The 115,343-nt window shown below is 56.5% G+C and carries 104 protein-coding genes (1 of these 104 running past the window's edge); 48 read left to right on the forward strand and 56 right to left on the reverse strand.

The features are described 5' to 3' along the window. Positions 1–81 precede the first annotated feature (81 nt). Both sbcB and G7W63_RS04755 read right to left on the reverse strand, forming a co-directional pair. Complete coding sequence (sbcB, locus tag G7W63_RS04750; protein WP_166253935.1) at positions 82–1,527, reverse strand: exodeoxyribonuclease I; 1,446 nt, start codon at positions 1,525–1,527, stop codon at positions 82–84. Between the two features lie 68 nt (positions 1,528–1,595). Next, entirely contained in the window at positions 1,596–2,468 is an 873-nt protein-coding gene (locus tag G7W63_RS04755; RefSeq protein WP_166253938.1) for a hypothetical protein, read from the reverse strand. Between the two features lie 650 nt (positions 2,469–3,118). Here G7W63_RS04755 and G7W63_RS04760 point away from each other — a divergent pair. Together G7W63_RS04760 and G7W63_RS04765 are read left to right on the forward strand one after the other, a co-directional pair. Further along, on the forward strand, positions 3,119–4,123 hold the full coding sequence (locus tag G7W63_RS04760) for a response regulator (RefSeq protein WP_166253941.1): 1,005 nt from the start codon (positions 3,119–3,121) through the stop codon (positions 4,121–4,123). Between the two features lie 61 nt (positions 4,124–4,184). Then, positions 4,185–5,147, forward strand: coding sequence for a GGDEF domain-containing protein (locus G7W63_RS04765; protein ID WP_166253944.1), 963 nt, complete (start codon positions 4,185–4,187; stop codon positions 5,145–5,147). Between the two features lie 149 nt (positions 5,148–5,296). Here the strand turns inward: G7W63_RS04765 and G7W63_RS04770 are convergent, their stop codons facing one another. The 21 genes from G7W63_RS04770 to cysQ form a co-directional block, all read right to left on the reverse strand. Further along, entirely contained in the window at positions 5,297–5,665 is a 369-nt protein-coding gene (locus G7W63_RS04770; RefSeq protein WP_166253947.1) for a histone-like nucleoid-structuring protein, MvaT/MvaU family, read from the reverse strand. A gap of 323 nt (positions 5,666–5,988) precedes the next feature. Then, complete coding sequence (gene tviB, locus G7W63_RS04775) at positions 5,989–7,251, reverse strand: Vi polysaccharide biosynthesis UDP-N-acetylglucosamine C-6 dehydrogenase TviB (RefSeq protein ID WP_166253950.1); 1,263 nt, start codon at positions 7,249–7,251, stop codon at positions 5,989–5,991. Between the two features lie 92 nt (positions 7,252–7,343). After that, on the reverse strand, positions 7,344–8,747 hold the full coding sequence (locus G7W63_RS04780; RefSeq protein WP_166253953.1) for an MBL fold metallo-hydrolase RNA specificity domain-containing protein: 1,404 nt from the start codon (positions 8,745–8,747) through the stop codon (positions 7,344–7,346). A gap of 84 nt (positions 8,748–8,831) precedes the next feature. Next, a complete protein-coding gene (locus tag G7W63_RS04785) occupies positions 8,832–10,772 on the reverse strand; it encodes a nucleoside-diphosphate sugar epimerase/dehydratase (RefSeq protein WP_166253956.1) in 1,941 nt (646 codons plus the stop codon). A 188-nt stretch (positions 10,773–10,960) separates the two neighbouring features. Continuing rightward, positions 10,961–11,512 carry a sugar transferase gene (locus G7W63_RS04790; protein WP_166253959.1) on the reverse strand — a complete coding sequence of 184 codons (552 nt, stop codon included), beginning with the start codon at positions 11,510–11,512 and terminating at the stop codon, positions 10,961–10,963. Then, entirely contained in the window at positions 11,509–12,450 is a 942-nt protein-coding gene (locus G7W63_RS04795; protein WP_166253962.1) for a UDP-glucose 4-epimerase family protein, read from the reverse strand. The genes G7W63_RS04790 and G7W63_RS04795 overlap by 4 nt, the downstream gene beginning before the upstream one ends. A gap of 48 nt (positions 12,451–12,498) precedes the next feature. Next, complete coding sequence (locus G7W63_RS04800; RefSeq protein ID WP_166253965.1) at positions 12,499–13,722, reverse strand: glycosyltransferase family 4 protein; 1,224 nt, start codon at positions 13,720–13,722, stop codon at positions 12,499–12,501. Then, the gene (wecB, locus tag G7W63_RS04805) at positions 13,719–14,783 is read right to left on the reverse strand and encodes a non-hydrolyzing UDP-N-acetylglucosamine 2-epimerase (RefSeq protein WP_166253968.1); all 1,065 of its coding nucleotides are present in this window, start codon (positions 14,781–14,783) and stop codon (positions 13,719–13,721) included. Before wecB ends, G7W63_RS04800 begins: the two co-directional genes overlap by 4 nt. 9 nt (positions 14,784–14,792) lie before the next feature. Next, positions 14,793–15,914 (reverse strand): glycosyltransferase family 4 protein, encoded by a 1,122-nt coding sequence (locus tag G7W63_RS04810; protein ID WP_166253971.1) that lies wholly within the window; start codon positions 15,912–15,914, stop codon positions 14,793–14,795. Further along, entirely contained in the window at positions 15,901–17,022 is a 1,122-nt protein-coding gene (locus G7W63_RS04815) for a glycosyltransferase family 4 protein (RefSeq protein ID WP_166253973.1), read from the reverse strand. Before G7W63_RS04815 ends, G7W63_RS04810 begins: the two co-directional genes overlap by 14 nt. Positions 17,023–17,120: 98 nt before the next feature. Then, on the reverse strand, positions 17,121–18,356 hold the full coding sequence (locus tag G7W63_RS04820; RefSeq protein WP_166253976.1) for an O-antigen polymerase: 1,236 nt from the start codon (positions 18,354–18,356) through the stop codon (positions 17,121–17,123). Between the two features lie 281 nt (positions 18,357–18,637). Next, the gene (locus G7W63_RS04825; RefSeq protein WP_166253979.1) at positions 18,638–20,059 is read right to left on the reverse strand and encodes a lipopolysaccharide biosynthesis protein; all 1,422 of its coding nucleotides are present in this window, start codon (positions 20,057–20,059) and stop codon (positions 18,638–18,640) included. Further along, the gene (locus G7W63_RS04830; RefSeq protein WP_166253982.1) at positions 20,056–21,135 is read right to left on the reverse strand and encodes a DegT/DnrJ/EryC1/StrS family aminotransferase; all 1,080 of its coding nucleotides are present in this window, start codon (positions 21,133–21,135) and stop codon (positions 20,056–20,058) included. Before G7W63_RS04830 ends, G7W63_RS04825 begins: the two co-directional genes overlap by 4 nt. 36 nt (positions 21,136–21,171) lie before the next feature. Continuing rightward, the gene (wbpD, locus tag G7W63_RS04835) at positions 21,172–21,747 is read right to left on the reverse strand and encodes a UDP-2-acetamido-3-amino-2,3-dideoxy-D-glucuronate N-acetyltransferase (RefSeq protein WP_166253985.1); all 576 of its coding nucleotides are present in this window, start codon (positions 21,745–21,747) and stop codon (positions 21,172–21,174) included. Positions 21,748–21,807: 60 nt separating this feature from the next. Further along, the gene (locus tag G7W63_RS04840; protein ID WP_278185414.1) at positions 21,808–22,755 is read right to left on the reverse strand and encodes a Gfo/Idh/MocA family protein; all 948 of its coding nucleotides are present in this window, start codon (positions 22,753–22,755) and stop codon (positions 21,808–21,810) included. A 25-nt stretch (positions 22,756–22,780) separates the two neighbouring features. After that, positions 22,781–23,539: a Wzz/FepE/Etk N-terminal domain-containing protein gene (locus G7W63_RS04845; RefSeq protein WP_166253988.1), complete on the reverse strand. Its 759-nt coding sequence runs from the start codon at positions 23,537–23,539 to the stop codon at positions 22,781–22,783. 167 nt (positions 23,540–23,706) lie between these two features. Beyond that, on the reverse strand, positions 23,707–24,666 hold the full coding sequence (locus G7W63_RS04850) for a Wzz/FepE/Etk N-terminal domain-containing protein (RefSeq protein ID WP_166253991.1): 960 nt from the start codon (positions 24,664–24,666) through the stop codon (positions 23,707–23,709). A gap of 1 nt (position 24,667) precedes the next feature. After that, positions 24,668–27,280, reverse strand: coding sequence for an SLBB domain-containing protein (locus tag G7W63_RS04855; RefSeq protein WP_423202277.1), 2,613 nt, complete (start codon positions 27,278–27,280; stop codon positions 24,668–24,670). Positions 27,281–27,347: 67 nt separating this feature from the next. Continuing rightward, a complete protein-coding gene (locus G7W63_RS04860) occupies positions 27,348–28,847 on the reverse strand; it encodes a capsule assembly Wzi family protein (protein ID WP_166253996.1) in 1,500 nt (499 codons plus the stop codon). A gap of 238 nt (positions 28,848–29,085) precedes the next feature. After that, positions 29,086–29,568, reverse strand: a complete 483-nt coding sequence (gene rfaH / locus G7W63_RS04865; RefSeq protein WP_166253999.1) for a transcription/translation regulatory transformer protein RfaH — start codon at positions 29,566–29,568, stop codon at positions 29,086–29,088. Beyond that, positions 29,568–30,332 (reverse strand): 3'(2'),5'-bisphosphate nucleotidase CysQ, encoded by a 765-nt coding sequence (gene cysQ, locus G7W63_RS04870; protein ID WP_166254002.1) that lies wholly within the window; start codon positions 30,330–30,332, stop codon positions 29,568–29,570. The genes rfaH and cysQ overlap by 1 nt, the downstream gene beginning before the upstream one ends. A 157-nt stretch (positions 30,333–30,489) precedes the next feature. Between cysQ and G7W63_RS04875 the strand changes: the two genes are divergently transcribed. Next, complete coding sequence (locus G7W63_RS04875; RefSeq protein ID WP_166254004.1) at positions 30,490–31,851, forward strand: MBL fold metallo-hydrolase RNA specificity domain-containing protein; 1,362 nt, start codon at positions 30,490–30,492, stop codon at positions 31,849–31,851. A gap of 79 nt (positions 31,852–31,930) precedes the next feature. On the opposite strand, the gene G7W63_RS04880 is transcribed toward G7W63_RS04875, so the two are convergent. Continuing rightward, entirely contained in the window at positions 31,931–32,449 is a 519-nt protein-coding gene (locus tag G7W63_RS04880) for a pilin (protein ID WP_423202278.1), read from the reverse strand. A 399-nt stretch (positions 32,450–32,848) separates the two neighbouring features. Between G7W63_RS04880 and pilB the strand changes: the two genes are divergently transcribed. The 13 genes from pilB (at position 32,849) to G7W63_RS04945 (ending at position 47,413) form a co-directional block, all read left to right on the forward strand. Then, positions 32,849–34,564: a type IV-A pilus assembly ATPase PilB gene (gene pilB, locus G7W63_RS04885; protein ID WP_166254010.1), complete on the forward strand. Its 1,716-nt coding sequence runs from the start codon at positions 32,849–32,851 to the stop codon at positions 34,562–34,564. A 13-nt stretch (positions 34,565–34,577) separates the two neighbouring features. After that, on the forward strand, positions 34,578–35,798 hold the full coding sequence (locus G7W63_RS04890) for a type II secretion system F family protein (RefSeq protein WP_166254013.1): 1,221 nt from the start codon (positions 34,578–34,580) through the stop codon (positions 35,796–35,798). 62 nt (positions 35,799–35,860) lie between these two features. Next, a complete protein-coding gene (locus G7W63_RS04895; protein WP_166254016.1) occupies positions 35,861–36,736 on the forward strand; it encodes a prepilin peptidase in 876 nt (291 codons plus the stop codon). Positions 36,737–36,742: 6 nt separating this feature from the next. Further along, positions 36,743–37,366 carry a dephospho-CoA kinase gene (coaE, locus tag G7W63_RS04900; protein ID WP_166254019.1) on the forward strand — a complete coding sequence of 208 codons (624 nt, stop codon included), beginning with the start codon at positions 36,743–36,745 and terminating at the stop codon, positions 37,364–37,366. A gap of 57 nt (positions 37,367–37,423) precedes the next feature. Continuing rightward, on the forward strand, positions 37,424–37,909 hold the full coding sequence (locus G7W63_RS04905) for an HIT family protein (RefSeq protein ID WP_166254022.1): 486 nt from the start codon (positions 37,424–37,426) through the stop codon (positions 37,907–37,909). A gap of 52 nt (positions 37,910–37,961) precedes the next feature. Beyond that, entirely contained in the window at positions 37,962–38,975 is a 1,014-nt protein-coding gene (locus tag G7W63_RS04910) for a hypothetical protein (RefSeq protein ID WP_242634319.1), read from the forward strand. Next, on the forward strand, positions 38,975–39,718 hold the full coding sequence (gene tsaA / locus G7W63_RS04915; RefSeq protein ID WP_166254024.1) for a tRNA (N6-threonylcarbamoyladenosine(37)-N6)-methyltransferase TrmO: 744 nt from the start codon (positions 38,975–38,977) through the stop codon (positions 39,716–39,718). The genes G7W63_RS04910 and tsaA overlap by 1 nt, the downstream gene beginning before the upstream one ends. 109 nt (positions 39,719–39,827) lie before the next feature. Then, positions 39,828–42,173 carry a response regulator gene (locus G7W63_RS04920; RefSeq protein WP_341273677.1) on the forward strand — a complete coding sequence of 782 codons (2,346 nt, stop codon included), beginning with the start codon at positions 39,828–39,830 and terminating at the stop codon, positions 42,171–42,173. Beyond that, complete coding sequence (gene yacG / locus G7W63_RS04925) at positions 42,170–42,358, forward strand: DNA gyrase inhibitor YacG (protein WP_166254027.1); 189 nt, start codon at positions 42,170–42,172, stop codon at positions 42,356–42,358. The genes G7W63_RS04920 and yacG overlap by 4 nt, the downstream gene beginning before the upstream one ends. 134 nt (positions 42,359–42,492) lie before the next feature. Continuing rightward, positions 42,493–43,050, forward strand: a complete 558-nt coding sequence (locus G7W63_RS04930; protein WP_166254031.1) for a YfaZ family outer membrane protein — start codon at positions 42,493–42,495, stop codon at positions 43,048–43,050. 179 nt (positions 43,051–43,229) lie between these two features. Beyond that, positions 43,230–45,464 (forward strand): hypothetical protein, encoded by a 2,235-nt coding sequence (locus G7W63_RS04935; protein WP_242634320.1) that lies wholly within the window; start codon positions 43,230–43,232, stop codon positions 45,462–45,464. Positions 45,465–45,536: 72 nt separating this feature from the next. Next, positions 45,537–46,430 (forward strand): glucosaminidase domain-containing protein, encoded by an 894-nt coding sequence (locus G7W63_RS04940; protein ID WP_166254034.1) that lies wholly within the window; start codon positions 45,537–45,539, stop codon positions 46,428–46,430. Between the two features lie 77 nt (positions 46,431–46,507). After that, positions 46,508–47,413, forward strand: coding sequence for an acyltransferase (locus G7W63_RS04945; RefSeq protein ID WP_166254037.1), 906 nt, complete (start codon positions 46,508–46,510; stop codon positions 47,411–47,413). 29 nt (positions 47,414–47,442) lie between these two features. On the opposite strand, the gene G7W63_RS04950 is transcribed toward G7W63_RS04945, so the two are convergent. From G7W63_RS04950 to zapE, 5 genes are all read right to left on the reverse strand, one after another. Next, positions 47,443–50,145: a LuxR C-terminal-related transcriptional regulator gene (locus tag G7W63_RS04950; protein ID WP_166254040.1), complete on the reverse strand. Its 2,703-nt coding sequence runs from the start codon at positions 50,143–50,145 to the stop codon at positions 47,443–47,445. Positions 50,146–50,416: 271 nt separating this feature from the next. Then, positions 50,417–51,778: a DUF1329 domain-containing protein gene (locus G7W63_RS04955; RefSeq protein WP_166254043.1), complete on the reverse strand. Its 1,362-nt coding sequence runs from the start codon at positions 51,776–51,778 to the stop codon at positions 50,417–50,419. A gap of 37 nt (positions 51,779–51,815) precedes the next feature. Next, complete coding sequence (locus G7W63_RS04960) at positions 51,816–53,720, reverse strand: DUF1302 domain-containing protein (RefSeq protein ID WP_166254046.1); 1,905 nt, start codon at positions 53,718–53,720, stop codon at positions 51,816–51,818. Positions 53,721–54,044: 324 nt separating this feature from the next. Further along, a complete protein-coding gene (locus G7W63_RS04965) occupies positions 54,045–55,229 on the reverse strand; it encodes a thiolase family protein (RefSeq protein WP_166254049.1) in 1,185 nt (394 codons plus the stop codon). A gap of 89 nt (positions 55,230–55,318) precedes the next feature. Then, complete coding sequence (gene zapE, locus G7W63_RS04970; protein WP_166254052.1) at positions 55,319–56,416, reverse strand: cell division protein ZapE; 1,098 nt, start codon at positions 56,414–56,416, stop codon at positions 55,319–55,321. Between the two features lie 252 nt (positions 56,417–56,668). Here zapE and G7W63_RS04975 point away from each other — a divergent pair, with 252 nt between their 5' ends. Further along, positions 56,669–57,118 carry a Z-ring associated ZapG family protein gene (locus tag G7W63_RS04975; protein ID WP_166254054.1) on the forward strand — a complete coding sequence of 150 codons (450 nt, stop codon included), beginning with the start codon at positions 56,669–56,671 and terminating at the stop codon, positions 57,116–57,118. 3 nt (positions 57,119–57,121) lie between these two features. On the opposite strand, the gene G7W63_RS04980 is transcribed toward G7W63_RS04975, so the two are convergent. The 11 genes from G7W63_RS04980 to G7W63_RS05030 all read right to left on the reverse strand — a co-directional run bounded on the left by G7W63_RS04980 (position 57,122) and on the right by G7W63_RS05030 (position 65,820). Beyond that, on the reverse strand, positions 57,122–57,877 hold the full coding sequence (locus tag G7W63_RS04980; RefSeq protein ID WP_278185415.1) for a Nif3-like dinuclear metal center hexameric protein: 756 nt from the start codon (positions 57,875–57,877) through the stop codon (positions 57,122–57,124). 35 nt (positions 57,878–57,912) lie between these two features. Continuing rightward, positions 57,913–58,971: a histidinol-phosphate transaminase gene (gene hisC / locus G7W63_RS04985; protein ID WP_166254057.1), complete on the reverse strand. Its 1,059-nt coding sequence runs from the start codon at positions 58,969–58,971 to the stop codon at positions 57,913–57,915. Then, a complete protein-coding gene (gene hisD / locus G7W63_RS04990; RefSeq protein ID WP_166254059.1) occupies positions 58,968–60,293 on the reverse strand; it encodes a histidinol dehydrogenase in 1,326 nt (441 codons plus the stop codon). Before hisD ends, hisC begins: the two co-directional genes overlap by 4 nt. A 57-nt stretch (positions 60,294–60,350) precedes the next feature. Continuing rightward, positions 60,351–60,989: an ATP phosphoribosyltransferase gene (gene hisG, locus G7W63_RS04995; RefSeq protein ID WP_166254062.1), complete on the reverse strand. Its 639-nt coding sequence runs from the start codon at positions 60,987–60,989 to the stop codon at positions 60,351–60,353. A 22-nt stretch (positions 60,990–61,011) separates the two neighbouring features. Further along, the gene (gene murA, locus G7W63_RS05000; protein WP_166254065.1) at positions 61,012–62,274 is read right to left on the reverse strand and encodes a UDP-N-acetylglucosamine 1-carboxyvinyltransferase; all 1,263 of its coding nucleotides are present in this window, start codon (positions 62,272–62,274) and stop codon (positions 61,012–61,014) included. Between the two features lie 69 nt (positions 62,275–62,343). Beyond that, on the reverse strand, positions 62,344–62,589 hold the full coding sequence (locus G7W63_RS05005; protein WP_166254068.1) for a BolA family protein: 246 nt from the start codon (positions 62,587–62,589) through the stop codon (positions 62,344–62,346). An 85-nt stretch (positions 62,590–62,674) separates the two neighbouring features. Beyond that, on the reverse strand, positions 62,675–63,022 hold the full coding sequence (locus G7W63_RS05010; protein WP_166254071.1) for an STAS domain-containing protein: 348 nt from the start codon (positions 63,020–63,022) through the stop codon (positions 62,675–62,677). Continuing rightward, positions 63,022–63,678: an MlaC/ttg2D family ABC transporter substrate-binding protein gene (locus G7W63_RS05015; RefSeq protein WP_166254074.1), complete on the reverse strand. Its 657-nt coding sequence runs from the start codon at positions 63,676–63,678 to the stop codon at positions 63,022–63,024. The genes G7W63_RS05010 and G7W63_RS05015 overlap by 1 nt, the downstream gene beginning before the upstream one ends. 65 nt (positions 63,679–63,743) lie before the next feature. Further along, positions 63,744–64,193: an outer membrane lipid asymmetry maintenance protein MlaD gene (gene mlaD / locus G7W63_RS05020; protein ID WP_166254077.1), complete on the reverse strand. Its 450-nt coding sequence runs from the start codon at positions 64,191–64,193 to the stop codon at positions 63,744–63,746. A gap of 2 nt (positions 64,194–64,195) precedes the next feature. Next, positions 64,196–64,978 carry a lipid asymmetry maintenance ABC transporter permease subunit MlaE gene (gene mlaE / locus G7W63_RS05025; RefSeq protein WP_166255054.1) on the reverse strand — a complete coding sequence of 261 codons (783 nt, stop codon included), beginning with the start codon at positions 64,976–64,978 and terminating at the stop codon, positions 64,196–64,198. A gap of 8 nt (positions 64,979–64,986) precedes the next feature. After that, positions 64,987–65,820 carry an ATP-binding cassette domain-containing protein gene (locus tag G7W63_RS05030; RefSeq protein WP_166255057.1) on the reverse strand — a complete coding sequence of 278 codons (834 nt, stop codon included), beginning with the start codon at positions 65,818–65,820 and terminating at the stop codon, positions 64,987–64,989. 133 nt (positions 65,821–65,953) lie between these two features. On the opposite strand from G7W63_RS05030, the gene G7W63_RS05035 reads away from it, so the two are divergent. The 13 genes from G7W63_RS05035 (at position 65,954) to yjgA (ending at position 76,496) form a co-directional block, all read left to right on the forward strand. Continuing rightward, positions 65,954–66,913, forward strand: a complete 960-nt coding sequence (locus G7W63_RS05035) for a calcium/sodium antiporter (protein ID WP_166254078.1) — start codon at positions 65,954–65,956, stop codon at positions 66,911–66,913. A gap of 53 nt (positions 66,914–66,966) precedes the next feature. Continuing rightward, positions 66,967–67,935, forward strand: a complete 969-nt coding sequence (locus G7W63_RS05040; protein ID WP_166254079.1) for a KpsF/GutQ family sugar-phosphate isomerase — start codon at positions 66,967–66,969, stop codon at positions 67,933–67,935. Further along, positions 67,935–68,495, forward strand: a complete 561-nt coding sequence (locus G7W63_RS05045; protein WP_166254080.1) for a KdsC family phosphatase — start codon at positions 67,935–67,937, stop codon at positions 68,493–68,495. Before G7W63_RS05040 ends, G7W63_RS05045 begins: the two co-directional genes overlap by 1 nt. Next, complete coding sequence (lptC, locus tag G7W63_RS05050; protein WP_166254081.1) at positions 68,492–69,094, forward strand: LPS export ABC transporter periplasmic protein LptC; 603 nt, start codon at positions 68,492–68,494, stop codon at positions 69,092–69,094. Before G7W63_RS05045 ends, lptC begins: the two co-directional genes overlap by 4 nt. A gap of 3 nt (positions 69,095–69,097) precedes the next feature. After that, positions 69,098–69,619, forward strand: coding sequence for a lipopolysaccharide transport periplasmic protein LptA (gene lptA / locus G7W63_RS05055; protein ID WP_166254082.1), 522 nt, complete (start codon positions 69,098–69,100; stop codon positions 69,617–69,619). Positions 69,620–69,658: 39 nt separating this feature from the next. Next, a complete protein-coding gene (gene lptB, locus G7W63_RS05060; RefSeq protein WP_166254083.1) occupies positions 69,659–70,384 on the forward strand; it encodes an LPS export ABC transporter ATP-binding protein in 726 nt (241 codons plus the stop codon). Positions 70,385–70,567: 183 nt separating this feature from the next. After that, complete coding sequence (locus tag G7W63_RS05065; protein WP_166255060.1) at positions 70,568–72,085, forward strand: RNA polymerase factor sigma-54; 1,518 nt, start codon at positions 70,568–70,570, stop codon at positions 72,083–72,085. 155 nt (positions 72,086–72,240) lie between these two features. Then, positions 72,241–72,549, forward strand: a complete 309-nt coding sequence (gene hpf, locus G7W63_RS05070; protein WP_166254084.1) for a ribosome hibernation promoting factor — start codon at positions 72,241–72,243, stop codon at positions 72,547–72,549. Positions 72,550–72,631: 82 nt separating this feature from the next. Continuing rightward, positions 72,632–73,099: a PTS IIA-like nitrogen regulatory protein PtsN gene (gene ptsN, locus G7W63_RS05075; protein WP_166254085.1), complete on the forward strand. Its 468-nt coding sequence runs from the start codon at positions 72,632–72,634 to the stop codon at positions 73,097–73,099. Positions 73,100–73,129: 30 nt separating this feature from the next. Further along, the gene (rapZ, locus tag G7W63_RS05080; protein ID WP_166254087.1) at positions 73,130–74,011 is read left to right on the forward strand and encodes an RNase adapter RapZ; all 882 of its coding nucleotides are present in this window, start codon (positions 73,130–73,132) and stop codon (positions 74,009–74,011) included. 8 nt (positions 74,012–74,019) lie between these two features. Further along, positions 74,020–74,289, forward strand: a complete 270-nt coding sequence (locus tag G7W63_RS05085) for an HPr family phosphocarrier protein (protein ID WP_166254089.1) — start codon at positions 74,020–74,022, stop codon at positions 74,287–74,289. A gap of 220 nt (positions 74,290–74,509) precedes the next feature. Next, positions 74,510–75,871 carry a magnesium transporter gene (mgtE, locus tag G7W63_RS05090; protein ID WP_166254091.1) on the forward strand — a complete coding sequence of 454 codons (1,362 nt, stop codon included), beginning with the start codon at positions 74,510–74,512 and terminating at the stop codon, positions 75,869–75,871. 97 nt (positions 75,872–75,968) lie between these two features. Beyond that, positions 75,969–76,496, forward strand: a complete 528-nt coding sequence (gene yjgA / locus G7W63_RS05095; RefSeq protein ID WP_166254093.1) for a ribosome biogenesis factor YjgA — start codon at positions 75,969–75,971, stop codon at positions 76,494–76,496. Positions 76,497–76,546: 50 nt separating this feature from the next. Here the strand turns inward: yjgA and G7W63_RS05100 are convergent, their stop codons facing one another. The 7 genes from G7W63_RS05100 to G7W63_RS05130 all read right to left on the reverse strand — a co-directional run bounded on the left by G7W63_RS05100 (position 76,547) and on the right by G7W63_RS05130 (position 86,017). Continuing rightward, a complete protein-coding gene (locus tag G7W63_RS05100; RefSeq protein ID WP_166254095.1) occupies positions 76,547–77,386 on the reverse strand; it encodes a carbon-nitrogen hydrolase family protein in 840 nt (279 codons plus the stop codon). 50 nt (positions 77,387–77,436) lie between these two features. Further along, complete coding sequence (locus tag G7W63_RS05105) at positions 77,437–81,342, reverse strand: YhdP family protein (protein WP_166254096.1); 3,906 nt, start codon at positions 81,340–81,342, stop codon at positions 77,437–77,439. Between the two features lie 58 nt (positions 81,343–81,400). After that, complete coding sequence (gene rng, locus G7W63_RS05110) at positions 81,401–82,882, reverse strand: ribonuclease G (RefSeq protein ID WP_166254098.1); 1,482 nt, start codon at positions 82,880–82,882, stop codon at positions 81,401–81,403. Further along, positions 82,875–83,486 carry a Maf family protein gene (locus tag G7W63_RS05115; RefSeq protein WP_166254100.1) on the reverse strand — a complete coding sequence of 204 codons (612 nt, stop codon included), beginning with the start codon at positions 83,484–83,486 and terminating at the stop codon, positions 82,875–82,877. The genes rng and G7W63_RS05115 overlap by 8 nt, the downstream gene beginning before the upstream one ends. Positions 83,487–83,492: 6 nt before the next feature. After that, positions 83,493–83,969 carry a rod shape-determining protein MreD gene (mreD, locus tag G7W63_RS05120; protein ID WP_166254102.1) on the reverse strand — a complete coding sequence of 159 codons (477 nt, stop codon included), beginning with the start codon at positions 83,967–83,969 and terminating at the stop codon, positions 83,493–83,495. Then, positions 83,969–84,841 carry a rod shape-determining protein MreC gene (mreC, locus tag G7W63_RS05125; protein ID WP_166255065.1) on the reverse strand — a complete coding sequence of 291 codons (873 nt, stop codon included), beginning with the start codon at positions 84,839–84,841 and terminating at the stop codon, positions 83,969–83,971. Before mreC ends, mreD begins: the two co-directional genes overlap by 1 nt. A gap of 132 nt (positions 84,842–84,973) precedes the next feature. Continuing rightward, positions 84,974–86,017 carry a rod shape-determining protein gene (locus tag G7W63_RS05130; protein ID WP_166254104.1) on the reverse strand — a complete coding sequence of 348 codons (1,044 nt, stop codon included), beginning with the start codon at positions 86,015–86,017 and terminating at the stop codon, positions 84,974–84,976. Positions 86,018–86,275: 258 nt separating this feature from the next. Between G7W63_RS05130 and gatC the strand changes: the two genes are divergently transcribed. The 13 genes from gatC (at position 86,276) to lnt (ending at position 100,154) form a co-directional block, all read left to right on the forward strand. Beyond that, complete coding sequence (gene gatC, locus G7W63_RS05135; protein ID WP_166254106.1) at positions 86,276–86,563, forward strand: Asp-tRNA(Asn)/Glu-tRNA(Gln) amidotransferase subunit GatC; 288 nt, start codon at positions 86,276–86,278, stop codon at positions 86,561–86,563. A gap of 72 nt (positions 86,564–86,635) precedes the next feature. After that, entirely contained in the window at positions 86,636–88,084 is a 1,449-nt protein-coding gene (gene gatA, locus G7W63_RS05140) for an Asp-tRNA(Asn)/Glu-tRNA(Gln) amidotransferase subunit GatA (RefSeq protein WP_166254109.1), read from the forward strand. A 57-nt stretch (positions 88,085–88,141) separates the two neighbouring features. Beyond that, positions 88,142–89,590 carry an Asp-tRNA(Asn)/Glu-tRNA(Gln) amidotransferase subunit GatB gene (gene gatB, locus G7W63_RS05145; RefSeq protein ID WP_166254112.1) on the forward strand — a complete coding sequence of 483 codons (1,449 nt, stop codon included), beginning with the start codon at positions 88,142–88,144 and terminating at the stop codon, positions 89,588–89,590. A gap of 285 nt (positions 89,591–89,875) precedes the next feature. Continuing rightward, entirely contained in the window at positions 89,876–90,412 is a 537-nt protein-coding gene (locus G7W63_RS05150) for a PilZ domain-containing protein (protein WP_242634321.1), read from the forward strand. A gap of 166 nt (positions 90,413–90,578) precedes the next feature. Beyond that, the gene (gene cysD / locus G7W63_RS05155) at positions 90,579–91,487 is read left to right on the forward strand and encodes a sulfate adenylyltransferase subunit CysD (RefSeq protein ID WP_166254115.1); all 909 of its coding nucleotides are present in this window, start codon (positions 90,579–90,581) and stop codon (positions 91,485–91,487) included. Between the two features lie 32 nt (positions 91,488–91,519). Next, the gene (gene cysN, locus G7W63_RS05160; RefSeq protein ID WP_166254118.1) at positions 91,520–93,181 is read left to right on the forward strand and encodes a sulfate adenylyltransferase subunit CysN; all 1,662 of its coding nucleotides are present in this window, start codon (positions 91,520–91,522) and stop codon (positions 93,179–93,181) included. 3 nt (positions 93,182–93,184) lie between these two features. Continuing rightward, positions 93,185–94,201: a nucleoid-associated protein gene (locus tag G7W63_RS05165; protein WP_166254121.1), complete on the forward strand. Its 1,017-nt coding sequence runs from the start codon at positions 93,185–93,187 to the stop codon at positions 94,199–94,201. 74 nt (positions 94,202–94,275) lie between these two features. Further along, entirely contained in the window at positions 94,276–94,803 is a 528-nt protein-coding gene (locus tag G7W63_RS05170; RefSeq protein WP_166254124.1) for a hypothetical protein, read from the forward strand. Positions 94,804–94,889: 86 nt separating this feature from the next. Next, the gene (gene miaB, locus G7W63_RS05175) at positions 94,890–96,233 is read left to right on the forward strand and encodes a tRNA (N6-isopentenyl adenosine(37)-C2)-methylthiotransferase MiaB (protein ID WP_166254127.1); all 1,344 of its coding nucleotides are present in this window, start codon (positions 94,890–94,892) and stop codon (positions 96,231–96,233) included. 70 nt (positions 96,234–96,303) lie between these two features. Then, a complete protein-coding gene (locus G7W63_RS05180; protein ID WP_166254130.1) occupies positions 96,304–97,287 on the forward strand; it encodes a PhoH family protein in 984 nt (327 codons plus the stop codon). After that, positions 97,284–97,754 carry an rRNA maturation RNase YbeY gene (ybeY, locus tag G7W63_RS05185; RefSeq protein ID WP_166254133.1) on the forward strand — a complete coding sequence of 157 codons (471 nt, stop codon included), beginning with the start codon at positions 97,284–97,286 and terminating at the stop codon, positions 97,752–97,754. Before G7W63_RS05180 ends, ybeY begins: the two co-directional genes overlap by 4 nt. Continuing rightward, complete coding sequence (locus G7W63_RS05190; RefSeq protein WP_166254136.1) at positions 97,751–98,596, forward strand: HlyC/CorC family transporter; 846 nt, start codon at positions 97,751–97,753, stop codon at positions 98,594–98,596. The genes ybeY and G7W63_RS05190 overlap by 4 nt, the downstream gene beginning before the upstream one ends. Before the next feature lie 52 nt (positions 98,597–98,648). Continuing rightward, on the forward strand, positions 98,649–100,154 hold the full coding sequence (gene lnt / locus G7W63_RS05195; protein ID WP_242634338.1) for an apolipoprotein N-acyltransferase: 1,506 nt from the start codon (positions 98,649–98,651) through the stop codon (positions 100,152–100,154). Positions 100,155–100,176: 22 nt separating this feature from the next. On the opposite strand, the gene G7W63_RS05200 is transcribed toward lnt, so the two are convergent. Next, positions 100,177–100,722, reverse strand: a complete 546-nt coding sequence (locus G7W63_RS05200) for a zinc ribbon-containing protein (RefSeq protein ID WP_166254142.1) — start codon at positions 100,720–100,722, stop codon at positions 100,177–100,179. Positions 100,723–100,914: 192 nt separating this feature from the next. Here G7W63_RS05200 and leuS point away from each other — a divergent pair, with 192 nt between their 5' ends. From leuS to G7W63_RS05220, 4 genes are all read left to right on the forward strand, one after another. Beyond that, a complete protein-coding gene (gene leuS / locus G7W63_RS05205; protein ID WP_166255071.1) occupies positions 100,915–103,500 on the forward strand; it encodes a leucine--tRNA ligase in 2,586 nt (861 codons plus the stop codon). Position 103,501: 1 nt separating this feature from the next. Beyond that, positions 103,502–104,083, forward strand: a complete 582-nt coding sequence (locus G7W63_RS05210; protein WP_166254145.1) for an LPS-assembly lipoprotein LptE — start codon at positions 103,502–103,504, stop codon at positions 104,081–104,083. Next, a complete protein-coding gene (gene holA, locus G7W63_RS05215; protein ID WP_166254147.1) occupies positions 104,080–105,084 on the forward strand; it encodes a DNA polymerase III subunit delta in 1,005 nt (334 codons plus the stop codon). The genes G7W63_RS05210 and holA overlap by 4 nt, the downstream gene beginning before the upstream one ends. A gap of 98 nt (positions 105,085–105,182) precedes the next feature. Further along, positions 105,183–105,446, forward strand: coding sequence for a hypothetical protein (locus G7W63_RS05220; protein ID WP_166254150.1), 264 nt, complete (start codon positions 105,183–105,185; stop codon positions 105,444–105,446). Positions 105,447–105,536: 90 nt separating this feature from the next. Here the strand turns inward: G7W63_RS05220 and G7W63_RS05225 are convergent, their stop codons facing one another. The 7 genes from G7W63_RS05225 to bioB form a co-directional block, all read right to left on the reverse strand. Then, on the reverse strand, positions 105,537–107,327 hold the full coding sequence (locus G7W63_RS05225; protein WP_166254153.1) for an acyl-CoA dehydrogenase C-terminal domain-containing protein: 1,791 nt from the start codon (positions 107,325–107,327) through the stop codon (positions 105,537–105,539). A gap of 188 nt (positions 107,328–107,515) precedes the next feature. Then, complete coding sequence (locus tag G7W63_RS05230; RefSeq protein WP_166254156.1) at positions 107,516–109,315, reverse strand: acyl-CoA dehydrogenase C-terminal domain-containing protein; 1,800 nt, start codon at positions 109,313–109,315, stop codon at positions 107,516–107,518. Positions 109,316–109,594: 279 nt separating this feature from the next. Continuing rightward, positions 109,595–110,335 carry a putative metalloprotease CJM1_0395 family protein gene (locus tag G7W63_RS05235; protein ID WP_242634322.1) on the reverse strand — a complete coding sequence of 247 codons (741 nt, stop codon included), beginning with the start codon at positions 110,333–110,335 and terminating at the stop codon, positions 109,595–109,597. Between the two features lie 11 nt (positions 110,336–110,346). Next, positions 110,347–110,604 carry a flagellar basal body rod C-terminal domain-containing protein gene (locus G7W63_RS05240; protein ID WP_166254159.1) on the reverse strand — a complete coding sequence of 86 codons (258 nt, stop codon included), beginning with the start codon at positions 110,602–110,604 and terminating at the stop codon, positions 110,347–110,349. Positions 110,605–110,699: 95 nt separating this feature from the next. Further along, positions 110,700–111,389, reverse strand: coding sequence for a dethiobiotin synthase (gene bioD / locus G7W63_RS05245; protein WP_166254162.1), 690 nt, complete (start codon positions 111,387–111,389; stop codon positions 110,700–110,702). A 20-nt stretch (positions 111,390–111,409) separates the two neighbouring features. Continuing rightward, positions 111,410–112,603 carry an 8-amino-7-oxononanoate synthase gene (gene bioF, locus G7W63_RS05250; RefSeq protein ID WP_166254165.1) on the reverse strand — a complete coding sequence of 398 codons (1,194 nt, stop codon included), beginning with the start codon at positions 112,601–112,603 and terminating at the stop codon, positions 111,410–111,412. An 11-nt stretch (positions 112,604–112,614) separates the two neighbouring features. Next, positions 112,615–113,673, reverse strand: a complete 1,059-nt coding sequence (gene bioB / locus G7W63_RS05255; protein ID WP_166254168.1) for a biotin synthase BioB — start codon at positions 113,671–113,673, stop codon at positions 112,615–112,617. A 94-nt stretch (positions 113,674–113,767) separates the two neighbouring features. Between bioB and G7W63_RS05260 the strand changes: the two genes are divergently transcribed. Continuing rightward, positions 113,768–114,508 (forward strand): ComF family protein, encoded by a 741-nt coding sequence (locus G7W63_RS05260; protein ID WP_166254171.1) that lies wholly within the window; start codon positions 113,768–113,770, stop codon positions 114,506–114,508. A 44-nt stretch (positions 114,509–114,552) separates the two neighbouring features. On the opposite strand, the gene G7W63_RS05265 is transcribed toward G7W63_RS05260, so the two are convergent. Continuing rightward, positions 114,553–115,343, reverse strand: partial view of an NAD(P)/FAD-dependent oxidoreductase gene (locus G7W63_RS05265; protein ID WP_166254174.1) — the 3' portion only. Its footprint extends 325 nt past the window's final position; the window shows 791 of its 1,116 coding nt (coding positions 326–1,116); its start codon lies off the right edge, out of view; it ends in the stop codon at positions 114,553–114,555.

Raw genomic sequence — 115,343 nt, forward strand, 5'->3', positions numbered from 1 at the left:
GGGTTGGCCTGATTGGGAGCCTGGCGGCTCCTCGAAAGCTGAAGCTTCCGCTACATTTACACAAACCACGCCTTGGCCGGTTTAAACGTAAGGAATCAGGGATTCGCCGTAGAGGTGCAGCTCTTCCAGGATCTCGCGCTTTTGTTGCGGCAGCTCCGGGTCTGCGGCCAGGTTCTGCAGTGTCTTGAAGTAGCCTTCCAGTGACCGCCAGCCTTTTTTGGGCTGCATCAGGCGCTCCTGACGGAATTGCTCCCAGCGCTCCTGCTCTTCTGAAATCAGGCTGTCGGGGTAGTTTCTGGCCCGGTAGCGGAAAAGCATTTCCGCAAGTCGCGGGTCTTCAAAGGCGATTTCCAGCTCACCCAGCGTCTCGACCGGCTGCTGCAATACCCAGTTGAGCTTTTCGCGGTCTCCCTTGCTGATGAAACCACCAGCATAGAGTTGCTCGTCCGGGTCTGTGAGTTCGCCCTCGTGGGAGTGATCAAAAGCCTGGGCGATTCGGGCTGGCAGATCCTGGGCCTGGCGCAACAGCCCAAGGTGACTGCGCAACTTTTCTCCGTCCAGCGCAAGTGCCTGCAGCCTTTCCGGTGCCAGGCTTTTGAGCATGGTGGCGGGGGCGAGCACGGGGCATTTGTTCAGTTGAACCCCTTTCAGCGCAAACCGAGGGACGCCCTCCCCCAGTGCCGCCTGGGTAGTAAACACCCGGGCCCGGATCTCATCCGGCGCGGCAGCAATCAGATCGGTAGGATCCTCCCGGAGATCATACACAATCACCAGGTTCTTGTTGGTCGGGTGCTCGGCGATGGGCACCACCATGGCACAGCAACCACGGGTTGCCGGGTACTTGGCGGAAATATGGAACACCGGCTTGAGGGCAACAGAGTCAAGCAAGGCCCGGGCAGAATGTTTGTCCTTGTTCTGAAGTACAAAGTTGAAGAGCTTGGGTTGCTTCTCCCTGATCAGCCGGGCCACCGCCAGGGTTGCCTCCACATCAGACATGGCGTCGTGGGCGCTCTCATGCTGGATGCCATTGGCTGCGGTCAGCTCCTCAAGACGAAAGCTGGGGCTGCCGTCCTCCTTCATGGGCCAGTTGATGCCCTCCGGACGCAGGGCGTAGGTCAGCCTGACCATATCGATGATATCCCAACGGGAATTGCCGTTCTGCCATTCCCGACCATAGGGGTCGCGCAGGTTCCGGTACAGGGTATGGCGGGTGACCTCGTCGTCGAACCGCAGGCTGTTGTAGCCCACGACACAGGTACCCGGCTGACTGAAGGCTTCGTTGATCTGACCGATGAACTCGGCTTCCGGAAACCCCTCCTGCACGGCTTTCTGGGGGGTTATACCGGTGATCAGGCAGGCTTGGGGGTCAGGCAGGTAGTCATCCGCAGGCTTGCAGTAAATGACGAGGGGCTCTTCGATGATATTGAGGTCGGCGTCGGTCCTCACCCCCGCAAACTGGGACGGCCGGTCGTGAACCGGGTCCACGCCGAAGGTTTCATAATCATGCCAGTAGAATGAACGAATCACGAACTGCGGGCTCCTGCGCCGGTATTATCGGAAACTTCGGCGCAGTCTAGCAGATGTTGCCGGCGAGCTCAGAACAGCCCGTGACCGCGGTCGATATACTCAGTCCGTGCCCGGGGTACGCCATTTTGCAGGGTCTGCAGGTCCAGCGTCATGCTGGTGGGCACGTTGAAGAATACGCCCGGGTCAGTGGTTACCGTGCCTGTACCGTCGACATCGGTCCATTCAACCGCCTGCTTCTGGAATGAGAGGAAGAAGTCTTCTGCGAAACCCACCGTGCCATCATCGTTGGCCGTGCCTATATCCAGGGTTTTCAGGTTGGACAGCGGCGCGCACTGGGTGGAAGCGCCGCTGGCACAGTCCGTGGCGCCGGCAAGCCCGACATGGGTGGCCCTGTAGTTGGTGACTGAAGAGGCGTCGTTGTAGAGAACCGCCGCAGAGCGGGCACCGGTTTCGTCTTCTATCTGCAACCCCAGGTTACCGCTAAAGCTCGCGATATCCCCGGAGAGCGTGCCCCTCGCCTTGTTCAGCCCAAAGCGGAAGCCGACCACTTCGCCGTTCTGCTCGGCCAACTCGAAGTATGGGTCCGCCCCCACAAAAGGCACTATGTCCCCGACCTCATAGGTCTGGCCGTCCAGCTGAACGGTGGTGGCGTCCCGGGCTATGTGGCCCAGTGACAAATGATCGACCGCCAGATCAGTGCCCGCTTCTGTTTCGCCCAGCGCGACCGTATCGATGTTGGTCTGTATTTCCGCATCCATACCCATGGTGACCCGGGTAAACTGCTCTGAGGTACCGACCGTTCGGTCAATAGCAATCATCGCCTGCCCCTGAACCTGACCCATCTCTTCATCGGAAATAGGCTCAAGGTCTGCCTGTGCATAACCCGCAACAAACAGCCATATCAGGCTTGGGATGACGTACCTGTACGCGTCCCTGTTCATATCGTCTTGTCTCTGAATAAGCTCGAGTGTTGATGTCCAGACTCAGCTGCGGTTTATTGTTCTAGTGTGCCGTCTGGGTAATTCGCTGACCTACTGCGTGACGCTGAGGCCTCTGGCCAAGGCGCCGGTCCGCCGGTGTGGTGGTTCCACATCAAGGGCTGGCAACACCGGCCAGAGGCCACAGCGTCTCGCCCTTCGGGAGCCACTGAGGACTTTGAGAGCGGCGTTGCGCTGACTAGATTTGGAGCCACCAAACCTTCGCCATCGCGCCTTGCTCTCAAAGTCCTCAGTGGCTCAGTAGGTTAGCGAATTACCCAGACGGCACACTGGTATGACTGACCGCAGCGCCACTATAGCGAAGCCGTTATGGTCAATGGCGTGACACTAGTCACATTGGGCCAAAACAGACGGATTGGTTCCCGGGTTTATAAAGGGTTTATGAGGGCGGTCTCAATTTTTTCGGTAATTCAATAATTTGGAACATCTGTCTCAATTAGAGACGGAAGCGATGTATCTGTAACAGGATCGTAAAAACCGGTCAGCTCAACATGGCCCGGCTACACTTACCCTGGCGATCTGATCTACACTCAGGCCAACAGTCACCGATTCACGCCATTCACCAATCGACCCAACGAAGGGCCCGACCCTGCATGACCATGCGCGTTCTGATTTGCGACGACTCAGCAATGGCCCGCAAGCAGATGGCCCGGGCTCTGCCTGCGGACTGGGATGTGGAAACGTCCTTTGCGATTGACGGCCACGAGGCGCTAATAAAGGTTAAGGGCGGAGGCGCGGATATACTGTTCCTCGACCTGAACATGCCCGAGCTCGACGGCTACAGTGTTCTGGAGGCCATCAATAAGGCCGACCTCCAGGTGCTTACCATCGTTGTGTCCGGCGACATCCAGCCCCAGGCCCGGGACCGGGTGCGTAAAATGGGCGCCATTGATTTCATCAGGAAACCCACCGAGCCCGAACTGGTTGCCCGGCTTCTGCAGGACTTTGGCCTGTACCGGCCCGGCGACACCCGGGCCGCTGCCCGGTCTGCGCAGGGCGCTGGCACGGTAGGCCCCAAAACCACCCTTAACGATTACCTGCAGGAACTTTCCAACGTGGCCATGGGACGGGCCGCTGACCTGCTGGCGCGATTACTGAAGGTGTTCGTAAAGCTGCCTGTGCCCAAGGTGGCCATGATTGCCCGCTCCGAACTTAGCATGGCCCTGTCGGCTGCTGAAGAGTCCACCTATTCGGCGGTGTGCCAGGGGTTTATCGGCGCCGGCGTGGCGGGGGAAGCCATGTTGCTGTTCTCCGATGCCAGCTTCGAGGATATGGCCCACCTGCTCCAGTACGACGACCTCAGCTCGGAGGCATTGGAGGTGGAGGTGCTGATGGACATGTCCAGCATTCTGTTCGGTGCCTTCCTGAAAGGGCTTGGGGATCAGCTTGACCTCAAACTGGGGCTCGGGCATCCGACCGTGCTCGGCCAGCACCGGCACATCAGCGATCTGCTGGAACATCACAGCAAGCACTCAGAGCAGCTGCTGGCCATCGAAATCAACTACGCCATCGAAGACTATGCCATTGCCTGTGACCTGCTGGTGCTGTTAACAGAAGACTCCATCCCCCGGCTTGAGAAAAGCCTGGGCTACGCGTGACCGACAACGGCCCACCTACCCCGATGCTCTGCCAGGGCCCGAAATAATTGAGGACGACTCCATGGCCGCTGACGACAGCGACATCAAATCCTTCCATTGGCTGATGGACATGCTCGAGTCCGTGGAGATGGGCCTGGTGGTGCTCGACCTGGATTACCGTGTGCAGGTCTGGAACGGGTTCATGGAGAACCACAGCGGCATCACCGCCAGCCGCATACGCGACCGCAACCTGTTCGATGTGTTTCCGGACCTGCCCAGGGCCTGGCTGGCCCGCAAGGTAGAGTCGGTGGCCCTGCTCAACACCCGCACCTTTACCTCCTGGGAGCAGCGCCCCTACCTGTTCCGCTTCCGAAATACCCGGCCGATCACCGGCACAGAAGAGTACATGTATCAGAACCTGACCATCAGCCCGCTGTCTGCCCCGAACGGCACCATCGAAAAGATCTGCATCATGGTCTATGACGTTACCGATGTGGCCTCAGGCCGGATGGCGCTGGAACGGGCCAATGTGCAGTTGGAAAAACTCAGCATGACTGACCGCCTGACCGGCCTGCTGAATCGGGGTACCTGGGAGAACCTGGTAGATGCCGAGTTCGAGCGCCACCGCCGCTACGGAAACCCTACAGCTCTGGTCATGTTCGACATTGATCACTTCAAACTGGTGAACGATACCTACGGCCATCTGCCGGGGGACGAAGTGATAAAGCATACCGCCCATGTCATCCGAACCAGCCTACGCCAGTCAGACCTGGCCGGTCGTTATGGCGGCGAGGAGTTTGGCATCATCCTGCCAGAGACCGATGCTGAAGGGGCACGCATTATCTGCGAACGGATAAGGGAAGCCATCGCCAGCAGTGTTGTGAACACCTCCGTGGCCGACATCCAGTACACCGTCAGCATGGGCGTCGCGCCCCTGACCGACAAGCCCGACAACCACATGCAATGGCTGGAGCAAGCTGATAATGCGCTCTACGCTGCCAAGGAGAATGGACGTAATAAAGTGGTGGTATTCGGGGACCGTTGATTGCTGGCCCTGAAACGCAATAAGCCGTGAAGGGCGCGTATCCCGGTTCGAGATAACGCGCCCTTCACGGCCATAGGGCAATCCGTACAAGCCTTACTTCAAGAAGCCCTGTTGCCAGACGCCTGCATCAAAGAAGCTCCGGTCAGCTTTTAGTCCTGCTGCCAGCTTTGAACGGTGGCCTTACCATGCTTCTGGCGCCATTCATTCAGGGTCTTGTGGTTGCCGCCGCGGGTCTGGACCACCTCACCGGTGTTCGGGTTCTTGTAGGTCTTCAGGGGGCGCTTGGGCCGGCTTGTGGCGCCGCTGTCGGTTTTACCACCGACAACTGCTGGATCAATGGCACCCAGAACCTGAAGAACGTCTTTAGGTGACTTGTCATACTCTTTCATTAACGCGCGAACTTTTTCTTCAAACTGCAGTTCATGTTTAAGCGCGTTGTCCTGTTCAAGCTGACGCAGTTCCTCAGTGAGCTTCTCCATAAGCTGCTTTTTCTGATAGTAGTCATTAATCTTAGCCATCAATTAAACCCTTGTTTGAACCAATAATGTGGAGCTCGCCTGAACTGCCGAATATTACGAGGAAACCGTTTAACATTCTAATAAAACATGGCGAGCTCATCAAAAATGGCGAGGAGTCTTTGAGAACCGACCAAAAATATTAAATACCGCCTGGTAATACGGCCTGAACTGATAGTAAACCAGAGATTTTATATTCGCAATTATAATAACAGAGTTTAATAAACGAAAACGGCCGGAGCATTCCGGCCGATTCTTTTATTGCCTTTCAAAACCACCGCTTTTAAAACCAGCTCACGGCAGGGATATGTAAGGCTTGTGTATAGTCACAGGCGCAGGTCGGCACTACCCAGGGGCAGAATACCTTTAAGGTCAAACAACACGCCTTTGTCTTTCATCAATTCACGGAACTGTGGAGCTGTCATGGCGGCGTATTCACGGTGGGGTACGGTTAGTACAACCGCATCGTAATAGCCTGGTTCGGGGTTATCGATAAGTTTCAGACCATACTCATGCATAGCTTCGTCATTGTCCGCCCAGCAATCGGTTACATCCACCTTGCACCCGAACTCAGCCAGCTCCTTTATCACATCAACAACCCGGGTATTACGAAGATCAGGGCAGTTTTCCTTGAAGGCCAGACCCATGATTAATACCTTTGAGCCCGCTACCGCCTGGCCGGATTTAATCATGGCCTTGATCAGTTCAGACGAGGCATAAGCGCCCATGTTGTCATTGACTCTTCGCCCGGCAAGGATCATTTCAGGATGATAACCCACCGCCTGAGCCTTATGGGTCAGGTAGTATGGGTCCACGCCGATACAGTGACCACCCACCAACCCTGGCTTGAACGGCAGGAAGTTCCATTTGGTGCCGGCCGCTGCCAATACTTCATGGGTATCAATCCCCAATCGCGAAAAGATCATTGAAAGCTCATTCATCAAGGCAATGTTCACATCCCGCTGGGTGTTTTCAATTACCTTGGCGGCTTCTGCGACTTTTATGGAACTCGCCTTATGAGTACCGGCCGTAATGATACTGGCGTAAAGCTCATCAACTTCGTCTGCAATAGCCGGCGTGGAGCCGGAAGTCACCTTCTTTATGGTGGTGACCCGGTGCTCCTTGTCGCCCGGGTTAATACGCTCGGGGCTGTAGCCGGCATAGAAATCCTGGTTAAAGGTAAGGCCGGAAACTTTTTCCAGAATGGGCACGCACACTTCTTCTGTTGCGCCCGGGTAAACTGTGGACTCGTAAATAACGATGTCACCCTGTTTCAGGACCTTGCCGACGGATTCGCTGGCTTTGATCAGGGGGGTAAGATCCGGGGTTTTAAAGGCATCGATTGGTGTGGGGACGGTTACTATGAAGACCTGGCAATCCCGGACATCTTCCAGTTTGTCAGTAAAGGACAACCCTTTTGCCCTTGAAAACTCTTCTTCTGAAATCTCTCGCGTGAAATCTATGCCTTTGTTGAGTTCGCCAATGCGTTTGGCATTAATATCAAAACCAACAATTTCCCGCTTTTCACCAAAAGCCGCAGCGAGAGGGAGACCTACATAGCCAAGGCCGATGACTGCAATTTTCTTCATATTGATAACACCCGATATTTCATAAGTACGTGTCGGCATTTAACGGATACTGAGCCGTAAACACAAGCAATAGTGAACTTTTATCGGCCTGGCTAGGCGCTTGGTATCACTACTTGCGAACTCAGCTTCGTTTCAAGCAACTGTTTAAAAGCAAACTTCACAGAATCTTCCCCGTGAACAATCCGTATTTCTTTTGGCTGTGCCGGAATCCCGGTTATAAAGCGCATCAGGTCTGACTGACCCGCATGGGCCGAGTAGCCGCCAACCTGATGGACCTGGGCCCGTATATCAAAACGCTCTCCGTCCAGCTCAACCCAGCCGCCGCCAGGTCCATAGGTAAGGATGTCCCGCCCCGGCGTACCCTTGGCCTGGTAGCCTACAAACAATACATCATTCCGGGCCTCGCCCAGCATTGCCTTCAGGTAGTTCACCACCCTGCCGCCGGCGCACATGCCGGACCCGGCAATCACCACACAGGGGCGGTGGGAGCGTGCCAGATAATCGACAGCGTTCAGGTGGTCGCTGTGCTCATTAATGACCGTTAGCTGCTCGAAGGACAACGGATGGCGGCCATGGTGGACGCGGTCCAGCGCTTCCGCATCCCAGAACGGCTTCAGCTTCCGGTATATGCCGGTAAAGGTCGCCGCCAGGGGTGAGTCCACCACAATTTCAAGATCCTGCCAGGTCAGCCCTCTCGTGGTAGAACGAATGTCCTCATGCCCGAACTCGTGGATCAGACCTTCAATCTCATAAAGCAGATCCTGAGTCCTACCAATACTGAAGGCCGGTATCAGAACGGTGCCGCCGTCTTCGAGGGCGTGTTCCAGAATGGCTTTCAGCCGGTAACGGAGAGTCTCCCGCTCCTCGTGATCCTTGTCGCCGTAGGTACTCTCGATGACCAACCGGTCGCACGACTCCGGAGACACGGCATCTGGCAGCAAAGGCGAATGGGTAGCGCCCAGGTCACCACTGAACACGATGCGTTCGCGAACACCCTCACTGAAGGCATCGCACTCCACATAGGCGGAGCCCAGGATATGCCCGGCCCGCTGCAAACGCACGCTCAGGCTCTGGCTCTCCCCGTTCACTATTTCATGCCATTGATCATAGGGCACGGGCACGATCATCGAGGTGAGAAGGTCAAGCACCTGCTCGATCAAGCGTTTATCCCGGGTAAAGCCAATTTTCAGGGCATCCCTGAGGATCTCCGGCAGCATAATGGCCGAAGGCTCGGAACAAATAATCGGGCCCTTGAAGCCGGCAATCAGGAGGTAGGGAATGCGCCCAACATGATCAATGTGCACATGGGTGACCACAAGCGCCTTGATATGCTCAATGGGGAAGTCCACAGAAAGGCTGGAGGCCGACCCCTGGTTACCCGCCTCCTCGCCCTGGAACAGACCGCAGTCAATGAGAATGGCAGCATTGCCAACCTTCAGCTCATGGCAGGAGCCGGTAACGCCATCGGTGGCGCCGTGGTGAGATAGTTCTATCAACTTCAGGAAACTCCTTTTCCTATTTATATTTTATCTTTCTTTTCTTTGAGCAGGTTCTAGATACACCCGGGTGGGGGCCGGCCATTAGAGGGGAAGGCGCCGGATCTTGCTGTTCTCAAGTGCAGCTTGCGGGCCTACCTGATGGCCATTGCACCAGACCAGATCCACCACATCGCTGTTCGGCGCATAACCGGTAGGCGCCTCCCGCAGAAGCTGAACCACACGGTAGCAATCGAAGTTCTGGCTGGCCTGGGTGAGTTGGTCCAGCAGCGCGTCGACTTCGGCCCAGGGCATGGAGGCTTCCCGGGCCATCATGATGCGGGGGTGAACGGTGCCCTGGGGGTCATCGCCAATCAGTAGCTCCTCAAATAACTTTTCACCCGGCCTGAGGCCGGAAAAAACTACTTCGATGTCGCCATCGGGGTACTCATCGGTTTTTTCCGTCATACCCATCAGGTGGATCATTTTGCGTGCCAGGTCCGCGATCTTGACCGGCTCGCCCATATCCAGCACAAATACCTCGCCACCCTGCCCCATGCTGCCGGCCTGCAGAACCAGCTGGCTGGCCTCCGGAATCGTCATGAAATAGCGAATGATGTCCGGATGAGTGACCGTGACCGGTCCGCCGTCGCGGATCTGCTCCCGGAACAGGGGCACCACCGAGCCGGAGGAACCCAGCACATTACCAAACCGCACCATGCAGAACTTGGTTTTCAGCTGCCGCTGAGCCAGGGCCTGCAGGATCAGCTCCGCCAGGCGCTTACTGGCCCCCATCACATTGGTGGGCCGAACGGCTTTATCGGTAGAGATCAGCACAAAGCGCTCGACCCCGGCCGCCACCGCTGCCTCTGCCGCATGCCAGGTTCCAAATACGTTGTTCTGCACGCCCTCAATAACGTTGTGCTCCACCAGCGGCACGTGTTTGTAGGCGGCTGCATGATAAACGGTCTGTATGCCGAAGGAGCGCATGACGGTTTCACACCGGCGCCTGTGCTTGACGCTACCCATCAGAGGGTGAATCTCAACCTCAAGATTCTCCACCGAATTGATACGGGCCAGCTCCCGCTCGATGGCATAAAGGGAGAACTCGGATTGCTCAAACAAAATAAGGGACCGAGGCCGGTGACGAATAATCTGCCGGCACAGCTCGGAGCCAATGGACCCCCCGGCACCAGTCACCATCACCGCCTTGCCATACAACGACGTGGCCACCATGGCGCTGTCTGGCCGAACTGGATCGCGGCCCAGCAGGTCTTCGATTTCCAGATCCCGGATATCGTTAATGCGAGCCTGTCCGGAGACCAGCTCCGACATGCTCGGTACCGTTTGAACGGGAATGGCCAAAGGCTCGAGCTCTTTTAACAGGGCTTTTCGATCGACGCTGCTGTCCGGCTCCAGTGCCAAGAGAATACGCCGGGCGTGATGTTTTTTCAGCGAGCGCTCGATGTGATCAAAACTATAGACGGGTACGCCATTGATTAACGAGCGATGGCTCGACCTGTCGAAAGACACAAACATAACCGGCTGGCATTCGGTACCCTGCTCCAGCGCTGTCGCCAGCTGACGACCGGTTTCACCGGCCCCGATGATTGCGACCGGCTCCTTGGATCGTCGCCTGGGGCGGCTTACGAGCATGCGGACACCCATGCGAGTGCCACCTACGAACAGAAAGGCCAAGGCTCCGTAAATAATAGGAACGGAGCGCGGGACAAAGACCTGCAGCAGGTAACCCAAAACAATCAGGATAGCGCTTGACGCCGCCACACCGTAAATAATGGTCAGAAAAGCCCGGTCGCTGAGGTAACGCACAACGGCGCGGTAAAGGCCAAGACGTACAAAAATCGCCAGCGTGAATACAACCGTAAGCGCTGAGACAAGCAACTGGCCGTAGCTCGGCATCCAGAAATGCTGCTCAAGCCTGAGTGCAAAGGCTCCCCAGAGCGCCAGGAACAAGAAGAACGCATCTGATGCGAGCGACACCAGGCGCTTGTAGAGTCTTGGGAGTGCGAGAAACCTTCTAAACATTAGACCTTCTAAACAGTGCGCTGCAAATTTTAAATAGTCGAGAAACTTGTAATACATCAGACTAATCTAAAACCGCCAGAGGAACACATTAGGTTTCGTTTACTTTTCGACCAACCGGCTACCTTACCGTTCGCTCATTGCTCTACCTAAAACCTAGGCGCAAACTCGAACTTAAAAGTGTCCCTACTTCAAAGTTTTATTCGGTCGCCTCTACCCTTCCCGGCCACCGTCAGGAAAATATATCGAAAATAATTCTTAAGATTAAGTTCGACTAGCATTCTGGCGTCGGTTTCGGCCAGCAAGAGCGGCGTAGACATGTCGATGTCTTTGATCTGAGCGAGACCGGTGATGCCTGGCCGCGCTTCGAGAACACCACGGGCCTCCCGCTCGGCGATTAACTCCTCCTGGCTGAACAGGCAGGGCCGGGGGCCTACCAGGCTCATCTCACCTTTTAACACATTCCATAGCTGAGGCAGTTCATCTAATTTAGTGCGGCGGAGAAAGCGGCCAAAAGGCGTTATGGCATTTGCGCTGGCGAAGTGACTGGCAACGGAGGCCGTGTCTTTTTTCATGGTGCGGAACTTCACCAAAGTGAATGCCTTTTTATTGCGGCCCACACGTTCTTGGCAGAATATGGGGGAACCTGTGTCAAAAAAACCTGCCACTGTCAGCAGAATTAGCACCGGAAAGCCCATGACCAATCCGAAAAGAGAAAAAAAAATATCAAGTAATCGCTTCACAACTTTTTCTCCGAAGGGAAACAGCGAGTGAGACCCTCTTCTACCGAGAGAGGTGGCTGCCAGCCCAACAACTTCTGGGCTTTGGAAATATCTACCTGCAAAGAGCCCACCAAGCGTTGCGCTACCGCCTTTTTACCAATCATAGAAGCGCCGAACAGCAGCAAGCTTTCAGGCACCGGTATCAACCGGGAAGGTCTACCCATAGCCCTGGCAACCCCACGCAACAGTTCAGTAGTTGAAAGATCCTGGCCATCCCCTACCAAAAACACCTGGTTAGCGGCGGCGGGATGATCAATACAGGTAGTTATCAGGTCAACAAGATTATCAAGCGCAACCAACGAACGTTTATTGTGAACAGCGCCTAGGGGCAATGGGAAACCTTTCTCAACCCAACGAATCAATGCACCGAAATTTCCTGGCGCTCCGGGCCCGTATACAAGGGGTGGGCGTATAATAACAATTTTAATGCCTGTATCTTTTTGAACTTTCCATAAACCCTGCTCAGCCTCCCATTTAGATTGCGCATAAAGTTCAGCTGGCCGGGGTTGATCGCTCTCAGTAAATGGGCGGGCATTTATGTTGCCGTTTACCCCAATCGTACTAATAAAAATAAACCGCTGCGCACCTGCCTCAGCAGCTTGGCGTGCAAGATTTACCATACCGTCGACGTTAACCTTGCGGTATTCACTAAGGGCCTCAGCAACCTCATTCTTCGTGACGTGCGCTCGGGCTGCCGCATGAATAATTATCTGTTGCTTCATCAAGGCCGCAGACCAATCCGTATTCGCATCCAGGTTCCTAACGACCACCTCTCGGCCACTTACATCAATCGCAGGACGCCTTACAGCACAAGTCAAATCTATATCAGGCTCAACCTCAAGGGATTTCGCTAAACGACTACCAACAAATCCGGTTGCGCCAGTCAAAAGTACTTTCACAGGGACTCCAAATTAAGACGCTCTGCAGATAACCCTTCCCGAAACAATTCAGGCGAATAATATCTTTGAAAGCTTTTCTGCGAGCTGTCTATACTCATACTGGTCAAGAGCTAACTTACGCCCATTTGCGCCCATCACTGCCCGCTCCTCAGGAGTCGAACGGTAGAGCTTAAGTACAGCATCGGCAAGTTGTTTGTCGTCCTCAGCAGCTATCTGTAAACCTGCGTTGGCTTCGCCAACCGGATCACAGGCACCTGAAAACGCATGAATAATTGGTTTTCCTGAATATAAGTATTCAGGTAATTTATTCGCTCCGATACCAAATCGGTAGAGTGGGTCGTTCAACCACCCTATATAGCACGCGTTGAACCGCGACAACATGGATGGTACTTCCACCTTCGGAATGGAATCAACGAAATACACATTTCCTAACCGCTTTCCGTCAACCAACTCTTGTAGTTCCGGCTTCTCTTTTCCATTTCCAACCAAAATAAAGGCGATATCTGGATGATCTCTCAATCGGTCTGCTGCATTAATTAAGGTGTTGAGGGCGTTTGCAAACCCGAGCGTACCGGTATACCCGATTAAAAATTTATTTTGGGGTAATTGGCCATCCGCTCTATCGTTAAGGGGAATATTCATGCGAACCTCATCCATCGAAAAACCGTTAGGCACCCAAGAAAATTTCTCCCGCTTCATACCCCTGCTGACCATGTGCTCTACCGAGTTCTTTAGGTTGGATATCACCCAATCCGAGTCCTGATAGGCTTTGTCCTCAACTCGCTGTAAAAAACGAACAAATGGATGCTTGGCCGAATATCCACCGATCTCAATCAATGTCATAGGCCAAATATCCCGAACATCAAAAACCAACCTTGCCCCAAACTTACGAGCCAGGCTTTTCGCTCCAAAAAAAGAAAGAAGGGACGGAGAAGAACAAACAACGGCGTCGGGGGACTCGGGAATTACCTTTGCTAACTTCCGAATGCGCCACGAAAAAAGGAACCACCCAATGGCCCTTCCCTTGCTATGTGCCTGATCGTAGTGAGGCATGCTTGTCCAGACGACCGTAAACCGATCCGCCTCTTTTTCTAACTTGAATTCTGAAATAAGTTCCGGTTTGGAACGAAGAAGATGGTGTCCGGCAGAAACAATCAAATAAACATTGTAGCCAAGCTTAGCTAGCTCTCTTCCCAAATAATAATGTCGACCGGCAAATCCATACTCAGGCGTGGAAGCATACTGATTCACAATCCATACTGTCTTCCTCATGAGTTCGCCTTTTCTATTTCTTTAACAATTCTCTGAGCGGCTTGCCCGCCCCCGTACAGCTGGTCTCTATCCTTAACAGAACCACCAGCGTTTCGGGCAGCGGCCTTTTCAATCTTTTGTCGATCTGCTCTCACCAGTTCGTTGGCGCTTACTTCGATTAGCTCAACCCATTCGGTCTCGCAATGCATCGTGACGCATGCTTTGTCGAATAAGAACGCTTCTTTCTGTAACCCTTCACTGTCAGTTAGTGCAAGTTGACATCGGTCAATCAACCACACCATTTCAAAAAACCCTAAGAGCTCAATCAGATGGACATCTAGCTCCAGGCCTTGTTGGGCAATAAGCCTCATGGTGGGAAAGTGAAAAGGTAACACTACTAATATTTGGTTTAGATGGATCTCGTTCAGAGCATGGATAATGTTAGCTAGACGCTTAGGATTAAAGGCGTTTTTGGCTTGATGTAGAGTTGCCAACAAAAAGTCTTTAGTTAGCTGATTATACGCAGGAGCAAACGCATTTCTTGTAAATAGTAGAGCTGCACCCTGCATCACATCACCCGCCTGCAATACTCTTATCGGTTTAGCCCGAAAACATTCAATCTCAAGATTTTTGACTGCCGTTGTGGTTGGAACCAGCAGAGCGCTGATCTGATCGGTGAGGATAAGGTTAACTTCTTCATCCATCTGCTTGTTGTAGCTACGCAAACTGGCTTCCACGTGGGCAACTGGGACATGCAGTTTGGACGAAGCCAGTGCGTCGGCTAAGATTGAGTTGGTATCTCCATATACACGGTCGGGCGTGTGTTCCAACAGAGCTTGTGCGACCTCAGTCAAGATCCGACCGGTCACCTCATCATGACTGCCACCATGGATATTCAGTTGAATATCTGGTTTGGGAATACCGAGCTGGTTAAAAACAAATTTTGACATGTTAACGTCGAAGTGATTCCCAGCGTGTAGCAGGATCTCTTCAATACCTTCAGTTAATTGTATGGCGCGGGTAACGACCCTGGCTTTAATGAACTGTGGACCTGCGCCGATGGTAGTGAGGCTTCCATGCATACAGGATCTTTATCTCGCCAATGAACTATAGAAATGCAGCAATTTCTGCTCTTCGTTATCCCAGTTGTACTTCTGAAACACAGCCTTCTGGCCATTGCGTCCCATCTGAGCGGCTTCCTCGGGGTGGGTGACAAGGTAATCAATGGCATTCGCAATAGCTTGAGGATCAAGTGGATCTACGCAAATACCGCATTGGCTGCCTTCGATGATTTGTTTCCAGAGGGGAAAGTCGGAAGCGATAACTGGTATACCCGCAGCCATGTACTCGAACATTTTAACCGGCAACGCGTCCAGATAATTTATGATTGGGCGGAGAGTTACGAGCCCAGCTACCGAATCATTAAGAGCTTTTTTTATCTCTTCCCGATCCAGCCAGCCGCGGAAATCCACATTTTGCCATCCGGCCTCAGCCCGTACTTTTGCCTCGAATTCAGGTTGGCCAAATTTTCCGCCCAAGGTAAACCTTACTCCCGTTCGAGTCAGGCTTAGTGCCTTAACCATTTCCTGGATGCCTCGTACCTTGTCGAGGCCCCCAATATAAACAACCTGAAGTTTTTCTTTCGGCCAGCTCACCCCGCAGGAAGATAGCTCCCCTCGTATCGGATAGTTGTTGATATCCACAGAACGCACGCCCATGGCGCAGAACTTATCGCGAATATGTGGTGTTGCAGCAACCACGGCGTCCAACTTAGGACAGACCCAACGTTCATACTTTGCAAAAATATAAGAAAGGAGCCACTTGGACGGTTTATTCAAATACGGCTTACCCAACAATTGCTTGGGCACATCTTCATGGGAATCGAAAATTACATTTTTCCCGCTCCTTTTCAGTTTCAGGCCAATAGGAAGTAGCTCGGGATCGTGTAGATGGTATAGATCAGCATCCAGCTCCTTTGCCTTTCGAAAAACGCGACTTGGAGCATTTTTGATGCGATCCAAACGCCCCCTAGAGCCCCCAACATCATGAATGACCACACCTTTTTTCTCCTCACCGCCCCTACCATCGGCGACTACTAAAGAAACCTTGTAGCCGTGGTTGGCGAGAGATGTGCACTCTTTAAGAAAAATACGAGTGTCAGTGCGAGGGTGGACAGAGGTTAGGTGAGCAACGTGTAGGTTAGAGAGCACCATAGATCTTTCCCAAAGTTTTCTCTTGTTCTTCCCAGCAATATTTCTTCCGAGCGTCAAACACATTTTTTTGGATGGCCTTATAGTCCTGGGCCAAAGAGCGAATAACTGCTTTACGGAAACCTTCCACCGTATTATCTTCAGCAACAATGCCAACGCCTTCAGTCTCAACCAACTTCTTCATCTCATAGAGATTGGAGGTCAGTACTGGTAGACCCGCCATTAAATATTCAAAAACCTTATTAGGAAGGCAATATCGATAGCTCAAGCACGAATCTTCAATGAACGAAACGCCATAATCTGCTGAGCTAGTGTAGTTCAATAGCACGTCTGGCATTACTGCCGAATGAAAAAATATTGTCTCACTATCTTGCGATTTATGCTGAATCAATTGTTCTAGTGGACCATAGCCCATACAGACCAGCACATTTTGATCCGTTTCTAGGGCTGTAAAAGCTTCCAATAACAATTCAACGCCACGGCCCTTGCTCAGCCCGCCTTGATATAGAAAAATGGTCTGATCAGCACGAATACCCAAGTTTTTTCGGAACAAATCATTCTTTGGCTGCTCCTTATGCGAGGGACAGTTCAATACCAAATGGGGCTGAGGAATCTTGTACAGTCGGGCATACTCGTTAGCGATGGAGTCGCTGACCGTGATTATGCTATCAACGAAGGGAATGAGGCAGCGCTCGAGCAATTTCCTACCATTTTTCTCAACGCCTTTAAGCCCAGTAATTTCAGTCTCATATTCGTGGCAATCATACACAACTCTTGTTTTTTTACTAAACAACTTTATTAGCAGACCAATCGGCAACGCGTTCAAATCATTACAGTGAACGTAATTAACGCCCCTAAACCGCCAAAAAACTTTACACGCAAACTCAAAATACTTGACTATCTGAATCGGCTTAAATTTTGGCCAAGAGCGTGTAGCCAACGGAATCCGATAAACACAAACGCCAGCTACAGATTCTTTTGTTTCTAGCCCAGGCCTGTGCAAAGCAACCACTATCGGATGGTAACCAAAGGAAGCTAATGATTTTGATATTTTCCAAACACGACTATCGTTCGTAAAATCGTTAAGTACGATATTTGCTACTTTCGTCATTTAGTTTATAACCTAAAGGTCTAGCTGAAAATCGAATATTTTAAAAAAAACCGAGATACGCCTATATAATCTCTAACGCTGTGCAGAAAATTATTTGCTCAGAACTTTTTTAGAGAACGTCCTCTTGGTTTTCTTAGCAAAATATAGCCACGGAGTGAAAACACTAAAATAACAATAAAGCTCAACATAATAATGTAAACGCTATAAAGATAACCACTAAACCCAGTTACAGACAAATCTTTGAATGTAAGGATCAACCATACTATAAAACCAGTAGAAAGAGCGTTTATTTCAAATTTAGACACAAGATAACTAATGACAGCAATTATACAGCCCATAGTAAAAGCAACAACTGGAATGCCAATAGGGCCAAAATTTGCGTAAGCCTCACCCCAGAACACAGTTGGCGCTGAACCCACCACTCCTGATTTGGCTAGTGCAGGAAATAGCCAGTTCATCACTTCAACAGTATACCTGTATGTCTCGTATGGCATTATACCACCAGGGTTAGGAAATGTGCGCCCTAGCAGATAGTCTTGATGGGCTGGAAAGAATTCCAAATAAAAATAAGCCGGCGATATGCTCCCAGAGAATGCACGAGAGAACACTGACCAAAGCGCGGATTTGGCGTTATCTGAATCCATGAAAACTATATAAGCCAGCATCAAGATACCTATAACTCCAACTGCAAACAATGCCATTTTCTTAAAAGGAACGAACCCATTATTTTTAACAAGATAATATGTCATAAAAAGACCAATTAATAACCATGCAAATGGAGCTTTCTCAGTTGCTATAATCGCAACAATAGTCGAATAGGTAAAAGTCGCAATAAATGCTATAAAAGAATAAAATCTCTTTCTATGTAACCAAAGCGCAAAAGTAGTAAAAGTTAGCAAATTACCTAAATCATGCATGACCAATTTGTACCAGTGATACTTTCCGGAGAAAGAGCTACCCATGTCACTACGAGCTTGCCTAGCAGCATCTGCGCCCTCTGATAAAGAAATCAAAATCGCAATTTGGTCTAATTGGCTCAAATATTTGATTAATACCAGTACGCTAAAAGCAAAAAAACCGATAAGAACTTGCTTCTGAAGGAGGTTCAGTGGACGTGTATATTTTGTGTCATAAATTACAGGTTGAAGTCGGGTGACCTTGCGAATAAAAACCGCCCCCACCAGAAAGAATATAATATTAACGCTGGAATAGAAAAGTACTGTTAGGACAAGAATCTGATCTTCTATACCTATGTTGTAGCGGTAGTCATCTAGAAAATAGAAAAGTGGCAGTGTGCCAATTATAGAAAACATAAATAAAGCTACTGCTGTCACATTTACTAAGCTCACCTGATTAATGCGGTCGCCAGCGATCCTCAGTAGTAAGACTGCAAAGGGCGGTACTAGTAGAAACAAAGACCAAAATAGAAAATCTAACAATGTAAGACCCTTTTTGAGGCTCCTCCAGCACCGCTTCCAATAGTAGGCGTGAAGTAAAGTAATACTAAAAAAATTTACGTTTATTTCAGATTTTTTTACTTATTATTTCCGCGACTCTGTTCCTTAGCTGCCTTCAAAAGAACGCCTACGGTGGTTTTTAATACACACAATTAGGTCTACCTGTAAATTAGCCTAAACCTAGGTACGTAGAAGAGCAATAAAAAAATAAATAAACAAAAGTACATCCATACATCGCTATTGGTATGATAGAAATATAAAGAAGGGGTTATCGAAATTAGAACTAAAGTTACTTCCTTAATAAACAGAAATGTACACCAGCGAAACCGCGCCCGAGCGATAACTAGCACGCTAAAAATATAGAAAAGGTAGGAAATGGCGCTTATTGTTGAAAATATTATTAATGTCCCAACGAATTCAAAATAATGGTAGCCTACCCACACCGAAACCACTCTAAAAGAAAACATGGCCACTTGAAATATAAGTCCCATTTTTTCTTTTTCGGCTACAAAATACACAGCACTCAATGGTGACCCAATAAACTGAAACACTAGCCAAGGCGTCATCCAACGGGCGACTTCACCCGATAAGCGCCAACTTTCGCCGAAAACAAAAGAAAATAAATCGGGCGCTACTATCATGAAAACTGCTGCGACTGGCATCGACAGCTTTAAAAGACTTAAAAATCCTCGTTCTACCAATGCTGGAAGCTTTGACTTGCGCTGGGCCTCTGCTAGATTGGAAAAATAAACTTGGCCTATAGCACCACCGAGTACCGTCATGGGCAACTTTAAGATACGACTTGCCAAAGCATAAAGTCCAGCTGAACTTGCGCTAAAGAGCGCAGCAAATAGTAGAGGAGGAAGCTGAGTACCTGCCGTATTAAACAGGCCAGATCCAGTTGAATATAAAGGGAATTGTTTATATCGTTTTGCAGCCGCCAAGCATCCTTGCAAACTGCAAGTTTTGAATTCTTGGTATGTGAATGCATTACGTGCCAAACGAAAACTACCGACCCCTTGTCCACTGGCCTGCCCGACTATTAGTGCCATGCCGCCCAATTTGAAACCAAGGATTTGTATCGCGAGGGTTGTCAGCGTTTGACTAACACGTGTTCGAGCTATGTCCCCGAAAGCTTTAGTCCGCACTCCCCAGTAGTTAAATACTTTGTATATTCCAGAAAAGAATACTCCAACCGGCAGCAACCAAAAGTACATTGCAAGAGTGGGGCTATCCAACGCATAGGCAATTTGTTTACCTGCTAACCATACCATCAAACCTGAAACGGAAGTCATCATCAGCACAATAAGCAAACTAAGGACAACCAAGTTTGCTGCTTCGGTGTGGTTCTCCGGTAAAGGTATAGCTAGCTCATAACGTAAGCTGGCAACCACCGTGAAGAGTGCTAGCAAGCCTCCGTAAACCGCTAACAAACCAAAATCTTCCGGGGTATAGAGACGAGTTAGTAGCGGAGATGCAAGGATCATCAAAGCTTGCGCACCGGCCGTGCCTCCTACCAGTACGCTGACGCCGCGGACAAAAGCGCTTTTTGGAACTAGGCTTTTTAGTCTTTCTTTCACGCTTTCAAAAACGCCGCTACCGCCTTCTGATCCTCAACTCGCAAATACGGGTGCATCGGTAAACTCATTACCTTCTCTGCCATTTCGTCTCCCACAGGAAGGTTCGCGGCTACATCGGCCACCGCGGGCTGTTTGTTCAACGGTATAGGGTAATGTACGGCGGTAGGGACACCAGCGGCATTCATTTGAGCCTGGACCTTCTCTCGGTTGTCCACCCGGACGGTGTATTGTGCCCAGGCAGAAACGTTATTTTCTTCCAAGAACGGGGTTGTGAAAATTCCAGCTTCATTAAGCAGTTGATTATAGTTTTCGGCTACTCGGTTTCGTAGCTGGATTTCTTCGTCCAGCAGTTCCAACTTCGGCAGCAAAATGGCTGCTTGTAGGGTGTCCAGACGACTATTAACGCCCACCCGTATATGGTGATAACGTCGGTCCTGACCATGGCGAGCAATCTGGCGGAGAATGTTGGCCAGCTCGTCATCGTTGGTAAAGATAGCGCCACCATCGCCATAACAGCCCAGAGGCTTGCTGGGGAAGAAGCTCGTGCAGCCGATGGTGCTCAGATTGCAGGACTTTTTGCCCTTATAGCTGGCGCCAAAACTCTGCGCCCCATCTTCAATAACAGGGAGGCCGTGCTTCGCTGCAATCGCGTTAATCGTATCGAAATCTGCAGGCTGGCCATAAAGCGAGACGGGGATGATCGCCTTGGTGCGGGGAGTAATGGCGGCCTCCAACTTCTGGGGGTCGAGATTGTACGTTTTGGCTTCAATATCAACGTAGACTGGTCGAGCTCCCAGCACGGCCGGGGTCTCAGCAGTCGCAATGTAGCTGAAGCCGGGGACGATCACTTCGTCACCTGGACCTATGCCAACGGCCATTTGGGCAATTTGCAGCGCATCGGTACCATTTCCAACGGTAATGCAGTGCTTGGCCCCGCAGTACGCAGCCAGTTTTTCTTCCAGTTCCGCAACTTCGGGCCCAAGAATGTAAATTCCATGAGCGAGCACTTTTTGAATGTTGGCATCAATCTTATCTTTAATTCTGGCCTGCTGCGCGGCCAGGTCTACAAATTGCATACGTAACTACCTGCGTAATAATTTAAGGAAAATGATTTAGGCCTTTGAAAGCTGGCCATTATTGAGAATATATTTAGAATTTGTGTGAGCACAGGATGCCTCGCCATTACCTTCAACAGGTAAGTTCAACTGCTCACCAAACTCACTCATCCAGCCGATCTGTCGGGCAGGTACGCCTACCATTAGTGCATAGGCTGGCACGTCTTTGTTCACAACGGCACCAGCACCTATAAAGGCAAACTCCCCAATAGTGACTCCACAAACAAGCGTACAGTTGGCACCAAGAGTGGCGCCACGCTTTACCAGCGTATCCCGATACTCATCTTTTCGTTCAATTAGAGAGCGGGGGTTGTATACGTTAGTAAAAACCATACTGGGTCCACAGAACACACCTTCTTCCAGATGGACATTGTCATATACAGAGACGTTATTTTGGATCTTGCAGTTATCACCTATGGTAACTTTGTTGCCTACAAACACGTTTTGGCCTAAAGACACACCTTTACCGATTCGCGCTCCACTGCAGACGTGTACGAAGTGCCAGACACGCGAGCCATCTCCTATCTGAGCTCCCTCGTCAACAATTGCGCTCGGGTGAACAGTGACAGCCATAAAATAAGTCCTCGTACCCAACGAAAGAAGAGAGAAAAGTACAGCTAAGCGATTAGCCGGCTATTGATTCAGGAAAGGGTGGTAGTTTCCTTTTGGCCCTACCGGAATGGCATTTCTGATGTTAGTGACCGTTTGTATGGCAACGCGGTTGTCATCAAGCCCAAACCCGCGCCCTGCCAATATTTCCTCGTAGCTGCGCGTATGGAGATCAGCAAAGCCGCCGGAAAACTCGATTTCTTCACCATCAACTGTAATTGAACGATACGTGCGTTGGCCTTGGGCCTTGGCGCTCTCTGGGACATACTTGTAATCTACGGAGAGGAACCAACGAACTCGCGCCTTCTCGTACTCCAGGTAACCAGCGGCTGACGTGTCTTCGCTATGATGGACTACGTTCTCCTGAAGATCGCCAAAAATGAAATGCAGCATGTCATAGAAGTGCACCCCTATGTTGGTCGCAATACCGCCCGACTTTTTCTCATCCCCTTTCCAGGATTGCATGTACCAGTGCCCGCGTGAGGTTATGTAGGTCAGGTCTACTTCGTGTTTGGTACCTTTGTTTTCCGCCTGAACCTTATCCCGAAGCGCGATAATTGATGGGTGAACGCGGAGTTGAAGAATTGTATTTACCTTACGGCCCGTGTCGTTCTCTATTTCCTTGAGACCATCAATATTCCACGGATTAAGCACCAGAGGCTTTTCACATATTGCATCGGCGCCCGAGCGTAGCGCAAAACGCATATGGGAATCATGTAGATAGTTCGGAGAACAAATAGACACGTAGTCAATCGCTTCTCCGGCCCTGGCCCGGTGCAGTTTGTCGATGTGCCGGTCGAAGCGCTCAAACTCTGTAAAAAAGTCTGCATCAGGAAAATGACTGTCGATGATTCCTACTGAATCGTTTGGATCCAGAGCCGCCACCAGGTCGTTCCCGGTATCCTTTATGGCTTTCATGTGCCTTGGTGCGATGTACCCGGCAGCCCCGATTAACGCAAATTTTTTACTCACTTAGTCATTTCCTCTACTTTGTTGATTAACTCTCAGTTTTTAAAGCAGTTCTAACCGAACCACCAAACTGGACAAGAAACACACTTAAAACTCCCATAATCCCGGCGATAAAGAGAGTAACCACCATGATTTTTACCCTGGCCGGACCTGTCTTATCAGCGCTTTGACGACTCACAACCAGTACTTCCGCCGGCTTGAGCGCCTCAAGATCACTTTCAAGGCGTACCTTGCGCTCGAAAGCCTCCGCAATTGCGGCGCCGGTGTCTTCACCACCCTGAAGAGTCTCAATGGCCCGCTCCACTGAGTTAATGCGACTCTGAAGGCTCTGTTTTTCCCGTTCAAGCAGTGCGTTCTGGCGTGCCTTGATGCTGTCAATCAGGTTTGAGTGAACCAATTCAACTTCCCTTTTGCTGTCTGAAGCCGCCTCCGATGTGAACCGTATAAGCCCGGTATTATCCGGATTAGAAAACGAAACTGAGAAGGGCAGCTTTCCGTCAGTCTCTGCCCGAAAAATCGTTTCCTGTTCAGGCAGCCAGCGATTTTCCAGAGTTGCAATAGTGGTCGCAGGTTCTTCTATATATTTCCCCGAGCCTTTCTCCGCTACCTGAATAAGGCTCGTATACTGATAGGTCTCTGTTGCCAGCAATGCGTAGGCCAGCCCCCCAAGCGTAAAAATCACGAACACCGCATAGAAAATCCGCCGTCTTCTTATAAAAGTAGCGGCGATATCCACCAGGCTAATCTCATCGTCATACTGTGGTCGCTGTTCGGGAGTACTTCTCATCTGTTCACTTCCGCACTGTGGTCAAATTAGGAGTTCAGGCACGCTACCGCCCCACCGGCCATGTCTGGTGCATCAGGCACCGGTGGCCAAGTGCTGGCAAGCGGCCCGATCGATCGGTATTTCGCAAGAGAAGCGCGGATTCTACGGGAACCGAAGCGGTTTTTCAGTTACTCGTTGTTAGGAGTCGCGCCATTTTTTAGAAATGCCCGTACAAACACGATGAAGACCGCCGCCATGCCGCCGAGCATAATCCCCAGTATGACGATCAAGGCCCGTTTTGGTTCACTTTTTTCCTGGGGCGCGATCGCGGGGTCTATGGTCTCGAACACATACTCACTCTGGGCATTGGCGAGCATCACGGTGCGGGTTTCACTCTCGATCAGTTGAAAGAACACCTGCTGCATACCCGCTATGTTGGTTTCTTTCACCTTGCCCTGTAGAAACGCGATCCGGGCTTCGGCCTTGCCAACCTCGGAGGCTCGCATGTGGTTGTTGATATCAACGACCAGTAAGGTGGCCCAGTCACTGGCGACAGCAGGCGAGACATGCCTGATCGTCAGCGTGACAATGCCGGTATCATTTGCACTGCTCACATTCATGAGGTCCCGGAAGGCCTTGACCATATCCCAGTCTGTAGGCGCAAGGGTTTTGCCGGCTTCGTCCGTTTTCCATAGTGAGCCTTCAGCATCGTACATTTTGCGGTTGTACTCTGGCTCACCCGTAGCTGATTGCCAGCCTGTCACGGCCATAAGGGGCACTGCCAGCTGGTGGCGTGCGATAAAATCACTCAAAAAGGCATTGGATTTCAAGGTTTCCAGTGCAATTACGGTTCTGTTTGATTCGCCGCCCCCAAGGTTGACTCCGGCAAGGCTTGCCAACCCCCCGAACTGACCCGCCAGACGGCCCAGGTTTCCGCCGCTGTCCTCAGCCTGCGGGGCGAGCACTACCTTGGCGGTATAGATATCGGGTTGGAGCAGAGCATAGGCCGCACTGGCAACGCCGAACAGCAGGGTAATTACCAGGATGAGCCATTTTTCGCGCCAGAGCGTCAGAAACAACTCCCGCAGGTCGATTTCGTCGTCGCGGTAGTCCAGGGGCTGAGTGATCAGCGGTTGATATTTGGTCATGTTAGAGGTTTCCCACGGCGGCTGCGCCCAGCGCCATCTGGTACACAATCTGGCTGACGTTGGTCCACAGTTCCAACTGGTTGAGGCGGTCTACATTGATCGGAACAATGATCGTGTCCCCGACGGCCAGCTGCTGGTTGCGGCCCCCGAACCAACGGCTTTTCTCGGGCAGCACCACGGAGCCATCGGCTTTTATAACGTAGACCCTGTCTTCGTCTGCCTGGCGAGTTGGCCCGCCGCTGCGGTCCAGGTAATCGTCGACGGTCAGCCCGGCAGTGTGGAGGTGACTGGTGGGGAACTGGACTTCACCGAATACGCTGACCGCCTGGGGTATCTGGGGCACACTCAGGCGGTCACCGTCCTGCAGGCGAATGGGCTGGTAGTCGGTGTCTGCCAGAACGGCTTCAAGATTGATGACCATGCGGCCGAGCGGGCGGGCATTCTGGACCTCTTCAAGCAGTTCCTGTAGCTGATCCAGCTTATTGGTGCCCTGGCTGACCGTGCGCCCTTCCAGGGTAAGACCCAGCAGGTCACCCTGCAGGCGCTCCTCCGCTTCGATCAGCCGACGTGCCTCAAGCTCACGCAACTTTTCCCGGGTAAATACCGCGCCTCTTGGGAAGGCGTTGGCGGTAAGACCCCCTGCCCTTGCCAGCACCTCGGCAAGGGTTTCTCCCTCGCGGAAGGTATAGGCACCCGCATAGCGTACTTCGCCCTCCAGAACCACGGTGCGGTTCAGGGCGAACTGGGGAATGGGCTTGATCAGCAGGCGGTCGCGACTGTGAAGCTGAATGTCGCCGGCTCCTGCCAGAACCTCCTGCAGGTCGAGCCGCAGGATCTGGGTCTGAGCGATACCGCTTTCGTCTATCACCGACCGGGCCAGCTCAGCCGTGAGCATGGACGCTGAGTCTTTCAGGCCACCCGCCAGTCTGATGGCGTCTGCAACGGAGCCACTGGCCGGTATTGGGTAGTCGCCCGGGTAATTCACAGGCCCTGAGATGCTCATTATCTGCTGGGGCCTGGCCGGGCTTGCCTGGGTTTGCATCTGCCGCAAGACCGGAGCCAGCAATACCGCCCTGCTGGCGTCTTTTGCCTGCTGCGCCTGTTCCTTTTTCTTCTGGCGACGTTCTGTTAACTCCACTGCCTCGGCTTCGCCCCCCTCCAAGCGCCTTTTAGTGAGCTCCTCTTCCTGCCGTTGCTCTTCACGTAGCGCTTCCTGTTCCTGCTGATCGGTTCTCTCGCCAACGTGGGAAAACACCAGCAGCTGGTCTTTTTCCTGCAATTGCATATCAGCTTCGCTGAGGCGGTTGCGTACGGCCTGGCGCAGATCAAGGCTGATCACAGAGATCTGGTCAGTTTCAGGATGGGTGCGGACGATGGCCGCGTGCTGCCGGTCCGCCTGGGCCGTCAGATCACTCTCGAGGGTGGTGATGAGCGAACTCACCCGCATGCCTGGCACCCAGGCAAACCGCCCGGGCCGCGCAACGGCGCCCAGGATTTCCACATACTGGCCGGTAATGTCAGAGATCGCGGCTACCTCGGCGTGATCCCCGGGCTTGATCTGTTTGCTTCGGCCCTCGTTCGTGGTCAAGTCCGCTTCGGTCAGAATCCGCAGAAACTGCTCGTTCGTCCGTTCGATTCGTACGTTCTGGGGGTAGGCTTGGGGGGTCAAGCCGCCGGCCATCTGTATCAGGTCGTCAACCTTGGTCGGCCCTTTCAACTCGTACAGTGCGGGCCGGTAGACCTCTCCTGCCACCCCTGCCCGTGGGCCCACGGGAGGAATGAAAATCACATCCCCCGGCTGCAGGCGGTTATCTTTTGAGGTGTCCCCCGCCAGCAGCAGGGCGTACAGATCCATCTCGCCGACCAGCTGGCCGTTGCGCTTGTGCTGCACTTTACGAAGAGAACCGCTGTGCTTGATACCACCGGAGACGAATAGGGCATTGGAAATCGTCGAAAGCGAACTCACCGTGTAGGCCCCCGGGGTACGGGCCTCCCCCAGCACAAACACCCGCATGCTGCGCAGTGCGCCAAGGCTGACGCTGGCCTGCACGCCCATATACTGCTCTGTCACCACTTTCCGGATCTGTCTGCTGGCTTCCTCAAAGCTTAAGCCGGCCACGGCCCTGGGGCCGGCCTGGGGAATATTAACGGTGCCGTCCCGGGAGACCTGCAATTCAAACCGCTGGTTTTCCTTACCCCAAAGCTGGACCCGCAATACATCCCCGGGGCCCAGCACGTAGTCCACAGGCACCGGTATCTCAGTGACCGGCGCAAAGGTCGATGGGCTGTCAGCGAAAAGGTCATAGCCAAAGGGTTCCAGGCCTCCGTTCTTTTCCCTGTCCTGCTGCCTTTCCTGTTCAAACTGGCGCTTTCGCTGCTGAGCCTCTTCACTGTCTTGCCGGGATTGGGGCTTGCCTTCAGGCTCAACAGGCTGGATGGCCTGGGCTGTATCCGTTCGCTCGCTTTCGTTCACCTGGCTGAGATCCACCCCGTATTGTCGGGCAAGTGCTTCCTGTTGGGCCCTCGGCAGGGATTTAAACTGCTCAATCTGAGCCTGAGTAATCGCCTGGGCAGCAACACTGAACGGCCCTAAAGCGAGAACAACCAACAGCATGGACTTGAAGATTTTCACGGTAGTTCAGAATCCGTATTCAGGATGAAGTTCAAACAATCGCACTGGCTTAAAACCGGTAACGCCACTCGGCACCCAGGGCCCACTGAGCCTTTACGCCGCCAATAAGCCGGGTTTTCTCACTGGCAACGCTGGCATTCAGATCCAACCAGCCAGCGAGTAGCCGGCTGCCGTAGTTCATGGAAAGATAAGCGACATCCTGGTTATCGGCAGGCACGCTGTAAAAAATACTTTCGTCGGTGACCGCTGTGCGAGTGGCTCCGTCCGTGTTCAGGCGGGCAAACGTGAGCGCTGCGCCGAGATTGCTGCCGTTATTGAAGAAATGGAAACCGCCCAGGGTCACGGCTTCGGCATCGCCGTCGAGGCTGGCAGCCAGGCTTCGGCCATAGTAGCGGTAGCCCCTTTGATAGATGGAGTGCTCGTACGTTATGTTCGGTAGCGGATCGCTGATCAGATCATCGGCAATGGTGTTGATGTATTCGGCAAACCATTGCTGGTCAGCGGCGAACCATTGGCTTGTTAGGTCGGCGCCAAACAACCAGGATTTACGAGCCGGGAAAGCGCCGGCTTCGTCTTCACCCATCATCTGGGCATACAGCCCCATAGTCTGCTCACCCAGCCCGAAGCCATAGCGGGCATCGATGCTGCCCAGCTGATTACCCGGATCGTTCGCCTGGCCTTCCTGACCGTTATCCCGCCCAATCAGTGCGTTCCAGAAGGTCGAACCGTTCTCCGGCCGGCCGTCGCCGCCCAACATAAGCGACCGGCTCAGCCCGACATCCAGGCCCGCGATAGGGCGAACGGTCAGGCGCATGCCGACCAGCTTTGCATCGGGCACCGCCCGCTCGCTTTCAAGCTGCCCCGCATAAACGGTTAACTGCCATGGGCCGATCCAGGACAGCCAGGGTGACTGAGGCTTAAAGGCATCCCTCCGGTTTAACCACACTGCCGGCACCGGTCGGGCATTATTGGAGAGGATAAGACTCGACTGCCACCCCGGGCCCCACCATCGGTCGATAGCGCCGGCTCCGAAAACCCAGTTCCCCGCCGTTGCCGCCAGGTAGGAGCCATCCAGCCGGAAAGATTCATCATCTTCAGGGTCAACGGTCGCCGTTGGGCTGAGGCCCAGTGCCCAGGCATTACCCAGCCATTGCAGATTCAGCTCAGCGACGCCTTCTTCTCTGGGGCCAGCTTTGAACCCTCGCAAAAAACCTGGCTCGCTGGTTGCCCCGACACCAAGCTCTGCCTGAAAGCCAGGCGCAGCCTGAATCGACTGCTCAAACTTCAGGTAGGCCAGGCCATCTCCTACGGAGCTTGCATCCGCATCGGCGGTATAACGGTTCAGCCCGCTCTCGATGCTGGCCCACATGATTGGCCAGGTGGTCACTGAACGATTGACATGCCCCCGGTCCGCCAGCTTCTGGATCCCATGACGAGCCCGCGCATCGCCTGGCTCTAACCAAGGTGCGGCATAGGCAAATGATGCCTGGAGAGAGATCACCAAACACGCTACCGCCCCACCGACCCGGGCCCAGTACATTGAGGACATCAACTGCTTTCCTTGAACGGTAAGAACGTTCGCCCTGGGTTGGTGGGAATGACCGCCGGATACAGGCACCGGCGTCTTTCAGGTAAGGATAGCTGCTCAGGCGACAGTCGCCGGGTTCGCCGGACCTTGCTCTGACTAACAGAAGCTCTACCTGAGCAGCTTTTCGGCGAGTCTACGGGATGTCATAAGTTAATAAAATCGTAACGTTCTGCTATTTTGTATCTCAATGTAAACAAAATCAGGGCAGGCGAAACGACCCAGACCCAATTTTAACCGTATGTTTTCTATTTAAAAATTCGATCAGGACAATTGCCCGCTCGTCACCCTGGTACTTCTCGAACACGGCACTCAAGCCCTTGAAGGGCCCCTCCTGAATCTCTACCGTCTGGCCGGGGCGGATACCGCCCTGCTCGCTGACGGCATCCAGGCTTTCCTTTATCTGGCTGATTACCTCGTCGTCGATAGCAGCGGGCCTGTTGGCGAACCCCACCACGCGCAACACCCCACGGGTAGAGCGGAGCTTGCCCCACAGTGGGTTGGAGGCGTCGATCCTGATAAAAAGGTAGCCTGGGAACAGCGGCTCAGTTTTCCTGATGCGCTTTCCGCCCTGAACCTTTTCCACCTGGATTTTGGGGTAGAAACACGTAGCCTGCTGATTCTGCAGGTTCTCTAGGGCCCGATTGCCCTGCCCTGGTTTGTGCTGGATGGCGTACCAGGGCATCAGTACCACTTACCGGAGGCAATAAAGTTCGGGTTGAAGACATTTTCCTTGCCATATACCAGCGGCCCGCCCTCCATGGTCTGCACTTTGCCGCCCGCCGCGCTTAGAACGGCATGGCCGGCGCCCGTGTCCCACTCACAGGTGGGGCCTATTCTGGGATAAATATCGGCCTTCCCCTCGGCGATGCGGCAGAACTTGAGTGAGCTGCCCGCTTGTACCAGCTCGTGTGGCCCCAGGGCCTCGATGAAGTCACGGGTTTCCTGATTCAGGTGATTTTTGCTGGCGACTACCCGCTTACTGGCTGGAGGCACTACCACGCTGATGCGATGCTCCCGGCCTTCGCTGTCTCGCTTGTACGCCCCCTCGCCTGCTATACCCCAGAAAACCTCACCAAGAGCCGGCGCCGTCACCACCCCGAGTGTGGGCACGCCATGCTCGATCAACGCGATGTTCACTGTGAACTCCCCGGTACGCCTGGTGAAGTCCTTGGTGCCGTCGATGGGATCCACCAGCCAGAACCGATGCCAGTGGCGGCGCTCGCTCCAGGGTGCGTCCACGGATTCTTCAGACAGAATGGGGATGTCGTGGCCAAGTTGTTGCAGGCCCTCTGTGATCACGTTGTCGGCCGCAATGTCTGCCGCCGTCAGAGGCGAGTTATCCTCCTTGAATTCGACCTTGAAGTCCGTGCGGTAGATTTTGAGTACTTTCTGCGATGCCGCATCAGCGATGGTCAGCACATCGGGAAGAAGGGAGGCGTAGTGCATAGGGGTCCTTTAGCGTCAATCAACCGGGCCACAAAAACGGCTGAATTTGTTCCATGTCAGATTTTATTGCTCAATTTTATACTATTAATAGTAGCGAATTGATCCATAAGCGCCATGGTCATCGACTTCTCGCCAATTTCCACTAATGAGGCTTCGTATGCAGTTACAGTTTCTGGGTGCCGTTGATACCGTGACAGGCTCACGGTACCTGATCTCTAACCAGAACCACAGGCTGCTGGTGGACTGCGGCATGTACCAGGGGCTGAAGAAGCTGCGGCAACGCAACTGGGCGCCGTTTCCGGTTGAGCCCGGCACAATTAATGCGGTTGTGCTGACCCATGCGCACATTGATCACACGGGTTATCTGCCGGCACTGGTCAGGCACGGTTTCAAAGGCAAGATCTACTGCACCAAGGCAACCCATGAGTTATGCAAAGTGCTTCTACCAGACGCCGGTTACCTGCAGGAAGAGGATGCAAAATACGCCAATCGCAAGGGCTTTTCCAAACATGACCCGGCAGAGCCGCTGTTTACCGTAAAAGATGCCCTGGAAACTTTAAAGCACTTTGAATCGGTGCATTACCACGAGGAGATCGAGCCCGTGAAAGGCCTCGCCGTCAAGTTCACCCCGGCCGGCCACATACTGGGTTCATCCTGCGTTCATGTGTATGAAGCAGCCACTGACAGAACCATTGTGTTCAGTGGCGATGTGGGCCGGCAGAATGACGTAATCATGCGCCCTCCAGAGCCAATTGATAAAGCCGACATCCTGGTGTGCGAGTCCACCTATGGCAACCGCCAGCACCGCGACGTCGACCCGGAGGCCATACTTGCAGACATTGTGAATGAAACCGTAAAACGCGGAGGTATCACCCTGATGCCCGCGTTTGCCGTAGGCCGTGCCCAGATGCTCCTGTATCTGATCCACAAACTGATCGCGGACAACCGGATTCCCAAGGTGCCCGTATACCTGAACAGTCCGATGGCGATCAAAGCCACCGAAATATTCTGCAAGCACCATAAAGAGCACCGGCTCACTGCCGCCCAATGTGAGCTGATCGACGAGCAAACAATTTACGTGCGTACCGTGGACGAATCCATAGACCTGAACAGCAAGCGCTTCCCCTGCATCATCGTTTCAGCCAGCGGCATGGCAAGCGGCGGCAGGGTGCTCCACCACCTGAAGACACTTCTGCCGAACCCGAGAAACAGCATCGTACTCGCGGGCTTTCAGGCGGCGGGTACAAGGGGCGACGCCCTGGTGAACGGAGCTGAATCCGTCAAGATTCACGGTGAGCACTGGCCGGTAAAGGCAGCGATACACAATATCGACTCACTCTCCGCCCATGGGGATTATGAAGAGATACTGGAATGGCTGAGCCAGGGCAAGCTGACGCCTGAGAAAGTGTTTGTTACCCATGGGGAGCCATTGGCTAGTGATGTTATGCGGAAGCGGATTAGGGAGAGGTTTGGGTGGGATGTGGTGGTGCCGGAGTTGTTTGAGGAGGTGGAGATTTAGCGTAAACAGGTAAAGGCCTGGATTTAACCCCAGGCCTTTAGAGGAGATTTGAGGCGTTAGCCTCTAAATCCTTGTCGTGTTATGGCTGAGCCGCTGTAACCGCCTCAGCGATAGTCTGACGGCAACCTTGTGGCAAAAGTTGATAGTCTGCAACAGCAACGTCTGTACCACATACCCAGCTACCAGTGGCACTGTTGTATGCCAAAGCAACTTGCTGGCCTGCCAGGGCAGCATTCAGGCCGGCCGCTGCAAGAGTAGCTGTCAACTCTCCAGTAACCACTCCAGTCGCTGGATCTACTGCAGGGTTGACTGAAGTGATGGAGGCGATCGTGTCGGCTTTCTGGACGGCGCCAGCGTTGTCATCGGTGACGCCAAGCTGTTCAAGTTCAGCGGTAGTAGGGAAATTGCCGTTACTTGCTACAAATTCCGTGATTGGTGTCTTAGCAGCACCAAGCAACGAAACCGACTCGCTGGCCTGAGCGCGTGCTATATAATTCTGGTATTGCGGAATCGCAATTGCAGCCAGAATACCAATGATAGCAACAACGATCATCAGTTCGATCAGTGTAAAGCCTTTTTGAGCGTGATTGATTTTCATGTTCTTCATAGTCGACCTCTATGGTTGTCGTTTTTCTCGCTATGGCGTCGTAGCCGGTGGAGCTTTAGTTCTACCGGATTTAGCCTATCTACACTCCTGCACCGAACGTGCCAACACCTGTTTATATCCAATATATCCTTTGTATTTCAATAATATATGATTAAAACCACGAGTTTGGCCAGAAGTATTAGAATGCAAAATACGGTCAACTGGCGTCAGAGTGTGACGCTATTGGTCACCTTGGCTATCAAAGGGAAGGATTTTTACAAACGGATAATTACCGTTACCTCAAGCTATACAAGGTGTGACTTTCCAAACCTTCACAAGCAATCTAAACTCTCGTTAATTCCTACTCCGGCTACATCTTCATAACTTAAGAAGCGCCCTCAAAATACTTCTATGACTACCAATAAAAGCAATGTAACGCTCACAGGTTTGGCTCGACGGTTTGTGGAAGATGGTCTGCTAGACGAAGCAACCGCAAAAGATGCTTTTCTCCAGGCCTCCAGCAATAAAATCCCGCTGATTAGTTATCTGGTTCAAAACAAACTGGCCGACAGCAAGGGGCTGGCGTTTTCCGCTGCCATGGAGTTCGGTGTTTCGGTTTTGGACCTCAGCTCTTTCTTGCCAGAGATGCTGCCGGAGAAAGTGGTTGACGAAAAACTCATACGCAAACACAACGCCCTGCCTCTCTATAAAAGAGGCAACCGGCTGTTTATTGCGGTTTCTGACCCAACGAATATTCAGGCTCTGGACGAGATCAAATTCAATACTGGCCTCAGTACCGATGCCGTTCTGGTAGACGATGCCCGGCTAAGGGAAGCCATCGACAAGTTCCTGGAATCCCAGGATACATCAATGGGCGACTTGGATGACGCCGACCTTGAAGGTGTTGAGACAGAAGCAGGCGACAACGATGACGAATCGAGCACGGTGCCTGCGTCTGACGTAGACGACGCTCCCATCGTGAAGTATGTGAACAAGATGCTGCTGGACGGCATTCGTGGCGGCGCCTCGGATGTGCATTTCGAGCCCTATGAGAAAACCTACCGAGTCCGCTATCGAACGGATGGCATTCTGCGGGAAATGTCCAAGCCATCCATAAAGCTGGCCCCGAAGATCGCTGCACGTATCAAGATTATGGCTCAACTGGATATATCCGAACGCCGGGTGCCCCAGGACGGCCGTATCAAGATGAAGCTGTCCAAGACCAAGGCAATCGACTTTCGGGTGAACACTCTGCCCACCCTGTGGGGCGAGAAGATTGTTTTGCGGATACTCGACCCCAGCCAGGCCAAGATGGGTATCGACGCTTTGGGCTACGAAGAAGATCAGAAAAAGCTATTCATGGAGGCGCTTGAGCAGCCACAGGGAATGATACTTGTTACCGGCCCTACGGGTTCCGGTAAAACAGTATCGCTTTATACTGGTCTAAACATCCTGAACACCTCCGAGCGCAATATCTCCACAGCGGAGGACCCGGCTGAGATCAACCTGGAAGGCGTGAACCAGGTTAACGTCAACAATCGTGTTGGCCTGGGCTTTGCCGAAGCCCTTCGGGCGTTTCTGCGTCAGGACCCGGACATCATCATGGTGGGCGAGATCCGCGACCTTGAAACCGCCAACATTGCTATTAAGGCCGCTCAGACGGGCCACTTGGTGCTTTCAACCCTTCACACCAACAGTGCCGCTGAAACCCTCACGCGGATGATGAACATGGGGGTGCCTGCTTTTAACATTGCGACCTCTGTGAGCCTCATCATTGCCCAGCGTCTTGGCCGGCGGTTGTGCAGTGCGTGCAAAGAACCTTTAGAGGTCCCCCGCAACGTTCTTTTGGAGGAAGGCTTCACAGAGGCACAAATTGAAACAGGGTTTACTTTGTACCGCCCTAAAGGCTGTGATAAATGCAATAAGGGATATAAGGGCCGCGTCGGGATTTACGAGGTCGTGAAGATTACTGAGGAACTGGCAAGCATGATTATGGAAGAGGCCAGTTCGATCAAAATTGCAAAGCAGGCGCAGGCGGAAGGCTTCAAGAATCTCAGACAATCAGCCCTGGATAAAGTGATTCAGGGTGTCACCAGTCTTGAGGAGGCCAACCGGGTAACCGGCTGACGAAGGAACACACATGGCAGAAAAAGTTCAGAAGCTCTCGGCATTCGTCTGGGAAGGCAAAGACAGGAAGGGCAACAAGACTAAAGGTGAGGTTTCTGGCACCAACCTCGCCTTGGTTAAGGCCCAGCTCCGGAAGCAGGGCATAATCCCAAGCAAGGTCAAGAAAAAGCCAAAGCCGCTCTTTAGCGGTAGTAAAAAGATAACCCCCTTTGACATCGCTATGCTCACGCGTCAGCTGGCTACAATGATGAAGGCCGGTGTGCCGCTGGTACAAAGTTTCGACATTGTAGCCGACGGACTAGAGAATAAAGGGCTGCAAGACTTGGTTCAGTCTATCCGTAATGACGTTGCGGCTGGCACGAGCTTCGCTGGTGCACTAAAACGCCACCCCAAACATTTTGACGACCTCTATTGCAACTTGGTCGACTCAGGCGAGCGGGCTGGTGCTCTCGAAACGATGCTCGAGCGTATCGCAACTTATCTCGAAAAAACCGAACTGCTTAAGAAGAAAGTTAAAAAGGCAATGACATACCCGATTGCTGTTGTTGCAGTCGCAATAATCGTTACAGCGATTCTATTGGTAAAAGTAGTTCCACAGTTTGAACAGCTTTTTCAAGGATTCGGTGCAGATCTGCCGGTTTTTACTCAGATGGTGGTCAACCTCTCTGAATGGATGCAAGCATGGTGGTTTATTGTACTGCTAGTTATCGTGGGTTCAATCTATCTGTTTAAGGAAGCAAATCGTCGCTCCCAAAAGTTTTCAGACACAATCGATCGCCTGGTGCTCAAGCTGCCCATTATGGGTGAGATACTCGATAAATCGGCTGTTGCGAAATTTGGACGGGTACTTTCAACAACTTTCGCTGCTGGCGTGCCACTGGTGGACGCGCTCGACTCGGTTGCGGGCGCAACCGGTAACGCAGTCTATCGGGATGCCATACATAGAATAAAGGATGAAGTATCGGGGGGGACGCAACTACAAGCAGCGATGAGACAGGTAGACGTTTTCCCGGTCATGGCTGTTCAACTTACTGCCATTGGCGAAGAGTCAGGTAATCTTGATGAAATGCTTTCTAAAGTGGCTGACCATTACGAAGCAGTGGTCGACGATATGGTGGATAACCTCACCGCACTGATGGAGCCGATGATTATGGCTGTACTGGGGGTGCTCGTGGGGGGGCTCATCATCGCAATGTATCTACCGATCTTCCAAATGGGCCAGGTTGTTGGCTAATATTTCCCTAGGCAGGGCAAATTTAATAGGTTTGCCCTGCTCTTCTTACCTCGGTCCCCACGATGGAAATTTTTGAACACTTCTTCGGTAGCCCTTGGCTACTCTACTCTTCCGTTGCCATCTTATCCCTCTGCGTAGGCTCCTTCCTAAACGTAGTCATCCTCCGCCTCCCCAAAATGATGGAGCAGGACTGGCGGTGCCAATGTGAAGAGTTTCTTGAGGTTCCTGAGGGCCAACGCAAAGAAGCCCAGCGGATTACCCTCTCAACCCCGAACTCGACCTGTCCGGGATGCGGCCATGAAATCAAACCCTGGGAAAATATCCCGGTACTGAGCTACCTGATTCTGCGGGGCAAGTGCGCGTCCTGTAAGACGTCCATTTCCCCTCGCTACCCCATCATTGAAGCCGCTACGGCTGTTTTTTCGGTGGTGACATTGCTCGTGCTCGGTCCCAGCATTGAAACGCTCTGGGCGCTGGTGCTGGTTTGGGGGCTTATCGCCCTCACCATGATCGACTTTGACACCCAGCTGCTGCCGGACAGCATTACCCTGCCCCTGCTCTGGCTCGGGCTGATACTGAACTATTTTGGTATCCTGACGGACTTCCAGAGCGCTTTCTGGGGTGCGGTGGCCGGATATCTTTCGCTCTGGTCTGTTTACTGGCTGTTCAAGCTGGTGACCGGCAAGGAAGGCATGGGCCATGGTGACTTCAAGCTCTTGGCTGCGCTCGGGGCCTGGCTGGGCTGGCAGCTGTTGCCTGCGGTGATTCTGCTGTCGTCAGTGGTGGGCGCGGTGGTCGGTATCAGCCTGATCATCTTCAAACGTCATGGCCGTGAAGTGCCTATTCCGTTCGGCCCCTACCTGGCGGCGGCGGGTCTGCTGTGTCTCTGGTTCGGGCCGGAAATTCAGGCCATCTGGTATGCATACTTGGGGGTATAACGCTCGATGAGTGACAGCAGGGAAGCTCAACCGGCAATAGTCGGCCTGACCGGGGGCATTGGCAGCGGCAAGTCGACCGTTGCCAGGCTTTTTGGCGAAGTGGGCGTGCATTGGGTGGACGCAGATGATGTGGCACGGGAGGTGGTTGCCCCGGGCATGCCTGCCCTGGCACAGATCGCCGGGCATTTCGGGGACGAGCTGATCAGCCCTGACGGCAGCCTCGACCGGGCGGCACTGCGCACCCTTGTGTTTAATGACCCGGCCCAGCGCCAGTGGCTGGAATCGCTGCTGCATCCGATCATCCGCGAAGAACTTGTGCGCCAGCTCCGACCAGAAGGCTATAGCCTTCCCTACGTTCTGCTGGTGTCTCCGCTTCTGCTTGAAACCGACCAGCACACCATGACACAGCGGGTAATCGTAATTGATGTTCCCGTTGAGGTTCAGATTGAACGTACAATGAGCCGTGACGAGAATCCCCGTGACCAGGTAGAACGAATAATCGCGTCGCAACTGCCCAGGGAAGAGCGGCTTGCCAGGGCCGATGAGGTGGTCCACAACGACCGTCCCAGGACCGAGGTCGCGGAAGAGGTTCAGGCCTTGCACCAGCGCCTGGTAGCGCTCTTTCGCTGAGAAGCTGATGAAACTGATCACATGCCGACGGTAAGGCAAAATAAGGATAGCGCTGACGTGTCATGTATTTTCTGCCAGATTGTCGCCGGCGAGCTGCCCGCTTCAATTGCCCATGAAGATGAGCTATGCATCGCGTTCATGGATATACACCCCCTGGGCCGTGGACACGTGCTGGTGGTGCCCCGGGAGCACGGGGTCCAGTGCACAGAGGTTTCAGCTGAGCTGATGGCCCACATTTTCAGGGTTGCCCGCCGCATTCTGGTCGCCCAGCGCCAGCTTGGCTGGGGGCTGCCGGGCACCCACATTCTTCTGAACGACGGCGCAGCGGCCAACCAGACGGTGCCTCATATACACGTACATGTCATTCCAAGGGAAAAAGGCGATACCCTAAGGTCGGTTGCGCGACTGACCCTGCACGTCACCAGGATTTTTGGTCAGGCCGCGCCAAGGGTGGAGCTGGAACGCCAGGCCCGCTCGCTACGTGACTGTATGATGGCCATGATGGCCGATTCAGACTCCACCGCCGTGACTGACCGGGACTGATGTGAACCAAAGCCATTTCACCACTTTCTGCCTCGCACTCTGGTTTTCCGCAGTGAGCACAACCGCTTGGGGGGACAGTGTGCTTGACGAGCCGGCAGCGGCGCCTCATGTATCGCCGGATGCGCTGCCCCCGGCGTTCTACAGTTTCGAGCCGGACGAGTTCTGGCTTGAGCCCCGGGACTCCTACTGGATGAAGTTCTCGAACTGGGTGCTCGGGCAGCAGGAAGTGCAGGGCCAGCGAGTACAGTGGCTTGGGGAATGGGCCGACAGGACGTTGTCGGGAAGCCCCTACTCCGCCCCCAACAACGAAAGTTACCTGCGCCTGGGATTCGCCACCGAGTCAGAGTACGGCAATCCCGCCCAGTTTGATCCTGAGGCACGGTTCAAACTGGATGTACCCACCGTCGAGGAAAAGCTGCGCCTTGTGGTAGAAAGTGAAAGTGAAGAACTTATCCCCCTCGGTGAGCGCCGCCGCGACCGCCAACTAACCCAGGACCAGCGCTCGGATACGGAAGCCACTGGCGCCTTGCGCTATTTCTCCCAGCTTGGCGATGCCATCAACCTGTCAAATGACGTCGGTGCCCGCCTGCGGTTTCCTCCCGATGCGTTCTGGCGGGCGCGGGCCCGGGGTCGTTGGCAGTTCGAGAACGATTGGGGCATGGTTATCGACCAGCGTATTTATTACTTTCATGTGGATGGCTGGGGAGAACGCACCTGGGTAGGTTTCAGCAAGGACCTAGGCAAAGGCTGGGATCTTCTTATCGCATCCGAAGCGGCCTGGGTACACGAAGACCGCACATTTGAGCTTTCCCACATCATTTCCTCCTATAAACGCATCAACAACCGGGCGGAGCTCAGCCCGCGCGTTGGCGTGATCGGTGAGAGCAAGCCCAACTGGCGCAGCACCAACTTCTTTGCCGACCTCACCTACCGCTACCGGCTCCATGACGACTGGGTCTTTGGCGAGATTATTCCGGCTATCGAGTTCCCCCGGGATTACAGTTTCAAGGACAGGGCTTCCGTTGTATTCCGGATAGAACTTTTCTTCTCCGGTGACATCAACTGATGAGCCGGCACCCCTCGCGGCCTGCCAGCGAAGCCCTGACGCTGACCCCCATCGCGCTGACCAGGTCCTGTTTCCGGGACAAGTTTGGCGTGCCCCGGCAGCCCGGGCTTACCCGCCACGCCTGGGCAGACCTGATCATCGAGCCTCCATTCGACCGGGAGGACGCCTTTCGGGGTCTTGAGTCCTGTAGCCATATCTGGCTCACCTTCCAGTTTCATGAAGCGATTCGTGCTGAGTGGCGGCCGGTGGTGCGGCCACCCAGGCTGGGCGGCAACCGGAAGATCGGGGTCTTTGCCAGCCGTTCGCCGTTCCGGCCGAACAGCCTGGGGCTGTCGGTGGTCCGCAATGAGGGGCTGACCCGCCGGGAGGGAAAGCTCATGTTACGAATAAGGGACCACGACCTGATCGACGGTACGCCCATCCTCGACATCAAACCCTACCTGCCCTTTGCCGATTCGCTCCCCGGCGCGTCCATAGGCTGGGCCGGGGCCCCGCCGGTGGAAAAGCTGCCGGTGACCTTCCTGCCTGAGGCAGAAGCCCAGTTGGCCGCGCTGGATCCGGTGCTCTACCCCGATTTCCGTCAACTGATTGAGGATGTGGTGAGCTATGACCCACGCCCCTCCTTCCGTCGCGGTACCGAGGAGTCGCGGATTTACGGCGCTCATCTTTATGATAAAAACGTGAGGTTCCGTTTCGGCGAGCAAGGTGGTGGGGCAGGTGTAGAGATTTTGACGGTCTGTTAGACTCCCGGAAATTGAATCTGTGTTCACCGACATGAGTTACCGGTCTCGATACTGATTACCGGACTCGACACTAGTTACCGGACATGACACTACAGGGAAGACGTGGGCAGTGACCTTTCCATCTGCAGTCAGAAAGCTCGGCGTTCGGCCACTCGCGGCGCGGTTACTCCTGTATGTGCTTCTGTTCAGCCTGGTGCTGTCTCTGGTTGCAACCGGGGTACAGATGTATGGCGAATTCGAACGCCATAGGGAGAACCTGGTCATAACCCAGACCAAAACTGCCGAGATGATCACAGGCAGCATGAGTAACCACCTGTGGCTGATGAACTACAGCGTGGTAGCCAATACCCTCGAGGACATTCTGGTCCTGCCCTCCATCCAGCATGCCACCATCAACACCAGTACCGGCGAAGAGTTTGAGGCAGGCACCTACCCGGAAGGCCGTACCATCACCCAGTCTTTTGACCTTCGTTTTGGCGGCAACCGCGCGGCCGGCCCGGAAGACTTGGGCACGCTGACGCTGACCTCGTCTGTAGAACAGGCTTATGCAAGCGTGGTTGACCGGGCCCTGCTGACGCTGCTGTTCCAGTCGCTGATCGTCATGCTGGGCACCCTGGGGCTGCTGCTGATCGTACGGATCACCCTTTCCCGCCACCTTGAAGCCATTGCTGATTACGCCGCACGCCTGAACCTTGATGCCCTGATCGAGCCTCTGCGTCTGCGCCGCAGAAAGCCCCGTACCCCCGATGAGCTCAGCGAACTGGAGCAGTCCCTGAACACCATGCGCCTGCAGTTGTTGGAGGAAGCCCGCAGCCTGCGCCAGTCTAGCCTCCAGTCCCAGGGCGAGCGGGACGAGGCAATTCGTGCCAATGACGCCAAGAACCTCTTTCTGGCCAACATCAGTCATGAGCTGCGCACGCCCCTCCAGTCCGTGCTGGGCTACGCCAGCCTGCTGGCGGATACCCGTCTTGACCAGGAGCAGAGCGAATATGTTCAGACCCTGCAGCAGGCCGCTGAAAACCTGTCGGCCATCATTAATGACCTGCTCGACATTTCCAGTATCGAAGCCGGCAAGCTGGTACTGGACAGCATTCCCTTCGACCCACGGGCGACTCTTGACGACCTGGTGACCATGCTTGGCAACCGCGCCCGTGAAAAGGGCCTGGCCCTGGAATTACGGGTAGACGAGGCCCTGCCCCCGGCACTGAGGGGCGATCCGGTACGTTTGCGCCAGATACTGCTCAATCTGGTCTCCAACGCGATCAAGTTCACCGACGCCGGTCATGTTCTGGTAAGTATCGAGGTACTGAGGCGGGAGGGAAACTCAGCCCAGCTGCGGATTTCCGTGGAAGATACCGGCATCGGCATCAGCGCCGAAGAGCTGCCACTGGTCTACGAGCCCTACGTTCAGTTCGGTCAGCGTTTTCAGCGCCAGCTGTCCGGTGCCGGGCTTGGCCTGGCGATCTGCAGGCAACTGGCCGACCTGATGGACGCCCGTCTTAACGTGGAAAGCACCCCCGGCGAAGGCACCACCTTCTGGCTGGAGGTCGATCTGGCCATCGCATCAGAGGGCCCCGCCCGGCTCCGGCATGACACCCGCATGATCCAGGGGCGGCGCATTCTCGTGGTAGATTCCTATGAGCTGTCCCGCAAGATCACCCTGGAGATGCTCAGCCGTTTCGACGTCGAGATTGAAGCGGTAAAATCCGCCGCCGAAGCGCTGACCATGATGCGACAGGCGACCGACAACGGCCAGCTCTACGATGCGGTCATTCTGGACGGCTTCGTGCCTGATATGGACTCAGACCTGCTGTGTCAGCAGATTCGGGAAAATACGTCCTGGCAGGAAACCCGGGTTCTTATTCTGTCATCGAACCCCCAGCGTGGCGACGCCGATTATTTCCGAAAGTCCGGTGCTGATGCCTTTCTCAGCAAGTCCCTGCGCGAGTCCTGCCTGACGCCGATTCTCCACCAGCTGTTTGCCAACGCACACCGCAAGGAGCGGGTGTTCCTGACGCGCTTCTCGCTGCAGCCCAACATTGATCAGCGTGCCGCCAGGCTGCCGTGTGGGCGCATGCGGGTATTGCTGGTGGAGGACAACCCGGTCAACCGGACCCTGACCCGTCGTTTGCTGGAAAAGCTGGGCTGCGATGTAATGACGGCAAACGACGGTGAAGCGGCTTCAAGCCTGTGGCAATGGCATACTTTTGATATGATTCTGATGGATTGCCAGATGCCCCGTGTGGACGGTTTCGAAGCGACCCGACGCCTACGGGCCTGGGAAATCGAGGAGGGACGCCCGCCTGTGCCCGTGGTTGCATTGACTGCGAGCGCCATGGAAAAGGACGAGGAAAAGAGCCGCAAGGCCGGCATGAACGCCTTTGTCGCAAAGCCCGTTAACCTGGAGATGTTACGGGCTGTTCTGGAACAGTTTTGTGAGAAATCGACTCTATGATAGTGAACTGCCCGACCTGTAAAAAGCCCATCGAATGGGGCGAACAGTATCCGGACCGTCCGTTCTGTAGCGAACGCTGCAAACTGATCGACCTGGGCGCCTGGGCCAACGAGGAGTACCGGGTACCGGCTGAAAATGTTGACCCGGACGACCTGGACCAGACGCCAGACGAGCCCCGCCATTAAGGCTCAGAGTAGCCCCCGGGCAACTGCAGAGCTTGTGATTTAAACCCGTTGTAAGTTGAGCCTGCGACAGCCGATGGTTACGATGGGCGGCAGGATTTCCAACCGATACATTTCAAGAAAAAAGGATTCAGTCCATGAAGTACTCCGGTATTCCTTTGCTTCTGCTGTCACTGGCCGCAGCACCGGCATTTGCGGCCGATGCAGACATCAGCCTGACCAACGATTCGGCCAAGGGCCAGATCAATTTCTACGATAACCGTTCAGAGATCCAATTGGGCACCGGCTATACCTACCACGAAGGTAGCCGTCACCTGTTCAACGTCGACTTTCACGCTCAGGGCCAGACCGCTTTGGGCAATCTGCCAGCCACCGCCGGTATCGGCATGCGCGGCCTGGCCTGGGATGACGACCGTCTTGATGGCGGCGCAGTTGGCCTTGGTGGTTTTGGTACCGTGAATATTCCCGACGTTCCGGGCCTGTCCCTGCATGGGTCGCTGCATTACGCGCCCAGTATCCTGTCATTCGGCGATTCGGACGACATGACCAGCCTGGAACTCCGGGTGAGCTACCGTGTTATCCGCAATGCCGAGATATTCGGTGGTTACCGCTACCTGAACACAGACATTGATGGCACCAATCACGACATCAACCTTGATGAGGGTGTGCTTGCCGGTCTGAAGATCTACTTCTAAGGCCGCAGTGTCAGGCCAGAGCTCATGCCGGGAAGATGGCATGGGCTCGGCTCTGTGTTGACCGACTTCCTGCCGCCGTTTCTGCTTCGACTACTTGCAATTTTGTGGCTGAGGGCACTCTTTGTTCTCCCCTGCCTTGGTAAACTCTCCGTCCATACCTTGCTACCGGACGCTTACGGATGCCTGCCTACTCTCGAGCGACAGCTCTGGTGACAACCGCTAAATTCGCTGCAAAAGTCCTAAAAGGCCCCAAAAGAGCCTCAGCACCGGCTCTGCTGACCCTTTTTCTTCTGGTCGGCTGTGGCGGCGGTGACGATTCCATCGACCTGGCGAAGAACAAGCCGAACAGTTTCCCGCCAGCCAAGAACGCCCTGGATGACTTCTCCGACAACAGCACCGGGGATTCCAGCAATTCCGTCGGTCTCAACAAAAACCAGGTGCGTGTCACCGTCGAGGTGCCGGTAAGTGCGGCCCCGGATGGCGAAGAGACCCGCCGGAACCTGCGGATTGTTCCTGCTGACCGGATAACGGTTTATCGCACGGACAACAGTCTGCAGCGTTTGAACAGCGTTAACGCCTTCCAGATCTCCGAGGAAAACGGCAGGACCGTCATCGAGTTCGAGGGGGATCGCCCTCCGATTGGCCCCGACGTTATCATCGAGGCTGCCTATGGCAACACGGTACAGCGGGCGTTTGCCAGTGATTCGGACCGTGACATCAAGATCAACCCGTTTTCCGAGTACCTTGTGCGCAAGGCCCTGGGCGGCTACAGCTCCGGCCAGTTCGAGCAGGTGATGGCGTGCGTCAACAGTGACGATAACGAGAACCTCTGCCTGAACAAGTATGTCTGGTCCACCCTGTCAGACCAGGTGCAGGATTTTGAGATCGATATCCCCTCCGGTGCTGACCTCGGCGGTGCCCTGCAACTGTTGGAAGCCCGGGCTGATTTTCGGCGTTACGTAAGCAATATGGCAGGCTATGCCCTGCTGGACAGTGCCTCTTCCGGCAAGATTTCAGCCCAGTCTGCCGACTACAATTCGGTGTTTTTCGGCGTTGAACTAGGCCAAAGCTTTCTGGTTTCCTCCGATTATGAACCCGGGCAGTGGGGCACCCGTAGTGCCCGGGAAGAAGTTCTGCAGGACGACCGGGGCATTGCCTATCTTTATCCCGGGCTGACCCTGACCTCTTTTGATGTCTTCAATATCCGGGTCACCTCTCTTGCCAATGATATTCCTTACGCACGGGCGACTGTCGCCCAGACCCGTGACAACCAGTTCTTTGAGCGCCAATCTGATTACTGGGAGCTCAACAACCAGTCCACCTCCCCTGGTGCCGCCACTCTGAAGGACAGGACTCGTCTGCTCGCAGGCCGCTCCCTGTTCCAGAGCGTCACCGGCAGGAACAGTACCAGGATCATCGGCTGGACCCGCAATCCCTATTACCTGGACGCCTATGTGGGCGGCAACCCTGACGAACCGGACCGGGTCCTGAATGGCTACTTCAGCGCTGGCAAGGCCATAGAACTGGCATCTGAAGGCCGGGCACTGAAACGGATCAGGACCCTGGAGAACCACTACTTGTCTGCCCTTGACATCAACCTGGCTCGGCCCGATGGTGAGTTCGACCTGGCTCAGCTGGACGGTCAGGCCTATAACGTGGTGACTTTCGCCACCCGCCTGGGTGCTGCCAACCAGCCGGTTCGGGTGGAAACCGGGGTTGGCAGTTGGACAGTGGCAGGTCAGGCCGTAACCCAGGCCCTAGGAGACACCCTGAGCCTTCAGCGTGACAATACCGGCGCCGTATCCACAGGCCTGCTCGACCGCAGCGACTCGCTTCTGGTAAGCCACCGCACTGCGACCCTCAGCACCGGCCGAAAAAATATCGGCCGCCTGAACCTGGATACCGATTCCGAGGCGGAGCCTGGTGCCCGGCCGGATGTTGGGGTGGGCGCGAGCAATCCCGATGGCACATCCCTGGCGTTCAATCTCGATAACAACAGCAACGGTGACGGCATCCTCCTGGCAGCCGCCCAGCATGAGAACACGCCCCGGTCCGGAAGCTACCGGGTTCAGGGGCTCACTATGGGCATGGATACGGACACCAACCGCCTGGCCCATTTCATGGACGCCACACTGACCCTCGACGGTGACACCGCCATTCTCGAAACCTCTGGGGTGGAGGTGACCCATACTGTGTCCCAGGAGCGGGTAAGCAGTCCTGCCGCCCTGAATCCGCAGACGCTCAACCTCACCTATACTGACCTGAGTGGTGGTCGTGTTCTGTTGAGCGACGGGAACGGCCTGGTTCTGGAGGGGTTTGCCTCGGCGGACCAGGGAGAGATGATGCTCAGGGTCAACGATACCAGTGGTTCGGAGCCCGCTCTGGGCATTCTTCTGGCGACCGCTCTGCCATGATGGGTTCAAAACCCCGGACCGGCCCGCTAACTGGTATAATAAGGCTCGCTAGTACCGATCTTGAGGAGCTTTATGTCGACGGCCATGCGCGTTGCCCTGTTCACAATACCTCTGGTGATATTTGCACTCTTGGGTGCGCTGTACACCCCGACGCAGCCTGAATCTGACGATATCAGCCTCAGCAGCCTGCCTCCGCTGCCTGCCTGGGCCAATGACCCCCTGCCCGATTTTTCGATTTATACCGACATAGACGAGAAAAAAACCGCCTTTTTCGATTACCTCTATCCCCGTATTGTGCTGGCTAACGCCCGGGTTCTGATTCAGCGCCAGCATCTTATGGAACTGGCAGAAAAGGAGTCCCTGACCGAAAGCGAAACCCACTGGCTTGAGCAACAGGCCAAACGTCTCCGGGTTAGCGCTGACATGGGCAGCCAGGAAATGTTCAAGATGCTTGCCCGCAGGCTGGACGTCATACCGCCGTCACTGATTCTTGCCCAGGCTGCCAACGAGTCTGCCTGGGGAACGTCCCGGTTTGCCCTCAAGGGCAACAATCTGTTCGGACAGTGGTGCTTCAGTGAAGGCTGCGGTGTGGTGCCGAACAGCCGCAACGAGGGCGCAAGCCATGAAGTGGCCTCGTTTGAGTCCCCCTACCATTCGGTTCGGTCCTATATCCAGAATCTCAACCGCCATCAGACCTACCTGCCGCTGCGCAATACCCGGGAGCAGCGACGCAACCAGGGCAAGCCTCTGTCAGGCACAGCCCTCGCCCAAGGCCTGATTGGTTACTCGGAGCGTGGTGTCGAGTATGTGGACGAGATACGCAGCATGATCCGCTTCAATAATCTGGCGTATTACGATAAGCAGTACCGTAGCCAGGTTCAGGACAATATCGACGGCGCCCAGTTACTGGAACTGGTCACCAACAAGGAAACCGCCCTCGCCCCGGCAGCCCGCGGCGAAGGCTGATTCTGATCCGGCCCCGCCAGGGGCCCGGTTCCCACCCACATTCACCTTAAACCTGCCGAATCGGAGACTCTGGCCCCATGCTCACGTTCTTGCCGGCGCCTGTCAAAGGTACCCTTGCAGCGGTGCTAATTCTGCTCAACACCCTTTGGTTATTCCCGATACTCATGGTGTTCGCCGTGCTGAAGCTGATCATTCCGCTGGCCGGAGTCCGGCGTTTCTGCACCCTGGTGCTGAACCGGATCGCGTACCTCTGGATCGGTTTCAACAATTGCCTGCTGGACCTGTTGCACAGCATCCGCTGGGATGTGCGGGGTGCGGAAGGCCTGGACCGCAAACACTGGTACTTTGTCACTTGCAATCACCAGACCTGGGCGGACATCCCCGCCATCCAGTACGTACTTAACGGCCGCATACCGCTGCTGAAGTTCTTTCTCAAGAAGGAGCTTATCTGGATACCTTTTTTGGGCGTGGCCTGGTGGGCGCTGGATTTTCCGTTTATGCGGCGTCACACCAAAGAGCAGATTGCCAAACGTCCGGAACTTCGCGGCTCGGACCTTGAAACCACCCGCAGGGCCTGTGAAAAGTTCCGCACTATTCCGGTGACCGTTTTCAATTTCATGGAGGGAACACGGTTTACCCCTGAAAAGCATGCCGCCCAGAATTCGCCCTACCGCCACCTGTTGCGACCGCGGGCAGGCGGAACAGCGTTCGTGTTGGGGGCCATGGGAGACACCCTGCATACCATGCTGGACATTACCATCGTCTACCCCCAGGGCAACGCAACCTTCTGGCGCTACCTCTGCGGTCAAGTCAGGCACATTATCGTGGATATCAAGACTTTGGAGATTCCCCGACAGTACCTGGGAATGGACTACGCCAACGAGTCTGAACTGCAAAAAGAATTCCAGGCCTGGATCAGCGAACTCTGGGCTGAGAAAGACGCCCGGATAGACCGGATCCAGGACTCGCGAATAGACTCGTGAATCGGTCTCGTGAGTTGTTTGCCTGAGCGCTAGAGCAAGCCGAGCTCCCTGGCCCGAACGATGGCCTGGGTGCGGGATTTCACTTCCAGCTTGGCATTGATACGCCGGGCATGGGTTTTGACGGTATGCAGGGAAATATGCAGCTTGTCAGCGATGTCCTGGTTGGAAAGCCCCATGGCGATCAGCTCGAGCACACCCTGCTCCCGTTCACTGATAGGGTCGGCCAGGACGCTCACGGTTTCGCCGGCCTCGTTGGTAACGCCATTAAGGCCGAACACACCTTTCAAAGCATGCACAAACTCACTATCGGCCATAACCGGGACCAGGGTTTTCATCAGACTGCTGAGTTCGTAACGCAGTTCGACGAACGGGCTGAGATAATGCTCTTCCGACGCTTTCTCAACGGTCGCTCGCAGGAGGCCCAGGGCCTTGTCTTTCTTGCCACCCTGGGCTTGAACCAGCGCTTCCAGCAGGTTGCCGTAGAGCTGCATGCCAAATGCCTGGACCGGGCTGGCCTTCAGTCGCTCGATCTCTACCCTGGCCGACTCAGCCTTGTTGCACGCCAGAGCATGGCGCACCTGGAAGGTATCGAGCAGGCCCGGCAGCATCGGAAACAGCTCCGGTACTCGGCCCTGTTCGCGATAGGCCTGCAGTTTTTCCAAGGCAGCGCCGGCGCTGTCGTATTGTTCCTGACTGAGCCAGCAGGTCACCTTCAGGGCTTCGAGTACCGGCTCGTAAACCCCATCGTCCACATGCCAGAGTTGCATGGTGCGCTCTGCCTGACCAATCCACGAAAAAGCCTCATCGGTCCTGCCCTCGGCTTTTGCTATAAGTGTTCGCAGGGCCATGATAACCAGAAAGGCAAGGTCCCGGGTCTGCTCAGCATAGCGGGCGTAATGGACCAGCACGCGGGCAGCTTCAGCGATTTTTCCCTGGTGCCAAAGCACCAGCGCCAGGCCAAGCTGCAGACGCCCTTCACCGATGCGTGGTGGCCGGGCCGGGTCGCTCATGACGGTATCCAGGCCGTGACGAAGGAGCTGTTCGGCATGCCTAAGGTAGCCTTTACCCAGCTCAAGCCGTGCGTGGTCGTAGACGGCGAGCATTTCGCAACCTGCATCACCGGATTCACGGGCCAGGCGGGAGGCACTGCGGTTGGCGCTGCGGGCTTCACCGAAACGGCCGACGGCACACAGAGCGCTGGAGCGAACAAGCAGCGACATGAACCGGGCATGGGTTGTCAGTCCTGGCTCACCAAGAGCGGTGTCGGCCTGGTCAAGGGACTCGGTGATATCACCCTCCCCTCGAAGAATGAAGGCCCTTAGAGCCGCCACCCGTCCATCAAGGTTTCGCTCCTCTTCGGGTGTCAACGAGCCAACCAGTTTCCGGGCTTCCCGAAACTGGCCACCGATGGCATGAACCCAGCCATAGACCAGACGCAACCGTGGGCTTTTCTGAACCAGATCCGGCGGCAGCGAACGCCTTAGCCTGAGCAAAGAAGCGGTATCCTGGCTCACCAACAGGGCCTCTGAACCTTCTGAGGCAATGCCAAGGGCATGCTCAACATCATGGCTGATCAATGCATAACGCAGGGCTTCCGAGTAGTCGCCCCGGGCCTTGAACCAGTCGCTGGCAATCCTGGCCCTTGGCTGGGTGCCAGTCGCCCCCCTGGCCAACAGCCAGTCCCGTGCCAAGGGATTGAGCCTGAACCACCGGCCCCGTCCGGGAACTGAGCGAAGTGGCAATCCCCGCGCCGCCGCGCCGGAAGGGCAGAATCCCTGGTCGCAGGTCGGGTCGGCAATATGCATGAACAGGTCATCGGATACGGTATCGAATTCTGCCATCAAGCACAGCGAACGTTGTTGGCCGGGGGTCAGCCGGGCAAACAGCGCATCGTGGAGAAAACGCTGGACACCCTGGGCCTCCTGGATTGGCAGGCGTTCCTGGTCGTTGCTCTGAAGCTCCTTCCGGTACAGTGCCAGAGGAGTAAGCCAGCCCTCGGTAAGCCCATAAACATGCTCTACTGCATGAAGCGTCAGGCTCCCCTGAGCCATCTCGTGCTCGAAGAAGGCCAGGGTCTCGGGCCGGGTCAGCTCAAGATTCTCGGACGTAACCCGGTGAAACCGACCCTCAAGGGCATGCTGATGGGTTTCGATGGGGAGGGGCTGGCGGGAGACCAGCACCAGTCGCAACCCTTCGGGCAGTTCCTGGACCAGGTACTCCAGAATGGCGACCGCAGGCGCCGTTACCAGTACATCCACACCGTCCAGCACCAGAGTGAGGGCTTGCGCCGGATGACTGTCGGCCCGAAAACTGGTTAACAGCAGGGTCAGAGCATCGGTGAGAGAGCCGGACACGGGCTTTGACAGGGACTGATGCCGAAGTTCGGGCCGCTTGAGCGCCAGCATCAACAAAACCAGCAGCCGCGACGGGTCGTTGTCCTGGGCGGTCAGGCTGATCCAACTGACGGAAGCGTCAGAGTGATCCGCCAGGGCATGGTTCAGGGCCTGGGATTTACCGTAGCCGGCAGGAGCTTCAATATGCAGTATGCCGTCGCTCTGCAGCGGGCCTGATAGCTTTTCGCGGATCCGCGCCAGATCGATTGCCGGCTCCAGGCGCCGGGGTGTCCTGATCCGGTGCTGAAGCAGATCCCAGATCAATTCCCCGGCTTGCGCACCACTGGCCAACGACACGTACTCATCGTTGGCCGCACAGCCCTCGTCAAATGGTTTCAATCTTTGCCCCGTTGATTCACTGACAACGTATGGACGGAAGGGGGCCCCCTTACCGTGTATCAGAGGCGGGCTTAAGTACCGGGAAAGAGCAGACTTTCCGGCTATCCAAAGCTAACCCTTTTGTCTTATAGACCAAAGGTTAAACCAAACAGAGGGTCAGGCGCAAAATACTGGCGGTATTAAACACAATTCTAAACAATTCGGGCACATAAAAAAGCCGGCGCACTTGGCGCCGGCTTCAGACTACTTTCAAATGAAGTAATCGAATGCCTTAACGGGTACCCGCACGGCGCAGGGCCGCCGGAGTGTAATCCCTTGAGTGGCGCTTGGCGCCAAACTCGTAAGGATTGGTTTCTTCGTTGGTCAGACCCAGGGCCAGGTAACGGCCTGACAGTAGGTCGTACAGGGTTTCGATCGCATACCAGGGCACTTCCTGATCGTAAAAGTGCATGTTATGGGCTTCTGCTACCCGCCACAGGTCACCACGGCCGTCGTAGTGATCAATGATGGAAGCCTGCCAGCTGTCCTCATCAAAATAAAAGTCACGTTGTGCGTAGATGTGGCGCGCGCCGGACTTAAGCTTTGCCTGTACATGCCATACCCGGTGAAGCTCGTAGCGGGTGTAATCCTGGTTGATGTGGCCGGCCTGGACAATTTCGTCGTAGCTCAGGTCACGGCTAACCAGTTCATAGGAGTTGTACGGGATGTACATTTCCTTTTTACCCACCAGTTCCCACTCGTATCGATCAGGCGCACCGTTAAACATGTCAAAGTTGTCGGTGGTACGCATGCCATCAGAGGCGGTGCCCGGTCCGTCGTAAGCTACCTGGGGAGCACGGCGAACCCGGCGCTGACCGGCGTTATAGACCCACGCACGGCGACCTTCCTTGACCTGGTCGATGGTTTCGTGGACCAGCAGCACGTTGCCCGCAAGACGGGAAGGAGCCGTGATGGCCTGCTTGAAGTAGAACAATACGTTAGGGTCCTGATCAGGCTCATAATCTGTCAGCGCAGTCCGCCAGGTAAGCTCATCCTGGAACTTGACCACACTGAAGGCGCCGTCGGCAGTCGGCGTAACCTGGCCCACATTCCGCACCACGGAGCCACCACGGTACCGGGTAATATGGTTCCAGATAACTTCCAGACCATTTTGCGGAATCGGGAACGGCGTTGCGTTCTGATAGTTTTCCAGACCGTTACCGCCGCTGATCAGCCCGACCTTCGTTGCGTTCTCAACGGTCTCCTCAAGGATATCGTCAGGATATTTCGCAGTCCGGTGGGTTTTATAGACCGGCATCTTGTAGGTGCTGTACTTTTTGATCATTGCCACCTGGCCGGGAGACAGATTCTCCGCGTACTGGTCAACATTGCTCTGATCAATAGTAAACAGCGGCTCTTCGTCCGCAAACGGATCGACGTAGATGCCGTCGCCCTTGTAGTCGCTGGGGATGTCGGTCAAGCCGCCATCCCAGGCTGGTATTTCGTCGCCATTACCGGCTTTTTCCGCGCCGATACGGGTCAGGGAATCGCCCAGCTTCGCGGCTTCCTCCGCAGACACCGCTGCGAAGGTGTTGCCAGCGAACAGGGATGCGGTCAGCACACCCGTGGCAATCAGTTTCTTGTTCAGTTTCATTTAATTTTCCCTCGTTAAACGAATTCGGACCCGATGATCAGAACGAGTAGGACACGCTCGCACTGATGAAATCGCGATCGGTCAGCTCGTTATACGGTTTGCCATCGAAAAAGTTTGTGTAGCCAATGGTGCCGCTGTACTGGTTCTGGTAAACGCCAGTCAGGGAAACACCGATGGACTTATTGTCCTCGTTGAACGCTCCGCCCGGCTGAGGACCATAACCCTTAACATCATGGGACAATGCCAGCTGTGGCTGCAGATTGATACCGGCGAATACGCTTGGGTAATCCCAAACGAAGCGGGCACGATAGCCCCATGAGAAATCGGTTACAAACCCTTCGTTGTTGCAGTAGTTTGTGTTTATGTTCTCGGGGTCTGCTCCTCCAGCGCCCAAACAAGCGTCGCCGGAAGCAACGGGTAAGGTACCAATACCAAAGGTACCGGAGCGGCCATAGCGTGCCTCATCCGTGTCTGGCAGATCGTGGATATAGGTCGCTCCCACCTCTGCGATGACTGACAGGCGGCTTGCGCCCATGACCTGATCAATAAACTTGATCAGGGTGACCTGTGCCTGGGACACCTTGAAGCGGTCGTAGCCTTCAGACGGCTTACCCGCCAGGTTCGCTCCACCGGCTTCTTCCACCCGCTGCTCTTCAAGTAAGCTTAGGGTTTCGCCATTCGGCCCGCGCTTCTGTAGACCGGCAAAAATTAGCTCAAAAGCATTCCACTGGATCGGCATGTTGTCGCGGAAGCTGTACTCACCGCCCACTGACCAGCCACCAGGAGCAGTAGTGTTGATACTGATACCGTAAAGGTTGATGTTCTCCGGGTACTCGATGTAATAGCTCGGGAACTGGGAACTGGGCAAGTTTGGATCGTTCTGCTGAGAACCGGTAGGGCTCGACGGGTTATTGGTCAAACCGCTAACGTACGGCAGGCGACTGTTGTACTTGATGTAATAGAAACCAAGCTCAGAGTCATTCAACGCAGGTACATACCAACGCAGGGCAACACCGAACTGGTCTTTCTCATCTGCTTCCTTGTCACCGATCCGCGGAGCAACAAAGCCCTGGGCGAAGGCCTGGGAATCACGCAGCTCACCAGCGAGCAGTACCGGACCACAGCCGTCCGCCGCAAAATCGTTGGTAGAGAAGAAGGTTCCGCAATCGTCCGGGTTAATAGGATCCCAGTCGGTCTGAACAAATGCCTCTACGGTGACATCCGGCGTGATGCCAGCAGACATATAAAGCATTTCAACAGGTAACAGAGCATCTTTCAGCTCGGAACCGGGCGCCCGGAAGGCCGGTACGTCAATCGGGTTGATGGTATTGATGCCGCCCTGGATAAAGGTGCTCTCGCCCCAGCTCACTACCTGCTTGCCGTAGCGGACACTCAGAGGCGTGTCACCCAGGTACCAGTCGGTGAAGATGTACGCGTCCAGAAGGTCAACGCCGGAAGCGTTGTCTTTCGCTTCTTCGTTCAGCTCCCGCCGCTGGCCCACGAAGTCGACCGCGCGCTGCTCATCTTTAAGCTCGAAGTCGTAGTAGTAACGACCACGAACGAAGGCCCCCACCCGGGTCAACACGTCACTGTCGGTGTTGTAGTTCAGGAAGAGGTCGGTGCGGCCCTTGACCACTTTGGAGACGGTATCGCCCTTTTCAAAGTTCAGGTTGCCGTCATCGTAGTTGTTGGTAGAGGCGCCAATGTTGGCCTTTGACCCGCCGGGGGTGTATTCAGGCCCCAGGTTACCCTGACCGATCAGTCGCTTGTCGCGATCCTGTGTACGCCAGGTCGCGCCAGCTGACAGTGTGGTGTCAAGCGAGGCTTCGACGTCCCCAACATAGAATGAAAATGCTGACGCCGGACCGGAAATGCCAGCGGCAATAGCTACAGCCAAAGGCAATTTTGCCCACTGCTGCCACTGATGGTTTTTTCTTGTCATTGGAAGGCTACTCCATTGTTGTTCTGAGTCGCTGCTCTATTTATTGGTCTTCACGATAAGGTTTGGAGGCTTCATGCACACAGTGCTCGTGATAGTCGCACTATAGCTAAGGCGGTTGGAGGCTTTGATCAGTCAAAAGTATGATTTTGCACTCATACCCGCCGGGCACCCTGCCGTCACACTGTCCGGGCCGTTTTGCCTTGACTCACTATAGACACAAATTTCCAAGGCAACCAGTTGCACAAAGCCTTAAAAAACGAATCATTCCAATCTTCGGCCGTAAAAAAGCCAGTCCGGAGACTGGCCCTTAATTGCGGCGGCTGATCAGAGCATTTCTATGGCCATGGCAGTGGCCTCGCCACCGCCTATGCACAGAGCGGCAACGCCCTTTTTCCCACCCTGGCGCCTGAGGGCGTTCATCAGGGTCACAAGCAGCCGCGAACCGGTTGAGCCCACCGGGTGGCCCTGGGCACAAGCGCCGCCAAAAATATTAACTTTGTCCGGATCAAGACCCAGTTCCCGAATCGGCATCATGGCGACCATGGCAAAGGCTTCATTGATTTCGAACAGATCAACATCATCCCGACTCCAGTTTGCCTTCTCGAACAGAGTGCGGATGGCTCCCACGGGCGCGCAGGTAAACTCGGACGGATGCTGTGAATGGGTGGCATGGGCGACGATACGTGCCAGAGGCTCAAGTCCACGGCGTGCAGCCTCGCTTTCACTCATCAGGACCAGGGCCGAAGCGCCGTCGGATATGGATGAGGCATTGGCCGCCGTGACCGTGCCATCCTTGCTGAAAGCCGGTCTCAGGGTGGGGATTTTATCCATATTAGCGGTCAGCGGTTGCTCGTCATCCTCGACCACAACCTCCCCTTTGCGGGTGCGGACGGTGACAGGAACGATTTCCTCCTTGAGAAAGCCTTCCTTTATGGCGTGCTGGGCCCGCTTCAGGGAGTTGATGGCATAGGCATCCATGTCTTCCCTCGTATAACCCTTCTGATCCGCAACATCCTGGGCAAAAGCGCCCATCAGCCGACCAGTTTCTGCATCTTCCAGGCCATCAAGAAACATATGATCCTGAGGCGCGTCACCGGCACCCATGCGATAGCCCTTGCGGGCATTGAGCAGCAGGTAGGGCGCGTTGGACATGCTCTCCATACCGCCGGCAACCATGATGTTATTGCTGCCCGCCCGGATCAGGTCGTGTGCCAGCATGGTCGCTTTCATGCCGGAGCCGCACAGTTTATTGATCGTGGTGGCACCTGTGTTGTCCGGCAGCCCTGCCTGACGCATGGCTTGCCGCGCCGGGCCCTGTTTGAGGCCGGCGGGCAGAACGTTACCCATAATCACTTCCTGCACGTCGTCAGGGGCGATGCCTGCGCGGCGAACTGCTTCAGCAATGGTCAGGGCGCCAAGTTCCGGGGCGCTGATGCTGCTCAGGCTACCCTGAAAACCGCCCATGGGGGTCCGCACACCGCTGACAATAACTACGTTTTCCAGACTCATCTATTTTCCTCAGTACAATGACAATTTATCCAAGCACTTGCGCTCGTGGCACTAGCGAGAGCAGGTGTCCTCCCTGACACAGGCTTGCCTTAGGGTTTATGGGCTGCTTCAAGATATTCATGGGATTGCATTTCGAGCAAGCGCGATTCGGTACGCTCGAATTCAAACGCAAGCCTGCCGCCGGCGTAGAGTTCGGTAATAGGCGCCTCAGCCGACATGATGACCTTGACGTTGCGGTCATAGAACTCGTCAATCATGTTCACAAACCGCCGGGCCTGGTCTTCTTTAGTGCCCCCCAGCACGGGCACGTTGCTGATAATAATGGCGTGAAATTCCCGGGCCAGCTCAATGTAGTCGTTCTGGCTTCGGGGGCCGTCACACAGTTCCCGGAACTCGAACCACACCACATCATCCGCATGGGCCCTGGCCTTCAAGGTGCGACCGTTGATCTGCAACTCCAACGTGTGATTGCCCGCCTCTACCGCCAGGCTGTCGAAGCTCTTACTGAGGCTTTTGTCTGCGCCTTCATCCAGGGGCGTATAATAAAGCTCGGCCTGCTCCAGGCTACGCAGGCGGTAATCAACGCCGCCGTCAACGTTCACCACCTCGGTGTGTTTTTTGACAAGACTTATGGCTGGCAGAAAGCGGGCGCGCTGGAGGCCGTCCTTATACAGACCATCGGGCTCGATATTGGAGGTGCAGACCAGGGTAACCCCTCGGCTAAAGAGCCCCTCAAGGAGCGTCGCCAGGATCATGGCGTCCCCGATATCTGAAACGAAGAACTCGTCGAAACAGATAACCCTGGCCTCGTCGGCGAATTGTTTTGCCACATGGTCCAGGGGGTTCTTTTGCCCTTTCAACCGGGTGAGCTCGCGGTGGACCCGCTGCATGAAACGGTGAAAGTGCACCCGCATCTTGCGGTCAAAGGGCAACGACTCAAAGAACGTGTCCATCAGGTAGGTTTTGCCGCGCCCCACGCCGCCCCAGAAATACAGGCCTTTGACGGGATCCTCCTTGCCTTTCTGCAGGGCCCTGCGCAATTTGACCATGGTTTTGTGGCGCCGACTTTCCGCCTCGACCAGTTTGTCGTACAGTGACTGCAATCGGCGTACTGCGTCTTCCTGCGCAGGATCTTTCTCAAAGCCCTCTTGGGCGAGGTCATGCTGGTAGCGTTGCCAAGGTGTCATCAATAGCCTTCTCGCTTTTTCGTGGGGCTTGCCTTAAATTCAGGCGGCGTATTGTCGCCGATTTTGGTAACTTCTTCCATTGCCCCGAGAGCAGGCCATGGCGCGGCTCAGGCGTAGTCGGTGACATTCGGGGTGGATGAGATACCCGGCAATAAGACGATTGGATCAGTGTCGACCATGGGCTCTGGACGCAACCAACGTTATACTAATGGTTTACGGACTAATCTTGTCACACACAGGACACTACTGCTTATGACGAACCTGATCCTGATTGCTATTGCAGCTTTGGTCATCGGCCTGGGGGTTGGTGTGCTGCTTGGTCGCTCGAATACCAGCACCAGCTTGCGCCGCCGTCGGGCAGAGCAACAGATCGACGAACTTCGTAGCGAATACACCCGTTACCAGGCTCAGGTCAACGAGCACTTCATGGAATCTGCCCACCTGCTGCGCCGGTTTAACGATGCCTATCGGGACGTGAACCAGCATATGGCCCGCGGCGCAAACCGGCTGTGCAACGACGAAGACTGGCTGGAAGAGATTGAGCAGAACTCCGCCAAGGCGCGCCTGGCTGGAGGCCACAGCGAGGGCGGCTTCGAGCCACCCAGGGACTACGCACCCAAGAGTGGCCCGGAAGATAAAGGCACTCTGGCTGAAGATTTCGGACTGGGCAAGAAAGAAAAGCCTGATCAGCCTGTGCGCTGATCACTACACCGGGTTGTCGCAGTCCAGAAACCGGTGTTCAATACCAAATTCCTCAGCCAATGCCTCTCCCAACGCCTGGACCCCATACCTTTCCGTGGCGTGATGGCCTGCGGCAAAGTAATGAATGGCTCCCTCCCGGGCGCTGTGGGTCGTAGGCTCCGAAATTTCTCCACTCAGGTAGGCATCTGCCCCCGCATCAATGGCTTTGCCGATAAACCCCTGGGCTGCCCCGGTGCACCAGGCGACACGCCGGATCCGGTCCGGGCCGCAACCAACGTGGAGAGCCGTTCGACCGAGGCGGCCGGCCACGTGCAAGGCAAACTCTTCTGGTGTTAACGGCTCGGGTAACTCCCCCGACCACAGGAGCCCATCCATAGGCTGGGCCTGCTCCAGGCCTAGCACCACGGCCAGCTGCCGGTTATTGCCGTACTCCGGATGATCATCAAGAGGAAGATGGTAGGCCACCAGGTTGAGGTCATGGGACAGAAGGGTTTTCAGACGGGAACGCTTGATCCCGGTAATCGCCTGGTTTTCGCCCTTCCAGAAGTAGCCATGGTGAACCAGAATCATATCCGCCCCGGCTTCGACCGCGGCGTCAAGCAGGGCCTGGGACGCAGTTACGCCACTGACGATCCGGCGTATGTCCGGTTTCCCCTCAACCTGAAGCCCATTTGGACAGTAATCCTGGAAGCGCTCCGGCTCCAGCCAGCGGTTAAGGGTTGCCATGATGTCCTGACGCCTGGCCGTATGGGTGCTCATGATGGTGCTCCTGGTCAGATGCTTGGGGTCCTGATCTAGGACAATATCCGGGGCAGCGAGTCCAGCAAGGCATCATTCTGGTCGGGTCTGCCAATGGTAATACGCAGGAAGTCCGAGATTCTCGGCTTATGAAAGTGCCGCACGATGATACCAACTTCCCGAAGTGCAAGGGCCAGATCGGCCCCCTCGTGGTCCGGGTGACGTGCAAACAGGAAGTTCGCCCGGGACGGCAGCACCTCAAATCCGAACTTTTCAAGCCCCAGCGCCAGGCGTTTGCGCTCCTGGATCACCGCCTGGCGGGTATGTTCGAAGTACGGGGCATCCTCATAGGCGGCTATGGCACCTGCCAGGGCCAGCCGGTCCAGGGGGTAGGAATTGAAACTGTTCTTGACGCGCTCTAAAGCCTCAATCAGGTCACGGTGCCCGACAGCAAACCCCACCCGGAGGCCTGCCAGCGAGCGTGCTTTGGAAAGGGTCTGGCAGACGAGAAGGTTCGGGTAGCGATCCACCAGCGTAATGGCCGAATCGCCGCCGAAGTCCACGTAGGCCTCATCCACCACCACGACCCGGTCAGGGTTAGCGGCAATGATACGCTCTACCTGGTCCAATTCCAGGTAGCGACCGGTAGGCGCATTGGGATTGGGAAATATGACGCCGCCGTTGGGCTGACGGTAATCGTCGGCATTGATCTCGAACTGGTCTGTCAGGGCAACCGGTTTGCCCTCGATGCCATAAAGCCCGCAGTAGACCGGGTAGAAACTGTAGGTAATGTCCGGATACAGCACCGGCTCGCCATGCTGAAACAGCGCCTGGAAAATATGAGCCAGAACTTCATCTGAGCCGTTGCCCAAAAATACCTGAGCCGGCGTCACCTTGTGACAGCGCGCCAGGGTCTGTTTCAGTGCCTCTCCCTCTGGGTCGGGGTACAGGCGCAGGCTGTCCCCAAGCTCCTTCTTAATGGCTTCAATCACCTTGGGTGAGGGCCCGAACGGGTTTTCATTGGTGTTCAGCTTGACCAGATTCGCCATCTTCGGCTGCTCGCCAGGCACATAGGGGACCAGACGTTCAACCAGGGGGCTCCAGAACCGGCTCATTGACCAGCCTCCCTTTCCCGATTCACCCGGTACTCAGCCGAGCGCGCATGTGCCGTCAGACCTTCTCCTCGGGCGAGCACCGAGGCCACCCGACCCAGCCGGTCAGCACCGGCGGCCGAAAAACCGATCAGTGACGAGCGCTTCTGGAAATCGTAAACCCCCAGTGGCGAAGAAAATCGCGCCGTGCCTGAGGTAGGCAGCACATGATTCGGCCCCGCACAATAGTCACCCAGCGCCTCCGCCGTGTGACGCCCCATGAAAATGGCGCCGGCGTGGCGAATCTGATCCGCCAGAGCTGCCGGCTCCGCGACCGACAGCTCCAGGTGTTCCGGCGCTATCCGGTTGGAGATACGAGCTGCCTCCGCCAGGTCCGACACTTCGATAAAGGCTCCCCGGCAGGTCAGGGATTCAGCAATGATGTCTGCCCGCTCCATGGTGGGCAAAAGCTTGAGGATACTGGCTTCCACCGCGTCCAGAAACGCTTTGTCAGGACTGATCAGTATCGACTGCGCCTGCTCGTCATGCTCGGCCTGGGAAAACAGGTCCATGGCGATCCAGTCCGGGTCGGTCAGGCCGTCACAGATGATCAATATTTCCGAAGGGCCGGCAATCATGTCGATACCAACCACTCCGAACACCTCGCGCTTGGCAGTCGCGACAAAGATATTGCCCGGCCCCACGATCTTGTCCACCGCAGGCACGGTCTCGGTGCCGTACGCCAGGGCTGCCACCGCCTGGGCTCCGCCCAGGGTAAACACCCTGTCGACACCGGCAATCGCGGCAGCGGCAAGGACCATCTCATTCACGACACCGGCGGGCGTCGGCACCACCATGATTACTTCCCCGACCCCGGCGACTTTTGCCGGGATCGCATTCATCAACACCGAGGACGGATAGGCTGCTTTCCCCCCTGGCACATAGAGCCCGGCCCGATCCAGGGGTGTCACCTTCTGGCCCAGAACCGTGCCGTCAGCATCCTCGTACTGCCAGGATGACTGTAGCTGACGCTGGTGATAGTCCCTCACCCGTTCGGCTGCGTGCTCCAGGGCTTCACGCTGGGCCTGGGGAATGCCGTTCAGGGCCTCATGTAGTCGCTCTGACGAAATCTCAAGATCAGCGACACTAACCGCTTTCAGCTTGTCGAATTTCTCAGTGAATTCCAGAACCGCGGCATCGCCACGCCGTTTTACCTCAGCCAGGATATGACGTACCGACTCGTTGACCTGGTGATCCACACTGTCATCCCACGCCAGCAGGCGCGTGAGCGTCGTGTCAAAATCGGCCTGTGCAGCGGACAGGCGGGTAATGGCGAGGTCGGTCATGTCCATTCCTTCTTAGGCATTGGATGAGGCTGGTTCGGGCTCAGAACAAACAGCGGTTTACCGCCGGCGGTCTACTGCTAGACCCATTTGCTCAATGATAGGGTTTAACTGTTGGTGTTTCATCTTCATGCTGGCCCGATTAACCACCAGGCGGGTGCTGATGTGGTCAATGAGGGCGCGGGGCTCAAGGCCGTTGGCCTTGAGGGTATTGCCGGTATCGACGATGTCGACGATTTCATCGGCCAGCCCGAGGATGGGGGCCAGCTCCATGGCACCGTATAGCTTGATAATATCCGCCTGCCGACCCTGGGAGGCATAGTATCGCCGGGCCAGGTTGACGAACTTGGTGGCGACCCGAAGCCGCCCTGGCGGCGGTGTGATTCCGACCGCGCCGGCGGTCATCAGCCGGCAGCGGGCGATGTTCAGGTCCAGTGGCTCGTACAAGCCTTCTCCGCCATGCTCCATCAGCACGTCCTTGCCGGTAACGCCAAGGTCAGCGCCGCCATACTGCACGTAGGTGGGCACGTCGGTCGCCCGAAGAATAAGAATGCGCACATTTGGGTCGCTGGTAGGAAAGACCAGCTTGCGTGACTTTTCCACGTCGTCCAGAAGCTCGATCCCTGCCTCTTTCAGCAGAGGCAGGGTTTCCTTTAGGATGCGCCCTTTCGATAGCGCGATGGTGATGCTTTCGGTCATGGTCCTTCCCGGTGTGTAATGGTCAGCCCGGCATCCGCCGGATACTGGCACCCAGCAATTGCAGCTTTTCCTCGATGCATTCGTAGCCCCGGTCGATATGATAGATCCGGTCCACAATGGTATCGCCCTCCGCCACCAGGCCGGCTATAACCAGGCTGGCTGACGCCCTGAGGTCTGTGGCCATCACCGGCGCACCGGTCAGATGAGGAACGCCTTTGATAATGGCAGCGTTGCCTTCGATGTTGATATCGGCACCCATGCGGATCAACTCCTGGATGTGCATGAACCGGTTCTCGAACACCGTCTCAACGATCACACCCGTGCCTTCTGCCACACAGTTCATGGCCGCAAATTGCGCCTGCATATCGGTGGGGAACGCCGGGTAAGGGGCGGTGCGCAAGCTGACGCTCTTGGGCCGGTTGCCCTTCATATCCAGCTCGATCCAGTCCTTGCCCGTAGTGATATGCGCCCCGGCTTCGTCCAGCTTCAGGAGCACGGCTTCCAGCAAATTCTCGCGGGTATCCTTGACCTTGATCCGGCCGCCGGTTGCTGCAGCCGCGACCAGATAGGTTCCGGTCTCGACACGGTCAGGTAATACATCGTAGTGGCACCCGTGCAGGCGCTCGACCCCATGAATTTCAATGGTTGCGGTGCCGTGACCACGGATGTCGGCTCCCATGGCGATCAGGCATTCCGCCAGGTCCACCACCTCCGGCTCGCGGGCGGCATTCTCGAGAATGGTCTTGCCGTCTGCCAGGGCCGCGGCCATCATCAGGTTCTCGGTGCCGGTGACGGTGACGGTATCTAGGAAGATATGCGCACCTTTCAGGCGACCATTGGACCTGGCCTTGATGTAGCCGTTTTCCACCTTGATGATGGCGCCCATCATTTCCAGACCGTGAATATGAAGATTCACCGGCCGGCTTCCGATGGCGCAGCCGCCGGGCAAGGAAACCTCTGCCTCGCCGAAATGCGCGATCAGTGGTCCGAGCACCAGGATCGATGCCCGCATGGTTTTGACCAGCTCATAGGGCGCATGAAAGTGCTTGATGGTGTTGGCGTGGACCTCGACACTCATTTTCTCGTCGACCATCATTTCTACGCCCATGCCGCCCAGCAGCTCGAGCATGGTGGTAATGTCGTGCAGGTGAGGCAGGTTGCCCACCGTCACTGGCTCATCCGCCAGCAGGGTCGCCGCAAGAATAGGCAGTGCGGAGTTCTTGGCCCCGGATATCCGGATCTCACCATCAAGGGGTTTGCGACCGCAAATCAGTAGTTTATCCACATCGGTGTCCTGTGTCGGTGATAGGCCGGGCGCCCTGGAGCAACTCGGGGGTCAACAGCTCGGTCAGACTCATTGGGTCTTCTTCTCGGCCCATTGAGCTGGGGTGAACGCCTTGATGGTCAGCGCGTGAATGGTACCTTCCGCTAACTGGGTATTGAGGGCGCCATAAATGAGCTGCTGTTTTTTGACCGGGGACATGCCCTCAAACCGGTCGCCAACAGCGATCACCAAGTAGTGATTGCCTTCGTTGCGTACTTCGATTTCGCAATCCGGTAGTTCCTGCTTGACCAGTTCGGCTACTTGCTGGGCTTCCATACTCGGTCCTCGGCTTCGTTTTAAATCAGGGGCGGAATTGTAACCAATTCCGGAGACGGGCTAAACAAGGGGCACACAAGAATGTTCAGAAACCGGACAGATGCTTGTCCAGATTGCTCAGAGAGGCCAATGCGTGAAGCCTTTCCCCGACGCTACTATATTGCAGAGTGATTTTTCTGGCTGTTGCCTGGCGTTGCCAGCAAAGCAGCAGCGACAGGACAATACTGCTGGCCGTCGCAAGCTCGGCAAGGTCGATGCAGAGATTCTGTTCCGGCTGGCAAGCACCAATCAGACGCTCCCCCTCAGCGCGGAGCGGGAGCACAGAAGATGCGTCGACCTGACCACTGACCGCCAGCTTGTGGTCACTGAGCTGACGTATTGCCGGAGCCTGTGGTATCTGGTCGGGCTCTAGCACAGCTGTGGCTGAAGCCATTAATTGGCGTCCGAGCCTTCGACATCAATCTCTATATCCTTGACCGTGTCCGCCCAACCTGCAATGACAGCATCAATATCGCCGCGGTTGGCCTCCATGTCCTGGGCGAACCGATCCCGGAAGGCTAGGCCGAGGTTGACGCCTTCCACGATGACATTCTCCATCAACCACTGGTCCTCATCGTTACGATACATTGAGTAAGTCACCGGGTAGCGATTGCCCGAGGCGGACTCGACTTCCATGCTTACCGAGGCGCGGTTCTCGTTGTTGTCGTCAACCCTGGCTTCAGTGACCGCAATCTCGAACTCTTCAGTATTCACCAGCGCCTGGGCATAGCTGTCGAACAGACTGCGTTTGAATACCCGGACAAATTCGTCCCGCTGCTCGGGGGTCGCCTGCCTTGCATATCGGCCCATAACCCGGGCTGCAATACGGCGGAAATCAACAAAGCCGGTAAGCGACTCGTTCATGCTTTCATAGAAGGCTTCCGGGTCGCTTTCGTAGAGACCGCGTTCGTTGTTCAGCTTCTCTACCAGTTTCTCGGTTTCCTTTTCCACATACTGGCGCAGCTCTTCATTGGCGTTTGCCTGGGGAACCAGCACAAGTGCCAGCATCAGAAACCCCAGCATCGAAACCCATCGCCGTGTTGAAGTCATTACCGCTCTCCTTTTTTGAGTCTTGCTGCCTTGTCGGCTAGGCGTTTAAGGCACTGAATCCGGATTCAGCGACCTGAGGCAAAATTGGTGATCAAACGTTCCAGGTTCATGGCGGATTGGGTCTCAAAAAAACTGTCGCCATCCGCAAGGGAGGCCTCATCAGCACCCACCGATATATCAATATACTGATCCCCCAGCAGGCCGGATGTACGTATTACTGCAGAACTGTCGGCGGGAATGCCATCATATTTCGACTCGATTTCGATGGCGACCCGTGCCTGGAAGGTTTTCTGGTTCAGGGAAATATCCCGGATACGGCCAACAGAAACCCCGGCCATGGCCACCTTGCCACGGGGTGACAGGCTGCCCGCGTCATTAAAGTCCGCGTAAACGGTATAGGTATCGCTTGTGGGCTTAAGCGACAGCCCGCTGACCTGAAGGGCCAGCATCAGCAACGCGGCAAATCCGGCCACCATGAACAGGCCGACGGTAATTTCAGACGTCCGTTGTGTCATTACTAAAAACCCCCGAACATGACGGCGGTCAGGACAAAATCGAGCCCCAACACAGCCAGCGAAGAGTATACGACGGTCTTGGTCGTCGCTGAACTGATGCCGGCTGACGTCGGCACACAGTCATACCCCTGAAACACGGCTATCCAGCTACACACTACCCCGAACACGAGGCTTTTGATCACCCCGTTCAGCACATCGTCGCCAAAATCGACAGCAGACTGCATATTTGACCAGAAGGCCCCCTCAAATACACCCAGCCACTGGACGCCGACCAGCATCCCGCCCCAGATGCCCACTACAGAGAAAATAACCGCCAACACCGGCAGGGAAATAAAACCCGCCCAGAACCTGGGCGCGATGACCCTGCGCAGGGGATCGACGCCCATCATTTCCATGCTGGACAGCTGCTCGGTGGCTTTCATCAGGCCGATCTCAGCGGTCAGGGATGAGCCGGCGCGGCCGGCGAACAGCAAGGCCGTGACTACCGGACCCAACTCCCGGACCAGGGTCAGCGCCACCATCTGACCGATCGCCTGCTCAGAGCCGTAATCGCTGAGAATGGTGTAGCCCTGGAGCCCGAGCACCATGCCGATGAAAAGGCCGGACACCACCACGATAGCCAGGGACAGCACACCCACCGAGTAGATCTGCGCCACCAGAAGCGGGAACCCCACCCGCGGCCGGGGAATCCCTGCCAGCGCTCGCCAGAGAAATACGCCCGAGCGTCCGAGCGATCCAACCGTATTGATTCCTCCGCGCCCCAGGGAAGCCAGGCGGTCCGTCATTGGTCTGGTCATGGCCCCAGGTCTTCTTCAGCTGTTAGGGCGGCCGGCAACTCCCAGTCCACCAGGGCGTCCGGCGCCGGATAGTGGAATGGCACCGGGCCGTCTGGATGGCCGTTCAGAAACTGCTGGACCTTGTCGGACGGGTGGTTCCGCAGCTCATCGGGCGTGCCCTGCCCGACAATCTTGCCGTCGGAGATGATACAGGCGTGGTGGCAGATACTAAGGGACTCCGGCACATCATGGGAAACCAGAACGCTGGTCAACCCCATGGTTTCGTTCAGCTCGCGAATCAGTTTGACCAAAACCCCCATGGCGATGGGGTCCTGGCCGGCAAAGGGCTCATCGTACATGATCAGCTCAGGGTCCATGGCTATGCTTCTGGCCAGCGCGACCCTGCGGGTCATGCCCCCTGAAAGCTCAGCCGGCATAAGATCCCTGGCACCCCTCAGACCCACGGCTTCAAGCTTCATGAGCACCACGTCCCGGATCATTTCTTCCGGCAACCGGGTGTGCACCCGCAGCGGAAAGGCAACGTTTTCAAAAACGGTGATACCGGTGAACAGGGCGCCACTCTGAAACAGCATACCCATGCGTTCCCGCAGCCGGTAAAGTGCCTTGCGAGAGAGCTCCGGGACATTGTGTCCGGCGACGGTAACCGTGCCCCTGTCAGGTTTCAGCTGGCCACCGATCAATCTCAGCAGGGTTGTCTTGCCGGTCCCGCTCGGTCCCATGATGGCGGTGATTTTGCCTTTTGGCACGGTCACGCTGACGTCATTGAAGATACGTCGCTGGCCGCGGGTGAAGACGATATTTTTAAGTGTTATATAGTCGGAGGAGGCCATGAACGGATCATTTTCCACGGGTTGGCATTCTCTATTGAGCCGTACAGTATGCTAAGTTTTCCGCCATCTCAACGCCGGTCATACCAAATTATCTTGATCGCAACCTTCAGTTAATCTGATCATCGGGCTCCACATGCTTCTGAGCGTTTACCTGGGCGCCATATTCATTGGCCTGGCCCTCCTTATCTGGAGCGCCGATTATTTTATCAGCGGTGCTGCCGGTTGCGCCCGCAATCTGCACCTGCCCCCCATGGTGGTGGGCCTGCTCCTGGTTGCGCTGGGTACATCTGCCCCTGAAATCATGGTTGCCGCGCTGGCGGCTGTTACCGGCTCACCAGAGCTGGCGGTTGGCAACGCCCTGGGCTCGAACATTGCGAATGTAGGGCTTGTGCTCGGATTGACCGCGCTGATTGCGCCGCTCCCACTTGAACGTTCAGTGCTGTTCCGGGAGCTGCCCGTCCTATTGATCGTAACTGTTGCCGCCTGGCTGCTGATCGCAGACTTCCAATTGTCGACAGCCGATGGCCTTCTGTTTCTTCTGATGCTTGCTGCCGGCTTCGGCTATCTGGTCTGGCGGGCCGGTCCCGGCGTTGTGCCTGAGTCCCTGGAAACGCCTGACCGTGATACCCATATGCCCATGGGTCAGGCCATGTTCAGATTTGTTGCCGGTCTGGTAGTGCTGGTGCTCAGCGCGCGACTTCTTGTCTGGGGTGCAGCGGAGCTGGCCATCAGTCTGGGAGTCAGCGAATTGACGGTCGGGCTCACCGTTGTGGCGATTGGCACCAGCCTGCCGGAACTCGCGGCCTGCCTCTCCGCTGCGCTTAAGGGTCACCACGATATGGCCCTCGGCAACATTATCGGCTCGAACCTGTTCAACCTGCTTGCCGTGCTTGCGGTGCCGGCGCTGATCCAGCCCATTGAACTCACCGCCACCAGCGTCTATCGCGACTACGGAACCATGGCGGGCCTTACCCTGCTCCTGGCAGTGTTCGCCTACACCATGCAACGAAAGGGAAAACTGGCCCGGTTTGAAGGTGGTATACTGTTGGCCATCTACGGAGGTTACACTTCCCTTCTTATAATGTCGGCCTGAGAGCTCCAGTAGCCCGGCCGGCACCTGAACCAGCGCAACCAGAACGGACCTGTATGACACAAGAGTTTATAGATTCAGCCTTACGGGCGATCGTCATCCAGCGGGACTCGATTGATGCCCTGACCACCCGGATAAACGACGACTTTGTCCATGCCTGCCAGATCCTGATGCAGTGCAAGGGTCGCGTTGTGGTTACCGGCATGGGCAAGTCCGGCCACATCGGTAACAAGATCGCGGCCACTCTGGCAAGCACCGGCACCCCCTCTTTCTTTGTGCACCCGGGCGAGGCAAGCCACGGCGACATGGGCATGATTACCGGGCAGGATGTGGTGCTGGCCATCTCCAACTCCGGCAATACCTCGGAAGTCCTTACCATTCTCCCGCTTATCAAGCGCATGGGTGCCCCCCTGATCAGCATGACCGGCAACCCGGACTCGGTATTGGCCAGGGAGGCTGCCGCCAACCTGGATGTCAGCGTGGCGCTTGAGGCCTGCCCGCTTGGCCTGGCCCCTACCTCCAGTACCACGGCCACCCTGGTTATGGGAGACGCGCTGGCTATAGCGCTGCTGGAGGCAAGGGGCTTCAGTGCCGAAGATTTCGCGTTCTCCCACCCCGGCGGCAGCCTTGGGCGACGCCTTCTGTTACGGGTCTCGGACATCATGCACACCGGGGACCAGATCCCCCGGGTCAACGTCAACACCACGCTAAGGGAAGCCCTGCTGGAAATATCCATGAAGGGGTTAGGCATGACCACCGTTATTTCAGACGATGGCAGCCTGGAAGGCATCTTTACCGACGGCGACCTCAGACGAACCCTGGATCGCCCGATCGACATCCATACCACGCCCATCCGTGACGTCATGACCCGTCACGGACGCACCATCTATGACGATCAGCTTGCGGCCGAGGCCCTCAATATCATGGAAGACCTCAAGATCAACGCCCTCCCGGTTACCAATCGGAGTGGCGAGCTGACCGGCGCCATCAACATGCACGACCTGTTGCGTGCGGGAGTGATCTGATGCCCATGGAAATTCCGGCGGCTATCCTGGAAAAGGCCCGCCATGTCCGTCTGCTGGCCCTGGACGTGGACGGTGTGATGAGTGACGGCAAGCTCCTTTTCAGTGCCCAGGGGGACGAACTCAAGGCCTTCAACATCCTCGACGGCCTGGGCATCAAGCAACTGATGGCCGCCGATATTCAGGTCGCCATTATTACCGGCCGCAATTCACCCCTGACCGCCAGGCGGGCCAGTGACCTGGGCATCACCCACCTCATGCAGGGGCGGGACGACAAGCGCGTCGCCCTGCAGGAACTGGCCGGTCAGCTTGGCCTGGAGCCCGACACCATTGCCTATCAGGGCGACGACCTGCAGGATCTGTCGGCGATCCAGTACGCGGGCCTGGGGGTCACCGTTCCCAATGGCCACTGGTTCGTGCGGCAGCATGCGGACTACTGTACCCGGACCGCAGGCGGCCAGGGCGCCGTCAGGGAGCTGACCGACCTGATTCTGCACGCCCAGGGCAAGCTCAAGGCAACCCTGGAATGCTACCTGCTGGGGTCCCAGGGAGAGTCCCCGTGAGCCTGAAGTCGCTGCTCCGCCGGCGCCGGGTCCGTAACCCCGCCCTGGTCATTGCCCTGCTCGTGCTCGCCTCCCTGATCTGGCAGAGCGATGAGACCCGCGAGCCAAAGGACGTCGTGGACCTGCGGGGACCGTCCGAGCCTGACGGATTCGTGGTGCAGGGACGCTACCTGTCGTTCGATGAACAGGGTAACCTGGCCGCGATTATCGAAAGCCCGAGAATCGAGCAGTTTGAATCTCGGGGGGTCGCCACTATGATGAGCCCGAAAGCCTCGGTTTATGACGAGAATTCGGAGTCACCCTGGACCATTACGGCAGAGCGGGGGGAAGTCCTTCAGGGCAAAGACATCCTCCAGCTTGAGCAGGATGTATTGGTCAGACGAACCCTGGAAGATGGCCGTGAGGGCACCCTGGCAACGGAAACACTTACCCTTGATAACCAGGGCCGTACCGCCTACACCTCGGCGCCTGTGGTTATTACGGACCAGCACAGCGTTACCCGCGCCGTAGGTATGAGGGCGTGGCTTGACGATCGCGTTGTAGAACTTCAATCACAGGTAGAAGGCCGTTATGAAACCGTCCAGCCAGGCCAGGAGTAGCAAATGATCTCACGGGTAGCCGTTCTTCTGATGTGTCTAGGGGCTCCCCTGGGGGCTGGCGCTTTCAATCTGGACTCCGATGCTCCGATCACGGTCAATGCAGACACCGCCAGGCTTGATGATGGCCAGGGCGTTGCCACATACACCGGCGATGTCATTGTTACCCAGAACGAGACCAGGCTGACCGCAGATAGGGTCCTTTTGTACCGGGACTCCGAAGGCCTTACCCGCATCGAGGCCTTTGGCAGTCCTGCCCGGTATCAGCAGCCGGCGGTTGGTGAACAGGCCAGCACGGATGCAAAGGCCCTGACCATCACTTTCGCCGCCCGCGAAAACCAGCTTATTCTCGAACGGGAGGCCGTCATCGAGCAGGGCAGCAATCTGTTTCGCGGCAATCGGATACTCTATGATACCGCCGAAAGAGTGGTTACCGCAGAAGGTGGCCCGCGAGATGGCGAGGGCTCCGGCCGTGTTGAAATGATCATCCAGCCACGGCAGGGTAATGAAGCCGATGGTGGACAGTAACTTGTTAAAGTCACATCCGGAAAACAGGATACAGCCCTGATGGCGGTACTCAGAGCGAGCAACCTGGCAAAAGCCTACAAGCAGAAGAAAGTGGTCATCGACGTATCTGTTGAGATACGCAGCGGCGAAATCGTCGGGCTGCTCGGTCCCAACGGTGCGGGCAAGACCACCTGTTTCTATATGATCGTGGGGCTGGTGCCTGCGGACAACGGCCGCATTACCATTGACGAGAAAGACATCACGCCGCTGCCCATGCACGGCCGCGCCCGCCAGGGCATCGGCTACCTGCCGCAGGAAGCGTCGGTGTTCCGCAAATTGACGGTGCGGGACAACATCATGGCGATCCTTGAAACCCGCAAGGGCATGAAGCGCGCTGATCGCGAAAAAAAGCTGGAAGCCCTGCTGGATGAATTCCACATCACCCATATCCGGGATAGCCTGGGCATGGCGCTGTCCGGTGGTGAAAGACGGCGGGTGGAGATTGCCCGGGCCCTGGCCATCGAGCCCGCCTTTATTCTGCTTGACGAGCCCTTCGCCGGGGTGGACCCGATCTCTGTCAGCGACATCAAGCAGATTATCCGCCACCTGCGGGACAAAGGCATCGGCGTTTTGATTACAGATCATAACGTGCGCGAAACATTAGATATCTGTGAAACCGCGTATATTGTCAGTGGCGGCCACATCATTGCGTCTGGCCACGCGGAAGAAATTATGGCCAATCAGCAGGTCAAGGAAGTCTATCTCGGCAACGAGTTCAGGCTTTAAATCCGGCCCCGCCTTTTCACCTTATGAGAAACTTTTACCCAAGCCCAGGAGTGACTCGTTGTCTTGCCCCCCATCAAACAAGTACACTCGGCAAAGAAATTGCTTGTATTGGCAAGTCGCCAAGAAGCAACACCTTTTTCGTTGTAGTGGAAGTAAACGGGTGACGGAACTCAAACCATGGTAATGAAAGCCTCCCTTCAGTTAAAGCTGGGTCAAAGCCTGACCATGACACCCCAGCTGCAACAGGCGATCCGGCTTCTCCAGCTCTCCACGCTTGATCTTCAGCAGGAAATCCAGCAGGCGCTGGAGTCCAATCCCATGCTGGAAACCCCGGAAGAGGATGAGCAGAACGAGGCGGCCCAGGAAAGCGCCGAGGACACGCCGGATCTCGGCAACGAAGCCAAGGACTCAGCGTCCGAAGCTGAGCCAGTCGAGACCAGCTGGGATGAATCCGAGAACGGACCGGACTGGTCTACCGAGAATGACATACCGGATGACCTTCCCGTTGATACCGCCTGGGATGACATTTACCAGTCGGCTCCGGCGCCAGCGGCCCGTAACGACGACGAGAACGATAACGACTTCGAAACCCGTAACTCCCCCACTGAAACGCTTCAGGATCATCTGGAATGGCAGCTCAACCTGACGCCCATGACCGATCGCGACCGGGCCATTGCCCATGCGCTGCTGGACGCCGTGGATGACCGGGGCTACCTGATGTCCACCCTTGAGGACATCCATCTGGGGCTAGTGGAAGAGCAGGATGAAGACCCCCTTGAGCTGGACGAGGTAGCCGCGGTACTCCGGCGCCTGCAGCACTTTGACCCGCCCGGCGTGTTCGCCAGGGATCTGCAGGAGTGCCTGCTTATCCAGCTCGGCCAGATGCCACCGGAGACTCCCTGGCTACCCCAGGCCAAGCTTGTGATTACCCACTATCTGAATCTGCTCGGCAACCGTGACTATGCCCAGCTGCTACGCCGGAGCCGGTTGAAGGAAGACCAGCTTAAATCGGTATTGGGCCTGATCACCGCCCTGAATCCCCGACCGGGGGATTCCGTGGACCGCACCGAACCCGACTACGTGATCCCTGATGTGATCGTTCGGAAAGTCAGCGGCCGCTGGCGGGTCGAGCTCAATCCTGAAATTGCGCCGCGCATCCGGGTTAATGCCAGCTATGCGTCGCTGATCAAGCGTGCAGACAGCAGCGCCGACAACACCTACATGCGCGACCAGTTACAGGAAGCCAAGTGGTTCATCAAAAGTCTTCAGAGCCGTAATGAAACCCTGCTGAAAGTGGCGACCCGTATCGTAGAGCATCAGCAGGGGTTCCTTGATCATGGCGAGGAATCCATGAAGCCGCTGATCCTGTCGGACATTGCCCAGGCAGTGGAGATGCATGAATCGACAATCTCAAGGGTAACAACCCAGAAATACATGCACACCCCCCGCGGCATATTCGAACTGAAGTACTTTTTCTCCAGTCATGTGAGTACCGACGAAGGTGGGGAGTGTTCCTCGACCGCAATCCGTGCCATGATCAAAAAACTGATTGCGGGAGAAACACCCAAAAAGCCCCTGAGCGACAGCAAACTCGCTGCGGTGCTTGGTGAGCAGGGCATCAAAGTCGCGAGGCGCACGGTCGCCAAATACCGCGAGGCCATGCAGATACCGCCTTCAAACGAGCGTAAAAGGCTGGTTTGAAACCCGGAATCAAAGGGTTCACTCTTGGGCAGCCGTCGGCGCGCCAGCACCAATGCCCAGTTTGACGCCCCGTCAGGAGTTTATGCCGCGGGCCACCTGGCCCAGGCAGATCGCCGGGTGCCAGATGCCCGGCATGACGACAACAGGAGAAGCCTATGCAACTCAATATTTCAGGTCACCACGTCGATTTGACTCCCGCACTCAAAGATTATGTGAATGAGAAATTCGAACGTCTCGAGCGACACTTTGACCACATCAGTAATTGTCAGGTGACGCTTGAGGTGGAAAAGGTGCGCCAGATGGCGGAAGCGACGTTGCATGTGATCGGTGGAGAGATTCACGCCAAGGCTGAAAACACGGATATGTACGCAGCAATAGATGCCCTTGTGGACAAGCTGGATCGACAGATCCTCAAGCACAAGGAAAAAAAGGTTGATCGTATGCACGGTGCGGCGGCCCGCTAGGGTCCCAACCTCACCTGTACGGCTGGTTCTCGCTGCGGCACCTTGAATGTGCCGCAGCTTTTTTACGGAAACGCGTCTCTACATGACGGACACATCACTGACTATCGACACTATTCTGAGACCGGAACTGACGCATTGCCGTGTTAGTGGCAGTAGTAAAAAGCGCATTCTGGAATTTATCGCGGGCCAGGTAGGAAAACACTACCCGGAACTCAGCGAAGCCCAGACCTTTAACAACCTGGTTGCCCGGGAACGCCTGGGTAGCACAGGCATTGGCCAGGGCATCGCCATCCCGCACTGCCGGCTTGACGATTGCAAGCAGGTGATCGGTTCACTGGTTACCCTGGACCAGGGTGTCGCATTCGATGCCATTGATAACCAGCCTGTGGATATTCTTTTTGCTCTGATCGTGCCGAAGGAAGCGACCAGTGAGCACCTTGAGCTTCTCAGTCAGCTTGCCGAGAAATTCAATGAACGCAGTTTCTGTGACCAGCTGCGCCAGTGTACTGACGGGGAGAGCCTCTACCGGCGCATGATTGAGCAGACCTGAGCCCAACCAGTTTGCGACCTGAGGTATTGTATGAAACTGATTATTGTCAGCGGCCGGTCCGGCTCAGGCAAGAGTACGGCACTGCATGTGCTGGAGGACCTTGGCTATTACTGCATCGACAATCTGCCCATAGGGCTGCTGTTCCCACTTACCCAGGAAGCAGCCAATCACGGCGACCCCGAGCGGCTCAACAAGATCGCCGTCAGTATCGATGCCCGCAATCTCTCTGACGAGATCGCCAATTTCGAGCAGATGTACGACAAGCTCATCAGTGCCGGTCCCAAGGTAGAGATTTTGTATCTGGATGCAAGCGACCAGTCGCTGCTGCAACGCTTCCATGCCACCCGTCGCAAACACCCTCTCAGCAACGACCGCCGCTCATTGCGTGAAGCCATTGCCCATGAGAAATCCCTGCTTGAACCCCTGGCCAAGCTGGCCGACCTGCATGTGGATACCACAGGGCTTTCAATGTACGAACTCAGGGATATGGTCAAGCAGCGGATTGTGGGCCGCCGAGAGCAGGAAATGGCCCTGCTCTTCCAGTCCTTTGGCTACAAGCATGGGGTTCCGGTCGACTCAGATTATGTCTTCGATGTCCGCTGTCTGCCCAACCCCTACTGGGATACCAGTCTGCGTCAGTTCACCGGGCTCGACGAGCCGGTTATCGCCTTTCTTGAGCAGGAACCGCTCACGAGTCAGATGATCGATGATGTCACCAAGCTGCTTGAAACGTGGCTGCCCGCCTTTGCCAAAAGTAACCGCAGCTATATGACAATCTCTATTGGCTGCACCGGAGGCCAGCACCGGTCCGTCTATCTGAGCGAACAGCTTGGCAGGCACTTTTCCAGGCATTACCGCAACGTCCAGATCCGTCACACCGAGTTGCCCCATATAAAGCCTACCGAGTCCTGATTGCCGTTATGATTCGCCAGCCCGTTACCATTATCAACAAACTCGGCCTGCATGCCCGCGCTGCCGCCAAACTTGTGGGCACCGCCAGTCAGTTCAGAAGCCAGATCCACATCGCCAAGGATGACCGTGAAGTGGATGGCAAGAGCATCATGGCGGTCATGATGCTTGCCGCCAGCCGCGGGACCGAGATCGAACTGATCATTGACGGCCCGGACGAAACCGATGCAAGGGATGCGCTCACGGAATTGATCGGGGACTACTTCGGCGAGGGCGAATAAACTTCCGGTTGTGTGGCATTCACTTACCCAAGCACCTCACCTTTGAGCCGTAACTCCGCTATAATCAGAGCGTTTTGAAATAACGCGGGTCCTAAACGTCCCGCAGTTACCAAAGCGAACGCATCATTGGTAACAATGATCTATCCACGCTGGCATCATACCTGCCCGGATTTTGTTCTCCGCCAAGGCAGTAAGTTGTCAGGTCATTCCTGGGTGAGACATGGCAGAGATTCTGGAAAAAAGCCAGGCCCGTCAGCGCCTTCGTTCTCTTGGCGAAGCACTGGACAGCGGCGCACTGCAACAGGTTTCACGCATCCTCAATGGCGGCCTAAGCCCCAGCGATATTGCTCACCTGCTGGAATCTTCGCCGCCCCGTCAGCGTGCCCTGCTATGGAACCTGGTCGACAAGAACCTTGAAGGTGAGGTTCTCCAGTACCTGAACGATGATATCCGTGGTTATTTCCTGAGCAAACTCAATGCTCAGGAACTGGCCAGCATCATCGAAGACTTTGAATCCGATGACCTTGCCGACTTACTTCAGCAGCTGCCGGATACGGTCATTCAGGAAGTGCTCGACACCATGGACGAGCAGGACCGGCAACGGGTTGAGGAAGTGCTCGCCTACCCGGAGGACACTGCCGGCGGCCTGATGAATACGGATACCATAACGGTACGTCCGGACCTGACCATCGATGTGGTTCTGCGCTACCTCAGGCGCCATCGCAGCCTGCCCCCCATGACTGACAGCCTGATTGTGGTAAGCAGACGGGATGAGTACGTTGGCGTGTTGGCGATTACCAAAATGCTGGTGTCGAACCCGAGCGCGACCGTGCGGGAAGTCATGGATACGGATATCGAGCCCATACCGGTCACCATGGCAGACACCCAGGTTGCCACGCTTTTCGAGCGTTACGATCTTATTTCTTCACCGGTTGTTGGCGAGGGCGGCAAGCTTCTGGGTCGCATCACCATTGACGATGTTGTCGATGTTATCCGTGAGGATGCGGATCATTCCCTGATGAGCCTTGCCGGCCTTGACGAAGACGAAGACACTTTCGCCCCCATCATGAAAACCACCCGGCGACGGGCCGTCTGGCTTGGTATCAACCTCATTACGGCTTTTATCGCAGCTTCTGTTATTGGGCTGTTCGAGGGGACCATTGAGAAAGTCGTGGCGTTGGCGGTACTCATGCCCATCGTTGCCAGCATGGGAGGCATCGCCGGCAGCCAGACCCTGACCCTGGTCATTCGAGGCATGGCGGTGGGCCAGATCTCCGGTGCCAATATTGGCTGGCTGCTCAACCGTGAGTTCTTCTCAGGCGCCCTGAACGGGTTACTGTGGGCCCTGGTGGTCTCGGTGGCGGCCACAGTCTGGTTCGGCGACCCGCTTATCGGCGCGGTCATTGCCGCGGCCCTGATCATAAACCTGGTAGCGGCAGCCATCGTCGGCACCGTGCTACCGCTGTTCCTGAAGTCACGTAATATCGATCCGGCACTGGCCGGCGGTGTCATCCTGACAACGGTGACCGATGTGGTCGGGTTCATGGCATTCCTGGGTCTAGCCACCATTTTCTATGGATGATGGAATATTCCGGCGCTGATAGCTCTGTTCTCCGGCTGGTGGCTCTGCGACCATGCTGAACACTTTTTCTGACGACCGAATAAAAGCGAACCATGTCATGACTGATCATAATGCCCCGGAAGCGTCACAGGACGAGCCTGGTAAAAGTAAATCCCAGGTAAAACGGGAAATGCATGCACTCCAGGCTCTGGGCAAGCATCTTATGGAGCTTCGGCCTGACCAACTGGCCACGCTGACCATGAGCGACACCCTGAGAGCGGCAATCGTTGAATCCAGGCGCATTCGACAGAACGAAGCCAAGCGCCGCCATTTGCAGTACGTGGGTAAGATCATCCGGCAGGAAGAGGACTTTGAGGGTCTGCAAAAAGCCGTTGAGGCCTTTGATGCCGGTAGCGAGGAACACACCCGCCGGCTGCATCTGGCCGAGCGCTGGCGCGACCGCCTGATTGCCGAAGGTGATGGCGCCGTGGGCAGCTTCGTTGAGTACTGCCCTGAAACGGATGTCCAGCACCTGCGCAACCTGGTTCGTAACGCCCGCCGAGATGCTGAAAAAGGAACCGATTCAGGTCAGTTCAGGAAACTGTTCCGTTACCTGCGGGAGTGCATTGAGCGGGACAACGGTTGAGCGAAGACTTATTGATCAGGTGCCGGGCCGGGAATCGGAAAGACGGAACACTAGAGCCGGCGGTGGCTCCAGACCGGCATGCGCTCTCTAACCTCATCCAGCCTTCGCCTGTCAAGCTCGGCCAGCACCAGCCCCGGCCCCTCGCCCATCTCCGTCACGATCTTGCCCCAGGGGTCACAAATTAGTGAGTGACCATAGGTGCGCCGCCGGGGCGCGTTCTGTCCGCCCTGCCCCGGAGCCACCATCCAGACCTGATTCTCTATGGCTCGTGCCCGTAACAGGGCGTGCCAATGGGCTTCACCGGTGGCATAGGTAAAGGCGCTGGGCAAGGAAATCCAGTCAGCGCCTTTGGCCCTCAGGGCCCGGAACAGCTCGGGAAAGCGCAGATCGTAGCAAATCGCCAGACCGAGCACGCCAGCGGGGGTGTCCACTGTGACCACCTCGCTGCCAGGTTCAAAGGTATCCGATTCCCGATACTGGCCATGGTCGTCCTCCACCATGGCGTCAAACAAATGCACTTTATCGTAGCGGGCCACCTCTGCGCCGGTGTCATCGAACACCAAACAACTGGCCCTGACCCTTTCACTAATCACCTGGCCATCAGGGCGGGCGCCGATGGGCATGGATCCGCCAACAATCCACAGCCCAAGGCTGGCAGCCTGATCTGCCAGAAAGCTGCGCACAGTTCCCGTGTTGTCTACTTCCCTGCGACCCTGGGATAGCATTTTAGGGGTACTGAGCACGGCAAAATTTTCCGGCAGAACGGCCACCCCGGCACCTGACTGGGCCGCTCCTGCAAGCAGGCGACTGGCCTCTGCCAGGTTCGCATCGATATCGTGGCCGCTTACCATCTGAATGGCTGCTACCGCACACTTCCCCTGTTCTGTCATAACCACACTCCAGCCTTCCCTCAGTGTGTGCGAGCGCCACACCGTTACAGTCACTTGCCAGTATCAAACACGTTGCGCAAGCTCACTTCCGGATTACCCCAGGTTCCTTTAACACTATAGGTGGCGCTGGTGAGTTTACTCAACGGGTCGCCCAGAATTTTATCGAGCACAAACAGTGCACCGCCAATAGGTGCAGAGGCCCCCATCAAAAGCGCCGCAAGGGGCAGGTTTTGGGTCAGCGGCAGGACCACTACCAACCTCATGTCCAGCGTTTCCTCGATCAGGTTACTGCTGCCGGAAAGCTTGAATGCTCCGGAAGGCCCGGCGATCTGCAGCTCCGGTTGCCAGTGAAAAAACCCGTCACCCAGCGCAGCCTTGCCGGAAACCGCATCGAAAGCCACGCCAGCCTCATAGAGGTCGGAGAAATCCAGCTTCAGCCGGCGCCAGATAGTATCGGAATTGAGCAGGTTGAATACCCGGAAAAGCTGGGCGGTGTTGTTACTTTCCAGGATAACCCCTTCGTCAAGCCGCAGGCTGATGGTGCCGTCCATCGCCGGCGGACTGGCATTGGCAGGCCCCCCTGGCCAGGCCAGTTCCATTTCCACCATGGTTTTCTTGTTCTTCAGAGGCACCTCACCCCGCAGTGCGCTTGACAGGCCCTCCAGACTGCCACCTTCCAGCCGTCCGGTAAGCTGCGTTTGTTCGCCATCAGGCAAGTCACGCCAGGACATTTCGCCATTGAAGCGCAGGTCCGCCAGCGCCCCCCGCAAATTCTTCAGATAAAGCACGTCGCTCTGGGGTTCAAGGTCAAATGACCAGGCGCCAAACCGGCGGGTGCCTCGGGCAAAAGCGTCCACGTTCACCCTCATCCCTGGCCACTTTCCCACACCCCAGGCCTGAAAGTTACCCGCGACCTCGGCAGCAGGCTCATCTGGCGCCGGGACGTCGCCCTCGTCCGGGTTTTCGCTCTCTTCAAGGGTGAGATGGCTGAGGTTGATGACAACCTGCTCGGTATCATCCGCGGGCAGCATCACAGTACCTGCGGCGTGCTCGGAGTCGACATCGAACACCCAGCGGCCACCCTCAGGAGTGGCAACGACAGAGGCTCCGGGAAAGGACTCTCCGGCAACCAGGAGCTGATCTGCGCTGATCCTGATACGGCTGACCCACTCAGGCACACCCGGTCCGGATTTTCCGGGCTCTGGCAGCTTGTCACCCTGCAATGCCTGCTGTCGGTCCTGCCACTGGCTGACATCCAGGGTTCCGAAATCAGCTTCGATTTCGAGCCCCTGATCGTCCGGCAGGTCGGCGGTGCCCGAGCCAACGGATAGTCGCCCACGTTGAAAAGCTCCTGCCCGCCAGCTCAACCGGCCGGCGAGGCGCTCCTCCCAATGGCCGAACAGCTTGAGGTCGTCACCACGCCAGTTGGCCCAGAGTTTCATCGGTGCGACGCTATCAGCAGGCTTGTCGAGGGGGGTCGGCCAGTCCACTGAGACACCCTGCATACTGGACTCGACCGTTACCACCGCGCCCTCACCGGGCTCAAGCACCAGTTGCGCTATATAGTTAAAAGCGCCTGTGATGCCGGCGGACTCGGGGAGCTGAAAGTCCGCCTCGCGGCTCAGGTCTGCCACAGAAGTCCGACCCCGCTGGCTGACGGTCAGTCGGTCCTGCTCCTCGGCGAACCGGATATCAACCGGATGGCCGAGGAAGAGGCCACTCAAAGGTTCTGAAGAAAACCCCTGACCCGTCTGATAGCTGATCTCACCGGTGATGGCCGACCAGACCAGGCCCGTCTCCGGAATACTCACCTCACCGTTTTCAGTGGCCACCTCGGCATCTACCTGAACCTCCGCCTCGCTCCCAAGCGGAAGCTCCAGCCCCAGCACAAGGTCATAGTCTCCCGCCAGGGTAATCAGTTCGTCTGCGCCGCCCAGTTGCTCGGCAAGGGGTGTCTGGATCAGCCAGTCCCTGGCCACCGAACCCGACACCTGAGCGCCGGTGTCAACACGAATCCTTGGCCCTTCGGTGACGTTGATGCGGGTGGCTTGCAGTTCAATACCTGCAGTTCTGGCCGACGCAAGCTCGACATACGCCTGGGTCCCGTTTACCGTGGCATGGCCAGCGACATCGGTGACCGCGGGCCAGGCAGGATCATAGCGTACCGAAGCCTCGCTAAAGTCATACCGCATGGATGTGGTGAAAGCGTTTTCGGACCCATTACCGCCAATGACCCCGTGGCCGTAGAATACGCCTTCACTGATATGAGCGTGTTCAATGGCCGTCGTCAGCCAACGATAAAGTGCCTCACCCAGGATACGGGGGGGCACGAAGTCCTCCAGCATAGAGGCATTGCCCCGTAACAGCTTGACCTGCAAGCCCAGCACATCTTCTGCGCCCGGTTCCAGTAACAGGTCAAAGGCACCCTCCAGCTCGGCATCGTCCCGGTACTCTATGTGAATGTCATCCGAGAATACCCGCGTCCTGCCGCCCTCAAGCAGCCAGGCAACGCGTCCCGTCAGGCGCGGCAGCGTCCAGGGGCTGGTAAACAGTTGCGGGAGGCCGAGTTCAGCGTCCGTGCTGTCGAGCTCCACCCAGCCACTGTCCCGATTTACAAACAGCTGCCCGGCAATGCCGCTAGCCCCTGGAGCGCCGCCATAGGCAGCCACATCCACATCAGAAAGCTGGGCCGTCAACTGGAAGTCCGTAGTCGGGGCCTGCTCTGCGAGAGCCTCTTCGGAGCCCACGACCGACAACAGAACCTCGTTGAGCAGTCCCGAAGGCTGATAATTTGCCAGCGCGTTGCTGGCCTGGGCTGGCAGCAGTTGTAGTGACGTTGCCAGATGCGCCAAAGGCCTCATGGGCCATCGGTCTCCGCTCAACCCGAAGCCATTGGGTTTGCGGGTCACTCGGATATTGAATGGCGTGGCTTCGGTGCCTGCCCATCGCCAGGTCAGATCATTGATATGAAGATCCCCCAGTGTATCGCTGCCGTTCTCGCTGGCCCGCCAGCCTACCTGGGCACTGATATCTTCAAGGGGGGCGAGGGTTTCGTTGCCAACGCTGAGTTGCAGGTGCGGTATGTCCAGGAAGCTGTTGCCTCGAACCAGCTCGCCATTCTCGAAGGTCAGCCAGCCCTGGCCTTTAACGTCGAACCCCTGCAGCGCCATGCCGCCCCAGCCATAACCCCTGAGCATGCCGTCAAAAAGCCGTCCCGAGTCCAGATCGACATAGAGCTGGCCATCAAAGTCGCCGCGAAAAAAATGCTTACCCTGGAGAATGAAGCTGGCGATCTGGTTGGTGGAGCCTGAATGCATTGCCCGGCCTGTCGCGGTGAAGACGCCCTGCTCGTAGATCAGGTCAACCTGGGGGATGTCGACGTGCTGCACGGGTTCATTGGGCACCTTCAGACCCAGGTTGATGCGGGTAATGCGGACAAAGGGGTCGGACAGAATCCTGCCAAGACGGTCAAGCCATTCATTCGGCCCGCTCGGGTCCAGCACCCGGATGCCCCCCACCTGGACCGGCCCTGCCTCTCGGCGGGTCAGGGTGAAGTCGAGGCCGTCGGCTTCAAACTCGTCAAAGACAATGCGGAACCTGAGAAGGGACGACAACGTATCAAGGCGAATCCGCAAATGCTGCAGCTCCGCCAGCACGCGTTCGGGCTCATCTTCGTGGTATAACGTCAGGCCTTCGGCCCTGATGATGGGGTCAAGCCATTGCCAGCTTGCGTCGAGCTGATCAATGGTAATCTTTCGGCCCGCTTCCTGGGACAGCTTCTGTTCGAGCTGGTCGCGGTAACTGTCGATGTGCTGGGTCAGCTGACGGCCAAGCCCTGCGTAAAGTGCCAGTAACACGAGTACAACCAGTACCAGCCACCAGACCAGGTTAGCGAGGCGCAGCAGAGGGCGTAGGAAAGAATTGCCCGACCCGGACTCAGCAGGTGGCGTTGACATGCAAAACAGTAACTCCAGTAAGGATGAACGTTAGATGTCGGGTGCCTGACCAGGGCGGTCAGAGCAGTACTACATCATACTGTTCCTGACTGTAAAACGCCTCAACCTGAAACCGAATGGATTTTTCGATAAAGGTTTCCAGATCCGCCACATTATCGGACTCTTCGTCGAGGAGCCGGTCAACCACACTCTGTGACGCCATGACAAGATAGTTTTCGGCATCATACACCCGGTTCACCCGGAGAATTTCGCGAAAGATCTCATAACAGACCGTTTCGCTGGTTTTCAGGAAGCCGCGACCATCGCAGATCGGACAGGGCTCGCAGAGAATCTGGCCGAGACTCTCGGTGGTACGTTTGCGGGTCATTTCCACCAGACCAAGCTCGGAGACGCCGGTTATCTTGGTCTTGGCATGGTCCCGCTCAAGCATTTTCTCAAGCATCCTGTGAACCTGGCGTTTATGCTCCGGGTCCTCCATATCGATGAAGTCGATAATGATAATGCCACCAAGATTGCGCAGCCGGAGTTGGCGACTGATGGCCCGTGCAGCCTCCAGGTTGGTCTTGAAGATCGTTTCTTCCAGATTCCGGTGGCCCACGAAAGCGCCGGTATTGATGTCGATCGTGGTCATGGCCTCGGTCTGGTCAATAATCACATAGCCCCCCGACTTGAGCTGGACCTTGCGACTCAGTGCCTTCTGGATCTCATCCTCGACACTGTAAAGGTCGAACAGGGGGCGTTCGCCCGGGTAATACTCAACCTTGTCTGAGAACTCCACCACGAATTCGCCCACGAATTCCATCACCCTTTGATAGCTCTCACGGGAATCAATGCGGACTTTTTCGGTCTGGGGACGGATCAGGTCCCGTATGGTACGGACAAACAGCGGCAGGTCCTGATAGATCACCGACGGCAAGGCAGCGCTGCTGATACGCTCCTGAATGGATTGATTGAGGCGGTGCAGATAGGCCATGTCAGCGGTCAGATCCTCTGCCGACGCCGCCTCTGCTGCGGTCCGGATAATGTAACCGCAGCTTTTGTCCCCCAGGGCAGCGGCGCCCTGCTCTACGATGGACTTCAGGCGCGTGCGCTCCTCTTCGTCCTCGATACGCTGGGAAATACCGATGTGCGGAATTTCTGGCATGAACACCAGATACCGGGACGGAATGGAAAGCTGGGTGGTCAGTCGCGCGCCCTTGGTCCCAATCGGGTCCTTGGTCGCCTGGACCACCAGAGACTGACCCTCCCGCAGCAGAGTCCGGATGTCCGGAACGGTTTTGGGCGCGTCGGTCACGGCAGAGTCGGGGCCGCCGGCACTCACCACGTCAGACGCATGGATGAAAGCCGCCCGCTCGAGACCCACGTCCACAAAGGCGGCCTCCATACCCGGCAGCACCCGTACGACCTTTCCCTTGTAGATATTTCCGACGATACCCTTACGGCTGGCACGCTCTATGTAGGCTTCCTGGAGCATGCCGTTCTCAACCAGCGCGACCCGGGTTTCCACCGGTGTTACGTTGATCAGGATCTCTTCACTCATCGCGGCTCTCCTCCGTGTGACCCCAGTACATATAGACCGGCTGGCCCGCATCAGCGAGCAGGCCAGCGGTTTCTCCAAGCGGCAGGCCAACCACCGCGCTGTAGCTGCCCCATAAGCCGCTCACAAATGCCCCGCCCCTACCCTGAATGCCATAGGCACCGGCTTTGTCCATAGGCTCGCCGGTACGGCAATAGGCGGTGATTTCCTGTTCGCTCAAGTGACGGAACCTGACTTCCGTCGTCACAAGCCGGGCGAAACAGCCGTGCTCTCCAGCCAACGCGACGCCGGTCATGACCACATGGGTGCGGCCCGACAGGCGCGCCAACATTGCCTGAGCCCCGGACTCGTCCCCAGGTTTTCCGAGTATCATGCCGTCGCATACCACCGAGGTATCCGAACCCAGCACCAGGGCACTGGCAGAGCCTGTTCGCGCCAGCCCTGCTGCAGCCTTTTCCCGGGCCAACCGTTCAACATAATGGTCAGCACGCTCGCCGGGAAGCGGAGTTTCGTCAATGTCTACCGGGCAGATACTGAACTGCACCCCCAACTGGGCAAGCAGCTCGGCACGCCGGGGGGAGGCCGAAGCCAGAACAATGGGTCGCACAAGTGTCTATCCCAGTTTTCGATTCAGGTTATCAAGGACAACGCAGACCAGAGGCCATATCAATGCGCTGGTAAGTGCCGGCCAGAGATAGCCGAAGCCGACGTTGTCGGCCCCCAACAACTGCTTGATGAAATGCACCAGCATCTGGTTGATACCCAGAAGCAGGAAAACCATCAGGCACTGCTGCGGCAGAGGAAACATGCGCAGGCGCTGGTGTATGGTCAGCACCAGAAAAGCAATCAGAGCCATGGCCAGCGCGTTGACCCCAAGTGGCGTAGCTTCCAGCACATCCAGCAGCAAACCCAGGCACCAGGCGAGCAGAATGCCAAACTGGGCGGGTGCGCGAAAGGTCCAGTAGAAGACCATCAGCCCGAGCCACTCCGGTCGAAATTCGAACCACCCCACCGGAAACAGTGAAATACTCAAAACCAGAGCTACGATGACACTGAAGCCGAACACGGGATAACTGATGACAGACAGCATCAGGGCAGCTCCCCAGCTTCAGGCTGGTCGTCGACCGGGTCCTCAACGTCCTCGGGATCAGCCTGTTGCCGGAAAACCACCAGAACCATGTGACTCTGGTTCAGACTGGCTTTTGGCTTGGCCTCGATGCTCATGAAAGGTGCGCCAGGCTCTTTGCCGATTGATACCACTTCGGCCACCGGATAACCCCTGGGGAAGCGACCGCCGAGACCGGAACTGATCAGCATGTCCCCTTCACGAATGTCAGCGGTATCAGGTACATGGACAAGCTCCAGGCGATCGCTTTCGCCGGTGCCCAGGAGCACGGCGCGAAGGCCGTTGCGGTTCACCTCGACAGGCACCGCGTGGCTGCTGTCTGAAATAAGCAGTACCCGGGAGGTAAAACTGCTGGTCTGGCGAATCTGGCCCATCAGACCATCGGCATCAAGAATCGCCTGGCCCACAGAAACCCCATTGCGACTGCCCTTGTCGATGATCACCTCATGGGAAAAAGGATCGGGTGACACACCCACGATTTCAGCCAGGACCACCCGGTCATCCACGGCCCTGGCTGCATTCAGGTGTCGACGTAATTCATTGTTTTCCTGGGCCAGGGCGGCATATTTCATGGCCCGCCGCTCAAGGATGAGAAGCCTTGCTTCCAGGGCATCATTGATTTCGCTCAGATCATCCCGTGACGTAAACAGCCCTGCCACCCACCCGGTCAGCTCACCGGGCGCATTGCCAAGCCAGACAACCGGGGCGAGACCGGTACCCAGGACACTGCGTACGGTTTCCATTTTCTCAAACCGGGTATCAAGCACTATAAGCGCCGTTGAAAGGACGAGCGCCAGGAAAAGCCGGAGGGCAGGTATCGGGCCCTGGACGAAAATGGTCTTAATAAGCGATCTCCCGTCCACCAATGCAAAAACCGCCGCAGCGGTTCTGGAGACTTGGGGCTTCCAGCGTCGCTTGCGGCGGCAGGGTCGGAGCTGATGTCAGGTTGGCGAGTGCTGGCAGCAACCTCAGCCCTCCTGGGAGAACATACCAATGCCACCCCGGTCGATGACTTCCAGTGCCTTGCCGCCGCCACGGGCGACACAGGTCAGCGGATCCTCGGCGATGATGACCGGCAGGCCGGTCTCTTCACTGATCAGCTTGTCCAGGCCACGGAGCAGAGCACCACCGCCAGTCAGCACAATGCCGCGTTCGGCGATGTCCGAGGCCAGCTCCGGGGGGGATTGCTCAAGCGCGCTCTTGACCGTCTGGACGATCTGGGCGAGGGATTCCTGAAGCGCGTCCAGAATCTCTTCACTGTTCAGCGTAAAGGCACGGGGCACGCCTTCGGCCAGATTACGGCCACGCACGTCGATCTCGCGAACTTCCACGCCTTCATAGGCACAGCCGATCTCATGCTTGATCCGTTCTGCGGTTGAATCACCGATCAGGCTGCCATAGTTGCGACGGACGTACGTCACGATAGCTTCGTCAAACTTGTCTCCGCCAACCCGAACCGATTCGGCGTAAACAATGCCGTTCAGGGAAATGATGGCGATTTCGGTGGTGCCACCACCAATGTCGACGATCATGGAACCGCTGGCTTCCTCAACGGGAAGCCCGGCACCGATAGCCGCCGCCATCGGTTCCTCAATCAGGAAAACCTCACGGGCGCCGGCACCGAGTGCCGACTCGCGAATGGCCTTCTTCTCAACCTGGGTCGATTTGCTCGGCACACAGACCAGCACGCGGGGGCTCGGGGTAATGAAACTGTTCTCGTGAACCTTGTGGATAAAATGCTGCAGCATTTTTTCGGTAACTACGAAGTCGGCAATCACCCCGTCCTTGAGGGGACGAATGGCGGTGATGTTGCCGGGGGTACGGCCCAGCATTCGCTTGGCTTCGCCACCTACGGCCGCGACCGTCTTCTGGGAGTTGGTTGTGCGGATGGCAACCACCGATGGCTCATTGAGAACGATACCGCGCCCCCGGACATAAATAAGCGTATTTGCCGTACCCAGATCGATGGAAAGATCGCTGGAAAAAAGACCTCGGATTCGTTTAATGAACATTCGTGTTATTTCAACCTGAGAAAAGCAGTCGCGGAAGTGTTGCGCAACTTTAGCAGCGAGCACCCCCACAGGCAAGACGGATAAGGCCATGGCGGCCGGCGGCGCAAACAATTGGCCTCCCGGTAGGGGTTGAATCTGTTACCATGACGGCTTTCTTTACAAGCTGTGACGATACCTTTGCCCGGTAATCATGGCTGCCAGGCCTGTTGGGGAGAACCGGGCCTGTTACGGTAATTTTATTTATCTGGGAGGCAACCCGTGGCAATTTCCCGTGAAGATATAGAAAAAGTGGCTCTGTTGGCCCGAATCAAGGTGGACACCGACCAGGTCAGTGCCCTTGAGAAAGATCTTGGCAACATTCTCAATCTGGTGGATCAGCTCCAGGCAGCAGATACCAGCCAGACCGAACCCATGGCCCATCCCCTTGATGCGGTCCAGCGTCTGCGCCCCGATACCGTTACCGAGACCAACCAGCGGGAAGCCTTCCAGGCCATTGCGCCGGCGACCGAAGATGGTCTTTACCTGGTCCCGCGGGTCATTGAATAAGTGGCCGCCGTGCAGACCGCATTTTGTACGTCCTTTATATAGGCATCCAGGAACCGTCCCAGGAATTCTTCCATGCATGACAAAACCGTAGCCGAACTCTCCCGTGACCTGGCAGAGGGCCGGATCACCAGTGTTGAACTGACCCAGCACTACCTTGACCGCATCGAACAGCAAGACGGCCAGCTCAACAGCTTCATTACGGTCAATGCCGAGGGGGCACTGGCGGATGCCCGCGCCGCCGATGAACAACGTAAAAACGGTAAGGCCACCGCCTGGACAGGTGTCCCGTTCGCCCACAAGGACATTTTCTGTACCGAAGGCGTCCTGACTTCCTGCGGCTCCCGCATGTTGGCCAATTTCATACCACCGTACAATGCGACAGTGACCCAGCGATTCCGCGATGCCGGTGCTGTCTGTGTGGGCAAGACCAATATGGACGAGTTCGCCATGGGTTCGTCCACCGAGTCCAGCTATTTTGGCGCCACCACCAACCCCTGGGGAAAGAACAGGGTTCCGGGCGGCTCATCAGGCGGTTCGGCGGCGGCGGTTGCGGCACGCCTGGTGCCGGCGGCAACGGCCACTGATACCGGAGGCTCCATTCGCCAGCCCGCTGCCCTATGCGGCATTACCGGCCTTAAACCCACCTACGGCCGGGTTTCCCGCTACGGCATGATCGCTTTCGCATCCAGTCTGGACCAGGGCGGGACCATGGCGCGGACAGCAGAGGACAACGCCATGATGCTGAACGTCATGGCCGGCTTCGACCCCAGGGATTCAACTTCTATCGACAGGGAGGTGCCGGACTACACTGCGACTCTGAACGAGCCGCTCAAGGGCCTTCGAATAGGCCTGCCGAGAGAATACTTCACGGATCAGCTCAGCCCTGATATGGACAGAGTCATCCGGGCTGCCATCCGTGAATACGAAGGCCTTGGAGCGACTGTGAAGGACATTTCCCTGCCCCACGCCAACCTGGCCATTGCAGCCTACTATGTCATTGCGCCAGCCGAGTGCTCTGCCAATCTTTCCCGTTTTGACGGCGTTCGCTACGGGTACCGGTGCGAAGACCCCAAGGACCTTCTTGACCTCTATACCCGGACCCGTGCCGAAGGCTTTGGCGACGAAGTGAAACGCCGGATCATGGTGGGCTCCTACGCCCTGTCTGCGGGCTACTATGACGCCTATTATCTCAAGGCGCAGAAGGTGCGGCGGCTGATCCAGCAGGACTTCATCGAGGCTTTCAAAGAGGTGGACGTGATCATGAGCCCGACTACTCCGTCGCCGGCTTTTGTCCAGGGCGAGAAGACCAACGACCCGGTCACCATGTACCTGGAGGATATCTTCACGATTTCAACCAATCTCGCTGGCCTGCCTGCCCTGTCGCTGCCTGCCGGATTCGTCGACGGTCTGCCGGTGGGACTGCAGATTATCGGTGACTATTTTTCCGAAGCACGGCTTCTGAACGCAGCGCACCAGTACCAGCAACTGACCGACTGGCACCGGCTCACGCCCGCCAGCTAGGCGCTTTCACAACAGCTTACAGGGCCGCCCACGAGAGCGCCCCAGGAGGAACACACCATGCAATGGGACGTTGTGATCGGGCTGGAAATTCATGTTCAGCTCGCCACCCAGACTAAGATATTCTCCGGTTCCAGTACCACCTACGGTGCCGAGCCCAACATCCAGGCCAGTGCCGTTGACCTGGCCATGCCCGGCACTTTGCCGGTCGCAAATGAACAGGCCTTTCGCTATGCGGTCATGTTTGGTCTCGCGGTTGACGCTGAGATCTGCCGCCGCTCGGTGTTCGAACGGAAGAATTACTTCTACCCTGATCTACCGAAAGGCTACCAGACCACGCAGCTGGCCAAGCCCATTGTTGGGCCGGGGCATGTGGATATAGAGCTGAAAGACGGCACCACCAAACGGGTGAGAATCCATCATGCCCACCTGGAAGAAGACGCCGGCAAGTCCCTCCATGAGGACTATCACGGCATGACCGGAATTGATCTGAACCGGGCAGGCACACCGCTGATCGAAGTGGTCACTGAACCAGACATGCGAAGCTCAGAGGAGGCGGTCGCCTTCGCCCGCAAGCTCCACGGGCTGGTCACCTCCCTGGGGATCTGTGACGGTGACATGTCCCAGGGCTCCTTGCGCTTTGACGTAAACGTGTCCATTCGCCCAAAGGGTCAGGAAGAACTCGGCACCCGCACCGAGACCAAGAACCTCAACTCCTTCCGCTTCATGGAACAGGCCATCCACCAGGAGGTGGAGCGCCAGATCGATGTGCTCACGGAAGGGGGGCGCATTATCCAGGAAACGCGACTCTACAACGGCGATACCAATACCTCCCGGTCCATGCGGACCAAGGAGGAAGCCAACGACTACCGCTACTTCCCCTGCCCTGACCTGCTGCCCGTGGTGATTGATGACGAGTTTATCGAGCAGGCCCGTCGCAGCCTGCCTGAACTGCCTGACGCCCGGAAGGCACGGTTCCAGTCAGAGTACGGACTGACCGAATACGATGCCGGCCTGCTTGCCAATAGTGCGCAGATGGCTGCCCTGTTTGAGGAAACCGTACGCTATGGCAAGGATCCCAAGCTTGCTGCCAACTGGTTGCTGGGGGAACTCAGCGCACGCCTGAACAGTGAGGACAGAAGTCTCGCCGACTGCCCGGTTTCCGCTGCGCAGTTTGGCACACTCATTCTCCGTATCAGCGATGGCACGGTATCTTCGACTGGTGCTAAAAAGGTGTTCGAAGGGTTATGGGAGGGAGAAGGGGGTGACGTCGATGCCCTGATCGAGGCCAAAGGCCTGAAGCAGGTCTCCGACACCGGCGCTCTCGAGCAGATCGTTGATGAAGTGCTGGCCGATATGGACGAGCAGATCGCGCAATACCGGGAAGCCGATGAGAAAAAGCGCAAGAAGCTCATGGGCGGATTCATGGGTCCGTTAATGAAGGCCTCCCGGGGCCAGGGCAACCCCAAAATGTTTAATGAACTGTTAAAGAAGAAGCTGGATTCCTGAGGATCCCGATGCAAGAGGCGCACCCCATCTCAGCAGGGCCTGGGTTTATTGAGCAGCAGGGGGGTGCGTCGTGTCGAAGTCTGGGATTCACCTCTCATACTGCCTATATCGACTACAGGTTTTCTTGCTGTTCCTGAAAGCAACGGCTAAGCTTTCATGGAGTTAGCGCTCAAGCTGAAAACCGATGCTACACTTTAAGCGGAAACAGACCGTGCGCATCAGATCCGGGCTGTCACCGATAACGTGTCAGGCGACCTTAGCGAACGTCTCAGGTAGTGGGTTCCAATGCCAAAGCTCGTTTCCAATAACAAGAACATGCATGCCGTTGCAGGCCTGGTACCAATAGCCCAAGCGCTGACCGAAGCCAGCCGGCAGGCATCAAACCAGACAAATGAGTCGACAGGATCACTACGGGGCCCCATGAAGTCAGTATCCTCAAAGCCAAACCTCCGGGACCAGCAGCGCGTTGACGCCTCGCTGGAGATAGCCGTATCCCGGCCCGACGGCACCACGGTAAAGTGTCAGTGCACCAACATCTCCCGCGCCGGCATGATGGTCGCCTGTGACAGCAAGCTGGTAGGCGATCTGGTCCCCGGTCTGAGATCGCCGGCTCCGGGGGAGTGGGTTGAAGTCATTACCCGCTTTTCCGTACCTGTGGTTGCCGCCCAGAACGTTCAGGTAGCCGCGGAAGGCCTGGTGGTCCACCTGCGTCGGGTTTCGAAAGACACCTTCCACATCGGCATCCGATTCAGCCGATTTGAAGGCAATGGTCATGACTATGTCAGCCAGTTCGTAAGCCGCCAACTCACCAGCACTTTCTGAGCCCCGGGCTATATTCTTATGCCCGGAAACTCTAGCGGGCTCACTTCTTATGCACTCCCTGCCTCTGGTATAGTGACCGCCTAAAATGTCCGGTCCGGAACGATACACCCAATGTTTACCAGGCCTGAGACCCACCCTGTGCCCCGGCAAGCGGTAAGAGCATACGATGACCACCTACAACCTGACGCATCTCAAACAGCTGGAAGCGGAAAGCATCCACATCATCCGGGAAGTAGCGGCGGAGTTTGACAACCCCGTCATGCTCTATTCCGTCGGCAAAGATTCTTCGGTGATGCTGCACCTTGCGCGAAAGGCTTTTTTCCCTGGCAAGCTGCCTTTCCCACTGCTCCATGTGGATACCACCTGGAAATTTCAGAAAATGATCCGCTTCCGCGACATGCAGGCAAAGAAGTTCGATCTGGACCTCCTGGTACACATCAATCAGGAAGGCGTTGACCAGGGCGTGGGGCCGTTTAGCCACGGCAGTGCCAAGCACACCGATGTCATGAAAACCCAGTCACTCAAACAGGCCCTGAATCACTACAAGTTTGATGCGGCCTTTGGGGGCGCCCGTCGTGATGAAGAAAAGTCCAGGGCCAAAGAGCGGGTTTATTCCTTTCGTGATGAATACCACCGCTGGGACCCCAAGAACCAGCGCCCGGAACTCTGGAATACCTTCAACGGCAAGATCAACAAGGGTGAGAGCATCCGGGTCTTTCCCCTGTCGAACTGGACAGAACTGGATATCTGGCAGTACATCTACCTTGAAAATATCGAGATCGTCCCGCTGTATTACTCTGCAAAGCGCCCGGTGGTCGAGCGGGATGGCACGCTGATCATGGTGGATGACGAGCGCATGCCCTTGAAGGAAGGCGAGAAACCGTTGATGAAATCGGTCCGTTTCCGGACGCTGGGCTGCTATCCGTTAACAGGCGCCATCGAGTCCGAGGCGGATACCCTGCCTGACATCATCCAGGAAATGTTGCTGGCCAAGAGCTCCGAGCGTCAGGGTCGCGTCATCGACCATGATTCCGCAGGCTCCATGGAGCAGAAAAAACGCGAAGGTTATTTCTAAACAGCAGCTGCCGTTCTTACAGGATTTCTATCATGTCTCACCAGTCTGACCTGATTGCCGAAGATATTAGCGCCTACCTGAAACAGCATGAAGACAAGGAGCTGTTGCGTCTTCTGACCTGCGGAAGTGTCGATGATGGCAAAAGCACCCTTATCGGCCGCCTGCTCCATGATACCAAGATGATCTACGAAGATCATATGGCCAGCCTCAAGACCGACAGTGCCAAAGTCGGGACCACGGGCGAGAAGCTCGACCTGGCACTGCTGGTCGACGGTCTTCAGGCCGAGCGGGAACAGGGCATTACCATCGATGTGGCCTATCGGTACTTCTCCACCGACAAGCGCAAGTTCATCATTGCCGACACACCGGGCCACGAGCAGTACACCCGCAACATGGCCACCGGCGCCTCCACGGCCCAGCTGGCCATCATGATGATTGATGCCCGTCATGGTGTGCTGACCCAGACCCGTCGGCATTCCTTCATAGCCTCGCTGCTCGGTATCCGCCACATTGTGGTGGCCATCAACAAGATGGATCTGGTGGATTTCAGTGAAGCCCGCTTCGAGGAGATCAAGCAGGACTACCTTGCGTTTGCCACCAGGCTGGGCCTGAAGGATGTGCGCTTCGTGCCGATCTCCGCGCTGGAAGGGGACAATGTGGTGTCCCGCAGTGAGCACACGCCGTGGTTTACCGGCCAGCCCATGATGGAGATCCTGGAAACCGTGGAGGTGTCCCGGGACAAGAACCTGGAGCATTTCCGTTTCCCGATCCAGTATGTCAACCGCCCCAATCTCAACTTCCGGGGTTTCTGCGGTACCGTGGCGTCCGGGGTTATCCGGCCAGGCGAAACCGTAATGGCGCTGCCTTCCCGCAAGACCACGACGGTGAAGGAGATTGTCACGTTTGACGGCAAACTGGAGGAAGCGTACATCGACCAGGCGGTCACACTGACCCTGAACGACGAAATCGACATCAGCCGCGGCGACATGCTGGTCAAGCCGGAGGATGAACCTCTGGTCAGCAACCGCTTTAACGCCAACCTTGTCTGGATGACAGACCAGGCCCTGGAGACCGGGCGTTTATACGACATCAAGCTGGGCCCGACCTTTACTTCAGGCTCGGTTCGCCGGATTGCCCATCGCACAGACGTCAACACACTGGAGCAACAAAGTGATGTGACGTCCCTGGAGCTCAACGAGATCGGACTTTGCGAACTGACCCTCAGCCAGCCCCTGGCGTTTGATGCCTACCCTCGCAACCGGGCGACCGGTGGTTTTATCGTGATTGACCGGCTGACCAACGTTACCGTCGGCGCTGGCATGATCAGCGGCCTGGCCGATGGCAGCAGGGAAGTTCTGGAGCCGGTGTCCAGCGACGAGCGTAGCCGGCGACTGGCACAGAAGCCCATGATCATCGGCTGTACCGGCCCCACGGCAGAAGAACTCGCCTACGCCATCGAACGGACCTTGTTCGATCTTGGCAAGACCTCCGTGGTGCTTACCGAAACCAATGTCGGCACACCGGATGATCGGCGCAGGACAGCCCAGCTTCTGATGGCTCATGGGCTTATAGCCATTGCAGTGAATATTGGCTCGGATGTGGCCACAGCTTCTGCCGAGGCAGTCGAAGGGCAGGATGTTGCCGCCCTCGCTCACGAGTTTGTCCAGACTCTTTCACGGGGCAAGCGACTTTAACCCATGGCCATTAAACAACTGCGTACAGTCTTTGCCAGCCAGCTTCAGCCCGGCCAACCCGCCCGGACCCGGCCCGGCCCCGCGCTGAAAGAGCCGGGAGGGGATTACGAAGCGCTGCACAAGCAGATGAAGCGCCTGTTCAATGCCAAGCCCGGCAAGAAATACGGGCGTTTTTCGGAGGACATTGGCGAGTGCCCATTCAGCGCCTGGCTCAAGGACTACCTGGAGGACAAGCAGTCCTTCGCGTCCTTGACCGATCGACTGTTCAGCCAGTGGCAGAGTTTGCTGGATAGCAGCCAGGAAGAGCATCAGGGCCACCTGATGCTGGTCCATGAGGCGTTAGCCGATAGCGATGTGATCTATCTTCTTGTGGTTGAAATCGACAGCGCCATGCGTTTTGACTCAGCCCAGACCCTGGATGCGACCGATGTCCTGAGCCTGTCCCGGCTCAACCTTGCTTTACGGATCGAGCTTGACGACTGGCAACAGCCCGCCGCCGCCGATACTTATCTCACGCTGGTGCATGCCCGGGGTACCGGTGAGATCGGCGACCTTTTCATAAAACTGGCCGGATTCACCAATCAGGTCGATGTGGAAAAGGAAACCCTGACCTTTCTGGATGCGGTGGAGGCCTTTGCCCGGCAGTCGGAAGTCCCCGAGGACGCCGGCAAGGTACGCACGCGAGCCTACGAATTCTGCAAGGAGCAGCATGCCCTGGGCGAACCCGTGGCGGTGGAAGCACTGTCAGGCTATCTGGACGAGGACCGCCCGGAGCGATTCAAGCAGTTTGCTGCAGAATCCCAGGATCTGCCTGAGAATACCGTGCTCCACCCGGACCACCGCAAGGTGAAAAAGCTGGTCAGGATCGCCGGTTCAGGAGGAGGCATGAGTGTGTCCTTTTCGTCCGATCTTGTGAATCAGGCTATCTATTACGATCGCGAAACGGATGCGCTGACCATCACGCGTTTGCCCAAGGCACTGCGGGAACAACTTCAGCGCTACCTGGAAACCAAGGAATAGCAGAGCTGCCGGTGGCCAGAGCGGCCCGCGTTAGCATCAGGCAGCTGAAGCGTCAGCAAGGAGTGGCGACGACCATGAAGCTCATCAGGTCAGTGGATTTGACCGCTTACGACCTCATCCGCATTGAACATTCTTTTTTCGCGGCCCCCAAGGTACGGCGCCTGCTGAGCCAGCAGCCGTCTTCCCTTGTTCAGCCGCATCAGTTGGCTGGTCACGACGCCGACGCCATCGTGCAACTGGTTCGGAACGGCAACCTGCTTCTGGTACACGACAGTGCCGATGGTCTGCCCTTCTCCCCGGCTGTCTGCTGGACGACTGTTCGCCATGGGTCTGATGGTGGACAATGGCGGCTCGCCAGAGAATTGTCCGACCCCATTCTGAAAACGGCGGTTGCCGACCTGAACCGCTGGGAAGTGACCGCTGCCGAGCTGCACAGCCAGGGTCCGGGCGGGATTGGCCTTTACCCGGCCGACAGGTTCGGTGTCGAAGCTGCCTGGCGCCGCAATGAAGAGCGCTACCGCAAGACCAGGGAGGCGTCCCGCAGGCCCGTCAGTTCCCGACCGTTCCCCACAATTGCTGACGCAAGGCTGGTTGCGGATTGATCAGATCGTTATAATGGCCAGTTCTTTCAGGGTTGCGTGCCATTTGCGCCCGCCACCTGACACCCATCGATCGATATTTGAGACTCATGGCCAAAAAGCTGTTTATTAAGACCCATGGCTGCCAGATGAACGAGTATGACTCGTCACGCATGGCAGATCTTCTGCAGGTTGGTGAAGCGGTCGAAATGACCGATTCCGAACAGGATGCGGACATTCTGTTGCTGAACACGTGTTCTATCCGTGAGAAGGCGCAGGAGAAGGTCTTTCATCAACTCGGGCGCTGGAAAGGTCTGAAAACCCGTAAGCCAGAGCTGATCATCGGGGTGGGAGGCTGTGTCGCCAGCCAGGAAGGTCAGGCAATTATCGACCGGGCTCCCTATGTCGACATGGTTTTCGGCCCCCAGACGCTGCATCGATTGCCGGACATGATTACCGAAGTACGCGCCAAGGGTGGCGTCGGCGTGGTGGATGTCAGTTTCCCGGAGATCGAGAAATTCGATAACCTGCCCGCCCCCGGTGCTGACGGCCCCTCTGCTTTCGTTTCCATCATGGAAGGCTGCAGCAAATACTGCACCTTTTGCGTGGTGCCTTATACCCGCGGCGAGGAAGTCAGTCGTCCAGTGGACGATGTCATTGCAGAGGTGGCCCACCTGGCCGGCCAGGGCGTCCGTGAAGTGAACCTGTTGGGCCAAAATGTGAACGCCTACCAGGGTGAGACCCACGACGGTGACACCATGGATATGGCGGAGCTGATCTCAATGATCGCCACTATCGAGGGCATCGACCGCATCCGGTACACCACCTCGCATCCGGTGGAGTTTACCGACGCGCTGATTGACGTCTATGAGCAGGTGCCGGAACTGGTCAGTCACCTGCACCTGCCGGTCCAAAGCGGTTCAGACCGTATCCTGGCACTGATGAAACGGGGCCATACCGCGCTCGAGTACAAATCGAAACTGCGGCGCCTGCGCAAGATCCGCCCGGATATCAGTTTTTCCTCAGACTTCATCATCGGCTTCCCGGGCGAGACGGATAAAGATTTCGAGGCCACCATGAAGCTGATCAATGATATCGGTTTCGATGTGTCTTTCAGTTTTATTTACAGCGCTCGTCCGGGCACACCGGCCGCTGACCTGCCCGACGATACGCCCATGGAAGTAAAGAAACAGCGCCTGAGCATCCTGCAGCAGCGTATAAACCAGTTTGCCTACGACATCAGCCGCAAAATGGTCGGCACGACCCAGCGCATACTGGTGACCGGCCTGTCCAAGAAAGACCCGGGCGAATTCGCTGGCCGCACCGAAAACAACCGCATCGTCAACTTCAGGACCGATAATCCCGAGGTGATCGGCCATTTTATCGATGTTGAAATTCGCGAGGCCCTCCCCAATTCTCTTAGGGGTGTGCCGGTCGATAATCTTCTTCACTGAACCTGTCCCCGATCGCATTGACCGGACCCAGTTGCCCTAACCTTAGATGCCCTAACCTCAAGAGGACTCATTGAAAAACAACGACGCCAGACAATTTGACCTGCACCCCGTCGACCAACGCCGGCTGACTACACTCTGCGGCCAGTTCGACGAGCATCTCAAACACATAGAGCGGCGCATGGACGTGCGAATAGGGCGTCGTGGCCACCATTTCCGTGTCGAGGGTGAGACTGAACACGTTGCAGCAGCCGTGGAAGTTATCCGCCACCTGTACCGGGAAACCGAGGCCACCGAGGACATTACTCCGGATACGGTCCATCTGTTTATCCGAGAGTCCGGGTTTGAACGTCTGCCCGAGGAAGTGCCTTTCGATGGCAGCCTGACGGTTATCAAGACGCCCAAACTGCAGGCCAAACCCCGGGGTGCCAACCAGCAGCGCTATGTCCACAATATCCGTACCCATGACCTCAATTTCGGTATTGGTCCGGCAGGCACTGGCAAGACCTGGCTCGCGGTCGCCTGTGCAGTGGAAGCGCTCAAAGATGAGCAGGTCAAACGGATCCTGCTGGTCCGGCCCGCCGTGGAAGCGGGGGAAAAGCTTGGCTTCTTGCCCGGCGACCTGGCCCAGAAAGTGGACCCCTATCTGCGGCCGCTCTACGATGCACTCTATGAGATGCTGGGGTTCGAACATGTGACCCGGCTGATCGAAAAAAGTGTCATCGAAATCGCTCCGCTGGCCTTCATGCGGGGGCGCACCCTGAACAATTCGTTCATCATTCTGGATGAAAGCCAGAACACCACCCGTGAACAGATGAAAATGTTCCTGACCCGGATCGGCTTCGGCTCTACAGCAGTAATCACTGGCGACACCACACAGGTGGATCTGCCTCGAGGCCAGAATTCAGGTCTCGCCCATGCGGCCGGCATTCTCGAGAAGGTATCAGGCATTGGTTTTACCCGATTCGAAGCCCGGGATGTGGTACGTCATCCGCTGGTGCAACGCATTGTTGAAGCCTATGAGGCGTCCGACCCGAACGGGGTCACGGCACAATGAGCCTTACTGTCGATATCCAGAGGGCAGTCGACGACCCGGACCTGCCCACTGACGCCGAATTCGAACGATGGGCCGGGACGGCCTGGCAATCAAAGACACCGTCGGAGGTTACCCTGCGGATTGTGGGCCGGGAAGAAAGTGCCGAACTAAACGGCCTTTACCGCCACAAGACCGGACCCACCAATGTACTCTCCTTTCCATTTGAAGCCCCAGCCGGTATAACCTTGCCTCTGGCCGGTGACCTGGTAGTGTGCGCACCGGTGGTCAGGGATGAGGCCCTGGAGCAGGGCAAAACCCTCTCCAATCACTGGGCCCACATGATTATTCATGGCATGCTGCATCTGCAGGGCTATGACCATATCAATGATGATGACGCAGAGATCATGGAATCCCTCGAAATCCGGTTGCTTAGGGAGCTGGGAATCGGGAATCCATACGAATCAGAGGAAACGGAACAAGACTCATGAACGACGACCAGTCGAGTCGCAGTCAGGGCAGCAAGTCCTGGCTGGAGCGTATATCACAGGCTTTCTCCAGCGAGCCTGAGTCCGTCGAGGACGTGCTGGAAATCCTCCGCGATGCCGAGACCCAGAACATCATAGATGTTGATGCCATGAGCATCATCGAAGGCGCCATGCAGGTCATCGACATGCGCGTCGATGAAATCATGATCCCCCGCTCCCAGATGGTCACCGTCAAAGCTGCCCAGGATCCGAAAACGTTCCTTGGCGACATCATGGAGTCCGCCCACAGCCGTTTCCCCGTTATCGGCGACAGTCAGGACGATGTCATCGGTATCCTGCTTGCCAAGGATCTGCTGCCGCTGGCCCTGGACAACGAACTGAACTGGAACCGGATTCGTGAAATTCTGCGGCCTCCAACCTTTGTTCCGGAAAGCAAGCGGCTGAACCAGCTGCTCAAAGAATTCAAGGAAACCCGCAACCACATGGCCATCGTTGTGGATGAATATGGCGGTACGGCCGGCCTCATTACCATCGAAGACGTACTCGAGCAGATCGTGGGCGAAATTGAAGACGAACACGACTTCGACGAAGAGACCAATATCAAGGCCCGCGGCGACGGCAGCTTCGCAGTGAAGGCAGTCACCACCATTGAAGACTTCAACGAGTTCTTTGAAACAGAACTGGATGAAGAGGAATTCGACACCATCGGCGGGGTTGTCCTGAAAGAATTCGGGCATCTTCCCAGGCGTGGTGAATCCGTTGATATTGGCGGTCTGAACTTCACCATCGCGAACGCGGACAATCGCGTCATACGCCTGCTCCAGGTTACCCGTAGTGACGTCTAGCGTTAACAGGACCCGGAAGGATCACCGGAACAACCAACAGAAAGGCCCGTCTATCCCACCAAATCGTTGGCTGAACGCTCTAGTCCTGTTGCTGGCCGGGGGGCTGCAGACGCTCACCCTGTCGCCTTTCAACTGGTGGTGGCTGGCGCCTGTTTCCATTGTCCTGATCCTCTGGATCTGCCTGCCCCTGCCCCCTCGTCAGCTGTTCCGGGCCGGCTGGCTGTTCGGGCTTGGGCTGTTTGGCTCAGGCGTGTCCTGGGTTTACATCAGCATCAGTGAGCATGGCAATACCTCCATTCCCATTGCCGTGGTGCTCACCTTCCTTTTTGTCGCCGGCCTGGCGTTGTTCCATGGACTGGCATTCTGGGCCTGGGGGCATCTGGCCCGCGACAGCTCTGTTCGCCGGTTGATCCTGTTTCCCGCGATCTGGGTACTGGGCGACTGGCTGCGAAGCTGGTTGCTGACAGGCTTTCCCTGGATGTACCTGGGCACCGGGCAGGTAGACGGGCCGCTGGCCGGTTTTGCGCCCATAGTCGGGGTCTATGGGCTTACCTTCTGGATTGTCGCTACCGGGGCCGCCGCCTGGGCCGCCTACCAGCTGATACGCAACAAACGCCAGGCCGCCGCTGGACTGATAGTCGCGGTCATGATTCTGCCGTGGCTCAGCGGCCCGTTCGTCAGCCGCGTTGACTGGACAGAACTCGCCGATCAACCCCTGAAAGTCGCGGCCATGCAGGGCAACATTCCCCAGCAGATCAAGTGGGACCCCGAGTTCCTGCGACAACAGGTCCGGACTTACCTGGACCTGACGCAGGACGACTGGCATCGCGACATCATTCTCTGGCCGGAAACTGCCATCCCTCTGACCCAGGATCAGGCCGGCCCCATAATCGAGATGATCCGCGAAGAGCTGGGCCCGGACAGTACGCTTATCACAGGCATTCCCTGGTTTGGCTTCAGTGAACGCGTAGGGGATACCACGTTCCATAACAGCATCATGGCTATTGGCAATGGCGAGGGGATATACCACAAACAGAAGCTGGTCCCATTTGGGGAATACGTGCCGCTCCAACAGTGGCTAAGGGGACTGATCGGTTTTTTTGATCTGCCCATGTCAGATTTTTCCCGAGGGCCTGAGAATCAGTCACCGTTGACTGCCGGAATCCATCGGGTGATGCCTTTCATATGCTATGAAGTGGCTTATCCGGACTTTGTAAGCAGCTATGCAGCAAGAACAGATTTGCTTATCACCATCAGCAACGACGGCTGGTTCGGGGATTCCATCGGTCCCGTTCAGCATTTGCAGATGGCACGGATGAGGGCTCTGGAGACTGGAAGATACATGCTACGGGGAACCAATAATGGCATTACAGCCATTATTGACGAGCGCGGGCAGCTAACAGAGGCCATCCCGCGCTTCACCGACGCTACGCTAAGGGGCGAGGTTTACACCACCTCCGGCGCAACTCCGGTAATGCTGTCAGGCTCATGGCCAACCCTGGTGCTGGCAGCGATTCTGATCGTGTTCGTTCGTGAACGTACCATCCCCAAGAGCTGACCCGCCCTCGGGGAGCCGAATGTCAGGCCTCCTCGTGGGGCCACCTGGCTGTGATGCGCTCGAAATAATGTGAGTTGCAGGCTTCGCATGGCTCGATGTGGCTGGTTTCAGTCAGGCACCGCATATGGCCGCAAGCCAGGCAGCGCAGTACGCCAGCAGTCGCCACTTCGCCGCTGATGTAGTGCCCGGTTTCATCATTGTGGAGTTTTTGATCCAGTTCCAGATTGTCCAGCTGGGTTTTGTCCGCAATCGAGAACAGTAAGTCAGATAGCTGACGCTCAATCAGCGACAGATCCAGACGAAGCCACTCACCCACACTGTCGCCGGTATCTTCCATGTAGTTCATCAGGTGCTGCAGGTCGCGCCTCAGGTAAGTGGCAAGCAGACTGATTTCATCCCGGCTCAGTTCTCCCAGTTCGATCTCATGCTCTACAGCGTTGTCGATCTCCCGGCGAAGCTGGTCCATTGATGTGCGCTCCAACTCCCGCAAGCGTGTTTCAACCCGCTCCAGCATGCGGTTATAGACTTTTAATGCCTGGCCTGAAAATTCGTTTCGGGATTCGGTCATTGCATTGATCTCCTGATCATAAATCCTTGGGGCAATTGCTGAGCACAAAACACAGGTTAGACCTCCTCTTAGTTTGGCATAAGACGCCCGGCCTTGCAGGCTACCTGTATCGGGCCTGGTGCGTTAGAATGACCGGCCCTTTCTCAACTCTTTAGACACTTCTGACAACAGGTAAATTCGGTAATGGCAGGAATGGATGAGCACTACAGCCCGCGTGACGTTGAGCAGAGCGCCCGACAGTTCTGGGACGACAATCAGACGTTTCGCGTGACAGAGGAGCCGGGCAAGCCCAAATACTACTGTCTTTCCATGTTTCCCTACCCCAGCGGCAAGCTGCACATGGGCCATGTCCGGAACTATACCATTGGCGACGTTATCTCACGCTACCAGCGCATGCAGGGCAAGAACGTCATGCAACCGATGGGCTGGGATGCGTTTGGTCTGCCCGCTGAGAATGCGGCCATCGCCAACAGGTCTGCACCTGCCAAGTGGACCTATGCCAACATCGAGTACATGAAGAACCAGCTCAAGCAACTGGGCTTCGGTTACGACTGGAACCGCGAGCTGGCCACCTGCAAACCGGACTATTACCGGTGGGAGCAATGGTTTTTTACCCGCCTTTATGAGAAAGGCCTGGTCTACAAGAAGATGTCGACCGTGAACTGGGATCCGGTGGATCAGACCGTGCTGGCCAACGAGCAGGTAGTGGATGGCCGGGGCTGGCGTTCCGGTGCCCTTGTCGAGCAGAAGAAGATTCCCCAATGGTTTATCCGCATCACCGATTATGCAGATGAGCTGCTCAATGACCTTGAACAGATGGAAGACTGGCCGGAACAGGTCAAGACCATGCAGCGCAACTGGATCGGCAAATCCGTTGGCACCGAGCTTACCTTTGGCCTGCAGGATCGCGACGATGGACTTACGGTATACACGACCCGACCGGACACACTGATGGGTGTCAGTTACATGGCCGTGGCGGCAGAGCACCCCCTGGCCCTGGCAGCGGCTGAACGCAGCCATGAAGTGGCCGAGTTTGTCGAAAGCTGCCGCAACAGCAAGGTGGCCGAAGCCGACATGGCGACCATGGAGAAGCTGGGCGTGGATACCGGTTACAAAGCCGTGCACCCACTGACCCAGGAACTGGTTCCGGTCTGGGCCGCCAATTTTGTGCTCATGGAATACGGCACCGGTGCCCTGATGGCCGTACCGGCCCATGACGAGCGCGATCACGAGTTCGCCCTCAAGTACCGGCTCCCCATCAAGCAGGTCATCGCACCGGTGGATAACCGGGAAATCGACACCTACGAAAAAGCGTTTACCGAAAAAGGCGTGCTAGTTTCGTCTGGCAAGTACACGGGGTTGACCAGCGACCAGGCGTTTGATGACATCGCCGAATTCCTGGAGCAGAACGGCATTGGTAAAAGGACGACCAATTACCGGCTGCGGGACTGGGGAGTCTCCCGTCAGCGCTACTGGGGCGCACCCATTCCAATGATGACCCTGGCCGATGGAACCGAGCGGCCGGTGCCAGAGGACCAGCTTCCGGTAACCCTGCCGGAAGACGTGGAAATGGACGGCGTAAAGTCGCCCCTCAAGGCCGATCCCGAGTGGGCAAAGACCAGCTTCGAGGGACAGCCGGCCACCCTGGAAACCGACACCTTTGACACCTTCATGGAGTCATCCTGGTACTACGCCCGTTTCTGCAGCCCGAGCTATGACAAAGGCATGCTCGACCCGGCTGCTGCCAACTACTGGCTGCCAGTGGATCAATATATAGGCGGCATCGAACACGCAATACTGCACCTGCTATATGCCCGCTTTTTCCACAAGCTCCTGCGGGACGTGGGCCTGGTCACCAGCTCCGAGCCGTTCAAGAAACTGCTTTGTCAGGGCATGGTCCTGGCAGATACCTTCTACCGTGAAGATGCCAAGGGCAACAAACAGTGGGTGTCGCCTGCCGATGTTGAGATCGAGCGCAATGAAAAAGGCCAGGTGACAGGTGCGCTTCACAAAGTGGACAAACAGCCTGTGGTGCCCGCCGGCACCACCAAGATGTCCAAGTCCAAAAATAACGGCATCGACCCCCAGGCGATCATCGACCAGTACGGTGCGGACACTGTCCGGCTGTTCATGATGTTTGCAGCACCTCCCGAGCAGTCCCTGGAATGGTCCGACAGCGGCGTGGAAGGGGCTCACAGGTTCCTCAAGCGGGTTTGGCGGATGGTCAGCGAGCACGTGTCGGAAACGCCTCCTCCTGCCCTGCAGCCTGACAGCCTGAACGAGGCCCAGAAAAATGTCCGACGCAAGACCCATGAAACCATTGCCAAGGTGAGCGATGACGTTAGCCGGCGACTCACCTTCAATACCGCCATCGCAGCGGTCATGGAGCTGCTTAACGAACTGGGTCGACTTGAAGGTGACGAGCCCCAGATCCGGGCTGTCCGCCAGGAGGCTCTGGAAACCGCGGTGCTGATGCTCTCCCCCATCACGCCTCACATATGCCATAAACTCTGGTACAGCCTGGGGCATGCCACACCAATCGTGGACGCCCCTTGGCCCGAGGCTGACCAGACAGCTATGACACGCACCCAGATTCAGGTCGTTCTCCAGGTAAATGGTAAGGTGCGGTCCCGCGTCGATGTACCGGCGGACATAGACAAAGCAGCCCTTGAGACCCTGGCCCTCGAAGATGAAAATGTTACCCGCTTTACCGAGGGTAAAACAGTCAGGAAAGTGGTCGTCGTTCCCGGCAAGCTGGTCAACGTGGTGGCCAATTAAGATGCCGCTTCGTACCGGGCAGCTGCAGCTGCCGCCTGTCTTGGGCCTGTTGCCATTTATCCTGGCACTGGTTCTGACAGGCTGTGGCTTCCAGCTGCGTGGCCAGATGCCGGTACCCGCAGCCCTTGAGCCGCTGGCGGTCGAATGTACTGGCCAGGTGCCACAGGAGCTTTGCAATATTCTTAAGGAACAGCTCAGCCTGGGGGATATCGAGCTGGTCGACGCTGAGGAGGCAGCCCATGTCCTGCGCCTGGACAATTTCAACGAACAACGTCGGGCCAGCGCGATTACCCTGCAGGCCTCTGCGGCCGAGTATGATCTGCGGCAGTCCGTTGCCATGTCTGTCATTGCCTCAGATCAGGTCCCCCTTCTGGCGGATGTGGACGTTCGCAGCAGCGATACCTACCGGTACGACGAAACCAATGTGCTGGCCAAGCGAAGGGAAGAACAGGATATCCGGACTTCTCTGTATGAGCGACTTGCCCAGCAGGTCATCTTCCGCTTGGCACCACTGAGCCGTGAGCGCATAGACTCGCTGCGTCAGCAGCAAAGTACCGCCACTGAAAGCGACCAGGGCCAATGAAAGCAAGCGCTGCACAATTGCCGCAATTGCTTAAAAAGGGGCTCATGCCTGTCTATCTTGTGTCCGGGGACGAACCCCTGCTTGTTCAGGAGGCCTGCGACCAGATTCGCGCTGCGGCCCGGGAGGCCGGCCATAACGACCGGGTCACCTACCATGCCGACCGCCAGCTGGACTGGCACTCGGTGGCTGAGGAATTCAGCGCTCTGTCACTGTTCTCCGAAAAGCGCCGTATCGAGATCCACTTGCCCACTGGCAAGCTGGGCGAGGGCCGGAACGTGGTGGAGCAGGCACTGGCTACGCCCGCTGAGGACATCATCCTGTTGCTGATAAGTGCCCGCCTGGATGCAGCAGAGCTGCGTCGGAAGTGGTACAAGTCTCTACAAGCAGTTGGTGTGCACGTAACCATCTGGCCTGTTGACCCGGACAAGTTTCCGGCCTGGCTCCAGCAGCGAGCGCAGTCACGGGGGCTCACCCTCACCCGCGGGGCTCTGGAAATCCTGACGGAACGCCTCGAAGGCAACCTGTTGGCGGCGGCACAGGAAATGGATCGGCTGGCATTGTTCAGCAAGACCGGCACCATTGATGAGGAGACCGTAGAGCAGGCTGTCCAGAACAGCGCCCGTTTTAATCCGTTCGACCTGGTAACGGATATTCTCGCCGGTAAAGCCGCAAGCGCCCACAAAATACTCGGGGCTCTGCAGCAGGAAGGGGAAAATCCTCTGGGACTTCTGAGCATCCTCACCCGGGACCTCAACATGGCGGTGGAACTGCAGCGTGCTATGGCTCGCAGAGAAGTTGCGGCCAACTTTCTCAAAACCCGTGGCGTGCGTCAGCCTCAGCGCACCAAGGCCCTGGAATCTGCAGCCAGGCGCCTGTCACCCACCCAGCTCACCCAGGCCATTGTCCACTGTAGCGATATTGACCGCGCTGCCAAGGGTTTCGGTGATCATACGCCTTGGTTTCACTTACGTAATCTGAGCACCGCTCTGGCGCGAGTTTAACCGGTTGACAGCGTTCCCCGTCCAATAGCATTGTGAGGGTAACGGTTGGCTTGAAGCGACCGGATCAGCACGACATCTAGCTAAAGGGAGGTTTGAACATGACACTGAAGGATGAGCTGAAACGAGTGACCGATATGGCCGCTCAATACCGGGATGAAGCAAAAGTACGCCTGCACCTAGCGAGACAGGACGCGAAAGACGAGTGGGACGACCTCGAAAAGCACTGGGAGACTTACCGCCAGAAGTTGGATGCCGCTGCCCATGAGGCTGGAGAAGGTAGCCAGGACGCCCGCAGATCTGCCAAAGAACTGGGCGAAAAGCTGAAAGAGCGTTACGACCGCTTGAGAAAGCGCCTGCAGTAATACTATATATGTCGCGCCGGTGCGACCCTAGGTCGCCCCGGCAGAGGCATGGCTATCAGGTAGCCGAACCTGACCTGAAACTAGGTCCGACTAGAACTCTTCCGCTGTCAGAGCCATCATTGAATCACTGCCGCTACGGATACTTTCTGCCAGCGACACCGTTTTCGGCAGCAACCTGTCAAAATAGAAGCGTGCCGTCTTGAGCTTGCCGGTATAAAAACCCGAGGTATCCGCTTCCGCCTTCGCCGCAGCCGCCTTGACAATCTTTGCCCACATATAGCCTAGGGCCGTCAAACCAAACAGATCCAGATACTCCACCGATGCCGCGCCGATGGCTTCAGGCGACCGATCAGCCTGCCCAAGCACATGCTCCGTGACATCCGACAGGCGCTCCAGGGCCGCGGCCAAGGGCTCAAGGAAGGGCCTGAGTGCCGGATCAGCAGCATTTTCCTCGATAAACGTTGCCATGTCCTGGGCGAAAAGCTCATAGAGACGACCCTCGCTGCCAACCACTTTGCGCCCCATGAGGTCCAGCGCCTGGATACCGTTAGTGCCCTCGTAGATCTGGGTAATCCGGACATCCCGGACCAGTTGCTCCTGGCCCCACTCGCGGATGAAGCCATGGCCCCCGAAAACCTGCTGACCGATAATGCAGGCGTCCAGGCCCCGGTCCGTGAGAAATGCCTTGGCAACCGGTGTCAGCAAAGCCACCATGCCCTGGGCATACTCCTGGCGCTCCGCATCTTCAGCGTACTTTGCAATATCCAGCCATTGGGCAACGTAGGTTGAGAAGGTTCTGCCACCCTCCACATACCCCTTCATGGTGAGCAGCATGCGACGCACATCCGGATGCACAATGATAGGGTCCGCAGCTTTGTCCTTCTGCTGGGCGCCACTCGGGGCGCGGCTCTGGATGCGCTCAAGAGCATATTCCCGGGCGCTCTGAAGGGAGGCTTCAGCAGCACCGATGCCCTGGATACCCACACCCAGGCGCTCATAGTTCATCATGGTGAACATGGCGGCCAGCCCCTTGTTGGGCTCACCCACCAGCCAGCCCCGGGCGCCGTCGAAGTTCATGACACAGGTAGCCGAGCCCTTGATGCCCATCTTCTTCTCGATGGAGCCACAGCTCAGGCTGTTGCGCTCGCCAAGGGAACCATCCTCATTAACCAGAAACTTTGGCACCAGGAACAGGGAGATTCCCTTGGGGCCCTTGGGGGCATCAGGAAGCTTACCCAGTACCAGGTGAATAATGTTCTCAGCAAGGTCGTGCTCACCCCAGGTGATGAAGATCTTGGTACCGGTGACAGCGTAGGAGCCGTCGCCCTGAGGTTCCGCCCTGGTCCGGATAATGCCAAGGTCAGTACCGGCGTGGGGCTCGGTCAGGTCCATGGCGCCGGACCAGACACCGGAATACATGCTGGGCAGGTATTTGCTCTTGAGCTCTTCACTGCCATGGGCGTCCAATGCCAGGCAGGCGCCCGCCGTCAGCATGGGTGCGAGGCCGAAGGCCATATTGGAAGCCTGAAGCATTTCCTCAAACTGGGCCACCAGGGTTTTCGGCATGCCCATGCCACCAAACTCAGGGTTGCCGCCGAGACCGTTCCAGCCGCCTTCGACAATGGTCTGGTAGGCTTCGCGGAAACCGTCAGGCGTGGTGACCTCGCCGTCGTTCCATTTACAACCCTGCTCATCACCCTCGCGGTTCAGCGGGGCCAGAACACCACTGGTAATCTTGCCGGCTTCTTCCAGGATCGCGTCCGCAGTTTCCGGGTCAACATACTCTGCCAGTTTGGGCAATGATGCCCACAGTGAAGGAGCATCGAATACCTCGTTCAGTACGAAACGGATGTCACGCAAAGGCGCCTGATAATCTGCCATTGAAAATTCTCCAGTGTGCCGGAAGGCGGCAGGAGCGCCGCCTGTCCGATATTCATTAGATGGTATGCAGTTTAACGAAAAAGCCGCGGGAACTCATGTTGTACACTCCCTACAGAAAAAAGCCCGCCTCCTGGGAGTGCGGGCTTGATCTGCATCCGGCAGGGCCGGAGGCTAGGCCTGCAGTCGTTTTAGAAAGCGAATGCTTCTTCTGGCATGGCCATCAGAGTATCGGAGCCTGCCAGCATGCTCTCTGCATGGCCGCGTGCACGGGGCAGCATGCGCTTGAAGTAGAAACGCGCAGTCTGGACCTTGGCATTGTAGAAAGTTTCTTCCGTAGTGCCGTCAGCCATGGTGTCCAGGGCGACCTGGGCCATACGCGCCCAGAGGTAGGCAAAGACTGCGTAGCCCGAGTACATCAGGTAATCAACGGAGGCAGAACCCACTTCTTCGCGGTCCTTCATGGCGCTCATGCCCAGCTTCATGGTCAGATCGCCCCACTCCTTATTCATCGCCTGGAGTGGCTCAATAAACTCCTTCAGCTGCTCGTTCTCAGCATGCTCCTTGCAGAACACGTGAACCAGCTTGGTGAAGCGCTTGAGAGATTCGCCCTGGGTCATTAGAACCTTGCGGCCCAACAGGTCGAGAGCCTGGATGCCCGTGGTGCCTTCGTAAATCGTGCCGATCCGGGCATCCCGGACAACCTGTTCCATGCCCCATTCAGAGATGAAACCGTGACCACCGAAAACCTGCATTCCCAGGTTGGACGCTTCATGCCCGATTTCAGTGAGGAAAGCCTTGGCGATCGGCGTTAAGAAGCCCATCAGCTCGTCAGCTTCCTTGCGCTCTTCTTCGGTCTTGCCGCGATGGACGACATCGCCCTGCTGTGCGGTGTAGTAAATCAGTGCCCGCGCACCTTCCGCTACCGCCTTCTGAGTCAGAAGCATGCGGCGAACGTCAGGGTGAACGATGATCGGGTCAGCAGCACCCTCAGGATTCTTGGCACCTGAAAGCGAACGCATGGCCAGACGGTCTTTTGCGTAGGCCAGAGAGCCCTGGAAGGACAGCTCGGCTGCACCCAGACCCTGGATGGCGGTGCCCAGACGGGCCACGTTCATGAAGGTGAACATGCAGTTGAGGCCGCGGTTCTCAGGCCCGATCAGCCAGCCCTTGGCGCCGTCAAAGTTCATGACGCAGGTAGCGTTACCGTGAATACCCATCTTGTGCTCAATGGAGCCACAGGTCACGGCGTTCTTCTCACCAATACTGCCGTCTTCGTTAGGCAGGAACTTGGGTACGATGAACAGGGAAATACCCTTGGTGCCTGCAGGGGCGCCTGGCAGGCGGGCCAGCACGATGTGGACAATGTTGTCCGCCATGTCATGCTCACCGGCAGAAATGAAGATCTTGGTGCCACTGATGCTGTAGGAGCCGTCTGCGTTGGGTTCGGCCTTGCTGCGCAGGATACCCAGGTCCGAGCCGCAGTGAGCTTCGGTCAGGCACATGGTGCCGGTCCACTCGCCGCTAATCATTTTGGTGAGATAAGTTTCTTTCTGGGCATCGGTACCGTGGAGTTCAACGGTATTGATGGCGCCGTGGCTCAGCCCAGGATACATGCCCCAGGACCAGTTGGCGGTTCCGACCATTTCACTCATGACCAGGCCAACGGACTCAGGCAGCCCCTGGCCGCCGTGCTCAACTGCTGCCGTCATGGATGGCCAACCCCCTTCCACGTACTGCTGGTAGGCCTCGCGGAAACCGGTGGGGGTCTTCACACCGTCTTCGCTCCAGGCACAACCCTCTTTGTCGCCGACCTGGTTCAGGGGAGACAATACCTGCTCACAGAATTTGGCACCCTCCTGGATGATCGCGTCGATCATGTCCGGAGTTGCGTCTTCGGCGCCTTCCAGATTGGCGTAGTGTCGCTCGCTGTCCAGCAGCTCGCTCATTACAAACTTGATGTCACGCAGGGGCGCTTTATATTCAGGCATGGAATCCACCTCAGTTTTACGGTCATGACTGCAGCCGATGCGGCAGCACTAAGCCTTAATTTGGGCTTGTCGCCGGTATCAGGCGTCATCAAAATTCGCGTGATACCGATGAATTCGTCGCTCAGGGGGATAAGCCTACTTCCCTTCTGCGCAAACTCAAACAAGTGTTTGAAACATACGTTTGTAACAGCAGAATTGTCAAGGGAAAGGTGCAAAAATTGTGTTGCGTTATGCAACTATTTGTTCAGAAGGAAAGACTCGAAGCCCGGCCTGACAGGCTCAGGCCCTGGCTTGAAAGGAGCTGGTATCAGCGCCTCTGCGTTCACTCACCTGGCTGCTCCCAAGCATGAAGACAGACTGATAAGCCAACGAGGCCTCGCTCCGGCTGCCTGCCCTGTTCCAGGACTCGGATTGCCCTTCCGCCTTTCCGCCCGGAGCAGGCGCCTCTTCATTCAATTCGATCTGCGCCTTTAACATGACCTGGGTCGCCTCAGCGGCGACCGCCCTGTCCTGACTTGAGGGCTCAGCCGGAGCAAGGGCGGCGGCACGAACCACACGCATTTTCTCGATGGTCCCCTGAGGGTCGCCGGCCAGCGGGGATACACTGATAGGAACCTCGCCACCAACCGCGTACTGGACACCGTCCGGCCCTCGCCGGTAGGTATAGGAGGCGGAGCCGGCGTATTGCCCGCCTACCGCCTGATGGGCCATCTCATGGGCACGCACTTCGCGATCCCGGGCTTTCAGCTCGGATAGCTCAAGGGCCTGGGCTTCATCAAGCTCTACGTTACTGACGGGCTTGCGAGTCGGGGGCTCGGGCTCCGGGGCATCAGGCGCGGGCGCCCTTGAATCAGAGCGCTCCTGAGCCGCCCGGCCCGACTGATCAGAGCCCCCTTCAAAGGGGGCCGCGTTAGAGCGAGCTACAGTGCCGGGCGTATTGGCGGGGGGCGTATCAGGAAAAGCCGATGAGGCAGTAAATGAAGTGGGGAAGGAGATAGGGGCACTGCCCGAAATCATCATCAACGACAGAATTAGGCTTTAATATCGAGCAGGGTACCGAGGGTTTCGTCCGCGGTTTTTACGACCTGGGCCGACGCCTCAACCGAGCGTTCATAAAGCCTGAGGTCTACGATCGCTTCCAGCATATCGCCGGAGCCAGAAGCACTCCCCTGGGGTCCATCGACGCCACCCCGTGCAATCCGCCTGGCAGCGTTATCCATGCCCTGGAGGCCTTCCTGGACACCCTGAAGGCCAGTGCTCAAGGGGTTATTAAGCGGACTTATCATCATAGCGGCTACCACTCATATGCCTACATGACTCTTATTAGGCCATACTTCTGCCTACTTTTCAATCAACTCATGATGGAGGCCGACCATTCTGGAGATCAGCACAGCAACGCGTCTACTGACAGATAATCAGCGAGCTGACCCGGATCAGGCTCAGCCTGCCATGGAAGCACACCCAGGCACATACCCGGCAGATGCCTCCTCAGATAAAGCAGGGTTTCTTCTTCACAGGTCATCACCTCGGGGTCAGGCCGATTTGCCACCCACCCCGCGACCTTCAAGCCATCAGCCTGTATGGCCTCAACAGTTAGCAGGGCGTGATTGATACAGCCCAGCTTCAGGGGCACTACCAGAACAATTCCCAGCCCCAACTCCCGTGGCACCTGCGCGTAGGTTTCCTGATCGTTCAGAGGCACGCGCCAGCCGCCGGCGCCTTCCACCAGGAACAGATCCGCCGGCCGAAGTTGCAAACCCCGGACAAATCCAGCCAGGCGTGCCGAGCTCAGCTGCTTGCCGGCCTGACTCGCCGCCACATGAGGCGCAATCGCCGGAGCCAAAGCAATCGGGTTCACCTGGGCATAGGGCAGTGATTCGGTCATTGCAGCCTGAAGCATGAGGGCATCCTCATTCCGCAGACCTTCTGCAGTTTCTTCGCAGCCTGACGCCACAGGCTTCATTGCCAGTGTACGCAAGCCCTTGCGGGCGAACGCATGAAGAATGGCTGCCGAAACCAGGGTCTTGCCAACGCCAGTATCGGTACCGGTAACAAACAGAGAAGTCTTGGCCAAGATCGGGCTCCAGGCAAAAATCAGTCGGACACGACGCTTATAGGGCGGCGGGATGCCAGGCCGGACGATAGGGAATGCGCCGCAAACGCATCGATCAGTCGCTCCAGATCGGCATCGGTATGGGTAGCACTGAGGGTGACACGCAACCGCGAAGCGCCCTCGGGAACCGTAGGCGGACGAATGGCAGTAACCAGCAGGCCTCGGGCCTCCAGCGCCGCACTGAGTTTGAGGGTGTCTCGCACGTCGCCGATCAGGATCGGTTGGATCGGGGTTTCCGAAGGCATCAACTCGTACCCGAGCCGGGTCATGGCGGACCGGAAACGCAGGATCAGCCTTTCAAGATGGTCTCGCCGCCACTGCTCTTTCTGTACCAGATCAAGACTGGCACAGGATGCCAGCGCAAGAGCCGGAGGCATCGCAGTTGTATAGATATAGGTGCGGGCTTGCTGAACCAGGTAATCCATCAACAGCGCAGGGCCTGTGGCAAAAGCACCACTGGTGCCAAAGGCTTTGCCGAACGTGCCGATAACGACAGGGACGTCCTCTTCAGTAAGCCCCAGGGAAGCGACAGAACCCCTGCCATCAGGCCCCATAAAGCCGAAGCCATGGGCGTCATCGACAATCAGCAAGGCATCGTGTGCCCTGCACAGATCCGCCAGCTGCCGTAAGGGTGCCACGTCGCCGTCCATACTGAAGACGCCATCAGTAACCACCAGTTTATGGCCTCCGGTTACTGCCAACTGGCGCTCAAGGGCGCTCATGTCACCATGGGGGTAGGTACAGACTCTGGCTCGGCTCAGCCTGCAGCCATCGATAATGGACGCATGGTTCAGCTCATCGGAGAAAATGGTGTCGCCCTTGCCCGCCAGGGCCGAGATCACGCCCATATTCGCCATATAGCCGGTGGAAAAGAACAGTGCCCCCGAACGCCTGGTGAACCGGGCAATCTCAGCCTCCAGCCGGTGGTGGGCCTCATGATGACCGCAGATAAGGTGGGAGGCGGCGCCGCCGACCCCAACTTCAACCATGCCCTGCCTGACAGCACCCACCAGCGCCGGGTGGTTCGCGAGCCCCAGATAGTCGTTGCTGCAAAAAGCCAGCATGGGCTCACCGTCAGCAGTCAACCGGGGCTGCTGGGGACCACTGACGAGGCGTCTCAGCCGGTACAGGCCAGCATTCTTACGAGCCTCGATTTCGCCGGCAAAATCGCGCATGGTCAATGGACTCAGGCCGACTGCCGGGTGGCATCGTAGAACATGTGGCCGGTTCGTTCGTCTTCCACCGCCTGGGCCAGCGCCGCTTCACGATCATCTTCGGTGTGTGCGGTTTCCCGCTGTTCCGGCCGGATTCCCAGTCGCTGGAACAATTGGCGGTCCCGATCGGCTTCCGGGTTGGCCGTGGTCAGCAGTTTCTCGCCATAGAAAATCGAGTTCGCGCCTGCGAGGAAGCACAGGGCCTGCATCTGGTCGTTCATGTCTTCCCGGCCAGCAGACAGGCGCACATGGGAGGCCGGCATCATGATGCGGGCGACAGCCAGCGTGCGGATAAAGTCGAACGGATCAAGGTCTTCCACGTCCTCCATCGGCGTCCCCGCAACCTTGACCAGCATATTGACCGGAACGCTTTCCGGGTGGTGCGGCAGATTGGCGAGCACCACCAGAAGTCCGGCGCGATCGTCCAGGTCTTCTCCCATGCCCATGATTCCCCCGCAGCACACCTTCATGCCGGCGTTGCGAACGTTGGCCAGCGTCGTCAGGCGATCCTGATAGGTCCGGGTGGTAATGATGTGGCTGTAGTACTTTTCGGAGGTATCAAGGTTGTGGTTGTAGTAATCCAGGCCGGCATCCGCCAGCTCCTGTGCCTGGTTTTCTTCCAGCATTCCCAGGGTCATGCAGGTCTCCAGACCAAGGGACTTAACCTGCTTGACCATATCCACGACATAGGGCATGTCTTTTTTTGACGGGCTGCGCCAGGCTGCACCCATGCAGAACCGGGACGCACCTTTTTCCTTGGCGGCCTTGGCTTCGGCCAGCACTTTCTCGATTTCCAGTAGTTTCTCTTTTTCCAGACCGGTATTGTAATGACCGCTCTGGGGACAGTATTTACAGTCCTCCGGGCAGGCGCCGGTCTTGATGGACAGCAAAGTGCTCACCTGGACCTCATTGGGATCGAAGTACTCCCGGTGTACCGCCTGGGCCCTGAATATCAGATCATTGAATGGCAAAGCAAACAATGCTCGGGCTTCTTCAATGGTCCAGTCGTGGCGAAGGGCAGTGGCAATCATGAGTCAGGTCCTGTTAAGGGCGCTTCTGCGACAGAAGGGCTGGTAAATAATGCACACGATGTGCATGAACAGATTGAGTTCAGGGAATGAACTGATGATAAAGCGCCTGATAACGCTGTCAACCCAAATACAACGAAAGGTTAACAACTCCTTCGCCCTCCCCGGCGCCTGCATTGCCTGCTCTTCAGCAATAGTGGGCCACGGCCTCTGCGCGGGCTGTTACGCAGACCTGCCCGCCAACGATGGCCAGTGTCGACGGTGTGCTCTGCCCCTGGCTTTCGGGACCGGAGCGACCATGACCTGTGGCGAATGTCTCCGTCATCCGCCGCCGTTTGAACGGGTGATTACACCCTGGCGCTATGAGTTTCCTGTCAATCACATGATCAGCCGCTACAAGTACCGGGGCCAGAGGGCTCTGGGCCAACCGCTGATTCAGAGCCTGGTGGAGCGGGTACGCGATGATCTGGCGACCGAGCCCTGGCGCCGGCCTGATCTGCTCATACCCAGCCCCATGCACAGAAATCGGCAACGGCGCCGCGGGTTCAACCAGGCTGAGGACATCGCAGAGCAACTGAGTCGGCAGACGGGCGTACCCTGGTCGGTCACCCTTGTCAGGAAACACCGCCAGCATGGAGAACAGGCCGGGCTTGGCCGTCAGAAACGGCTGGCCAACCTGCGCGGCAGCTTCGTGGTCGACAGCCCGGCGCCACCCCGTGTGGCCATTGTCGATGACGTGATTACGACAGGGGCAACGGCTCGTACGCTTGCCCTTGCCCTGGCAAAAGCAGGAGCCTGCCATATCGAGGTCTGGGCGCTGGCCCGTACCCCGAATTAGGCTGCGCACCGGGACTATTCCAGCTGGCAGGCATCAGCGAAGCCTCAGGCGCCAAGTCGCTCGACGACCCAGTCTGCTATGGCGAGACTCGCCGTCAGCCCGGGCGATTCGATGCCAAACAGCTGCACCAGCCCGGGTATGCCATGGACCGACTCATCCTGCATAACAAAGTCACAGAAGCCGGTTGCCGGCCCGCCAAGCTTGGGGCGCACCCCGGCATAGGCGGGCTGCAGTGCATTCGGGTTCACCCCGGGCCACCATCTGCGGATGCTCCGGGCGAAACTGTGCCGGCGGTCCGGGTCGACGTCGAAGCTGGGTGAATCGATCCACTCGACATCAGGTCCGAAGCGGGCCTGCCCAGCCAGGTCAAGGGTCAGATGTATGCCAAGCCCGCCCGGCTCCGGCACCGGGTAGACCAGGGTGGAGAAAGGGTGGGGTCCGGAATAGCTGAAATAGCTGCCACGGGCAAAATACAGATCAGGACATTCAGTCTGTGGATAGCCCTGCCATAACCGTGCCAGGGGTACCGCATTCAGGCCCGCGGCATTGACAACACGGCGGGCTGTCAACTGACAGGGCATATCGCCACCCACCGACAGACAATGCCTGCCATCCGCACTGGCGACCGCCTCCACTGGTGCCCGGCAGACCAGTTGGCCGCCCCGTGATTCAAGCTTCCCCAGTAGTGACAGCATCAGCCCGTGGCTGTCGACGATGCCGGTGTTTCGGGAGAAAAGACCCGCCTGAGCTTTAACCTCAGGCAAGGCCTGGTTCAAACGCTGACTGTCCGCCCATTCCAGCTCGACATCATTGGCAAGAGCCGTACGGGCGATAA

The organism is Marinobacter salicampi (assembly GCF_011074795.1).
GTDB classification, from domain to species: Bacteria; Pseudomonadota; Gammaproteobacteria; order Pseudomonadales; family Oleiphilaceae; genus Marinobacter; species Marinobacter salicampi.

What these genes read in the sequence shown, in the direction of transcription:
- G7W63_RS04755 (WP_166253938.1), bottom strand. Translation starts at nt 2,468, where the DNA reads ATGAACAGGGACGCGTACAGGTACGTCATCCCAAGCCTGATATGGCTG.
- G7W63_RS04760 (WP_166253941.1), top strand. Translation starts at nt 3,119, where the DNA reads ATGACCATGCGCGTTCTGATTTGCGACGACTCAGCAATGGCCCGCAAG.
- G7W63_RS04765 (WP_166253944.1), top strand. Translation starts at nt 4,185, where the DNA reads ATGGCCGCTGACGACAGCGACATCAAATCCTTCCATTGGCTGATGGAC.
- G7W63_RS04770 (WP_166253947.1), bottom strand. Translation starts at nt 5,665, where the DNA reads ATGGCTAAGATTAATGACTACTATCAGAAAAAGCAGCTTATGGAGAAG.
- tviB (WP_166253950.1), bottom strand. Translation starts at nt 7,251, where the DNA reads ATGAAGAAAATTGCAGTCATCGGCCTTGGCTATGTAGGTCTCCCTCTC.
- G7W63_RS04785 (WP_166253956.1), bottom strand. Translation starts at nt 10,772, where the DNA reads ATGTTTAGAAGGTTTCTCGCACTCCCAAGACTCTACAAGCGCCTGGTG.
- G7W63_RS04800 (WP_166253965.1), bottom strand. Translation starts at nt 13,722, where the DNA reads ATGAGGAAGACAGTATGGATTGTGAATCAGTATGCTTCCACGCCTGAG.
- wecB (WP_166253968.1), bottom strand. Translation starts at nt 14,783, where the DNA reads ATGCATGGAAGCCTCACTACCATCGGCGCAGGTCCACAGTTCATTAAA.
- G7W63_RS04810 (WP_166253971.1), bottom strand. Translation starts at nt 15,914, where the DNA reads ATGGTGCTCTCTAACCTACACGTTGCTCACCTAACCTCTGTCCACCCT.
- G7W63_RS04815 (WP_166253973.1), bottom strand. Translation starts at nt 17,022, where the DNA reads ATGACGAAAGTAGCAAATATCGTACTTAACGATTTTACGAACGATAGT.
- G7W63_RS04830 (WP_166253982.1), bottom strand. Translation starts at nt 21,135, where the DNA reads ATGCAATTTGTAGACCTGGCCGCGCAGCAGGCCAGAATTAAAGATAAG.
- wbpD (WP_166253985.1), bottom strand. Translation starts at nt 21,747, where the DNA reads ATGGCTGTCACTGTTCACCCGAGCGCAATTGTTGACGAGGGAGCTCAG.
- G7W63_RS04845 (WP_166253988.1), bottom strand. Translation starts at nt 23,539, where the DNA reads ATGAGAAGTACTCCCGAACAGCGACCACAGTATGACGATGAGATTAGC.
- G7W63_RS04850 (WP_166253991.1), bottom strand. Translation starts at nt 24,666, where the DNA reads ATGACCAAATATCAACCGCTGATCACTCAGCCCCTGGACTACCGCGAC.
- G7W63_RS04855 (WP_423202277.1), bottom strand. Translation starts at nt 27,280, where the DNA reads ATGCTGTTGGTTGTTCTCGCTTTAGGGCCGTTCAGTGTTGCTGCCCAG.
- G7W63_RS04860 (WP_166253996.1), bottom strand. Translation starts at nt 28,847, where the DNA reads ATGTCCTCAATGTACTGGGCCCGGGTCGGTGGGGCGGTAGCGTGTTTG.
- rfaH (WP_166253999.1), bottom strand. Translation starts at nt 29,568, where the DNA reads ATGCCCTGGTACGCCATCCAGCACAAACCAGGGCAGGGCAATCGGGCC.
- cysQ (WP_166254002.1), bottom strand. Translation starts at nt 30,332, where the DNA reads ATGCACTACGCCTCCCTTCTTCCCGATGTGCTGACCATCGCTGATGCG.
- G7W63_RS04875 (WP_166254004.1), top strand. Translation starts at nt 30,490, where the DNA reads ATGCAGTTACAGTTTCTGGGTGCCGTTGATACCGTGACAGGCTCACGG.
- G7W63_RS04880 (WP_423202278.1), bottom strand. Translation starts at nt 32,449, where the DNA reads ATGAAAATCAATCACGCTCAAAAAGGCTTTACACTGATCGAACTGATG.
- pilB (WP_166254010.1), top strand. Translation starts at nt 32,849, where the DNA reads ATGACTACCAATAAAAGCAATGTAACGCTCACAGGTTTGGCTCGACGG.
- G7W63_RS04890 (WP_166254013.1), top strand. Translation starts at nt 34,578, where the DNA reads ATGGCAGAAAAAGTTCAGAAGCTCTCGGCATTCGTCTGGGAAGGCAAA.
- G7W63_RS04895 (WP_166254016.1), top strand. Translation starts at nt 35,861, where the DNA reads ATGGAAATTTTTGAACACTTCTTCGGTAGCCCTTGGCTACTCTACTCT.
- coaE (WP_166254019.1), top strand. Translation starts at nt 36,743, where the DNA reads ATGAGTGACAGCAGGGAAGCTCAACCGGCAATAGTCGGCCTGACCGGG.
- tsaA (WP_166254024.1), top strand. Translation starts at nt 38,975, where the DNA reads ATGAGCCGGCACCCCTCGCGGCCTGCCAGCGAAGCCCTGACGCTGACC.
- yacG (WP_166254027.1), top strand. Translation starts at nt 42,170, where the DNA reads ATGATAGTGAACTGCCCGACCTGTAAAAAGCCCATCGAATGGGGCGAA.
- G7W63_RS04930 (WP_166254031.1), top strand. Translation starts at nt 42,493, where the DNA reads ATGAAGTACTCCGGTATTCCTTTGCTTCTGCTGTCACTGGCCGCAGCA.
- G7W63_RS04935 (WP_242634320.1), top strand. Translation starts at nt 43,230, where the DNA reads ATGCCTGCCTACTCTCGAGCGACAGCTCTGGTGACAACCGCTAAATTC.
- G7W63_RS04940 (WP_166254034.1), top strand. Translation starts at nt 45,537, where the DNA reads ATGTCGACGGCCATGCGCGTTGCCCTGTTCACAATACCTCTGGTGATA.
- G7W63_RS04945 (WP_166254037.1), top strand. Translation starts at nt 46,508, where the DNA reads ATGCTCACGTTCTTGCCGGCGCCTGTCAAAGGTACCCTTGCAGCGGTG.
- G7W63_RS04955 (WP_166254043.1), bottom strand. Translation starts at nt 51,778, where the DNA reads ATGAAACTGAACAAGAAACTGATTGCCACGGGTGTGCTGACCGCATCC.
- G7W63_RS04960 (WP_166254046.1), bottom strand. Translation starts at nt 53,720, where the DNA reads ATGACAAGAAAAAACCATCAGTGGCAGCAGTGGGCAAAATTGCCTTTG.
- G7W63_RS04965 (WP_166254049.1), bottom strand. Translation starts at nt 55,229, where the DNA reads ATGAGTCTGGAAAACGTAGTTATTGTCAGCGGTGTGCGGACCCCCATG.
- zapE (WP_166254052.1), bottom strand. Translation starts at nt 56,416, where the DNA reads ATGACACCTTGGCAACGCTACCAGCATGACCTCGCCCAAGAGGGCTTT.
- G7W63_RS04975 (WP_166254054.1), top strand. Translation starts at nt 56,669, where the DNA reads ATGACGAACCTGATCCTGATTGCTATTGCAGCTTTGGTCATCGGCCTG.
- G7W63_RS04980 (WP_278185415.1), bottom strand. Translation starts at nt 57,877, where the DNA reads ATGAGCACCCATACGGCCAGGCGTCAGGACATCATGGCAACCCTTAAC.
- hisC (WP_166254057.1), bottom strand. Translation starts at nt 58,971, where the DNA reads ATGAGCCGGTTCTGGAGCCCCCTGGTTGAACGTCTGGTCCCCTATGTG.
- hisD (WP_166254059.1), bottom strand. Translation starts at nt 60,293, where the DNA reads ATGACCGACCTCGCCATTACCCGCCTGTCCGCTGCACAGGCCGATTTT.
- hisG (WP_166254062.1), bottom strand. Translation starts at nt 60,989, where the DNA reads ATGACCGAAAGCATCACCATCGCGCTATCGAAAGGGCGCATCCTAAAG.
- G7W63_RS05005 (WP_166254068.1), bottom strand. Translation starts at nt 62,589, where the DNA reads ATGGAAGCCCAGCAAGTAGCCGAACTGGTCAAGCAGGAACTACCGGAT.
- G7W63_RS05010 (WP_166254071.1), bottom strand. Translation starts at nt 63,022, where the DNA reads ATGGCTTCAGCCACAGCTGTGCTAGAGCCCGACCAGATACCACAGGCT.
- G7W63_RS05015 (WP_166254074.1), bottom strand. Translation starts at nt 63,678, where the DNA reads ATGACTTCAACACGGCGATGGGTTTCGATGCTGGGGTTTCTGATGCTG.
- mlaD (WP_166254077.1), bottom strand. Translation starts at nt 64,193, where the DNA reads ATGACACAACGGACGTCTGAAATTACCGTCGGCCTGTTCATGGTGGCC.
- mlaE (WP_166255054.1), bottom strand. Translation starts at nt 64,978, where the DNA reads ATGACGGACCGCCTGGCTTCCCTGGGGCGCGGAGGAATCAATACGGTT.
- G7W63_RS05030 (WP_166255057.1), bottom strand. Translation starts at nt 65,820, where the DNA reads ATGGCCTCCTCCGACTATATAACACTTAAAAATATCGTCTTCACCCGC.
- G7W63_RS05035 (WP_166254078.1), top strand. Translation starts at nt 65,954, where the DNA reads ATGCTTCTGAGCGTTTACCTGGGCGCCATATTCATTGGCCTGGCCCTC.
- G7W63_RS05040 (WP_166254079.1), top strand. Translation starts at nt 66,967, where the DNA reads ATGACACAAGAGTTTATAGATTCAGCCTTACGGGCGATCGTCATCCAG.
- G7W63_RS05045 (WP_166254080.1), top strand. Translation starts at nt 67,935, where the DNA reads ATGCCCATGGAAATTCCGGCGGCTATCCTGGAAAAGGCCCGCCATGTC.
- lptA (WP_166254082.1), top strand. Translation starts at nt 69,098, where the DNA reads ATGATCTCACGGGTAGCCGTTCTTCTGATGTGTCTAGGGGCTCCCCTG.
- lptB (WP_166254083.1), top strand. Translation starts at nt 69,659, where the DNA reads ATGGCGGTACTCAGAGCGAGCAACCTGGCAAAAGCCTACAAGCAGAAG.
- G7W63_RS05065 (WP_166255060.1), top strand. Translation starts at nt 70,568, where the DNA reads ATGAAAGCCTCCCTTCAGTTAAAGCTGGGTCAAAGCCTGACCATGACA.
- hpf (WP_166254084.1), top strand. Translation starts at nt 72,241, where the DNA reads ATGCAACTCAATATTTCAGGTCACCACGTCGATTTGACTCCCGCACTC.
- ptsN (WP_166254085.1), top strand. Translation starts at nt 72,632, where the DNA reads ATGACGGACACATCACTGACTATCGACACTATTCTGAGACCGGAACTG.
- rapZ (WP_166254087.1), top strand. Translation starts at nt 73,130, where the DNA reads ATGAAACTGATTATTGTCAGCGGCCGGTCCGGCTCAGGCAAGAGTACG.
- G7W63_RS05085 (WP_166254089.1), top strand. Translation starts at nt 74,020, where the DNA reads ATGATTCGCCAGCCCGTTACCATTATCAACAAACTCGGCCTGCATGCC.
- mgtE (WP_166254091.1), top strand. Translation starts at nt 74,510, where the DNA reads ATGGCAGAGATTCTGGAAAAAAGCCAGGCCCGTCAGCGCCTTCGTTCT.
- yjgA (WP_166254093.1), top strand. Translation starts at nt 75,969, where the DNA reads ATGACTGATCATAATGCCCCGGAAGCGTCACAGGACGAGCCTGGTAAA.
- G7W63_RS05100 (WP_166254095.1), bottom strand. Translation starts at nt 77,386, where the DNA reads ATGACAGAACAGGGGAAGTGTGCGGTAGCAGCCATTCAGATGGTAAGC.
- G7W63_RS05105 (WP_166254096.1), bottom strand. Translation starts at nt 81,342, where the DNA reads ATGTCAACGCCACCTGCTGAGTCCGGGTCGGGCAATTCTTTCCTACGC.
- rng (WP_166254098.1), bottom strand. Translation starts at nt 82,882, where the DNA reads ATGAGTGAAGAGATCCTGATCAACGTAACACCGGTGGAAACCCGGGTC.
- mreD (WP_166254102.1), bottom strand. Translation starts at nt 83,969, where the DNA reads ATGCTGTCTGTCATCAGTTATCCCGTGTTCGGCTTCAGTGTCATCGTA.
- G7W63_RS05130 (WP_166254104.1), bottom strand. Translation starts at nt 86,017, where the DNA reads ATGTTCATTAAACGAATCCGAGGTCTTTTTTCCAGCGATCTTTCCATC.
- gatA (WP_166254109.1), top strand. Translation starts at nt 86,636, where the DNA reads ATGCATGACAAAACCGTAGCCGAACTCTCCCGTGACCTGGCAGAGGGC.
- gatB (WP_166254112.1), top strand. Translation starts at nt 88,142, where the DNA reads ATGCAATGGGACGTTGTGATCGGGCTGGAAATTCATGTTCAGCTCGCC.
- G7W63_RS05150 (WP_242634321.1), top strand. Translation starts at nt 89,876, where the DNA reads ATGCCAAAGCTCGTTTCCAATAACAAGAACATGCATGCCGTTGCAGGC.
- cysD (WP_166254115.1), top strand. Translation starts at nt 90,579, where the DNA reads ATGACCACCTACAACCTGACGCATCTCAAACAGCTGGAAGCGGAAAGC.
- cysN (WP_166254118.1), top strand. Translation starts at nt 91,520, where the DNA reads ATGTCTCACCAGTCTGACCTGATTGCCGAAGATATTAGCGCCTACCTG.
- G7W63_RS05165 (WP_166254121.1), top strand. Translation starts at nt 93,185, where the DNA reads ATGGCCATTAAACAACTGCGTACAGTCTTTGCCAGCCAGCTTCAGCCC.
- G7W63_RS05170 (WP_166254124.1), top strand. Translation starts at nt 94,276, where the DNA reads ATGAAGCTCATCAGGTCAGTGGATTTGACCGCTTACGACCTCATCCGC.
- miaB (WP_166254127.1), top strand. Translation starts at nt 94,890, where the DNA reads ATGGCCAAAAAGCTGTTTATTAAGACCCATGGCTGCCAGATGAACGAG.
- ybeY (WP_166254133.1), top strand. Translation starts at nt 97,284, where the DNA reads ATGAGCCTTACTGTCGATATCCAGAGGGCAGTCGACGACCCGGACCTG.
- G7W63_RS05190 (WP_166254136.1), top strand. Translation starts at nt 97,751, where the DNA reads ATGAACGACGACCAGTCGAGTCGCAGTCAGGGCAGCAAGTCCTGGCTG.
- G7W63_RS05200 (WP_166254142.1), bottom strand. Translation starts at nt 100,722, where the DNA reads ATGACCGAATCCCGAAACGAATTTTCAGGCCAGGCATTAAAAGTCTAT.
- leuS (WP_166255071.1), top strand. Translation starts at nt 100,915, where the DNA reads ATGGATGAGCACTACAGCCCGCGTGACGTTGAGCAGAGCGCCCGACAG.
- G7W63_RS05210 (WP_166254145.1), top strand. Translation starts at nt 103,502, where the DNA reads ATGCCGCTTCGTACCGGGCAGCTGCAGCTGCCGCCTGTCTTGGGCCTG.
- holA (WP_166254147.1), top strand. Translation starts at nt 104,080, where the DNA reads ATGAAAGCAAGCGCTGCACAATTGCCGCAATTGCTTAAAAAGGGGCTC.
- G7W63_RS05220 (WP_166254150.1), top strand. Translation starts at nt 105,183, where the DNA reads ATGACACTGAAGGATGAGCTGAAACGAGTGACCGATATGGCCGCTCAA.
- G7W63_RS05225 (WP_166254153.1), bottom strand. Translation starts at nt 107,327, where the DNA reads ATGGCAGATTATCAGGCGCCTTTGCGTGACATCCGTTTCGTACTGAAC.
- G7W63_RS05230 (WP_166254156.1), bottom strand. Translation starts at nt 109,315, where the DNA reads ATGCCTGAATATAAAGCGCCCCTGCGTGACATCAAGTTTGTAATGAGC.
- G7W63_RS05235 (WP_242634322.1), bottom strand. Translation starts at nt 110,335, where the DNA reads ATGATGATTTCGGGCAGTGCCCCTATCTCCTTCCCCACTTCATTTACT.
- G7W63_RS05240 (WP_166254159.1), bottom strand. Translation starts at nt 110,604, where the DNA reads ATGATGATAAGTCCGCTTAATAACCCCTTGAGCACTGGCCTTCAGGGT.
- bioF (WP_166254165.1), bottom strand. Translation starts at nt 112,603, where the DNA reads ATGCGCGATTTTGCCGGCGAAATCGAGGCTCGTAAGAATGCTGGCCTG.
- bioB (WP_166254168.1), bottom strand. Translation starts at nt 113,673, where the DNA reads ATGATTGCCACTGCCCTTCGCCACGACTGGACCATTGAAGAAGCCCGA.
- G7W63_RS05260 (WP_166254171.1), top strand. Translation starts at nt 113,768, where the DNA reads ATGATAAAGCGCCTGATAACGCTGTCAACCCAAATACAACGAAAGGTT.